The sequence below is a fragment of the Pantoea sp. E2023-21 genome (assembly GCF_051302795.1).
Taxonomy (GTDB): Bacteria; Pseudomonadota; Gammaproteobacteria; order Enterobacterales; family Enterobacteriaceae; genus Pantoea; species Pantoea ludwigii_A.
Genome location: NZ_CP195344.1, coordinates 3899352 through 4014694 on the forward strand (window position 1 = coordinate 3899352; position 115343 = coordinate 4014694).

General features: G+C 54.2%; 96 protein-coding genes, 1 pseudogene, 1 riboswitch and 1 other annotated feature (2 of these 99 cut by a window edge). Of the genes and pseudogenes, 60 read left to right on the top strand and 37 right to left on the bottom strand.

The features are described from left to right. Positions 1-1904, top strand: partial view of a murein transglycosylase gene (sltY, locus tag ACRQ84_RS18195; protein WP_483816772.1) — the 3' portion only. Its footprint begins 16 nt before the window's first position; the window shows 1904 of its 1920 coding nt (coding positions 17-1920); its start codon lies beyond the left edge, outside the window; the stop codon is at positions 1902-1904. Positions 1905-1948: 44 nt separating this feature from the next. Continuing rightward, positions 1949-2272: a trp operon repressor gene (gene trpR / locus ACRQ84_RS18200; protein ID WP_064737635.1), complete on the top strand. Its 324-nt coding sequence runs from the start codon at positions 1949-1951 to the stop codon at positions 2270-2272. Here trpR and yjjX read toward each other — a convergent pair. Beyond that, the gene (gene yjjX / locus ACRQ84_RS18205; RefSeq protein ID WP_483816773.1) at positions 2269-2790 is read right to left on the bottom strand and encodes an inosine/xanthosine triphosphatase; all 522 of its coding nucleotides are present in this window, start codon (positions 2788-2790) and stop codon (positions 2269-2271) included. The two genes, trpR and yjjX, sit on opposite strands and share 4 nt — an antisense overlap. 51 nt (positions 2791-2841) lie before the next feature. Between yjjX and gpmB the strand changes: the two genes are divergently transcribed. Beyond that, complete coding sequence (gene gpmB, locus ACRQ84_RS18210) at positions 2842-3489, top strand: 2,3-diphosphoglycerate-dependent phosphoglycerate mutase GpmB (RefSeq protein WP_064737633.1); 648 nt, start codon at positions 2842-2844, stop codon at positions 3487-3489. Between the two features lie 38 nt (positions 3490-3527). On the opposite strand, the gene robA is transcribed toward gpmB, so the two are convergent. Next, positions 3528-4406, bottom strand: coding sequence for an MDR efflux pump AcrAB transcriptional activator RobA (gene robA / locus ACRQ84_RS18215; RefSeq protein ID WP_483816774.1), 879 nt, complete (start codon positions 4404-4406; stop codon positions 3528-3530). Between the two features lie 194 nt (positions 4407-4600). Here robA and creA point away from each other — a divergent pair, with 194 nt between their 5' ends. Continuing rightward, positions 4601-5074 carry a protein CreA gene (gene creA / locus ACRQ84_RS18220; protein WP_064737631.1) on the top strand — a complete coding sequence of 158 codons (474 nt, stop codon included), beginning with the start codon at positions 4601-4603 and terminating at the stop codon, positions 5072-5074. Between the two features lie 51 nt (positions 5075-5125). On the opposite strand, the gene arcA is transcribed toward creA, so the two are convergent. Further along, a complete protein-coding gene (gene arcA, locus ACRQ84_RS18225) occupies positions 5126-5842 on the bottom strand; it encodes a two-component system response regulator ArcA (protein WP_007884933.1) in 717 nt (238 codons plus the stop codon). Between the two features lie 589 nt (positions 5843-6431). Here arcA and ACRQ84_RS18230 point away from each other — a divergent pair. From ACRQ84_RS18230 to thrC, 5 genes are all read left to right on the top strand, one after another. Beyond that, entirely contained in the window at positions 6432-7112 is a 681-nt protein-coding gene (locus ACRQ84_RS18230) for a tRNA/rRNA methyltransferase (RefSeq protein ID WP_483816775.1), read from the top strand. 212 nt (positions 7113-7324) lie between these two features. Then, positions 7325-7396: a thr operon leader peptide gene (gene thrL / locus ACRQ84_RS18235; RefSeq protein ID WP_071531027.1), complete on the top strand. Its 72-nt coding sequence runs from the start codon at positions 7325-7327 to the stop codon at positions 7394-7396. Next, positions 7332-7453, top strand: a sequence feature (Thr leader region). It overlaps the preceding gene by 65 nt. A gap of 26 nt (positions 7454-7479) precedes the next feature. Next, positions 7480-9942 (top strand): bifunctional aspartate kinase/homoserine dehydrogenase I, encoded by a 2463-nt coding sequence (gene thrA / locus ACRQ84_RS18240; protein ID WP_483816776.1) that lies wholly within the window; start codon positions 7480-7482, stop codon positions 9940-9942. Positions 9943-9944: 2 nt separating this feature from the next. Continuing rightward, positions 9945-10874, top strand: a complete 930-nt coding sequence (gene thrB, locus ACRQ84_RS18245) for a homoserine kinase (RefSeq protein ID WP_483817950.1) — start codon at positions 9945-9947, stop codon at positions 10872-10874. A 3-nt stretch (positions 10875-10877) separates the two neighbouring features. Beyond that, positions 10878-12161, top strand: a complete 1284-nt coding sequence (thrC, locus tag ACRQ84_RS18250; protein ID WP_483816777.1) for a threonine synthase — start codon at positions 10878-10880, stop codon at positions 12159-12161. Positions 12162-12339: 178 nt separating this feature from the next. Here the strand turns inward: thrC and yaaA are convergent, their stop codons facing one another. Continuing rightward, positions 12340-13116, bottom strand: coding sequence for a peroxide stress protein YaaA (yaaA, locus tag ACRQ84_RS18255; protein WP_064737627.1), 777 nt, complete (start codon positions 13114-13116; stop codon positions 12340-12342). 213 nt (positions 13117-13329) lie between these two features. On the opposite strand from yaaA, the gene tal reads away from it, so the two are divergent. From tal to ACRQ84_RS18270, 3 genes are all read left to right on the top strand, one after another. After that, a complete protein-coding gene (tal, locus tag ACRQ84_RS18260) occupies positions 13330-14283 on the top strand; it encodes a transaldolase (RefSeq protein ID WP_064737626.1) in 954 nt (317 codons plus the stop codon). 120 nt (positions 14284-14403) lie between these two features. Further along, positions 14404-14991 carry a molybdopterin adenylyltransferase gene (gene mog, locus ACRQ84_RS18265; protein ID WP_483816778.1) on the top strand — a complete coding sequence of 196 codons (588 nt, stop codon included), beginning with the start codon at positions 14404-14406 and terminating at the stop codon, positions 14989-14991. 111 nt (positions 14992-15102) lie between these two features. Continuing rightward, positions 15103-16413 (top strand): MFS transporter, encoded by a 1311-nt coding sequence (locus ACRQ84_RS18270; protein ID WP_483816779.1) that lies wholly within the window; start codon positions 15103-15105, stop codon positions 16411-16413. Positions 16414-16442: 29 nt separating this feature from the next. On the opposite strand, the gene satP is transcribed toward ACRQ84_RS18270, so the two are convergent. Beyond that, complete coding sequence (satP, locus tag ACRQ84_RS18275) at positions 16443-17003, bottom strand: acetate uptake transporter (protein ID WP_483816780.1); 561 nt, start codon at positions 17001-17003, stop codon at positions 16443-16445. A gap of 298 nt (positions 17004-17301) precedes the next feature. Here satP and dnaK point away from each other — a divergent pair, with 298 nt between their 5' ends. From dnaK to nhaR, 4 genes are all read left to right on the top strand, one after another. After that, complete coding sequence (dnaK, locus tag ACRQ84_RS18280) at positions 17302-19206, top strand: molecular chaperone DnaK (protein WP_483816781.1); 1905 nt, start codon at positions 17302-17304, stop codon at positions 19204-19206. Between the two features lie 104 nt (positions 19207-19310). Continuing rightward, the gene (dnaJ, locus tag ACRQ84_RS18285) at positions 19311-20447 is read left to right on the top strand and encodes a molecular chaperone DnaJ (RefSeq protein ID WP_064737621.1); all 1137 of its coding nucleotides are present in this window, start codon (positions 19311-19313) and stop codon (positions 20445-20447) included. Between the two features lie 232 nt (positions 20448-20679). Beyond that, positions 20680-21858: a Na+/H+ antiporter NhaA gene (gene nhaA, locus ACRQ84_RS18290; protein WP_483816782.1), complete on the top strand. Its 1179-nt coding sequence runs from the start codon at positions 20680-20682 to the stop codon at positions 21856-21858. 35 nt (positions 21859-21893) lie between these two features. After that, positions 21894-22796 (top strand): transcriptional activator NhaR, encoded by a 903-nt coding sequence (nhaR, locus tag ACRQ84_RS18295; protein ID WP_064737619.1) that lies wholly within the window; start codon positions 21894-21896, stop codon positions 22794-22796. A 53-nt stretch (positions 22797-22849) separates the two neighbouring features. Here the strand turns inward: nhaR and rpsT are convergent, their stop codons facing one another. Next, a complete protein-coding gene (gene rpsT, locus ACRQ84_RS18300) occupies positions 22850-23113 on the bottom strand; it encodes a 30S ribosomal protein S20 (RefSeq protein WP_036619798.1) in 264 nt (87 codons plus the stop codon). Between the two features lie 318 nt (positions 23114-23431). Here rpsT and ribF point away from each other — a divergent pair, with 318 nt between their 5' ends. From ribF to folA, 10 genes are all read left to right on the top strand, one after another. After that, a complete protein-coding gene (ribF, locus tag ACRQ84_RS18305; RefSeq protein ID WP_483816783.1) occupies positions 23432-24370 on the top strand; it encodes a bifunctional riboflavin kinase/FAD synthetase in 939 nt (312 codons plus the stop codon). A 27-nt stretch (positions 24371-24397) separates the two neighbouring features. Next, positions 24398-27217 carry an isoleucine--tRNA ligase gene (gene ileS / locus ACRQ84_RS18310; RefSeq protein WP_483816784.1) on the top strand — a complete coding sequence of 940 codons (2820 nt, stop codon included), beginning with the start codon at positions 24398-24400 and terminating at the stop codon, positions 27215-27217. Further along, positions 27217-27723 carry a signal peptidase II gene (gene lspA, locus ACRQ84_RS18315; RefSeq protein ID WP_064737616.1) on the top strand — a complete coding sequence of 169 codons (507 nt, stop codon included), beginning with the start codon at positions 27217-27219 and terminating at the stop codon, positions 27721-27723. Before ileS ends, lspA begins: the two co-directional genes overlap by 1 nt. A 3-nt stretch (positions 27724-27726) precedes the next feature. Further along, positions 27727-28197: an FKBP-type peptidyl-prolyl cis-trans isomerase gene (gene fkpB, locus ACRQ84_RS18320; protein WP_064737615.1), complete on the top strand. Its 471-nt coding sequence runs from the start codon at positions 27727-27729 to the stop codon at positions 28195-28197. Further along, positions 28178-29131: a 4-hydroxy-3-methylbut-2-enyl diphosphate reductase gene (ispH, locus tag ACRQ84_RS18325; protein ID WP_064737614.1), complete on the top strand. Its 954-nt coding sequence runs from the start codon at positions 28178-28180 to the stop codon at positions 29129-29131. Before fkpB ends, ispH begins: the two co-directional genes overlap by 20 nt. 222 nt (positions 29132-29353) lie before the next feature. Continuing rightward, positions 29354-30169 carry a 4-hydroxy-tetrahydrodipicolinate reductase gene (gene dapB / locus ACRQ84_RS18330; protein WP_483816785.1) on the top strand — a complete coding sequence of 272 codons (816 nt, stop codon included), beginning with the start codon at positions 29354-29356 and terminating at the stop codon, positions 30167-30169. 469 nt (positions 30170-30638) lie between these two features. Beyond that, positions 30639-31787 carry a glutamine-hydrolyzing carbamoyl-phosphate synthase small subunit gene (carA, locus tag ACRQ84_RS18335; RefSeq protein ID WP_483816786.1) on the top strand — a complete coding sequence of 383 codons (1149 nt, stop codon included), beginning with the start codon at positions 30639-30641 and terminating at the stop codon, positions 31785-31787. Positions 31788-31800: 13 nt separating this feature from the next. Beyond that, positions 31801-35025, top strand: coding sequence for a carbamoyl-phosphate synthase large subunit (gene carB / locus ACRQ84_RS18340; protein WP_483816787.1), 3225 nt, complete (start codon positions 31801-31803; stop codon positions 35023-35025). A 239-nt stretch (positions 35026-35264) separates the two neighbouring features. Beyond that, on the top strand, positions 35265-36407 hold the full coding sequence (locus ACRQ84_RS18345) for a porin (RefSeq protein ID WP_064737610.1): 1143 nt from the start codon (positions 35265-35267) through the stop codon (positions 36405-36407). Between the two features lie 284 nt (positions 36408-36691). Then, a complete protein-coding gene (gene folA, locus ACRQ84_RS18350; RefSeq protein WP_064737609.1) occupies positions 36692-37174 on the top strand; it encodes a type 3 dihydrofolate reductase in 483 nt (160 codons plus the stop codon). 70 nt (positions 37175-37244) lie between these two features. Here the strand turns inward: folA and apaH are convergent, their stop codons facing one another. From apaH to lptD, 6 genes are read right to left on the bottom strand one after another with little or no spacing between them, the layout of a single operon-like run. Continuing rightward, complete coding sequence (gene apaH / locus ACRQ84_RS18355) at positions 37245-38114, bottom strand: bis(5'-nucleosyl)-tetraphosphatase (symmetrical) ApaH (protein ID WP_483816788.1); 870 nt, start codon at positions 38112-38114, stop codon at positions 37245-37247. A 49-nt stretch (positions 38115-38163) separates the two neighbouring features. Next, a complete protein-coding gene (gene apaG, locus ACRQ84_RS18360) occupies positions 38164-38541 on the bottom strand; it encodes a Co2+/Mg2+ efflux protein ApaG (protein ID WP_064737607.1) in 378 nt (125 codons plus the stop codon). 4 nt (positions 38542-38545) lie between these two features. Further along, a complete protein-coding gene (gene rsmA / locus ACRQ84_RS18365; RefSeq protein WP_064737606.1) occupies positions 38546-39370 on the bottom strand; it encodes a 16S rRNA (adenine(1518)-N(6)/adenine(1519)-N(6))-dimethyltransferase RsmA in 825 nt (274 codons plus the stop codon). Beyond that, positions 39363-40355 carry a 4-hydroxythreonine-4-phosphate dehydrogenase PdxA gene (gene pdxA, locus ACRQ84_RS18370; protein WP_483816789.1) on the bottom strand — a complete coding sequence of 331 codons (993 nt, stop codon included), beginning with the start codon at positions 40353-40355 and terminating at the stop codon, positions 39363-39365. Before pdxA ends, rsmA begins: the two co-directional genes overlap by 8 nt. Continuing rightward, the gene (surA, locus tag ACRQ84_RS18375; protein ID WP_483816790.1) at positions 40345-41640 is read right to left on the bottom strand and encodes a peptidylprolyl isomerase SurA; all 1296 of its coding nucleotides are present in this window, start codon (positions 41638-41640) and stop codon (positions 40345-40347) included. Before surA ends, pdxA begins: the two co-directional genes overlap by 11 nt. A 54-nt stretch (positions 41641-41694) precedes the next feature. Further along, positions 41695-44067, bottom strand: a complete 2373-nt coding sequence (gene lptD / locus ACRQ84_RS18380) for an LPS assembly protein LptD (protein ID WP_483816791.1) — start codon at positions 44065-44067, stop codon at positions 41695-41697. A gap of 182 nt (positions 44068-44249) precedes the next feature. Here lptD and djlA point away from each other — a divergent pair, with 182 nt between their 5' ends. Beyond that, on the top strand, positions 44250-45059 hold the full coding sequence (djlA, locus tag ACRQ84_RS18385) for a co-chaperone DjlA (RefSeq protein ID WP_483816792.1): 810 nt from the start codon (positions 44250-44252) through the stop codon (positions 45057-45059). Positions 45060-45248: 189 nt separating this feature from the next. Here djlA and rluA read toward each other — a convergent pair whose 3' ends face one another. The 3 genes from rluA to polB all read right to left on the bottom strand — a co-directional run bounded on the left by rluA (position 45249) and on the right by polB (position 51347). Beyond that, positions 45249-45908 (bottom strand): bifunctional tRNA pseudouridine(32) synthase/23S rRNA pseudouridine(746) synthase RluA, encoded by a 660-nt coding sequence (gene rluA / locus ACRQ84_RS18390; RefSeq protein WP_483816793.1) that lies wholly within the window; start codon positions 45906-45908, stop codon positions 45249-45251. Between the two features lie 19 nt (positions 45909-45927). Further along, complete coding sequence (gene rapA / locus ACRQ84_RS18395; RefSeq protein WP_483816794.1) at positions 45928-48834, bottom strand: RNA polymerase-associated protein RapA; 2907 nt, start codon at positions 48832-48834, stop codon at positions 45928-45930. Between the two features lie 152 nt (positions 48835-48986). Continuing rightward, complete coding sequence (gene polB, locus ACRQ84_RS18400; protein WP_483816795.1) at positions 48987-51347, bottom strand: DNA polymerase II; 2361 nt, start codon at positions 51345-51347, stop codon at positions 48987-48989. 165 nt (positions 51348-51512) lie between these two features. On the opposite strand from polB, the gene ACRQ84_RS18405 reads away from it, so the two are divergent. Further along, a complete protein-coding gene (locus ACRQ84_RS18405) occupies positions 51513-52277 on the top strand; it encodes a DedA family protein (RefSeq protein WP_064737598.1) in 765 nt (254 codons plus the stop codon). Here the strand turns inward: ACRQ84_RS18405 and thiQ are convergent. The 4 genes from thiQ to sgrR form a co-directional block, all read right to left on the bottom strand. After that, positions 52274-52975 (bottom strand): thiamine ABC transporter ATP-binding protein ThiQ, encoded by a 702-nt coding sequence (gene thiQ / locus ACRQ84_RS18410; protein WP_483816796.1) that lies wholly within the window; start codon positions 52973-52975, stop codon positions 52274-52276. The genes ACRQ84_RS18405 and thiQ overlap by 4 nt on opposite strands. Next, a complete protein-coding gene (thiP, locus tag ACRQ84_RS18415; RefSeq protein WP_483816797.1) occupies positions 52959-54545 on the bottom strand; it encodes a thiamine/thiamine pyrophosphate ABC transporter permease ThiP in 1587 nt (528 codons plus the stop codon). The genes thiQ and thiP overlap by 17 nt, the downstream gene beginning before the upstream one ends. Beyond that, positions 54545-55531 carry a thiamine ABC transporter substrate binding subunit gene (thiB, locus tag ACRQ84_RS18420; RefSeq protein WP_483816798.1) on the bottom strand — a complete coding sequence of 329 codons (987 nt, stop codon included), beginning with the start codon at positions 55529-55531 and terminating at the stop codon, positions 54545-54547. The genes thiP and thiB overlap by 1 nt, the downstream gene beginning before the upstream one ends. A gap of 46 nt (positions 55532-55577) precedes the next feature. Then, positions 55578-55673: riboswitch (TPP riboswitch) on the bottom strand. 137 nt (positions 55674-55810) lie between these two features. Continuing rightward, positions 55811-57472: an HTH-type transcriptional regulator SgrR gene (gene sgrR / locus ACRQ84_RS18425; protein ID WP_483816799.1), complete on the bottom strand. Its 1662-nt coding sequence runs from the start codon at positions 57470-57472 to the stop codon at positions 55811-55813. A 254-nt stretch (positions 57473-57726) separates the two neighbouring features. Here sgrR and ACRQ84_RS18430 point away from each other — a divergent pair, with 254 nt between their 5' ends. Further along, complete coding sequence (locus tag ACRQ84_RS18430; RefSeq protein ID WP_483816800.1) at positions 57727-58914, top strand: MFS transporter; 1188 nt, start codon at positions 57727-57729, stop codon at positions 58912-58914. A gap of 36 nt (positions 58915-58950) precedes the next feature. Here the strand turns inward: ACRQ84_RS18430 and leuD are convergent, their stop codons facing one another. The 5 genes from leuD to leuL form a co-directional block, all read right to left on the bottom strand. Further along, complete coding sequence (gene leuD / locus ACRQ84_RS18435; protein WP_064737592.1) at positions 58951-59556, bottom strand: 3-isopropylmalate dehydratase small subunit; 606 nt, start codon at positions 59554-59556, stop codon at positions 58951-58953. Positions 59557-59559: 3 nt separating this feature from the next. Then, complete coding sequence (gene leuC / locus ACRQ84_RS18440; RefSeq protein WP_064737591.1) at positions 59560-60966, bottom strand: 3-isopropylmalate dehydratase large subunit; 1407 nt, start codon at positions 60964-60966, stop codon at positions 59560-59562. Positions 60967-60970: 4 nt separating this feature from the next. Further along, on the bottom strand, positions 60971-62062 hold the full coding sequence (gene leuB, locus ACRQ84_RS18445) for a 3-isopropylmalate dehydrogenase (RefSeq protein WP_007885003.1): 1092 nt from the start codon (positions 62060-62062) through the stop codon (positions 60971-60973). 2 nt (positions 62063-62064) lie between these two features. Beyond that, complete coding sequence (leuA, locus tag ACRQ84_RS18450) at positions 62065-63627, bottom strand: 2-isopropylmalate synthase (protein ID WP_064737590.1); 1563 nt, start codon at positions 63625-63627, stop codon at positions 62065-62067. Positions 63628-63720: 93 nt separating this feature from the next. Further along, positions 63721-63804, bottom strand: a complete 84-nt coding sequence (leuL, locus tag ACRQ84_RS18455; protein ID WP_155726360.1) for a leu operon leader peptide — start codon at positions 63802-63804, stop codon at positions 63721-63723. A gap of 734 nt (positions 63805-64538) precedes the next feature. On the opposite strand from leuL, the gene ilvI reads away from it, so the two are divergent. The 21 genes from ilvI to secA all read left to right on the top strand — a co-directional run bounded on the left by ilvI (position 64539) and on the right by secA (position 89812). After that, on the top strand, positions 64539-66263 hold the full coding sequence (ilvI, locus tag ACRQ84_RS18460; RefSeq protein ID WP_483816801.1) for an acetolactate synthase 3 large subunit: 1725 nt from the start codon (positions 64539-64541) through the stop codon (positions 66261-66263). A 2-nt stretch (positions 66264-66265) separates the two neighbouring features. Next, positions 66266-66757 carry an acetolactate synthase small subunit gene (gene ilvN / locus ACRQ84_RS18465; protein ID WP_064737588.1) on the top strand — a complete coding sequence of 164 codons (492 nt, stop codon included), beginning with the start codon at positions 66266-66268 and terminating at the stop codon, positions 66755-66757. 197 nt (positions 66758-66954) lie between these two features. Next, positions 66955-67965 carry a catabolite repressor/activator gene (gene cra, locus ACRQ84_RS18470; protein ID WP_483816802.1) on the top strand — a complete coding sequence of 337 codons (1011 nt, stop codon included), beginning with the start codon at positions 66955-66957 and terminating at the stop codon, positions 67963-67965. 493 nt (positions 67966-68458) lie between these two features. Continuing rightward, positions 68459-68917, top strand: a complete 459-nt coding sequence (mraZ, locus tag ACRQ84_RS18475; protein ID WP_007885013.1) for a division/cell wall cluster transcriptional repressor MraZ — start codon at positions 68459-68461, stop codon at positions 68915-68917. 2 nt (positions 68918-68919) lie between these two features. Then, positions 68920-69861 (top strand): 16S rRNA (cytosine(1402)-N(4))-methyltransferase RsmH, encoded by a 942-nt coding sequence (gene rsmH, locus ACRQ84_RS18480; protein WP_008108618.1) that lies wholly within the window; start codon positions 68920-68922, stop codon positions 69859-69861. Beyond that, positions 69858-70178, top strand: a complete 321-nt coding sequence (ftsL, locus tag ACRQ84_RS18485) for a cell division protein FtsL (RefSeq protein ID WP_008108617.1) — start codon at positions 69858-69860, stop codon at positions 70176-70178. The genes rsmH and ftsL overlap by 4 nt, the downstream gene beginning before the upstream one ends. Before the next feature lie 16 nt (positions 70179-70194). Then, entirely contained in the window at positions 70195-71961 is a 1767-nt protein-coding gene (locus tag ACRQ84_RS18490) for a peptidoglycan glycosyltransferase FtsI (RefSeq protein WP_483816803.1), read from the top strand. After that, on the top strand, positions 71948-73435 hold the full coding sequence (gene murE, locus ACRQ84_RS18495; protein ID WP_483816804.1) for a UDP-N-acetylmuramoyl-L-alanyl-D-glutamate--2,6-diaminopimelate ligase: 1488 nt from the start codon (positions 71948-71950) through the stop codon (positions 73433-73435). Before ACRQ84_RS18490 ends, murE begins: the two co-directional genes overlap by 14 nt. Continuing rightward, positions 73432-74793, top strand: coding sequence for a UDP-N-acetylmuramoyl-tripeptide--D-alanyl-D-alanine ligase (gene murF / locus ACRQ84_RS18500; RefSeq protein ID WP_483816805.1), 1362 nt, complete (start codon positions 73432-73434; stop codon positions 74791-74793). The genes murE and murF overlap by 4 nt, the downstream gene beginning before the upstream one ends. Continuing rightward, positions 74787-75869 carry a phospho-N-acetylmuramoyl-pentapeptide-transferase gene (mraY, locus tag ACRQ84_RS18505; protein WP_007888613.1) on the top strand — a complete coding sequence of 361 codons (1083 nt, stop codon included), beginning with the start codon at positions 74787-74789 and terminating at the stop codon, positions 75867-75869. The genes murF and mraY overlap by 7 nt, the downstream gene beginning before the upstream one ends. A gap of 2 nt (positions 75870-75871) precedes the next feature. Further along, positions 75872-77188, top strand: a complete 1317-nt coding sequence (gene murD, locus ACRQ84_RS18510) for a UDP-N-acetylmuramoyl-L-alanine--D-glutamate ligase (protein ID WP_483816806.1) — start codon at positions 75872-75874, stop codon at positions 77186-77188. After that, a complete protein-coding gene (ftsW, locus tag ACRQ84_RS18515) occupies positions 77188-78402 on the top strand; it encodes a cell division protein FtsW (protein WP_483816807.1) in 1215 nt (404 codons plus the stop codon). The genes murD and ftsW overlap by 1 nt, the downstream gene beginning before the upstream one ends. After that, positions 78399-79457 (top strand): undecaprenyldiphospho-muramoylpentapeptide beta-N-acetylglucosaminyltransferase, encoded by a 1059-nt coding sequence (gene murG, locus ACRQ84_RS18520; protein WP_483816808.1) that lies wholly within the window; start codon positions 78399-78401, stop codon positions 79455-79457. Before ftsW ends, murG begins: the two co-directional genes overlap by 4 nt. A gap of 70 nt (positions 79458-79527) precedes the next feature. Further along, the gene (murC, locus tag ACRQ84_RS18525) at positions 79528-81003 is read left to right on the top strand and encodes a UDP-N-acetylmuramate--L-alanine ligase (protein WP_483816809.1); all 1476 of its coding nucleotides are present in this window, start codon (positions 79528-79530) and stop codon (positions 81001-81003) included. Next, the gene (locus ACRQ84_RS18530) at positions 80996-81916 is read left to right on the top strand and encodes a D-alanine--D-alanine ligase (RefSeq protein ID WP_483816810.1); all 921 of its coding nucleotides are present in this window, start codon (positions 80996-80998) and stop codon (positions 81914-81916) included. Before murC ends, ACRQ84_RS18530 begins: the two co-directional genes overlap by 8 nt. A gap of 1 nt (position 81917) precedes the next feature. After that, positions 81918-82757, top strand: a complete 840-nt coding sequence (ftsQ, locus tag ACRQ84_RS18535) for a cell division protein FtsQ (RefSeq protein WP_483816811.1) — start codon at positions 81918-81920, stop codon at positions 82755-82757. Beyond that, on the top strand, positions 82754-84010 hold the full coding sequence (gene ftsA / locus ACRQ84_RS18540; protein ID WP_007888634.1) for a cell division protein FtsA: 1257 nt from the start codon (positions 82754-82756) through the stop codon (positions 84008-84010). Before ftsQ ends, ftsA begins: the two co-directional genes overlap by 4 nt. Before the next feature lie 71 nt (positions 84011-84081). Next, positions 84082-85236, top strand: coding sequence for a cell division protein FtsZ (gene ftsZ, locus ACRQ84_RS18545; protein WP_008108602.1), 1155 nt, complete (start codon positions 84082-84084; stop codon positions 85234-85236). Between the two features lie 101 nt (positions 85237-85337). Then, on the top strand, positions 85338-86255 hold the full coding sequence (gene lpxC, locus ACRQ84_RS18550; protein ID WP_007888639.1) for a UDP-3-O-acyl-N-acetylglucosamine deacetylase: 918 nt from the start codon (positions 85338-85340) through the stop codon (positions 86253-86255). A 274-nt stretch (positions 86256-86529) separates the two neighbouring features. Beyond that, on the top strand, positions 86530-87030 hold the full coding sequence (gene secM / locus ACRQ84_RS18555; RefSeq protein ID WP_483816812.1) for a secA translation cis-regulator SecM: 501 nt from the start codon (positions 86530-86532) through the stop codon (positions 87028-87030). Positions 87031-87106: 76 nt separating this feature from the next. Then, a complete protein-coding gene (gene secA, locus ACRQ84_RS18560) occupies positions 87107-89812 on the top strand; it encodes a preprotein translocase subunit SecA (RefSeq protein ID WP_064737576.1) in 2706 nt (901 codons plus the stop codon). A gap of 38 nt (positions 89813-89850) precedes the next feature. Here secA and ACRQ84_RS18565 read toward each other — a convergent pair whose 3' ends face one another. Further along, positions 89851-90237: a winged helix-turn-helix domain-containing protein gene (locus ACRQ84_RS18565; protein ID WP_483816813.1), complete on the bottom strand. Its 387-nt coding sequence runs from the start codon at positions 90235-90237 to the stop codon at positions 89851-89853. A 186-nt stretch (positions 90238-90423) separates the two neighbouring features. Between ACRQ84_RS18565 and mutT the strand changes: the two genes are divergently transcribed. Then, positions 90424-90819 (top strand): 8-oxo-dGTP diphosphatase MutT, encoded by a 396-nt coding sequence (mutT, locus tag ACRQ84_RS18570; RefSeq protein ID WP_064737574.1) that lies wholly within the window; start codon positions 90424-90426, stop codon positions 90817-90819. 28 nt (positions 90820-90847) lie between these two features. Here mutT and yacG read toward each other — a convergent pair whose 3' ends face one another. From yacG to coaE, 3 genes are read right to left on the bottom strand one after another with little or no spacing between them, the layout of a single operon-like run. Further along, entirely contained in the window at positions 90848-91045 is a 198-nt protein-coding gene (gene yacG, locus ACRQ84_RS18575) for a DNA gyrase inhibitor YacG (protein ID WP_064737573.1), read from the bottom strand. Between the two features lie 8 nt (positions 91046-91053). After that, positions 91054-91797 carry a cell division protein ZapD gene (gene zapD, locus ACRQ84_RS18580; protein WP_483816814.1) on the bottom strand — a complete coding sequence of 248 codons (744 nt, stop codon included), beginning with the start codon at positions 91795-91797 and terminating at the stop codon, positions 91054-91056. Positions 91798-91801: 4 nt separating this feature from the next. Next, positions 91802-92410, bottom strand: a complete 609-nt coding sequence (gene coaE, locus ACRQ84_RS18585) for a dephospho-CoA kinase (RefSeq protein WP_483816815.1) — start codon at positions 92408-92410, stop codon at positions 91802-91804. Between the two features lie 218 nt (positions 92411-92628). Here coaE and ACRQ84_RS18590 point away from each other — a divergent pair, with 218 nt between their 5' ends. Beyond that, positions 92629-93669, top strand: a complete 1041-nt coding sequence (locus ACRQ84_RS18590; protein WP_064737570.1) for a GMP reductase — start codon at positions 92629-92631, stop codon at positions 93667-93669. Positions 93670-93702: 33 nt separating this feature from the next. Here ACRQ84_RS18590 and hofC read toward each other — a convergent pair whose 3' ends face one another. The 4 genes and pseudogenes from hofC to nadC all read right to left on the bottom strand — a co-directional run bounded on the left by hofC (position 93703) and on the right by nadC (position 97801). Continuing rightward, positions 93703-94902, bottom strand: coding sequence for a protein transport protein HofC (gene hofC / locus ACRQ84_RS18595; protein WP_483816816.1), 1200 nt, complete (start codon positions 94900-94902; stop codon positions 93703-93705). Continuing rightward, a pseudogene (gene gspE / locus ACRQ84_RS18600) lies at positions 94895-96283 on the bottom strand (type II secretion system protein GspE). Before gspE ends, hofC begins: the two are co-directional and overlap by 8 nt. Next, positions 96283-96726, bottom strand: coding sequence for a prepilin peptidase-dependent pilin (ppdD, locus tag ACRQ84_RS18605; RefSeq protein ID WP_483816817.1), 444 nt, complete (start codon positions 96724-96726; stop codon positions 96283-96285). Before ppdD ends, gspE begins: the two are co-directional and overlap by 1 nt. Before the next feature lie 178 nt (positions 96727-96904). Then, positions 96905-97801 (bottom strand): carboxylating nicotinate-nucleotide diphosphorylase, encoded by an 897-nt coding sequence (gene nadC / locus ACRQ84_RS18610; protein ID WP_483816818.1) that lies wholly within the window; start codon positions 97799-97801, stop codon positions 96905-96907. 182 nt (positions 97802-97983) lie between these two features. Between nadC and ampD the strand changes: the two genes are divergently transcribed. Both ampD and ampE read left to right on the top strand, forming a co-directional pair. Next, positions 97984-98535, top strand: coding sequence for a 1,6-anhydro-N-acetylmuramyl-L-alanine amidase AmpD (ampD, locus tag ACRQ84_RS18615; protein WP_064737565.1), 552 nt, complete (start codon positions 97984-97986; stop codon positions 98533-98535). A gap of 16 nt (positions 98536-98551) precedes the next feature. After that, the gene (gene ampE / locus ACRQ84_RS18620; protein ID WP_064737564.1) at positions 98552-99406 is read left to right on the top strand and encodes a beta-lactamase regulator AmpE; all 855 of its coding nucleotides are present in this window, start codon (positions 98552-98554) and stop codon (positions 99404-99406) included. Here ampE and ACRQ84_RS18625 read toward each other — a convergent pair. The 3 genes from ACRQ84_RS18625 to aroP form a co-directional block, all read right to left on the bottom strand. Beyond that, positions 99388-100341 carry a glycoside hydrolase family 43 protein gene (locus ACRQ84_RS18625; RefSeq protein ID WP_483816819.1) on the bottom strand — a complete coding sequence of 318 codons (954 nt, stop codon included), beginning with the start codon at positions 100339-100341 and terminating at the stop codon, positions 99388-99390. The two genes, ampE and ACRQ84_RS18625, sit on opposite strands and share 19 nt — an antisense overlap. After that, positions 100338-101744 carry a glycoside-pentoside-hexuronide (GPH):cation symporter gene (locus ACRQ84_RS18630; protein ID WP_483816820.1) on the bottom strand — a complete coding sequence of 469 codons (1407 nt, stop codon included), beginning with the start codon at positions 101742-101744 and terminating at the stop codon, positions 100338-100340. Before ACRQ84_RS18630 ends, ACRQ84_RS18625 begins: the two co-directional genes overlap by 4 nt. A gap of 162 nt (positions 101745-101906) precedes the next feature. Further along, a complete protein-coding gene (aroP, locus tag ACRQ84_RS18635; protein ID WP_064737561.1) occupies positions 101907-103262 on the bottom strand; it encodes an aromatic amino acid transporter AroP in 1356 nt (451 codons plus the stop codon). 513 nt (positions 103263-103775) lie between these two features. On the opposite strand from aroP, the gene pdhR reads away from it, so the two are divergent. From pdhR to lpdA, 4 genes are all read left to right on the top strand, one after another. Next, the gene (pdhR, locus tag ACRQ84_RS18640) at positions 103776-104540 is read left to right on the top strand and encodes a pyruvate dehydrogenase complex transcriptional repressor PdhR (protein WP_064737560.1); all 765 of its coding nucleotides are present in this window, start codon (positions 103776-103778) and stop codon (positions 104538-104540) included. A 127-nt stretch (positions 104541-104667) separates the two neighbouring features. Beyond that, a complete protein-coding gene (gene aceE, locus ACRQ84_RS18645; RefSeq protein WP_064737559.1) occupies positions 104668-107334 on the top strand; it encodes a pyruvate dehydrogenase (acetyl-transferring), homodimeric type in 2667 nt (888 codons plus the stop codon). Positions 107335-107348: 14 nt separating this feature from the next. Next, positions 107349-109241 (top strand): pyruvate dehydrogenase complex dihydrolipoyllysine-residue acetyltransferase, encoded by a 1893-nt coding sequence (gene aceF / locus ACRQ84_RS18650; RefSeq protein ID WP_483816821.1) that lies wholly within the window; start codon positions 107349-107351, stop codon positions 109239-109241. A gap of 173 nt (positions 109242-109414) precedes the next feature. Continuing rightward, entirely contained in the window at positions 109415-110839 is a 1425-nt protein-coding gene (gene lpdA / locus ACRQ84_RS18655) for a dihydrolipoyl dehydrogenase (RefSeq protein WP_007888688.1), read from the top strand. A gap of 144 nt (positions 110840-110983) precedes the next feature. Here lpdA and ACRQ84_RS18660 read toward each other — a convergent pair whose 3' ends face one another. Next, positions 110984-111130, bottom strand: coding sequence for a Hok/Gef family protein (locus ACRQ84_RS18660; RefSeq protein WP_137385164.1), 147 nt, complete (start codon positions 111128-111130; stop codon positions 110984-110986). A gap of 248 nt (positions 111131-111378) precedes the next feature. Then, complete coding sequence (locus ACRQ84_RS18665) at positions 111379-112308, bottom strand: LysR family transcriptional regulator (protein WP_483816822.1); 930 nt, start codon at positions 112306-112308, stop codon at positions 111379-111381. 98 nt (positions 112309-112406) lie between these two features. Here ACRQ84_RS18665 and ACRQ84_RS18670 point away from each other — a divergent pair, with 98 nt between their 5' ends. Next, positions 112407-113402 (top strand): aldo/keto reductase, encoded by a 996-nt coding sequence (locus ACRQ84_RS18670; RefSeq protein ID WP_483816823.1) that lies wholly within the window; start codon positions 112407-112409, stop codon positions 113400-113402. Positions 113403-113641: 239 nt separating this feature from the next. Continuing rightward, positions 113642-115343, top strand: the 5' portion of a protein-coding gene (acnB, locus tag ACRQ84_RS18675; protein WP_483816824.1) for a bifunctional aconitate hydratase 2/2-methylisocitrate dehydratase. Its footprint extends 896 nt past the window's final position; only the first 1702 of its 2598 coding nucleotides appear in the window; its start codon is at positions 113642-113644; its stop codon lies beyond the right edge, outside the window.

Here is a 115343-nt window from a genome sequence, read left to right on the forward strand (position 1 = left end):
ACTGGATGCTAGGGATCTGTCTGGTCAGCACGGCCAGCAGCGCATGGGCCGATTCACTGGATCAGCAGCGAGAGCGCTATGCGCAAATCAAGCAGGCCTGGGATAACAAACAGATGGACCAGGTGACGCAGCTGATGCCAACGCTGCAGGATTATCCGCTCTATCCGTATCTGCAATACCGGCTGCTGGCGCAGGATCTCGATCAAGAGACGCCGCTGGCGGTGAAAAACTTTATTCAACAGTATCCCACGCTGCCACCGGCGCGCTCGCTCTCAACGCGCTTTGTGAATGTGCTGGCCAATCGTCAGGACTGGCAGGGCGTGCTCAGCTTCAGCCCGGATGAGCCGAAACCGGTGCAGGCGCGCTGTAACTGGTACTACGCCAAGTGGGCGACCGGCCAACAGCAAGCGGCGTTTGCCGGGGCGAAAGAGATTTGGCTGCGCGGCACCGCCTTGCCTAATGACTGCGACAAGCTGTTCTCGGTATGGCAAGCCAGCGGGCAACTTTCGCCGATCACCATTCTGGAGCGCATCCGTCTGGCGATGAAAGCCGGCAATGACAGCCTGGTAAACTATCTTGCGAAAATGCTGCCGGCGGATTATCAAACCACCGCCAGCGCGCTGATTGCGCTGCAGCAGAATCCGCAAACCGTCACCACCTTTGCCAGCAGCATGGGCCCCACCGATTTCACCCGCATGGCGACCAGCTACGCTTTCGCCCGCGTGGCGCGTGAGGATATGGATAATGCGCGCATGATGATTCCGCAGCTGGTGCAGGCGCAGAAGATGAGCCAGGCCGATGAGCAGGATCTGAAAGAGACCGTGGTGTGGCGCATGATGGGCGCGGATCTCACCAGCGAGCAGGCGCGCTGGCGTGATGCGGTGGTGATGAACAGCGAATCTACCGCGCTGGTGGAGCGTCGCGTACGTCTGGCGCTGAGCCAGAACGATCGTCGTGGTCTGAATACCTGGATCGCACGTTTGCCAGTGGAAGCTAAAGAGAAAGATGAGTGGCAATACTGGCAGGCGGATTTGCTGATTTCGCAAGGTCGTAAAGAGGAGGCTAACGATATTCTGCGTAAGCTGATGCAGGCGCGCGGCTTCTATCCGATGGTGGCGGCGCAGCGTTTGGGCGTCGAGTATCCGTTGCAGGTCGATAAGGCACCGGCAGCGGACAACAGCGTGGTGCAGGGTGCCGAGATGGCGCGCGTGCGCGAGCTGATGTATTGGGGATTGGATAACCTGGCGCGCAGCGAATGGGCCAATCTGATCGCCAGCAAAACCCATGCGCAGCAGCAGATGTTGGCGCGTTACGCCAACGAGCAGGATTGGTGGGATCTCAGCGTGCAGGCCACTATCACCGCGAAAATGTGGGATAGCCTGAAAGAGCGCTTCCCGCTGGCGTGGCAAAATCTTTATCAGCAATACACCAGCGATAAAGGCATTCCACCGAGTTACGCGATGGCGATTTCGCGTCAGGAGAGCGCGTGGAACCCAAAAGCGCGTTCACCGGTGGGCGCCAGCGGATTGATGCAGGTGATGCCCGGCACGGCCACGCATACCGTGAAGATGTATAACATTCCCGGCTATGTAAACAGCAGCCAGCTACTGGATCCGCAGACCAATATTCAGATCGGTACGCAGTATCTGGAGTATGTCTATCAGCAGTTTGGGCAGAACCGCATCTTCGCCTCGGCCGCTTATAACGCGGGCCCAGGACGCGTGCGCAGCTGGCAGAAAACCAGTGGGGGCAATCTGGATGCTGTGGCGTTTATCGAGACCATTCCGTTCTCAGAAACGCGTGGCTACGTGAAAAACGTGCTGGCCTACGATGCCTATTACCGTTACTTCATGGGCAAACCGGACAAGATTCTCGCCGACAGTGAGTGGAATCGCCAGTATTGACTGTGCTATGCTTCCGTACTCGTTAATGAGTACGGAAGCCCTTCATGAGCCCACCCCTTTCTTCCCAGCCGGAATCGGCTCAGCCTGTTGAAGATAACTGGCTGCGTTTTATCGAACTGATGCAAAACGCCTTTGCCGATGGCGTGGCGCTGCCGTTGTTACACCTGATGATGACGCCGGATGAACGTGAATCCTTTGGTACGCGTTTGCGCATTATTGAAGAGTTGATGAACGGCGATTTGAGTCAGCGTGAACTGAAGAATGAGTTGGGCGTCGGCATCGCCACCATTACGCGCGGCTCCAATAGTCTGAAAGAGGCGCCGCCAGAGCTAAAACGCTGGCTGGAAGCGCGTCTCGGCCGCGATTAACGCTGGCTGTACAGCGGATGCGTGAACGGACATAGCGCCAAAATTAACGCCTGATGATAGACGCTGGAGCGGCTCAGCAGGCCGTGCGTAAAGGCACCGATCGCGCCACCTTTGTGTTTGATATTCTCCACGCCGGTTAAGCGTGCCATCTCATCACCCAATTCATGCCCGGCCGCTAAGCCATCCACAACAATCGGCGGCAGCGTAAAGCTGGCCGAACGCGATTCCCCGCGCTGCTGCGCGTTTTCAATCACCATCCATGCAAAGGCGCAATCGCCTTCAATGCCCGCTTCAATCGCCACCCAATAATCGGCCTGCGGACGTTCCTGACGGGCGTTTGTTACGCGTTGACGTGCGCCAGTTCGCGTTTCGGCATCACTGAGTGGCTGGGCTGCAACGCCGCTCTCGACCTCAACCCCTTCAATGTGGCAGGATCCTTCGCCGAAAACGTCGTTGAACGCCTGAGCAATCGCGCGAATTTTTGCCGGGTTGATGGTGGCTGCGACAACGTGGTACATAATTGGTTGAACCCTCGAGGCAAATTTGTCGCAGTATAACGGAAATTAAGCATGCTACAGGTCTATCTTGTTCGTCACGGTGAAACGGTATGGAATGCGGCTCGACGCATTCAGGGGCAGTCTGACAGCCCGTTAACGGAAAAAGGTGAGCAGCAGGCGCATCAAGTGGGCGAGCGTGTGAAATCGCTGGGCATTACCCACGTGATTGCCAGCGATTTAGGGCGTACACGTCACACGGCAGAAATTATTGCCGACGCGTGTGGCTGCACCGTTACGCTCGATGCGCGTCTGCGTGAGCTCAACATGGGCTGCCTGGAACAACGTCCACTCGATGGTTTAACGGAAGAAGAGGAAAACTGGCGCAAAACGCTGGTGGATGGCACCACGGCGGGGCGTATCCCGGGTGGCGAATCAATGGCGGAGATGGCGGCGCGTATGCATGAAGCGCTGAATGCGCTGCTGGAATTGCCTGCTGGTAGCCGTCCGCTGATTGTCAGCCACGGTATGGCGCTCGGCGTGCTGGTCAGCACCATTCTCGGCTTGCCTGCGCATGCGGAACGGCGTTTGCGTCTGCGCAACTGCTCGATCTCTCGCGTGGATCATCAGCAGAGCGCATGGCTGGCGGCCGGTTGGGTGGTGGAGACGGCGGGCGATGTCTCGCATCTGGATGCGCCCGCGCTGGATGAGTTGCAGCGCTGAAAGTGTGGTCGCCAGGAATGGCGACCCTACTGATATGACTAATTATTTTGCGGACGAATCGGAATCAGGTATTCGCAGCGGATTTCCGTTGGCGGCTCGCTGCGCTTCTTGCCACCGTGCGTGAAGAAGCGCTCGATGTCTTGCCCCTGACGACGCACTAAACCGAGCGTTGGCATGCAGGTTCCGTACAGCAACAGGATGAATTCACCCAAGGCGCTACGCGCACCGTTGTAGGTAAACTGCACGTAATCCCCGGCTTCCAACACCACGCTCTGATTCGACTGCATGCTTTTTGCCAGCTGATCGGCGGGTACTGCAGTGGTGTAGAGAATCTCTTGCTCATCATCCTTTTCATGGCTGGCACGTACCTGGTGCAGGCCATACAGCACCGGCGGCACCGTGTCGGTTTCCAGCAGGAACTGCTTCCAGAAATGCATGCGCATCTCATCGCGGTAGGTGGAAATCTGTTCCAGCGTGCAAGAGTAGCTCTGCGTTTGACCGACCAGCACCGTTTCCGGCAGCGTGACAAATTGGGCTTCCGGGATGCTGTTATCGTCGAGACGAATCGGCGGGCGAATGCCAAACGAGTTCCACTCCGATGAGCGACGATACCAGGCGGGCGTTTGATTGAACTGCTTTTTGAACGCACGGGTAAACGTTTGCTGTGAATCGAAGCGATATTGTAGAGCGATGTCGAGGATTGGCCGACTGGTCAGGCGTAGCGCCACCGCGGCTTTCGACAGCCTACGCGCGCGAATATACGCGCCAATGGCGTGGCTGGTTACTTCCTTGAACATCCGCTGCAGATGCCATTTGGAATAGCCTGCTTTCTGCGCAACGTTATCTAATGAAAGCGGTTGATCCAGATGGCTCTCCAGCCAGACAAGCAAATCGCGAATGATACCGGCTTGGTCCATAAAACATCCTCATAACTCTCTGGTGGCGCAACTATGAAGTCGTCGAATAATAGCACGAAATGCACAAAAGCGTGGGGGCGGTTTGCTAATCGAGTGTGCTAAATCAATGCGGGTTAAAACCCGTTTAGGTTTGGTTCTCGGTTCGATTGACAGTACATTACAGTCTCATCTATTCGATTGGCAATGGTAACTCAATGACAATAGCTCGTATTCTTATAATCACGCTGGCAACTTATGTGTTCAGCGCTGGCGTTCAGGCCGAAGAAATCGGCTCAGTTGACACGGTGTTCAAGATATTTGGCCCCGACCATAAAATCGTGGTCGAAGCCTTCGATGATCCCGATGTAAAAAATGTAACCTGTTATATCAGCCGGGCAAAAACCGGCGGAATTAAAGGGGGACTAGGTTTAGCGGAAGACACGTCCGACTCGGCCATCTCCTGTCAACAGGTGGGACCGGTAGAGCTTAGCGAGAAAATCGCACAAGGCAAGGCGCAGGGTGAAGTGGTATTCAAAAAACGTACATCGCTGGTGTTTAAGAAGTTGCAGGTGGTACGTTTCTTTGACCAGAAACGTCATGCGCTGGTGTATTTAAGCTACTCCGATAAGGTGGTCGACGGCTCGCCGAAGAATGCGCTGAGTGCCGTGCCGATTATGCCGTGGCATTAATACAGGCATAAAAAAACGCCCTGACGGGCGTTTTTTCTTTCAACTCAACTCTTAATCCTGCAGTTCGCCGCAGAAGCGGTAACCTTCGCCGTGAATAGTGGCGATGATTTCTGGCGTGTCTGGCGTGGATTCGAAATGCTTACGGATGCGGCGGATGGTGACATCTACGGTGCGGTCATGCGGTTTCAGCTCGCGACCGGTCATCTTCTTCAGCAAATCGCCACGCGTTTGAATTTTGCCTGGATTCTCGCAGAAGTGCAGCATGGCGCGGAATTCACTGCGCGGCAGCTTGTACTGATCGCCGTTCGGGCTGATCAGTGAACGGCTGTTAATATCCAACTCCCAGCCGTTAAAGCGATAGCTTTCAACCTGGCGGCGCTCTTCACTCGGCATGGCCAGATTCATGGTGCGCGACAGCAAATTGCGGGCACGAATCGTCAACTCACGCGGGTTGAAGGGTTTGGTGATGTAATCATCGGCACCAATTTCCAGACCGAGAATTTTATCCACTTCATTATCACGACCTGTCAGGAACATCAGCGCAACGTTTGCTTGTTCACGCAGTTCGCGTGCTAACAGCAAACCGTTTTTACCTGGCAGGTTAATATCCATAATCACCAGATTGACGTCATTTTCCGTCAAAACCTGATGCATCTCGGCGCCGTCGGTGGCTTCATAGACCACGTAACCTTCTGCCTCAAAAATACTTTTGAGGGTGTTACGCGTGACCAGTTCGTCTTCAACGATAAGAATGTGCGGGGTCTGCATGTTTCGCTACCTAAAATTTGCCAACAAATCGAAAACAGGGCGTACGACGGTTACGCTATTTTGCTGTAACCGGTATACGAAATAATCTTCGGAATACACCATCCATCTACGTCAACTTCAGTGTTAGCTCAGCCAGTCAGGATGGATATTTGCACGCCCCGAGGATATCGGACAGGCGCTCATCCTAACCGTATTAACAGCAACCTAACAGCACCAACAACAACCGATAAGCATAAAAACAACGCTTCGTTGACTTATATCAAATGCAAGTGTAGCACGTTAACACTTTTATGAAAAACTTCTCCAGGATTGCTAGTTTAGCTCACAAAAAGCAGCATTTTTGCTACATTTATACCTTATACAATCAAAACTGAAACCCGCGAAAAATTATATTTTAATAATATGAAAAAAAAGGGTTTTATATTAAATAGGCCTTATAATTTTGCTTATGCCCGCGAATTTCTACGCTCGCTGGATTTATCCCTCTTTTAACATCGTTAACATCTTATTTTCTCTGTTTAGCGCATTTGGTATTTTCTCGCCTGCATGCCAACATAATGCGAGTTGTTAACAGTTCGATGGAAAAATCATGCATTTCCCCTTAATCCTTGTCTCTCCCGCCCGTCCGGAAAATATCGGTGCGGCTGCCCGTGCCATGAAAACAATGGGATTCAGCGAGCTGCGCATTGTCGCGAGTGATGCCTGGCAAGATCCTGCCGCGCGTCGTGTCGCGCACGGGGCCGGTGAGATCCTTGATAACGTCAAGACCTTTGCCACGCTGAGCGAGGCGCTGAAAGATGTCGACTTCTCAGTGGCGACCACTGCTCGCAGCCGTGCGAAGTTCCGCTATTACGCCACGCCGACGCAGGTCGAAAACATCCTGCAGGAGAAGCGCCAATGGCTGAGCCGTATCGCGCTGGTGTTTGGCCGTGAAGACAGCGGCTTAACCAATGAGGAGCTGGATCAGGTCGATCTGTTAACCGGCATTCCAATGGCAAATGATTATCCGTCGCTGAATCTTGGCCAGGCGGTGATGGTGTATTGCTATCAACTCTCGGCACTCAATCAGATCGCGGCTGAGACCGCGGAAGTGGCGAATGAGCATCAGCTGCAAGCATTACGTCAACGCTTTCATCAGTTGCTGGTCAGGTTGGAGGTCAGCGATGACGTGAAAATGGCTGACTGGATCGATCAACGTATCGGTCTGCTGGAACAGCGTGACAGTGCCATGCTGCATCGCTTGTTACACGATGTAGAAAAAAACTTATAGATAATTGCTCGGATAAATCCTGAGTTGCTAGTGACAGATCGGGGAAACCGCGCCATCCGCTGAACGATTCCGATACGAATCGCGCCAGCAAGCGCAGCACTGCGCTGCGGGCAGAGCGGCGCGGCTAAGACAAATTCGTTGACTTAACGTGCGCTTTGCTTTACTTCTGGAAGGCAGACGGACAAGACAAAGACAGACAGAAAAAAATCTAAATGCGTAAACTCAGCCTGAACACCACAATTATTATTACCACCACCATTACCACAGGTAACGGTGCGGGCTGACGCATACAGGAAAAACAAAGAAAAAGCCCGCACCTAAACAGTGCGGGCTTTTTTTTCGGCAAAAATTCAGGAGAGCTTCAAATATGCGAGTGCTGAAATTCGGCGGAACCTCAGTAGCCAATGCGGAACGTTTTCTCCGTGTGGCGGACATTCTGGAAAGCAATGCACAACAGGGACAGGTCGCGACCGTTCTCTCTGCACCAGCAAAAATTACCAACCATCTGGTGGCGATGATTGAGAAAACCATCAGCGGCCAGGACACGTTACCGAATATCAGCGATGCCGAACGTATTTTTGCCGACCTGCTGCAAGGCTTGCGTGACGCGCAGCCAGGCTTTGATTATGACGGACTGAAAACCCGCGTTGAGCTGGAGTTTGCGCAGCTGAAGCAAGTGCTGCACGGTATCAGCCTGCTGGGCCAATGCCCGGACGCCGTCAACGCCGCCATCATCTGCCGTGGCGAGAAACTGTCGATTGCCATTATGGAAGCGCTGCTGCAGGCGCGCGGCCACAAAGTGACCGTTATCGATCCGGTGGAGAAACTGCTGGCGATTGGTCATTACCTCGAATCCACCGTCGATATTGCCGAATCCACGCGTCGCATCGCTGCCAGCCAGATTCCGGCCGATCACTTTATTCTGATGGCCGGTTTCACTGCCGGCAATGAGAAGGGCGAGTTAGTGGTACTGGGCCGTAACGGCTCTGACTATTCTGCCGCCGTGTTGGCTGCTTGCTTGCGTGCGGACTGTTGTGAAATCTGGACTGACGTCGACGGCGTGTATACCTGCGATCCGCGTCAGGTGCCGGACGCGCGCTTACTGAAATCGATGTCGTATCAGGAAGCGATGGAGCTCTCCTACTTCGGCGCCAAAGTTTTGCATCCTCGCACTATCGCGCCGATCGCCCAGTTCCAGATTCCTTGCCTGATCAAAAATACCGCTAACCCGCAAGCGCCGGGTACCTTGATCGGTGGTGAAGGCGAGCTGGATGAAAATCCGGTTAAAGGCATCACCAACCTGAATAACATGGCGATGTTCAACGTTTCGGGTCCGGGCATGAAAGGCATGGTGGGCATGGCGGCGCGCGTCTTCGCGGCGATGTCACGTACCGGCATTTCGGTGGTGCTGATCACCCAATCTTCTTCGGAATACAGCATCAGCTTCTGCGTACCGCAAAGCGAGCAGGCGCGGGCCCGTCGCGTGCTGGAAGAGGAGTTCTATCTGGAGCTGAAAGATGGCTTACTCGATCCGCTGGACGTATTGGAACAGCTGGCGGTGATTTCAGTGGTTGGCGATGGCATGCGTACGCTGCGCGGCATCTCGGCCAAATTCTTCTCGGCGCTGGCGCGCGCGAATATCAATATCGTGGCAATTGCTCAGGGCTCGTCTGAGCGTTCCATCTCGGTCGTCGTGAGCAACGATGAAGTCACCACTGGCGTACGTGTGGTGCACCAGATGCTGTTCGCCACCGATCAGGTGATTGAAGTGTTCGTGGTGGGCGTCGGCGGTGTTGGCGCGGCGCTGCTGGATCAGCTGCATCGTCAGCAGACGTGGCTGAAACAGAAGCATATCGATCTGCGCGTGTGCGGTATCGCTAACTCGCGTGCGTTGTTAACCAACGTGCATGGTATCGATCTCAGCAACTGGAAGGCGGAACTCAGCGAAGCCAAAGAGCCGTTCAACCTGGGGCGTCTGATTCGTTTGGTGAAGGAGTATCATTTGCTGAACCCGGTGATCGTCGATTGTACCTCTAGCCAGGCGGTCGCCGATCAATATGCGGATTTCCTCGGCGAAGGTTTCCACGTAGTGACGCCGAATAAAAAGGCCAATACCTCGTCGTGGAATTACTACCAGCAGATGCGTGCGGCCGCAGAGAAATCGCGCCGTAAGTTCCTGTATGACACCAACGTCGGCGCCGGTTTGCCGGTGATCGAAAACCTGCAAAACCTGATGAATGCCGGTGATGAACTGATTAAGTTCTCCGGTATTCTCTCGGGCTCGCTCTCCTTTATCTTCGGCAAGCTCGATGAAGGCGTTTCGTTGTCGGAAGCGACCAAAATGGCACGTGAGATGGGCTTTACCGAGCCGGATCCGCGTGACGATCTCTCCGGCACTGATGTGGCGCGGAAGCTGCTGATTCTGGCGCGTGAAGCCGGGCATCAGCTGGAGCTGAGCGATATCGACATCGAACCGCTGCTGCCCGCCAGCCTGACGGATATCGCCGACGTTGAGCAGTTTATGGAACGTCTGCCAGAACTGGATAACGCCTTTGCCGCGCGCGTTGCCAAAGCACGTGACGAAGGTAAAGTATTACGCTTTGTTGGCGCGATTGAAGAAGGCGGCGTCTGCAAAGTGAAGATTGATGCGGTGGACGGCAACGATCCGCTGTACAAAGTGAAAAACGGTGAGAATGCACTGGCATTCTACAGCCGCTACTATCAGCCAATCCCGCTGGTTCTGCGTGGATATGGTGCAGGGAATGATGTCACAGCGGCTGGCGTGTTTGCCGACCTGTTGCGTACGCTGTCGTGGAAGTTGGGAGTTTGATGATGGTAAAAATTTATGCACCGGCCTCAATAGGTAACGTTAGCGTCGGCTTTGATGTGCTGGGCGCAGCGGTTTCGCCGGTGGATGGCACCTTACTAGGTGACTGCGTTTCCGTGGAAGCTGCCGACAGCTTTAGCCTGGTGAACTCCGGGCGCTTTGTCAGCAAACTGCCGACCAATCCGCAGGAGAACATTGTTTATCAGTGCTGGGAGCGTTTTTGCCAGGCGATTGGTAAGCAGGTTCCCGTGGCGATGACGCTGGAAAAGAATATGCCGATCGGTTCCGGTCTCGGCTCAAGCGCCTGCTCGGTGGTGGCTGGCCTGATGGCGATGAACGAATTCTGTGGCAAGCCGCTGAACGATACCGAACTGCTGGCGCTGATGGGCGAGCTGGAAGGGCGTATTTCCGGCAGCGTGCATTACGATAACGTGGCGCCATGCTTCCTCGGCGGCGTGCAGCTGATGATTGAAGAGAACGGCATTATCAGCCAGGAGGTGCCGTGTTTTGACGAATGGCTGTGGGTAATGGCCTATCCGGGGATTAAAGTCTCTACCGCCGAAGCGCGCGCTATTCTGCCCGCGCAATACCGCAAAGAAGATGCCATCAAACATGGTCGCTTGCTGGCTGGCTTTATTCACGCCTGTCATACGCGTCAGCCTGGGCTTGCGGCTAAACTTATGCAGGATGTTATCGCGGAGCCATATCGCACCAAACTGCTGCCAGGCTTCGCCGATGCGCGTAAAGCGGCGCAGGATATTGGCGCGCTGGCGTGCGGCATTTCGGGTTCCGGCCCGACACTTTTCGCCGTTTGCAACGAGATGGCAACGGCACAGCGGATGGCGGACTGGCTACGCCAGCACTATCTGCAGAATGAAGAAGGTTTCGTCCACATCTGCCGTCTTGATACGGCTGGCGCACGTAAATTGGGATAACGCATGAAACTCTACAACCTTAAGGATCACAACGAGCAGGTTAGTTTTGCTCAGGCCGTTAAACAGGGCCTCGGCTCGCAGCAAGGGCTGTTTTTCCCGCTCGAGCTGCCGGAATTTGAACTGACCGATATCGATGCCATGCTGGAGATGGATTTCGTCAGCCGCAGCAGCAAAATTCTGTCTGCCTACATTGGTGATGAGATTGCCGCGCATCAGCTGGCTGAGCGCGTGAAAAACGCCTTTGCTTTCCCGGCGCCCGTGGCAAAGGTCAGCGAAGATGTTGCTTGTCTGGAACTGTTCCACGGTCCAACGCTGGCATTCAAAGACTTCGGCGGCCGCTTTATGGCGCAGATGCTCTCGTATGTGAGCGGCGCGGATGAGCAGATCACCATTCTGACCGCCACTTCTGGCGATACCGGCGCTGCCGTTGCACATGCGTTTTATGGCATGGAAAACGTGCGTGTGGTGATTCTTTATCCGCAGGGCAAAATCAGCCCGCTGCAGGAAAAACTGTTCTGTACGCTGGGCGGGAACATCGAAACCATCGCGGTTGAAGGCGATTTCGATGCGTGTCAGGCGCTGGTTAAGCAGGCGTTTGATGATGAAGAGTTGAAGAAGGCGATTGGCCTGAACTCGGCGAACTCCATCAACATTAGCCGTCTGCTGGCGCAGATTTGCTACTACTTCGAAGCGGTGGCGCAATTGCCACAAGAGAAACGCAACCAGCTGGTGGTGTCCGTGCCGAGCGGTAACTTTGGTGACCTGACGGCGGGTCTGCTGGCGAAATCGCTCGGTCTGCCGATCAAGCGTTTTATCGCCGCGACCAATGCTAACGACACCGTGCCGCGCTTCCTCGGCAACGGCGCTTGGCAGCCAAACGCCACGGTAGCAACACTATCGAACGCGATGGATGTGAGCCAGCCGAACAACTGGCCGCGCGTGGAAGAGCTGTTCCGTCGCAAAACCTGGCGTTTGACCGATCTGGCGTACGGCGCGGTTTCTGATGAAACCACCCAAACTACCATGCGCGAGCTGGCAGAAATTGGTTATATCTCTGAACCGCATGCGGCAATTGCTTATCGTCTGCTGCGCGATAACTTGCAAGAGGGCGAATATGGCCTGTTCCTTGGCACGGCGCATCCAGCGAAGTTTAAAGAGAGTGTGGACGAGATCCTGGGTCAGGATCTGCCGCTGCCGAAAGAGTTGGCCGAGCGCGCCGATTTGCCGCTGCTGTCGCACAATCTGAAAGGCGATTTCGCCGAGCTGCGGGCGTTTTTACTGAAGTAAGTGCTGACTGGGGTAAGTGCTCGCTGTCCCCCATCCCGGCCTTCCCCCGCAAGCGGGGGAAGGAGATGCTGCCACATGCAGCTTCCAAACTCACATATTGCAGCATCTTCCTCCCCCATTTATGGGGGAGGACCGAGGAGGGGGGCAGCGAGCACAATCCAGGGCAGCGCTTGCTAAACTATTTCTGCTCGCGGCGTTTAAACACCAGCTCATTATCTTTGCTTTCTGCCGCATCAAAGAAATAACCGTCCACATCAAACTTCTTCAGCTGTTCTGGCTTGGTCAGGCGCTGCTGAATCACATAGCGACTCATCAAGCCACGCGCTTTCTTGGCGTAGAAGCTGATGACTTTAAATGTGCCGTTCTTCTCATCCAGAAACACCGGCTTGATCAACTCGGCGTTGAGCTTCTTCGGCTTGATGGCTTTGAAATACTCATCGGATGCCAGATTGATCAGCACCTCATCGCCTTGCTCAGCAATCGCCTCGTTGAGCTTCTCTGTCAGCAGATCGCCCCAGAAGCCGTAAAGGTCTTTCCCGGCCGGATTCGCCAGCTTAATCCCCATCTCCAGACGATAGGGCTGCATTAAATCGAGTGGACGCAGCAAGCCATATAAGCCGGAGAGCATGCGCAGGTGCTGCTGGGCAAAGTCAAAATCGCCGTCGCTGAAGGTTTCTGCCTGCAAACCGGTGTAGACGTCACCTTTGAACGCCAGAATCGCCTGACGGGCATTCTCCAGCGAGAAGGGCGGCTGCCATTGGTTAAAACGGTCGGCATTCAGGTGCGCCAGCTTGTCGCTGATGCCCATCAATGAGCTGATTTGCGCCGGGGAAAGATCGCGCGCCACGTCAATTAATTGGTGTGATTTTTCTAACAGCGCCGGTTGGGTAAAACGTTGAGTCGCCAGCGGGCTTTCATAGTCCAGTGTCTTCGCTGGCGAGATAACCATCAGCATCGTGTACGTCCTCTTTGACCCGCAGGTTTATCAGGGAATTGAAGGGAAAATTGTCGCAAGGAGTGTAGCAAAAAAGCGGCATGGATCGGCAAATCACTGCCATTTGTTAGCGCTATCGTAAAGGGCACTTCGTGGTGTTGCGCCGTCACTTGTGCGTGATATTATCGCAACAGCCTTTTACACCCTGACAGTCAACCTAAGAGAAAGAGAACCATGACGGACAAACTTACTTCCTTGCGTCAGCTGACTACTGTGGTCGCCGACACCGGTGATATCGCGGCGATGAAACTGTATCAGCCGCAAGACGCTACCACGAACCCTTCTTTGATTCTCAACGCCGCTCAAATCCCTGAATACCGCAAACTGATTGACGAAGCTATTACCTGGGCACGTCAGCAGAGCAGCAACAAAGAAGATCAGCTGGCGCTGGTTTCTGACAAGCTGGCCGTCAACATTGGTCTGGAAATTCTCAAATTGATCCCAGGTCGCATCTCGACTGAAGTCGATGCGCGCCTCTCTTACGACACTGAAGCGAGCATCGCTAAAGCGCGTAGCCTGATCAAACTGTACAACGATGCTGGCATCAGTAATGACCGTATCCTGATCAAACTGGCCTCAACCTGGCAGGGCATCCGTGCTGCTGAGCAGCTGGAAAAAGAAGGCATCAACTGTAACCTGACGCTGCTGTTCTCCTTCGCACAGGCGCGTGCATGTGCGGAAGCGGGCGTGTTCCTGATCTCGCCATTCGTTGGCCGTATCCTCGACTGGTACAAGCAGAATACCGACAAGAAAGAGTACGCCGCACACGAAGATCCAGGCGTAGTGTCTGTGGCTGAAATCTACAACTACTACAAGCAGCACGGTTATGAAACCGTGGTAATGGGCGCGAGCTTCCGTAACGTCGGCGAAATCATTGAGCTGGCTGGCTGCGACCGTCTGACCATTTCTCCGGGCCTGCTGAAAGAGCTGGCTGAGAGCGAAGGTACCGTTGAGCGTAAACTGAGCTACACCGGCGAAGTGAAAGCGCGTCCAGCGAAGATGACTGAAGCTGAGTTCTTCTGGCAGCACAACCAGGATCCAATGGCCGTGACCAAACTGGCTGAAGGTATCCGCAACTTTGCCATCGATCAGGGCAAACTTGAGAAGATGATCGCCGAACTGCTGTAAGGTGATGTGCCGTGGCGGCGACCTGCTGCCACGGTTTTACGTTTTTTCCTCACTTCTTGTATTATCCTTTTTACTTCTCACGTCATTTGCTGCCTTGCAGCCAACCACAGCGATAACTCTATGGATACTTTACGTATTGGCTTAATTTCTGTTTCCGATCGTGCTGCTAACGGCATCTATCAGGATCAGGGCATTCCGGCATTAGAAAGCTGGCTCACTGCCGCGCTGGCGACGCCGTTTGAAATTGAAACGCGTCTGGTGCCGGATGAGCAGCCGATGATTGAACAGGCGATCTGCGAGCTGGTCGATGAGCTGTTCTGTCATTTAGTACTCACCACCGGCGGCACCGGACCCGCGCGACGCGATGTCACGCCGGATGCCACGCTAGCCGTCGCCGATCGTGAAATGCCGGGGTTCGGCGAGCAGATGCGCCAAATTAGCCTGCAGTTTGTGCCAACGGCCATTTTGTCGCGTCAGGTTGGCGTGATTCGCAAACAATCGCTGATCCTTAATCTACCGGGCCAGCCAAAATCGATTAAAGAGACGCTGGAAGGGCTTAAAGCCGAAGATGGCACCCTAAAAGTGCCAGGTATTTTTGCCGCTGTACCCTATTGTTTACAGCTATTGGAAGGGCCGTATGTGGAAACCAACCGCGATGTCGTAGCAGCTTTTCGTCCTAAAAGTGCCCGTCGTGAGACAAATAACTAAAAATCGGCGTTTTCAGGCATAAAATCCAGCGGCACTGGTGTGGCAAAAAATTGACGGTATAGTAATCCAATCTTTACATGCCCTTTATTTAGCCTCTGGATACCGTGGATTATGGATACGCACGCAACGCGTCGACTCAACGGGCAGGACTACAAAACCCTGTCGCTGGCTGCCCTTGGCGGGGCACTGGAATTCTACGACTTCATCATTTTCGTTTTCTTCGCCGCGGTGATCGGTGAGCTGTTCTTCCCGCCAGACATTCCTGAATGGCTGCGTCAGGTGCAGACGTTCGCCATCTTTGCTGCCGGTTATCTGGCGCGTCCGTTAGGCGGCATTATCATGGCGCACTTTGGTGACAAAGTGGGGCGTAAAAAGATGTTCAGCCTCAGCATTCTGCTGATGGCGCTGCCCACGCTGGCGATGGGCGCACTGCCCACTTATGCCAGCATCGGCATCGCTGCGCCGTTGTTGATGCTGCTAATGCGTGTGCTGCAAGGCGCGGCCATTGGCGGTGAAGTGCCAGGCGCATGGGTATTTGTCGCCGAACATGTTCCTGAGAAACGCATCGGCTTTGCCTGCGGCACGCTGACGGCGGGCTTAACCGCGGGCATTTTGCTGGGTTCGCTGGTGGCGACCGTGCTGAACACCACGCTATCACCGGCGGCGATTCGCGATCATGGCTGGCGCATTCCCTTCTTCCTTGGCGGCATTTTTGGCCTGCTGGCGATGTATTTACGCCGCTGGCTGCATGAAACGCCGGTGTTCCAGCAGATGCAGCAGCGTAAGGCGCTGGCCGATAAATTGCCGCTGCAAACCATCCTGGCCAGCCACAAGCGCGGCATTGTGATTTCGATGCTGCTTACCTGGCTGCTATCGGCCTGCATCGTGGTGGTGATTTTGATGGCACCGACGCTGATGCAAAAACAGCATGGCATTCCCGCCGCGCTCAGCCTGCAAGCCAACAGTTTCGCTACCATCCTGCTGCTGCTGGGCTGCGTTATCGCCGGATGGCTGGTGGATCGCTTCGGTGCGGCGCGAACCCTGATGGTGGGCTCGCTGCTGCTGGCCGTAGGTAGCTGGAACTTCTTCCATCAGCTTGGCGGCACGCCGCAAATGTTGTTTGTCTGGTATGGCTTAGCGGGATTAAGCGTTGGTGTGGTAGGCGTAGTGCCGTTTGTCATGGTGCGCGCGTTTCCGGCACCGGTGCGTTTTACGGGCATCTCATTCTCTTACAATGTCGCTTACGCGATTTTTGGCGGTCTGACGCCGATTAGCGTGACGCTGATGATGAGCCTGACGCCAATGGCACCGGCATGGTATGTGCTGGCGCTGGCGGTCATTGGCTTTATGGTGGGCATCTGGCTGTGGCACGATAGCCGTCAGCAGCATGCGCAGTTAGATATGTCGCTGCACTCGTCCTAACAAAAACGGAGCCCATCGGCTCCGTTTTTTTATTCGCCAATCGGCAAAATTGTGCGACCAAATTTCTCGTTCAACACCTCGCCCATCGCCAGATAGAACGCGCTTGATCCGCAAATGATGCCTATCCAGCCGGCAAAACGCAGCAGCCCTGCGTTGTCGGTCAGGTGTCCGATCGCCAACAGCGCAAACAGCAGCGTCAGGCTGGCAAAGATAAACTGCAACATTTTCGGTGACTTAAGAGTGCCGAAGAACAGGAATGCGGTGAACACGCCCCACAGCGCGAGGTATGCGCCAAGGAAGTGGCCATCGGCCGCAGCTGCCAGCCCCAGTTTCGGCAGCAGCAGAATGGTCACCAATGTTAACCAGAAGCTGCCGTAAGAGGTGAAAGCGGTGAGGCCGAACGTGTTGCCTTTCTTATATTCCAGCAGCCCGGCAAAGATTTGCGCGATGCCACCGTAGAAAATACCCATCGCCAGGATGATCACATCCATCGCAAACAGGCCGGTGTTATGTAAGTTGAGCAGGATGGTGGTCATACCGAATCCCATCAGGCCCAACGGGGCGGGATTCGCCAGCGTGGTGTTGCTCATAATTCCTCAGAAGCCGCGTTTAAATGTGGTGAGTTGTTTTCGCTACGCAACCGCTGAAGGCCGCGAGGCGCTGCATAATAAGCGGCCTCTTTTTGGCCAACTTTGATCTGAATCGACCAGAGAATGAAATTTTTTTTAGTTTTAACCCTTGATGCGCATCGAACCGGCCCCATTTACTTGTCATCGAGCGTTGTGAGGCAGCAAAAAAAGCCTGCTTCAGCAGTTGAAAGTGGTCAGTTTGACCGCATCTCTGTTTCACAACCCTAATTGGCAAAGAATTTAAGTGGGAGATGTTTAGATGGGTAAGATTATTGGTATTGACTTGGGTACAACCAACTCATGTGTTGCAGTTATGGATGGTGGTAAAGCACGCGTGCTGGAAAACGCCGAAGGCGATCGCACCACGCCGTCGATCATTGCGTATGCACAGGATGGCGAAACTCTGGTAGGTCAACCGGCTAAACGTCAGTCTGTGACCAACCCGCAAAATACCCTGTTCGCGATCAAGCGCCTGATTGGCCGTCGCTTCCAGGACGAAGAAGTACAGCGTGATATTAAAATCATGCCATACAAAATCATCGGCGCGGATAACGGCGATGCGTGGCTGGATGTGAAAGGCCAGAAAATGGCACCGCCGCAGATCTCTGCTGAAGTGCTGAAAAAAATGAAGAAAACCGCGGAAGATTTCCTCGGTGAAGCAGTAACCGAAGCGGTTATCACCGTTCCAGCCTACTTCAACGATGCGCAGCGTCAGGCGACCAAAGATGCCGGCCGTATCGCGGGTCTGGAAGTAAAACGTATCATCAACGAACCAACCGCAGCCGCACTGGCTTACGGTCTGGATAAAGGTCAGGGCAACCGCACCATCGCGGTATACGACCTGGGCGGCGGTACTTTCGATATCTCTATCATTGAGATCGATGAAGTTGATGGCGAGAAAACCTTTGAAGTTCTGGCAACCAACGGTGATACCCACCTGGGTGGTGAAGACTTCGATAGCCGTCTGATTAACTATCTGGTGGCCGAATTTAAGAAAGATCAGGGCATCGATTTGCACAACGATCCACTGGCAATGCAGCGTCTGAAAGAAGCCGCAGAGAAAGCCAAGATCGAGCTGTCTTCAGCGCAGCAGACTGACGTGAACCTGCCGTACATCACGGCGGATGCAACGGGTCCTAAGCACCTGAACATCAAAGTGACCCGTGCGAAACTGGAATCACTGGTTGAAGATCTGGTTGCACGTTCTATCGAGCCGCTGAAAGTCGCTCTGCAGGATGCGGGCCTGTCTGTTTCAGACATCAACGACGTCATCCTGGTCGGCGGTCAAACGCGTATGCCAATGGTTCAGGCCAAAGTGACTGAGTTCTTTGGTAAAGAGCCACGTAAAGACGTGAACCCGGATGAAGCGGTAGCGGTTGGTGCTGCGGTTCAGGGTGGCGTGTTGGCGGGTGAAGTGAAAGACGTTCTGCTGCTGGATGTTACCCCGCTGTCGCTGGGTATCGAAACCATGGGTGGCGTGATGACGTCGCTGATCAGCAAGAACACCACTATCCCAACTAAGCACAGCCAGGTGTTCTCGACGGCTGAAGATAACCAGTCTGCCGTGACCATTCACGTGCTGCAGGGTGAGCGTAAGCGTTCAGGCGATAACAAATCACTGGGCCAGTTCAACCTCGATGGTATTCAGTCTGCACCGCGCGGTATGCCGCAGATCGAAGTCACCTTTGACATCGATGCCGATGGTATCCTGCACGTGTCTGCGAAAGACAAAAACAGCGGTAAAGAGCAGAAGATCACCATTAAGGCATCTTCAGGTCTGAACGAAGAAGAGATCGAAAAAATGGTGCGTGATGCGGAAGCTAACGCCGAGTCTGACCGTAAGTTCGAAGAGCTGGTTCAGACCCGTAACCAAGGCGATCAGATTTCGCACAGCACCCGTAAGCAGTTGGACGAAGCGGGCGACAAACTGTCTGCTGACGATAAAGCACCGATCGAAGCTGCGTTGACCGAGCTGAACACGGCGCTGAAAGGCGAAGACAAAGCGGAAATCGAAGCCAAAATGCAGGCGTTGATGGAAGTGTCCAGCAAGCTGATGGAGCTGGCACAGCAGCAAGGTCAAGCCGCTGATGCAGGCGAAGCTTCTGCGAAGAAAGATGACGACGTTGTCGACGCTGAGTTCGAAGAAGTTAAAGACAAAAAATAATTGCCCCTGACCGGGCGCGACGACTGGCCTGACAGCCGTTGAAACCAGCACGGGCGTAGGAGATTTCTCCACGCCCGTGCGATCATGTTAAGGGCAGAACAAATATGGCTAAGAGTGATTTATACGAGATCTTAGGCGTCTCTAAATCCGCTGATGAGCGTGAAATCAAAAAGGCTTATAAGCGCCTGGCGATGAAATACCATCCGGACCGTAATCCGGACAATAAAGAAGCCGAAGCGAAGTTTAAAGAAATTAAGGAAGCCTACGAAATTCTGACCGATGCGCAGAAGCGCGCGGCCTACGACCAATACGGTCATGCAGCTTTTGAACAAGGTGGCATGGGCGGCGGCGGTGGTTTCGGTGGCGGCGGCGGTGCTGATTTCAGCGATATCTTTGGCGACGTATTTGGCGATATTTTTGGTGGTGGACGCCGTCAGCGTGCCTCACGTGGCGCCGATTTACGCTATAACATGGAGCTAACGCTGGAAGAAGCGGTACGCGGCGTGACCAAAGAGATCCGCATTCCAACCCTGGAAGAGTGCGATGTCTGCCACGGCAGCGGCGCAAAAGCGGGAACCAAACCGCAGACCTGTCATACCTGTCATGGTGCAGGCCAGGTGCAAATGCGTCAGGGCTTCTTTACCGTGCAGCAGGCGTGTCCGACCTGTCACGGTCGCGGTTCAGTGATCAAAGATCCCTGCAATGCATGTCATGGTCACGGTCGCGTTGAGCGTAGTAAAACCCTGTCGGTGAAAATCCCTGCAGGCGTGGACACCGGCGATCGCATTCGTCTGACCGGCGAGGGTGAAGCGGGTGAACACGGCGCACCAGCGGGCGATCTATACGTTCAGGTTTCGGTTAAAAAACACCCTATTTTCGAGCGTGAAGATAACAACCTGTACTGCGAAGTGCCGATTAACTTTGCGATGGCAGCATTGGGCGGCGAGATTGAAGTACCGACGCTTGATGGTCGTGTGAGCCTGAAAGTGCCTTCTGAAACGCAAACCGGCAAGCTGTTCCGCATGCGCGGTAAAGGCGTGAAATCGGTGCGTGGTGGTGCAGTAGGTGATTTGCTGTGTCGTGTGGTGGTGGAAACGCCAGTCAGCCTCAACGACAAACAGAAAGCGCTGCTGCGTGAACTGGAAGAGAGTTTTGGTGGCCCGAGCGGCGAGAAAAACAGCCCGCGCTCCAAAAGCTTCCTCGACGGCGTGAAGAAGTTCTTTGACGATTTAACGCGTTAATCCCGTCTGGTTTGCATAACGAAGCGGAGAGGAAACTCTCCGCTTTTTTTTTGTTTCGCCGCCAACGCGTCGCTCCTGATATATGCTCAATTTGCCTGCCGCTTGATGTGCGCCAACAATGCCATCGAAATGTATCGGTATTATCGAGCATTCACTGAGAAATAAGCTGCTTTTAACGAGGTGTTTGAGTCGCTACACTTCTCAGCCTAAATGTCTCTACTCAGGAGGAGTTGTGAACAAACCCCGTTCTATTCGAAGCTTATTGAAAAGCTTTATTGCCAGTGACGCCAGCAACGGTATGGTGCTGATTCTGGCGGCCGTTGCGGCAATGATTCTGGCTAACAGCGCGGAGACCGCTCAAGGTTACCAATCGTTTCTTGCGGAGCCGGTGCAGATTCGCTTTGGCGCATTAGACATCAGTAAAAATCTGCTGCTGTGGATCAACGATGCCATGATGGCACTGTTTTTCCTCATGATTGGTTTAGAAGTGAAACGTGAACTGATCACCGGCGAGCTCGCCAGTCGCGATCGCGCCATTTTCCCGGTCATTGCTGCGCTTGGCGGCATGATGGTGCCGGGACTGATTTTCCTGATGCTGAATCACGGCGATCCTATCGCACGTAACGGTTGGGCGATTCCAACCGCTACCGACATTGCCTTTGCCTTAGGCGTACTGGCGCTGTTGGGCAGCCGCGTGCCGACTGCACTGAAAGTGTTCCTGATGGCGCTCGCGATTATTGATGACCTTGGCGCCATCGTGATTATCGCGCTGTTCTACACCAGCGATCTCTCCGTGCTGTCGCTGAGCGTGGCGGCGGGTGCGATCGTGCTGCTGGCCATTCTTAATCGCTGCGGTGTGCGTAATATCGCCATCTATATGTTGGTTGGTCTTGTGCTGTGGACGGCGGTGCTTAAGTCCGGTGTCCACGCGACGTTGGCGGGTGTCATTGTCGGCTTCTTCGTGCCGCTGGAAGAAAAGAACGGCCATTCACCGGCCGAGCATTTAGCGCATGGCTTAATGCCCTGGGTAAACTGGCTGATTCTGCCGTTGTTCGCCTTTGCCAACGCCGGTATTTCCCTTAGCGGCATTACCTTTATGGATACGCTGTCGCCAGAGCCACTCGGCATCATTCTCGGCTTGCTGATTGGGAAGCCCTTGGGCATCACACTGTTCTGCTGGCTGGCGGTTAAATGGCGGTTGGCGGTATTACCGGCGGGCACCACGATACGCGATATCATGGCGATCGGTGTGCTGTGCGGTATCGGTTTCACCATGTCGATCTTTATCAGCTCGCTGGCCTTTGATGCCGCACATGAGCAACTGGTGACGTTCTCCAAACTGGGGATTCTCAGCGGTTCGCTGCTTTCGGCGATAATTGGTTATACGCTGCTACGAATTAAATTGCGTTAATAGAGGAAGGAGGCGAAAGCCTCCTTTTTTTGCCGATGAATCAGCTCAACTTTAATCATCTCTACTATTTCTGGCAGGTGTGTAAAACCGGCTCGGTGGTGCGCGCGGCGGATGTACTGTGTCTGGCTCCCCAGACCGTTACCGGCCAAATTAAATCGCTGGAAGAGCAGCTGGGCGGCGTGCTGTTTCGCCGTCAGGGACGCGGTTTAGTGCCGACGGAACTTGGGCAGCTGGTGTTTCGCTATGCCGACCGCATGTTCATGCTAAGCCAGGAGATGCTGGATATCGTTAACTACCGCAAAGAGTCGCATCTGCTGTTTGATGTTGGCGTAGCGGATGCGCTGTCAAAGCAACTGGTGAGCAAGGTGCTTGAGGCGGCGGTGGTGGCTGAGGAGAGAATCCATCTGCGCTGCTTTGAATCAACCCACGAGATGCTGCTGGAACAGCTTAGCCAGCACAAACTGGATATGATCCTCTCCGATTGCCCAATTGATTCAACACAGCAGGAAGGGCTGTTTTCGGTCAAGCTGGGCGAGTGCCCCATCAGCTTCTGGTGCAACACGCCTTTGCCGACGCTGCCATTTCCGGCCTGCCTCGAAGAACGTCGCTTGTTGATTCCAGGCCGTCGCTCAATGCTGGGACGTAAGTTGCTGAACTGGATTCATGGCCAGGGCTTGCAGGTGGAGATTCTGGGTGAGTTTGATGATGCGGCTTTAATGAAGGCATTTGGTGCGCTGAACAACGCGATATTTGTGGCTCCCACGCTTTATGGCGGCGAGATTTATCGTGACGACGCCATTCAGGAGATTGGCCGTCTGGATGCGGTAATGGAGGAGTATCACGTCATTTTTGCCGAACGTATGATTCAGCATCCCGCAGTTCAGCGGATCTGCCACCGCGACTTCAGCACGTTATTTACCACTGAATCACAGGCATAAAAAAACCGGCTAAGCGCCGGTTCTTTTTTACAAAGCGATGAACAGACGGGCGATTAAGCCAGTTTGTTGATCTGTGCAGTCAGGTTTGCTTTATGACGTGCAGCTTTGTTTTTGTGGATCAGACCTTTAGCAGCCTGACGGTCCACGAGTGGTTGCATTTCGTTGAATGCGTTCTGCGCAGCAGCTTTGTCGCCTGTTGCGATAGCCGCGTATACTTTCTTGATGAAAGTACGCATCATTGAACGGTTGCTTGCGTTATGCTTGCGACGTTTCTCAGATGTTACGGCGCGTTTCTTAGCTGATTTGATATTAGCCAAGGTCCAACTCCCAAATGTGATCTATATGGACAAATCAAAGGCCGAGGACTATGCCTTTTGCGCCTTCTTATGTCAATGGATTTGTGCAAATAAGCGTCGTTTCAAAAACAACACTCGATTACGTAATTGATGGCGCAGGATTCTACCAGCAACGCGGCGCTGAATACAGTATTTCGCAGCAAAAATCTTCAGATCCTTGCTAAGCAACTGGCCACGCGTGGAATAACCCGCTCCAGAAGCAGGAAAGGCACGTATACGGGTTAACCTAAACGCCATTCAAGGGTATAATCCGCCGATTTCCACCGGTTTGAGTCAGCCATGAAGTTTATCCGCGGTATTTATAATCTGAAAGAGCAGCATCGCGGCTGCGTCCTAACCATTGGCAATTTCGACGGCGTACATCGCGGCCACCAGGCTTTGATGTCGCAACTCATTGCCGAAGGACGTTCTCGCAATCTGCCGGTGGTGGTAATGGTATTTGAGCCACAACCACTTGAGTTATTTGCCGGTGATAAAGCACCGGCGCGCCTTACGCGTTTACGTGAAAAGCTGAAGTATCTCGAACAAGTCGGCGTCGATACCGTTTTGTGCGTACGATTTGAACGACGCCTCGCTGCGCATTCGGCGCAGAGTTTTATTTCTGAATTGCTGGTGGACAAGCTGAACGTCAAGTTCCTTGCCGTCGGCGATGATTTCCGCTTCGGCGCTGGTCGCCAGGGGGATTTCCTGTTATTACAGAAAGCCGGTGCGGAGTATGGCTTTGAGGTCATCAGCACCCAGACATATTGTGATAGCGGCAAGCGCATCAGCAGCACGGCCGTACGTCAGGCGCTGGCGCAGGATGATTTTGCGCAAGCTGAAGCACTGCTGGGCCATCCGTTCAGCATCTCAGGTCGCGTAGTGCATGGCGATGCACTCGGGCGAACCATCGGTTTTCCAACGGCTAATATCCCTTTACGTCGCACCGTTACGCCGGTTAAAGGCGTGTTTGCGGTGGAAGTGTCAGGCCTCGGCGATCAGCCGCTGCCCGGCGTGGCTAATATTGGTACGCGCCCAACGGTAAAAGGTTTACGTCAGCAGCTTGAAGTTCATCTGCTCGACACACATATGAATCTCTATGGGCGTCACATTGAAGTGGTGCTGAAACAGAAGATTCGCGATGAACAGCGTTTCGCTTCGCTGGACGCGCTGAAAGAACAAATTGCGAAAGATGTGGTGACGGCCCGCCAATTCTTTGGGCTAAAAACACCGGTTTAATGACCGAAATACGGAATCGAGAATCTGATGAGTGACTATAAATCTACCCTGAATTTGCCGGAAACGGGGTTCCCGATGCGTGGCGATCTGGCCAAGCGTGAACCGGGAATGCTGCAACGTTGGTATGATGACAACCTGTACGGCATCATCCGCGAAGCCAAAAAAGGGAAAAAAACCTTTATTTTGCATGATGGCCCTCCGTATGCGAACGGCAGCATTCATATTGGTCACTCCGTTAACAAGATTCTGAAAGACATTATCGTTAAGTCGAAAGGCATGGCGGGCTATGACTCGCCATACGTTCCAGGTTGGGACTGCCACGGCTTGCCGATTGAGCACAAAGTTGAGCAGATGATTGGTAAGCCGGGCGAGAAAGTGAGCGCGGCTGAATTCCGTGCGGCTTGCCGTCAATATGCGGCAGAGCAGGTTGAAGGTCAGAAAAATGACTTTATCCGTCTCGGCGTGCTGGGTGACTGGGATCGTCCTTATCTGACGATGAATTTCCAGACCGAAGCCAACATCATCCGTGCGCTGGGTAAAATCATCGGCAATGGCCATTTGCATAAAGGCGCTAAGCCGGTGCACTGGTGCATGGATTGTCGCTCGGCATTGGCTGAAGCCGAAGTTGAGTATTACGACAAAACTTCGCCCTCCATCGACGTCATGTTTAATGCGCTGGATGCAGATGCTGTGCGCGCGCAGTTCGGCGTCACCGCGTCAGAAGGCCCGGTTTCACTGGTTATCTGGACCACCACACCGTGGACCATGCCGGCAAACCGCGGTATCTCACTGCATCCGGAATTTGAATACCAGTTGCTACAGATTGAAGGCCGCAGCCTGATCCTCGCTAAAGAGATGGTCGAGAGCGTGATGAAGCGCGCCGGCATCAGCGAGTGGAACGTGCTGGGCGAATGCAACGGTGCGGCGCTAGAGCTGCAGCTGTTCCAGCATCCGTTCCTTGAGCAGGTTCACTCCAAAGTGGTTCTGGGTGAGCACGTTACTCTGGAAGCCGGTACCGGTGCCGTACATACCGCGCCAGGTCACGGCCCGGATGACTATGTAATCGGGCAGAAATACGGCCTGGAAACCGCCAATCCGGTGGGCCCAGATGGCGCGTATCTGCCAGGCACATATCCAACGCTGGATGGTGTGAACGTTTTTAAAGCCAACGACATGATCGTTGAGTTGCTGAAAGAGAAGGGCGCGTTGCTGCACGTTGAGAAGCTGCTGCATAGCTACCCACACTGCTGGCGTCACAAAACGCCGATCATCTTCCGTGCCACGCCGCAATGGTTCATCAGCATGGATCAGAAAGGTCTGCGTGCGCAGTCGCTGAAAGAGATCAAAGGCGTGCAGTGGATCCCGGATTGGGGCCAGGCGCGTATCGAAGCGATGGTGGCCAACCGTCCGGATTGGTGTATCTCACGTCAGCGTACGTGGGGCGTGCCGATGTCGCTTTTCGTGCATAAAGAGAGCGAGCAACTGCACCCGGATACGCTGGAGCTGATGGAGAAAGTGGCCAAACTGGTTGAGCAGGACGGCATTCAGGCGTGGTGGGATCTCGATCCGCGCGATCTGATGGGCGACGATGCTGACCAGTACGTCAAAGTGCCAGACACCTTAGACGTCTGGTTCGACTCTGGATCAACCAGCTACGCGGTAGTGGATGCGCGTCCGGAATTCGGTGGTCATACGCCGGATATGTATCTGGAAGGTTCGGATCAGCATCGCGGCTGGTTTATGTCTTCTCTGATGATCTCTACCGCGATGAAAGGCAAAGCGCCTTATCGTCAGGTACTGACGCACGGTTTCACCGTTGATGGTCAGGGCCGCAAGATGTCGAAATCGATCGGCAACACCGTGGCACCGCAAGATGTCATGGATAAGCTGGGCGCGGACATTCTGCGTCTATGGGTCGCTTCTACCGATTACTCCGGTGAGATGGCGGTCTCCGATGAAATCCTTAAGCGTGCCGCGGACAGCTATCGTCGCATCCGTAACACCGCGCGTTTCCTGCTGGCTAACCTCGCGGGCTTCAACCCGGCGACCGATAGCGTGAAGCCGGAAGAGATGGTGGTAGTGGATCGCTGGGCGGTTGGCCGTGCGCTGGCAGCGCAGCAGGATATCGTGCACTCCTACGAAAACTACGATTTCCACGAAGTGGTGCAGCGTCTGATGCACTTCTGCTCCATCGAAATGGGCTCGTTCTATCTCGATGTGATCAAAGATCGTCAGTACACCGCGAAAGGCGACAGTCTGGCGCGTCGCAGCTGCCAAACTGCGCTGTGGCATATCGTTGAAGCGCTGGTGCGCTGGATGGCGCCAATCATGTCCTTCACCGCAGACGAGATCTGGGGCTATCTGCCGGGCGAGCGCGCGAAATACGTGTTCACCGAAGAGTGGTATCAAGATTTGTTTGGTCTGGCGGATAACGAAGCGCTAAACGACGCCTACTGGGATGATCTGCTGAAAGTCCGCGGCGAAGTCAACAAGGTGATTGAGCAAGCGCGTAGTGACAAACGCATTGGTGGCGCGCTGGAAGCTACGGTTACGCTGTATGCGGATGCCGAGCTGGCAGCCAAGCTGCAGGCGCTGGGCGATGAGTTGCGTTTCGTCCTGTTAACTTCAGGTGCAACCGTGGCGGATTACGCCACTGCCAATGATGAAGCGCAGCAGAGCGAGTTGTTTAAAGGTCTGAAAATCGCGCTGCACAAAGCAGAAGGTGAGAAATGTCCGCGCTGCTGGCATTACACTGCTGACGTTGGTCAGAACCCGGAGCACGCTGCGGTGTGTGGTCGTTGCTACACCAACGTCGCCGGCAATGGCGAACAGCGGAAATTTGCCTAATGAGTAAAGCGCTCTCTTCAACCGGTTTGCGTTGGCTTTGGCTGGTGCTGGTAGTGATCGCCATCGATTTTGGCAGCAAGATGTGGGTCATGGATAACATGATGCTGCATGAAACGCAGCCGCTGATGCCGTTCCTGAATCTGTTTTACGCGCACAACTACGGCGCAGCGTTCAGCTTCCTGGCGGACAAAGGCGGCTGGCAGCGATGGTTCTTTGCCGGCATTGCCATTGCCATCGTTGTGGCGCTGTTGGTGATGATGTATCGCAACGCTGCCAGCAACAAATTAACCAATATTGCCTACGCGCTGATTATCGGCGGGGCGTTGGGTAACCTGTTTGACCGTTCGTATCACGGCTTTGTGGTCGATTTTATCGACTTTTACGTCGGCGACTGGCACTTCGCGACCTTTAACATTGCCGACTGCGCCATCTGCATCGGTGCGGCGCTGGTGGTACTGGAAGGTTTTCTCAGCCCGAACGGCAAACCGGCTAAACAGAAAGGGTAACTGATGACAGACTTAGTTCAGCGCGATAGCGCGTTGCTGGTGCATTTTACGCTGAAGCTGGAGGATGGCTCGACGGCCGAATCCACGCGCGCCAACGGCAAACCTGCGCTGTTCCGTCTGGGTGATGGCAGCCTGTCGGGCGCGCTGGAACAGCAACTGATCGGGCGTAAAGTGGGCGATAAGCACGCGTTTACGCTGGAGCCGGAAGATGCGTTTGGCGGCACCAGCCCGGATCTGGTTCAGTACTTCTCGCGCCGTGACTTTAACGATGCGGGCGAGCCGGAAGTCGGTGCCATTATGCTGTTCAGCGGACGGGGTGGCAGCGAAATGCCTGGCGTGATTCGTGAGGTTTCCGGCGACTCGATTACCGTGGATTTCAACCATCCGCTGGCGGGTCAGCGCATTCAGTTTGACATTGAAGTGCTGGAGATTGATCCGGTGCTGGAGGCCAACGATGCAAATCCTGTTAGCTAATCCACGCGGTTTCTGCGCAGGCGTTGATCGCGCCATCAGCATCGTGGAACGCGCGCTGGAGATGTACGGCGCGCCTATCTACGTGCGTCATGAAGTGGTGCATAACCGCTACGTGGTAAGCAGCCTGCGCGAGCGCGGCGCGATCTTTATTGAAGAGATCGCAGAAGTGCCGGATAACGCCATTCTGATCTTTTCCGCTCACGGCGTATCGCAAGCGGTGCGCGCTGAAGCGAAAGCACGTAACCTCACTATGCTGTTTGATGCCACCTGTCCGCTGGTAACCAAAGTGCATATGGAAGTGGCGCGCGCCAGCCGTAAAGGCGTTGAAGCGATTCTTATTGGTCACGCAGGGCATCCCGAAGTGGAAGGCACCATGGGCCAGTACAGCAATCCTAACGGCGGCATGTATCTGGTCGAGTCACCGGAAGATGTGTTCAAGCTGAACGTGAAAGATGAGAGCAACCTGTGCTTTATGACACAGACCACGCTTTCCGTCGATGATACCTCGGACGTGATTGATGCGTTGCGTCAGCGCTTCCCGGCAATTATCGGTCCACGTAAAGATGATATCTGCTACGCCACCACCAACCGTCAGGAAGCGGTACGCGTTTTGGCGCGTGATGCTGAAGTGGTGCTGGTCGTAGGATCGAAAAACTCCTCTAACTCGAACCGTTTGGCCGAACTGGCGCAGCGTGCCGGTAAGCTGGCGAAGCTGATTGATTCTGCCGATGACATCCAGGAAGAGTGGGTAAAAGATAAGCAGGTCATCGGTGTCACCGCAGGCGCTTCGGCTCCTGATATTCTGGTGCAGCAGGTGATTCAGCGTCTGCGTGAGCTTGGTGGTGAAGCGGCGATTGAGCTGATTGGCCGCGAAGAGAACATCGTGTTTGAAGTACCGAAAGAGCTGCGTGTCGACGTGCGTAACGTGCAATAAGCGGTTCGCCGCGCAGTAAAATCAGGCCGACATTGTTCGGCCTTTTCTTTGCCTGTCGCTGCAGAAAATCCTACTTCCAGCATGCGGGATTGCTTTTACTGATAATGTTTCGCGGCTGGCATAAAATTCTTATTATCCCTTTATTATTGTGGCGTGACTGTTATCTGACCGTTAACCTGTTTACGCTTTACGTGCATAGATTTGTATCAGGAATGAATAATTATGAGTGAAATCCGCATTGCTATCGTTGGTGCGCCGGGTCGCATGGGACGCAATTTGATTCAGGCTGTACAACAGGCGGAAGGGGTTGCGCTCGGCGCGGCACTGGCGCGTAGCGGTTCGTCGTTGCTCGGCGTTGATGCTGGCGAATTGGCGGGCATCGGTAAAACGGGCGTAATTGTCACTGACGATCTGCACACGGTAGTTAACGACTTTGACGTCCTGATCGATTTTACTCGTCCGGAAGGCACGCTGGACTATCTGGCGTTTTGCCGCCAGCACAATAAAGCGATGGTGATCGGTACCACCGGGTTTGATGAAGCGGGCAAAGCAGCAATTCGCGCGGCAGCGGAAGAGATTGGCATCGTATTTGCCGCTAACTTCAGCGTGGGCGTCAATCTGGTGCTGAACCTGCTACAGCAGGCGGCAAAGGTGATGGGCGACTACGCGGATATTGAAATTGTCGAAGCGCACCATCGCCATAAGGTGGATGCACCCTCAGGAACCGCGTTGGCAATGGGGGAAGCAATTGCCGATGCCATGAACTGGAATCTGGATGAGCACGCGGTGTATGCCCGCGAAGGTCATACCGGTGAGCGTAAAGCGCAAACCATCGGATTTGCTACCGTGCGTGCTGGCGATATCGTGGGTGAACATACTGCCATGTTTGCAGATATTGGTGAGCGTGTCGAGATTACCCACAAGGCTTCCAGCCGCATGACCTTTGCAAATGGTGCAATTAAAGCGGCAAGTTGGTTAAAGAACAAGAAATCTGGCCTTTATGATATGCGTGATGTGCTGGATTTATCGGTGTTGTGAGTGTTGTGAACCATCGTGATGTGGTTATTTCAATCGGTAAGACCTTGATTGACGAGGGCAATGGAATCATTGCCCTTAATTTTATCTAAAAATAAGCATCTTGTTTGTTTTCGTTGTTTAAGCTTCTATTTGTAGTTATTATCTTGTGGTTGTGATGCTTTATGTGGCTAATTTTGACCATTTGGTCAAAAATTTATGCGTGCTAGCACCACTTTGCCATTATCGCCGTAAGGCAATCGATTATTTTTCCGAGTTATCTCACTCTTTTGTCGCCTTTCACCGTTTTTAACATTCAGTTGCCCGAAATATACAAAAAAATAACCACATGGTGTAGACAAGGTGCGGGGCGATCATTAGAATGCGCGCAATTTGCCAAAATTCGAGTACTCAGGCGGGTTTTGCATTGATTCTGGCACTGCTTTTGAATTAATATGCAAATATTGTGACTGTTTATTCCCTGGAGGATGTTTTGATTAAGTCAGCGCTCTTGGTTCTGGAAGACGGAACCCAATTCCACGGTCGGGCCATCGGGGCTACGGGGTCGGCAGTGGGAGAAGTTGTTTTCAACACTTCAATGACCGGTTATCAAGAAATCCTCACTGATCCTTCCTATTCCCGCCAAATCGTTACCCTCACTTATCCCCATATCGGCAATGTTGGCGTTAACGCCGCCGATGAAGAATCCAGCCAAATCCATGCTCAAGGCCTCGTTATTCGCGATCTGCCGCTGATTACCAGCAACTTCCGCAGTGAAGAAAGTCTGTCAGCTTATCTGCAGCGCAATAACATCGTTGGCATCGCCGATATCGACACGCGCAAACTGACCCGTTTGCTGCGCGAGAAGGGCGCACAGAGTGGCTGCATTATTGCGGGTGATAATCCGGATGCCGCACTGGCGCTGCAGAAAGCGCAGGCGTTCCCTGGCTTGAAAGGCATGGATCTGGCGAAAGAAGTGACCACCGCTGAAACCTACGCGTGGCAGCAAGGTAGCTGGACACTGGAAGGTGACCTACCGGAGCAGAAAACGGCGGAAGAGCTGCCGTTCCATGTAGTGGCTTACGATTACGGCGCTAAGCGCAACATCCTGCGCATGCTGGTAGATCGCGGCTGCCGCCTGACGGTAGTACCGGCGCAAACGCCGGCGGAAGACGTTCTGGCCCTCAATCCAGACGGTATTTTTCTGTCGAACGGTCCAGGCGACCCAGAGCCGTGCGATTACGCCATCAACGCCATTCAGGCGTTCCTGAAAACCGATGTCCCGGTATTCGGTATCTGTCTTGGCCATCAGCTGTTAGCGCTGGCGAGCGGTGCCAAAACCATCAAGATGAAACTTGGCCATCACGGCGGCAACCATCCGGTAAAAGATCTCGACAACAACACCGTGATGATCACCGCACAAAACCACGGTTTTGCGGTTGATGATAGCCAGTTGCCAGCCAATCTGCGCGTGACGCATGTGTCGCTGTTCGACCAAACCGTACAGGGCATTCATCGCACGGACAAACCGGCCTTCAGCTTCCAGGGACACCCGGAAGCGAGCCCCGGCCCGCACGATGCGGCACCACTGTTCGATCACTTTATCGAACTGATCGAAGCATACCGTTCTAACGCGAAGTAATCAGGAGCCATTGATGCCAAAACGTACAGACATAAAATCCATCCTGATTCTTGGTGCTGGCCCGATCGTTATCGGCCAGGCATGTGAATTTGACTACTCCGGTGCGCAGGCGTGTAAAGCGCTGCGTGAAGAGGGCTACCGCGTCGTTCTGGTGAACTCGAACCCGGCCACCATTATGACCGACCCGGAAATGGCCGATGCGACTTACATCGAGCCGATTCACTGGGAAGTGGTCCGCAAGATTATCGAAAAAGAGCGCCCGGATGCGGTACTGCCCACCATGGGCGGCCAGACAGCGCTGAACTGTGCGCTGGAGCTGGAGCGTCAGGGCGTGCTGGCTGAGTTCGGCGTGACCATGATTGGTGCGACTGCCGATGCGATTGATAAAGCTGAAGATCGTCGCCGTTTCGATGTGGCGATGAAAAGTATTGGTCTGGGTACTGCCCGTTCCGGTATCGCGCACACCATGGAAGAAGCGCTGGCGGTGGCCGAAGACGTTGGCTTCCCGTGCATCATCCGTCCTTCCTTTACCATGGGCGGCACCGGCGGCGGCATCGCCTATAACCGCGAAGAGTTCGAAGAGATTTGCGAACGCGGTCTGGACCTGTCGCCGACCAATGAGCTGCTGATTGACGAGTCGCTGATTGGCTGGAAAGAGTACGAGATGGAAGTGGTGCGTGATAAAAACGACAACTGCATCATCGTCTGCTCAATCGAAAACTTCGATGCGATGGGCATCCACACCGGTGACTCTATCACTGTCGCCCCTGCACAAACCCTGACGGATAAAGAGTACCAAATCATGCGTAACGCCTCGCTGGCGGTACTGCGTGAAATCGGGGTAGAAACCGGCGGCTCTAACGTGCAGTTCTCGGTGAACCCGAAAGATGGCCGTATGATTGTCATCGAGATGAACCCGCGCGTTTCGCGTTCGTCAGCGCTGGCCTCGAAAGCCACCGGTTTCCCGATTGCCAAAGTGGCGGCAAAACTGGCGGTGGGCTTCACCCTCGATGAGCTGATGAACGATATCACCGGCGGCTTAACGCCGGCATCGTTCGAGCCATCAATCGACTATGTCGTGACCAAGATCCCTCGCTTCAACTTCGAGAAGTTTGCCGGTGCCAACGACCGCCTGACAACGCAGATGAAATCGGTCGGTGAAGTGATGGCGATTGGCCGGACATTCCAGGAATCGATGCAGAAAGCGCTGCGCGGTCTGGAAGTGGGTGCCAACGGTTTCGACCCGAAAGTCAGCCTTGACGATCCCGAAGCATTGACGCGCATTCGCCGTGAACTGAAAGATGCCGGTTCCGACCGTATCTGGTACATCGCCGATGCGTTCCGCGCCGGCATGTCGGTGGATGGCGTGTTCAATCTCACCAACATTGACCGCTGGTTCCTGGTACAGATTGAAGAGCTGGTGCGTCTGGAAGAGCAGGTTGAGCGCGAAGGTGTGAATTCGCTGAATGCGGAATTCCTGCGGGCGCTGAAGCGTAAAGGCTTTGCCGACCTGCGTCTGGCTACATTGGCGGGCGTATCAGAAGGCGAAATCCGTAAGCTGCGCCAGCAATTTAACCTGCATCCGGTCTATAAGCGCGTTGATACCTGTGCCGCCGAATTTGCAACCGACACCGCATATATGTACTCAACCTACGAGGAAGAGTGCGAAGCTAATCCAAATCAGGATCGTGAAAAAATCATGATTCTGGGTGGCGGTCCAAACCGTATCGGCCAGGGCATTGAGTTCGATTACTGCTGCGTGCACGCAGCGCTGGCGCTGCGTGAAGACGGTTACGAGACCATCATGGTCAACTGTAATCCGGAAACCGTATCAACCGATTACGACACCTCGGATCGTCTGTACTTCGAGCCTGTCACGCTGGAAGACGTGCTGGAAATCGTGCGTATCGAGCAGCCGAAAGGCGTCATCGTGCAGTACGGCGGCCAGACGCCACTGAAACTGGCGCGCGCGCTGGAAGCGGCAGGCGTTCCGGTGATTGGTACCAGCCCGGACTCCATTGACCGCGCGGAAGACCGTGAGCGTTTCCAGCAGGCGGTTGATCGTCTGAGCCTGAAGCAACCGGCTAACGCCACGGTTGCCACGCTGGAGCAGGCAGTTGAGAAAGCGGCCGGTATCGGCTATCCGCTGGTGGTGCGTCCTTCTTATGTGCTGGGCGGCCGTGCGATGGAAATCGTTTACGACGAAATCGACCTGAAGCGCTATTTCCAGACGGCGGTGTCGGTCTCTAACGATGCGCCCGTGTTGCTGGACCGCTTCCTCGATGATGCGGTAGAAGTCGATGTCGATGCGATTTGCGACGGCGAACGTGTGCTGATTGGTGGCATCATGGAACACATCGAGCAGGCGGGCGTGCACTCCGGTGACTCCGCATGTTCACTGCCGGCCTACACGCTGAGCACTGAAATCCAAAACGTGATGCGTCAGCAGGTGGAAAAACTGGCCTTTGAGCTGAACGTGCGTGGCTTGATGAACGTGCAATTCGCGGTGAAGGACAATGAGGTTTACCTGATTGAGGTTAACCCGCGTGCCGCGCGTACCGTGCCGTTCGTGTCGAAAGCCACTGGCGTCGCGCTGGCGAAAGTTGCTGCGCGCGTGATGGCAGGTAAAACGCTGGCTGAGCAGGGCGTCACCAAAGAAGTGATTCCACCGTATTACTCGGTGAAAGAAGTGGTGCTGCCGTTCAACAAGTTCCCAGGCGTTGACCCGATTCTCGGCCCGGAAATGCGCTCTACCGGTGAAGTGATGGGCGTTGGACGCACCTTCGCTGAAGCCTTCGCCAAGGCGATGCTGGGCGCACAGAGCAACATGAAGAAAACCGGTCGCGCGCTGCTGTCCGTGCGTGAAGGCGATAAGAAACGCATCGTCGACCTGGCGGCGAAACTGCAGAAGTTTGGTTTCGAGCTGGATGCGACACACGGTACCGCCGTGGTGCTGGGTGAAGCGGGGATTAATCCACGTCTGGTGAACAAAGTGCATGAAGGTCGTCCGCACATTCAGGATCGTCTGAAGAATGGCGAATATACCTACATCGTTAATACCACGGCAGGACGTCAGGCGATTGAAGACTCCAAACTGATTCGCCGCAGTGCGCTGCAGTACAAAGTGCATTACGACACTACGCTGAACGGCGGCTTCGCGACGGCGATGGCGTTGAATGCGGATCCGACTGAGCAAGTGATTTCGGTGCAGGAAATGCACGCGCAAATTAAAGGCTGATTCCCAGCTAGCTACACATCAACGGCTCCTGCGGGGGCCGTTTTTTTTGCTGTTTTCCCGCTACCTGAATATCGTTATCTGTAAAAATCCTGTTGATTTGACATATGTTTTATCAGTTGATGCGAAAAAGCTTACACATCGGAATATCCGCACAAAATTATAAATAAGAACCCAGTCAGCGCACCGTACTATTTTGCTCGCTCACCAAAAGAGCGCTCACCTTAACTGGGATATAAAAAATGCAAATGCGTGCTTTCACTCTCAGCGCTATTGCTGCGTTACTCGCAGCGGCGCCACTCGCCAGCCAGGCGGAAATTACTTTACTCAAGCAGGATCCACAAGCGGGCGATCCGCTCAGCCGTCTCGACTTCAAAGTGGGCGGCAGTATTCGTCCACAGTTCCAGCATCAGAATGGTGTGAACGACCAATCCTATAAACGTAATGGCTATGACGGCGGTTCACGCTTCCGCTTCACCGCGAATTACTACCTGTTTGATGATGTAAGCTGGGTGGGTTACTACGAGCTGGGCGTTAACTTCCCGGCATGGTGGGGTTGGGACCATCATCATGCGGATGGGGCGAATAACACATCGCGTCGCCAACTTTATACCGGCTTCAAGAGCGCCACGTTAGGTGAACTCTACTTTGGCCAGCAGAACAGTGTTTACTACGATGTTGTTGGCGCGAAAACTGATATCTGGGATTACGACATGCTGGCCCAGGCGCCGGGTAACGGTATCAATGGCGACTACGACGGCTCGTACCGTTCGCGTAAAATGCTGAAGTATAAAAACACCTTCGGTGATGCGGATGTGTATGCGTCTTACCTGTTTGAAGATAACGAATATCTGCCAGGCAACGGTTTGCGCTACAAACGTAAAGGCGGCGGTTCGCTGGGTGTTAACTACCACATCACCAAAGACCTCGCATGGGGTACCGCGTGGAATTACACGCGCGCAGACATCCGCAATCCAGGTAATGGTGACAGCAAGCGCTACGACCAGAATATCTACGGTACCGCATTGAGCTGGACGCCAGATAACTGGACACTATCAGCCGGTGCAGGCTGGTATGAGAACTTCTCCCCAACCAAACGCAATACCGTGAACAACTACTTCGCGGATGACGCGTGGGGCATTGAATACTTTGCTGGCTACAAATTCCCAATTGGTCAGTATGCGGTGAAATCTATCCAGCCTTACTTCATGGGTGACCGTCTGGAATTCGTTAACGGACGTGACTACAAACGTATCGATAACGGCGTCGGCGTGAGCGCGCAGCTGGATTACGGCTTCCGTGTTGATTACGAATATGTCATTACCTCCAGCACCGACAAGTCACTGGGTAATGTGAATCTGGTACGTCTGCGCTACGATTTCTAAATCGTCTCAACGGCTCCTGCAGGAGCCGTTTTCTTTTGTGGCATAGAGTGCGCATTTCTTTACACAGCCATACCGAGAATGCGACGTTTCGCGTGGCGTTGTGCCGCTTCGCCGGCAATTTATGGCGCCTCTCCCCGCTATTAGCGGGAAAGTCGGTGTAAAACTCTGTCCAATAACAAAAGTGCGGTGGCATCGGAGCTTTACGCAAATAGCGGGGTCGGCCTATCGACGAAAGTTTCGCCTTTACGTATGATGGCGCCAATTTTTCCAGTAGGTCTTTTAACATGATTAGTCTGATCGCGGCACTGGCAGCGGATCGCATTATTGGTATGGAAAACGCCATGCCTTGGAACCTGCCAGCAGATTTGGCGTGGTTCAAACGTAATACTTTGAATAAACCTGTGATTATGGGTCGTCTGACCTTTGAATCGATTGGCCGTCCGCTTCCTGGACGCTTGAACATCGTGGTCAGCAGCCAACCGGGCAACCACGAAGGCGTCACCTGGGTAACATCGCTGGAAGAAGCGGTGAAAGCGGCGGGTGATGTCGAAGAGATGATGGTCATTGGTGGTGGGCGCGTTTATGAGCAGATGCTGGCGCGCGCAGATCGTCTCTATCTGACCCATATCGATGCGGAAGTAGAAGGGGATACGCAGTTCCCGGATTACGAACCGGATGAGTGGCAGTCTACCTTTAGCGAGTTCCACGACGCCGATGAGCAGAACTCCCACAGCTACTGCTTCGAGGTTCTTGACCGCCGTAAATAACATCGCACGCAACTGTAGCAGCGCGATTTATTGTGCAAAAAAGCCCCGCTGATATTGCGGGGTTTTTATTTTATGGCGTATCACTCAACGGTGGATGCGCGCTGACCGCGCTGTCGGCCATCGCCTGATCGCGATTGGAGGCCTGCACATAATACTGTTTGGTTTCCCAATGCAGCAGAGTCAGGGTCCCGCCCCAGCAGCAGCCGGTATCCAGACCAATCACATGTTCCGGCGTGCCTTTCCCTTCCAGTGAAGCCCAATGCCCAAAGATCTGCGTGTAATCGCTGCCGATCTTGCTCGGCACTCTAAACCACGGCTTAAGCGGTGGCGGGGCAGATTCAGGCGACTCTTTACAGATCATATCCAGCTGGCCGTTCGGGAAGCAGAAGCGCATGCGCGTCAGCGCATTGGTGCTAAAGCGTAATCGTGCAAGGCCACTCAGCTCCGGTGTCCAATTGTTCGGCATGTCACCGTACATGGCGTCAAGAAACAGCGGATAGCTGTCGCTGGATAACACCGCTTCAACTTCACGCGCACACAGTTGCGCCGTCTCCAGATCCCACTGCGGCGTGATGCCAGCGTGCGCCATTAATAACTTTTTCTCTTCATCCACCTGCAACAGCGGCTGACGACGTAACCAGTTAATCAGTTCATCGGCATCATCGGCTTCCAGCAGGGGCGTCAGGCGATCTTTTGGTTTATTGCGGCTGATACCGGCAAACACCGCCAGCAAATGCAAATCGTGATTGCCGAGCACCAGGCGCACGCAATCACCGAGCGATTTCACGTAGCGCAGTACGTCGAGCGAGCCGGGGCCGCGCGCCACCAAATCGCCGGTGAGCCACAAGGTGTCTTGCTGCGGATCGAAATCAACCTGCGCCAACAGCGCACGAAGCTCGTCATAACAGCCATGAATATCGCCAATCAGGTATGTACTCATTGTCAGTCCGATTAAAACGCGCCGCCCGGACAGGCCGGGCGGAGGAGGATTAGTGAATGTGGGTTTGCACCGCGAGTCGGAACACCGGAATCTCGACGTGGAACTCTTCGCCCGCATCATCGATCATCACGTAGTGACCTTGCATGGTGCCCATTGGCGTCTCCAGAATGGCGCCGCTGGTGTACTGATACTCGCCGCCGGCAGCAATGTGCGGCTGTTCGCCTACCACACCTTCACCTTGCACTTCCGTCTCGCGACCGTTGCCATTAGTGATCAGCCAATAGCGGCTGCGCAGCTGTACGTTGCGGCGCCCCAAATTACGAATGGTGATGGTGTAGGCAAACACGTAGCGATCCTCGTCGGGCAAGGATTGCGATTCCACATACTGACTATGCACATGGATACAGACGCGGGCCAGTTCACTCATGCACTCAACTCTCCGGAGTTTCAGCCTGATGCTTGCTCAACCAGTTGGCCAGTTGGCAATACTGCGCCACAGAAACATTTTCTGCACGCAGCGAGGCATCGATTTCCAATTGATCCAGCGCACCAGCTGCAAACATATGAGCGAGGCTGTTGCGCAGCGTTTTACGACGTTTACCAAAGGCTTCAGTGGTAATACGGCTCAGCAGACGAATATCGCTGACCGGATACTGCGGCTGCATATACGGCACTAAACGCACCACGGCCGAATCCACTTTCGGTGCCGGTGTGAACGATTCTGGTGGCACTTCGAGCACAGGAATGACCTGGCAATAATACTGCGCCATCACGCTCAGACGACCATAAGCTTTGCTACCCGGACCCGCGACTAAGCGATTCACCACTTCTTTCTGCAGCATGAAGTGCATGTCTTTAATCGAACCAGTATAGCTGAAAAGGTGGAACATCAGCGGCGTCGAGATATTGTACGGCAGGTTACCGAACACGCGTAGCGGCTGACCTTTTTCCTGCGCCAGCGCAGCGAAATCGAAGGTCATCGCATCCTGCTGGAAAATGGTCAGCTTTGGACCAAGGAACGGGTGCGTTTGCAGACGCGCGGCGAGGTCGCGGTCCAGCTCGACAACGGTCAGCTCATCCAGGCGTTCGCCTACCGGTTCGGTTAACGCACCCAAGCCAGGGCCGATTTCCACAATAGCTTCACCTTTTTGTGGGTGAATTGCGGAGACAATGCTGTCGATAATGTACTGATCGTTCAGGAAGTTTTGCCCGAAACGTTTACGGGCGTAATGCCCCTGATGGACGCGATTATTCATTACTGCTCTTGATCATAGTGATGGCGAGATTAAGCGCCGTGATAAAGCTGCCCGGTTCTGCCTGGCCCAGACCGGCTAATTCAAGCGCGGTGCCGTGGTCGACGGAAGTCCGGATAAAGGGCAGGCCTAGCGTAATGTTTACCGCGCGGCCAAACCCCTGAAATTTTAGCACCGGTAAGCCCTGGTCGTGATACATCGCCAGAACCGCATCGGCATGTTGCAGGTATTTCGGCTGGAACAGCGTATCGGCCGGCAGGGGGCCGGTGAGTTGCATGCCTTGCTGACGCAGCTCGTTGAGGGCCGGAATGATAATATCGATCTCTTCGCGGCCCATATGGCCGCTTTCGCCCGCATGCGGATTGAGGCCGCAGACGAAGATATGAGGATTCGATAAGCCAAACTTTTGCTGCAGGTCGCGATGCAAAATGGTGATCACTTCATGCAACGTGTCGCGAGTAATTGCGGCAGACACATCATTTAGCGGCAGATGCGTGGTGGCTAATGCCACTCGCAATTCTTCCGTTGCCAGCATCATCACCACTAAATCGCCACCGGCGCGATCGGCAAAAAACTCGGTATGACCGGTAAACGGAATGCCCGCATCGTTGATCACGCCTTTGTGCACCGGACCGGTAATCAGCGCGGCGAATTCACCGTTCAGGCAACCATCACAGGCGCGCGCCAAGGTTTCCAGCACATAATGACTGTTCATCACGTTGAGTTCACCAGCGGTCACCGGCTGTGCGGTATCGACTTGCAGTAACGTGAGCGTGCCGGCCTGCTGCGGTTGTGCCGCGATGCCAGGCTGATAATCGCGCAGCGACAGCGGCAAACCCAGTAACGCAGCGCGACGGCGCAAAAGCTCGCCGTCGCCGCAGACCACCAGTTCAACCGGCCAGTTTTGCTGTGCCAGTTGAACGGTGAGGTCGGGACCAATCCCGGCAGGTTCGCCGGGCGTGATCACCACACGATAATTACTGACCATTGTTATCCAGAATTTTCACGTAAGCACTGGCGCGCTGTTCCTGCATCCAGGTTTGCGCTTCTTCCGCGAATTTACGGTTGAACAGCATACGGTAGGCGCGCTCTTTCTGCGCGGCATCGGTCTTATCAACCTGACGCGTATCCAGCAATTGAATCAAGTGCCAGCCAAATGAGGAGTGAACGGGCTGGCTAACCTGACCTTTCTGCAATTTCAGCAAGGCATCGCGGAACGCCGGATCATAAATCTCTGGGGCTGCCCAGCCGAGATCGCCGCCCTGATTGGCTGAACCTGGATCGTCTGAGAATTGTTTAGCTGCGGCAGCAAAGGTGGTTTTCCCGCTTTTAATGTCGGCAGCGATTTGTTCGATCCTGGCTTGCGCCTGAGCATCAGTGAGGATTGGGGACGGCTTCAGCAGAATGTGGCGCGCATGCACTTCCGTCACCGAAATATTTTTGCTTTCGCCGCGCAGGTCATTCACTTTCAGGATGTGGAAGCCCACACCAGAACGGATTGGACCGACAATATCGCCTTTTTTCGCGGTGCTTAACGCTTGAGAGAACAGCGTAGGCAACTCTTCAATTTTGCCCCAACCCATTTTGCCGCCTTTCAGTGCCTGCGGATCGGCAGAGTAAGTCACCGCCAGCTTGCCGAAGTCGGCTCCGCCTTTCAGCTGAGTAACCAATTGGCGCGCCAGTGTTTCCTGATCGTCAACCTGCTGTTGCGTCGGATTTTCTGACAACGGCAGCAGAATCTGGCTGATATTCAGTTCAGTACCTTGCTTATTCTGTGCACCAACCTGCGTGGCCAGCGTATCCACTTCCTGCGGCAGGATAGTGACGCGACGACGCACTTCATTGTTACGCACTTCTGAAATGAGCATCTCTTTGCGGATCTGCGCACGGTAATCGTTGTAGTTCATACCGTCGTAGGCCAGACGGCTACGCAGCTGGTCAAGGCTCATGCGGTTCTGTGCGGCAATGTTCTGGATAGCTTGATCCAGTTGCTGATCGTTGATTTGAACGCCCGCTTTTTCGCCCATCTGCAGAATGATGGCATCCATCACCTGGCGTTCAAGAATCTGATGACGCAAGGTTTTGTCATCAGGGAGTTGCTGGTTTGCCTGCTGCGCCTGTGATTTCACGGTGCGCATCATGTTATCAACGTCACTTTCCAGTACCACGCCGTTATTCACGACGGCGGCAACTTTATCAACCACTTGTGGGGCTGCGAACGCAGTGTTAGCGGTAATCGCTACACCAAGAATCAGCATTCTCCAGTTCTTCATACTTTATCCATTGTTGTTTCCGCACTGCGGGAGAGCCTGTCAAACATCACAACATCAGAAAGCGCGCTGGTAAGGGATAATGCCCTGACGCAGCATTTCATTGGTGCCTAAGCCATAATTGGAACTCAGACCACGCAGCTCAATGTTGAATGAGATTTGGTTGTCATACTTACTGTCGTTGTTTTCCCAACCGTTGATCTTGCGTTCGTAACCCAGACGAATGGCATAGCAGCACGAGCTGTACTGCAGGCCAACCAGCTGCTCAGCCGGACGGCTGTTGCGGGTATCGTAGTAATAACCGCCCACCAGTGACCAGGCATCAGCAATTGGCCAGCTGGCCGTGGCGCCGACCTGTGAAATCCCGTTTTTGTAGATCGGGTCAGTCACCAGGTTAGAGTTATTCAGCGCCTGCGCGACGTATTCGGGGCTGCTATAGCGATAGCTCAGCTGCACCATACGATCGGCGTCCTGGCGATACTCAACTACCGCATTACCCTGGGCGACGTTGTCGAGGCGCGTGTCATATTGCAGTCCGCCACGCGCGCCCCAGCGATCGCTGATTTTCCAGTAAGTGTCGCCGGCCCACACCAGGCTGCCGGTGTCATCTTCTTCGTTCGTCTGGTTTACGCCGGTACGAGACGGGGTAAACGAGTAGATTTGACCCACAGAAACGTTAAAACGTTCAACCAGATCGTTATCATAAATACGTGTGGTCACACCGCTTGCTACTTCGTTAGACGAAGCGATGCGATCCAGGCCGCTGTAAGTACGATCGCGGAACAGGCCGGTGTAATCACTTTGCAGCAGCGTGGAGTCGTACGGATAGATATTGCTCTGATTACGATACGGGACGTAAAGATACTGAACGCGTGGTTCCAGCGTTTGCGTGTAGCCCGGCTGCCAATCCATCGCACGATCAAAGACTAAGCGGCCATCAACTTTGAATTGCGGCAGGGTACGGTTTACTGAATCGTCAAGGCGACCGCTGGAATTATAATTACCAGGGTTACTGTTGTAGTTATCAAGATTGTCTTGCTGATAATGCGTAGCAAGGAATTTAGCTTCAGTATCGAGGCTCGCCCAGCCGTTCGAAAGCGGGAGGTTCAACGTTGGTTCAATATGCAAACGCGTCGCTTCCGGCATGTCGCTGCTCACACTTGTAAACTTAACGGCCTGAGCAAAAATGCGGCCATCAAATGGGCCGATATCATTCTGGTAGAAATTGAGATCAAGCTGCGGCTGAGCGCGATAGATTCGGCTGTTACTGGTTTGACCAAAGACCTGGAAATCTTTGGATGAAAGTGTGGCATCCCAGTTTGTGTCAGCGTAGCCCACGCTGAATTTCTGCGTAGCGTAGCCGTCCGTTGAGCTGTAGTACTTCGACTCTAGATCGTTGAAATAATACGGATCGCTCACTTTGGTGAAATCAGAGCTAAAACGCCAGTGCTTATCGTAAACACCTGAGTGACGCCAGTAGAACAGCCAGCGATCGGAGCTGTCATCCTGGGCGATGCCGCGTACCGCTTTATCGTTGTCGTACTGCTTATCTGACTGCAGGTAATCCAGCTCCATTAAGCCCGCGCCAAACACCGTTAAATAACGGAATTCGTTCTGCAACTGCAGGCCGCGTTTTTCCATGTAGTGAGGTGTGATAGTGGCATCAGCTTGCGGCGCAATGTTCCAGTAATACGGCAGCATAAACTCGAAGCCGTTACTGCTGCCATATTTCGCGTTCGGGATCAGGAAACCGGAGCGGCGACGATCGCCAATCGGCAACTGAAGATAGGGGCTATAAAATACCGGCACATTGCCGAGCTTAAAGCGGGCGTTCCAGATTTCCGCAACTTCTTCTTCGCGATCCTGAATCACTTCGGAACCGACCACGCTCCAGCTGTTGGAACCCGGCAAGCAGGAAGTAAAGCTGCCGTTTTCCAGAATGGTGTAGCGATTATTACCGCGCAGTTTCATCTGATCGGCATCGCCGCGGCCCTGACGGCCAACCATCTGATAATCACCGTTCCACACGTTGGTGTCTTTGGTGTTCAGATTCGACCAGGCTTTCGGACCTTTGAGGATGACCTGATTATCGTCATAGTGCACATTACCCAGCGCATCCACGGTACGAACCGGCGTGGTTTGCCCATCCTGCTGACGTTGATGCAGCTGCACTTCGTCGGAACGCAGGCGGCTATTGCCCTGCTGCACATCGACGTTCCCGGTGAACACCGCGTCATCCGGATAATTGCCTTTGGCTGAATCAGAATGGATGGTGACCGGCAGCGAGTTGGTATCGCCATTAACCAGCGGGCGGTTGTAACTCGGCACGCCCAGCATGCACTGCGACATCAGATCGTCGGCGAGTGATGACTGGCTATAAAGCGCTGCACCAATCATGGTAGCCAGCAAGGTAGGTATACGTTTTTTCATACGCGGTTTCGATAATTCCATGAAAACTGGCATCATGCCGACAATCCGGTCAGAGACTAACTTACTGCCCGGCGTTGCGCCAGTGTTAATCCTTGTCTGCCCGCGTTGCCGTTAGGCGCTGAGATAAATGACAGGTATGATAATGCAATTTTCAGCCGCAAGCATGGCGAATTGAGGAGTTTATGCGCTACTGGGGAAAAGTAATTGGTCTGGCGCTCGGGATAGTTTCCGGGGCAGGCTTTTGGGGCATTGTACTGGGTCTGATCATTGGTCACATGTTTGACAAAGTGCGCAGCGTAAAAGGACAGGGCTATTTCGCCAACAACCAAGCGCGTCAAACGCTGTTTTTCAGTACGACATTCCAGGTGATGGGCCATTTGACCAAGTCAAAAGGGCGCGTCACCGAAGCGGATATTCAGATTGCCTCCTTATTTATGGATCGCATGCAGCTGCACGGCAATGCGCGTACCGCTGCGCAGCGTGCGTTTCGCGAAGGGAAGCAAAGCGACTATCCGCTGCGCAGTAAACTACGCGAATTGCGCAGCGCCTGCTTTGGTCGTTTCGATCTGATTCGGATGTTTCTGGAAATCCAAATTCAGGCCGCCTTCGCCGATGGTTCGCTGCATCCTAACGAACGCCAGGTACTGTATGTGATTGCCGAAGAGCTGGGCATTTCGCGCGCGCAGTTCGATCAGTTCTTGCGCATGATGGAGGGCGGTCAGCAGTTTGGCGGCGGCTCTTCACACGGTGGTGCGTATCAGCAGACGCAACGCGGTCCAACGCTGGAAGATGCCTGCAGCGTGCTGGGCGTAAAAAGCAGCGATGATGGCACCACCATCAAGCGCGCTTATCGCAAACTGATGAGCGAGCATCATCCAGACAAGCTGGTGGCGAAAGGATTACCGCCGGAGATGATGGAGATGGCGAAGCAGAAGGCGCAGGAGATTCAGGCCGCTTACGATTTGATTCGTAAGGAGAAAGGATTCAAATAAGCGTCATATAAGGTCGTCTTTGATGACGTAATGCTCGTCAGTTAAGCGTGAATCGGTCACCATGAATGGCGACCCTGCGTTTACAGCGCTGGGTTTTCGTAGGGTGCGCATTCATGCGCACCTGCATAACCAAGCAATTACTAACTTAAGTGAGCGGCATTACGTCTTTGATGACGACCTTTTTTATGCCTAAAAATCCGCCGGTTGCCTAAACGTCATGCTATTGCCAAACGCCGGATGCGTAATCGTCAGTGACTCGGCATGCAGCTGCAAACGCGGTGCCATCGCTAGCGCCTCTTCATGCGCATAAAAGCGGTCGCCAAGAATCGGATGCCCCAACGCCAGCAGATGCACGCGCAACTGGTGTGAACGGCCGGTAATCGGCTTAAGTTTTACGCGCGCGCTGTTTACGGTTTCATACTCCAGCACCTGATACTCGGTTTGCGCCGCCTTGCCGTTCTCGAAACACACCATCTGCTTAGGCCGATTCGGCCAGTCGCAAATCAGCGGCAAATCGATCAAACCTTCCTCTGCCGCTGGATGTCCCCAAACGCGCGCCACATAGTACTTGGATGGCTCACGCTCACGGAACTGGCGCTTCAGCTCACGCTCAGCCGCTTTATTCAAGGCTACGATAATCACGCCGCTGGTTGCCATATCGAGACGGTGCACCGATTCCGCCTGCGGGAAATCACGCTGGATGCGCGTCATCACGCTATCCTTATGCTCCTCCAGACGGCCCGGCACCGACAGCAACCCGCTCGGTTTATTCACCACCATAATGTGCTCGTCCTGGTACAGAATATGCAGCCAGGGTTCGAGCGGCGGATTGTAGGCTTCCATTAGCATGACATCGTGGTCCTGAACATTATTGGTGTGTTACCACGATCAGGCGCAGTGCATCCAGACGCCAGCCCGCATCACCCAGGCTTTCCAATACCTGTGCGCGATTGCTTTCCAACGCTTCAACCTCATCATCACGGATGTTAGGGTTAACGGCGCGCAGCGCTTCGAGACGTGACAGTTCAGCACCGAGTTTCTCTTCGGCTTCCACTTTCGCCGCCGCAATAATCGCATGCGCTTCCGGTACGATGACTTTCTCCGCCTGGGTCAGAATCTCATGCACATCTTGCTGCACGGCATTCACCAGCTTGCTGCCGGTATGGCGATTCACCGCATTCAACTGACGGTTGAAGCTTTCAAACTCGACCTTGCCCGCCAGATTATTGCCGGCACGATCCATCAGCAAACGCACTGGCGTTGGCGGCAGGAAGCGAGTGAGCTGCAGGCTTTTCGGCGCTTGCGCTTCAACCACATAGATCATCTCGACCAGCAGCGTACCCACCGGCAGCGCTTTGTTCTTCAGCAGCGACAGCGCACAGCTGCCGGTATCACCCGTAAGAATCAGGTCGAGTCCGTTGAGGATCAGCGGATGTTCCCAGGTAATAAACTGGGTATCTTCGCGCGACAGCGCCTGGTTGCGGTTAAAGGTCACGGTGCAACCCTCTTCCGGCAGGCCCGGGAAATCCGGCACCAGCATGTGATCGGATGGTGTCAGCACAATCAGGCTATCGCTGCGGTCTTCCTGATTAATACCGACGATATCGAACAGATTCAGCGCAAAGTTAACCAGATCGGTATCGTTATCCTGCTCACCGATGGCATTCGCCAGCGCCTGTGCCGCTTCACCGCCATTGGAATTAAGTTCCAGCAAGCGATCGCGGCCCTGTTCCAGCTGTGACTTCAGCGCATCATGCTGCTTGCGGCTTTCCGTGATGAATTCATCCAGCCCCTGCGGATTTTCCGGCGCAGCGAGGTATTCAATCAGCTGATTGTACTCTTTGTCATAAATGGCGCGGCCGGTTGGGCAAGTATGCTCAAACGCATCCAGCCCTTCGTGATACCAGCGCAGTAGCACCGCCTGCGCGGTTTTTTCCAGCCACGGCACCAGAATCTGGATGTCATGCATCTGGCCGATACGATCGAGACGACCGATACGTTGCTCCAGCAGATCCGGGTTGAACGGCAGATCGAACATCACCAAACGGCTGGCGAACTGGAAGTTACGGCCTTCAGAACCGATTTCCGAGCACAGTAACACCTGTGCCCCATCCTCTTCGGAGGCGAAGAAAGCCGCAGCGCGGTCGCGTTCGATAATCGATAAACCTTCGTGGAACACAGCGGCGCGAATGCCTTCGCGTTCACGCAGGACTTGCTCCAACTGCAGCGCGGTGGCCGCTTTGGCGCAGATCACTAACACTTTCTCTTTGCGGTTACTGGTGAGGTAACCCATCAGCCATTCAACGCGCGGATCGAAGTTCCACCATGTGCCGCTATCGCCTTCAAACTCTTGATAAATCTGCTCCGGATACAGCATGTCACGCGCGCGCTCTTCTGCGCTTTTGCGCGTGCCCATGATGCCGGAGACTTTAATGGCGGTTTGATACTGCGCGGGCAGTGGCAAACGAATCTGATGCAACTCGCGTTTAGGGAAGCCTTTTACGCCGTTACGCGTGTTACGGAACAGCACGCGGCTGGTGCCGTGGCGATCCATCAGCATTGAGACCAGCTCTTTACGCGCGTCTTCTTTGCCGTCGCGATCGCTGTTAGCCACTTGCAGTAGCGGCTCAATATCTTGTTCGCCGATCAGATCGTTAATCAGGTTCATTTCATCTTTGCTGATGGCATGATCGGCTAGCAGCGAACTCACCGCATCGGCCACCGGACGATAATGTTGCTGTTCTTCAACAAACTGGCCGAAATCGTGGAAACGATTGGGATCGAGCAGGCGCAGACGCGCAAAGTGGCTCTCTAATCCCAGCTGCTCTGGTGTTGCCGTCAGCAGCAATACGCCCGCGGTTTTTTCTGCCAGCTGCTCGATAACCTGATATTCGCGGCTCGGTGCGTCTTCGCTCCATGCCAGATGGTGCGCTTCATCGACTACCAGCAGATCCCAATCGGCATCCGCCAACAGCTCAAGACGCTGCTTGTTTCGGCGCACAAAATCGAGCGAGCAGATTATCAGCTGCTCGGTTTCAAACGCGTTATCACTGTCGTGCTGCGCCTCGGTGTAGCGATCGTCATCAAACAGCGCAAAGCGCAGGTTGAAACGACGCAGCATTTCCACCAGCCACTGATGTTGTAGCGTTTCCGGCACCACAATCAGCACGCGTTCGGCGCGACCGGCCAGCAGCTGTTGCTGGATGATCATCCCGGCTTCAATGGTTTTACCCAGGCCCACTTCGTCCGCCAGCAGCACGCGCGGCGCATGGCGACGGCCAACATCGTGCGCGATGTGCAGCTGATGCGGGATCAGATTGGTGCGCATACCGCGCAGGCCGCTGATCGGCAAACGATATTGCTCACTATGATATTTACGCGCACGAAAACGCAGCGCAAAGCGATCCATGCGGTCGAGCTGGCCGGCGAACAAGCGATCCTGTGGCTTGCTGAACACCAGTTTGCTGTCCAGCATCACTTCACGCATCACCACATCGTTTTCTTCGGTATCGAGACGCGTGCCGATGTAAGTCATTAACTCGTTTTCGTTGCGGACTTCATCGACGCACATCTGCCAGCCTTCATGGCTGGTGATGGTGTCACCCGGATTGAAAATCACACGAGTAACCGGAGCATCATTTCGAGCATACAGGCGGTTTTCGCCGGTTGCCGGAAAAAGCATGGTGATCATACGCGTATCAATCGCGACAACCGTGCCCAGTCCCAGTTCACTTTCCGTATCACTAATCCAGCGCTGACCCAGTGTAAAAACCATATATTTTTTGCTCGACTCTCTTACATGCCATAAAGAAGTTCACCTGCACTCAGGCAATACCCAACCGCCAAACGGGTGTTTGGTCAGATTGTGTGTGCGGTGAGAATCAGGAAGGGCGCTATGGTACTGGATGGCAAGGCATTCGTCACCTGTCAAAAAAGCCCCAACTGCCCAGTAATCAGTGTAGCAAAGTCATCACCGACAAACGGTAAAATACCGTCAGCCACCGGTTGTAGCTGTTTGGTGACGTAGTGATCGTAGTCGAGAGGCGTGTTACGCGCCTCCAGGGGTTCCGGTCCTGCCGTCGCCATCACATAGCGAATCGAGCCGCCGTTTTGATATTGCAACGGCCGCTGTAACTTACGGTTGTGCTCATCGGCGAGACGCGCGGCACGCACGTGTGGCGGCACATTGCGCTCGTAATCTTTCAGTGCGCGACGCAGGCGCTTTTTATACACCAGACGATCGTCGAGCTCGCCTGCCAGCAATTGCGCCACTGTTTCGCGGATGTAATCCTGCCACGGTTCGCCACGAAAAATGCGGCCATACAGATTCTGCTGGAACTGTTGCGCCAGCGGCGTCCAGTCGGTGCGTACGGATTCGAGGCCTTTAAACACCAGCCGCTCGCCGCTGTCGCTGCGGATCAGGCCGGCGTAACGCTTTTTGCTGCCCTGCTCGGCGCCGCGAATGGTCGGCATCAGAAAGCGGCTGAAGTGGGTTTCATACTCAAGCTCCAGCGCGCTCTTCAGCCCATACGTGGATTGCAAATGCTGCTGCCACCAGCCATTAACACGTTCGGCGAGGTGACGACCCATTGCCGCCGCCTCCGCTTCACTGCGCGCGCCTTTCAGCCAGACGAAGGTAGAATCGGTATCGCCGTAAATCACATCAAAGCCTTCGGCTTCAATCAATTCGCGCGTTTGCTGCATGATGGCGTGGCCGCGCAGGGTAATGGATGACGCCAGGCGCGGATCGAAGAAACGACAAGCGCTGGTCCCGAGCACGCCGTAAAAAGCATTCATGATGATTTTCAGCGCCTGTGACAGCGGTTTATTGTTGTCGCGCTTAGCGGCTTCGCGACCTTGCCAGATCTGCTCGACAATCGCGGGTAAACAGTGCGTGTCGCGGGAAAAACGCGCGTTGCGGAAGCCGGGGACCGAATCAACATCATCCGGATGCGCCAGGCCTTCCACCAGACCGACCGGATCGATGAGAAAGGTACGAATAATCGAGGGATACAGACTTTTATAATCCAGTACCAGCACCGAGTCATACAGGCCGGGACGCGAATCCATCACGTAGCCGCCAGGGCTGGCTTCCGGCGCCACTTCGCCGAGATTAGGCGCCACGAAACCGGCGCGGTGCATGCGCGGAATATAGAGATGCCCAAACGCCGCCACCGAACCGCCGTGACGATCCACCGCTAAACCGTTCACCGTGGCGCGTTCCAGCAAGAACGGCATGATGGCGGTGTGCTGGAAAATGCGCGTCACCAGCTCGCAATCCTTGAGATTGTATTTCGCCAGCGCCGGTTTATCGTTGGCGAAGCGCCAGTTAATCTCCTCCATGCGCTGCCACGGATTATCAATGGCTTTGCCTTCACCCAGCAGCTGGCGCGATACCGCTTCAAGGCTGAAAGAGGGAAAATCCCAGAAGGCGGATTTGAGCGCGTCGATGCCATCGATAATCAAGCGGCCCGTCGCCTGCGCGAAGAACACGCCGGGTTTAAAACCGTGCTCGCGCCACTCCAGCGCGTGCTTCTGGCGGCCTAAGCGCAGCGGAATGCCGTAACGGTCGGCATGCTTTTGCAATACACGCAGATCGAACTGCACCACGTTCCAGCCGATAATCACGTCCGGTTCATGCCGCTCAAACCAGGCATTGAGCTGCTCCAGCAGCTGTGGGCGGCTATCCACATAAATCAGCTCAAAATCAAGCGTGCTGGCATCGCCGTTGGGCGGACCGAGCATGTAAACCTGGCGCTGGCCGCAGCCTTCCAGCCCGATGCAGTAGAGCTCGCCATGCTGGGTGGTTTCGATATCCAGCGACACCCATTTCAACTGCGGACGGTAATCAGGATGCGGTTTTAGGCGTGCGTTGACCACGCTGTCACCGCGCATTTCACCGCTAAACCACACTGGCGCGGTGATAAAGCGCTCCATCAGGTAGCGTTCGGGTGGGCGAATATCGGCTTCGTAGACGGAAATGCCGTTCTCGCGCAGGCGCTTTTCCAGGTTTTGCAGTTGGCGATTGCTGCGGCAATAGAGGCCAAACACCGGACGTCGGCGAAAATCCTTCAGCTCCAGCGCTTGCAGGCGCGTGTGGCGCTCACCGTGGATGAGCGCCTCGGTTTGCGCACGAAACTCCTCGGGAACAAACGCCACCGATTCCTGCGCAGGCAGCACCAGCCGCTGCGGGCCGTTGTCGGTTGCCAGCCACAGCACCACTTCGCTGCCGGTCGGCGTATCTCGCCAATGTCGGGTAAGCAGAAAACCTGCGCGCGGATCGGTCACGGTAACTCCAGAGAATGAATTGCATTCAGTATAACATGGATGTTTATACAGTGTCTCAGCAGGCGAGATTGCCACCACTTTGTCAACATCGTTCTACAATTCTTGCCTTGACGCCTGTAGGTATGCTCTGGACAATCCAGCCTCTATATTCCGCAGAGGATATTTATGGAAGCCTGGATTCAACACCTGTTTTCGCAATCGCTGGAGTACGCGCTGATCGCCGTGGCGCTGGTGACCTTCCTTGAGTCGCTGGCCTTCGTGGGATTGCTGTTGCCGGGCACGGTATTAATGGCCAGCCTTGGGGCGCTGGTTGGCAGTGGACAAATTGGTCTTTATCCCGCGTGGGCGGCCGGATTCGTGGGTTGTTTAATCGGCGATTGGGTCTCTTACGGCATCGGCTGGAAGTTTCAGGGGCCGCTGCATCGCTGGAAATATCTGAAAAAGTACCAGGGTTTGCTGGATAAAACCGAGCATGCACTGCACCAGCACAGCATGTTCACCATTCTGGTCGGCCGTTTTGTTGGGCCAACGCGTCCGCTGATTCCGTTAGCGGCAGGTATGCTGGAACTGCCGGTGCGCAAATTCCTGCCACCTAATCTGATCGGCTGTATTCTTTGGCCGCCAGCGTATTTGATGCCGGGCATTTTGGCGGGCGTGGCGATTGATGTGCCGCAGGCGGCACAGGGCGGCAACTTTAAATGGTTACTGCTGTTGGTGGCGCTGCTGCTGTGGCTCGGTGGCTGGTTACTGTGGCGCTGGTGGCGCAGCGGGAAAACCGTTGATTGGGCAACGAAATATCTGCCGACCGCGCGCCTGCGCTGGCTGGCACCGTTAATGGCGACGATCGGTCTGGGCGCGTTTATCGCCATCCAATTCCATCCGATGATGCCGATCTTCCGCCAGCTGTTAGGGAAAGTATTCTTCGCTTAACGACGTTGCACGCCAAGGATGGCGGCTGCTTCACTTTCGCCCCGCATTAAACTCTCCGTGCTGCCATCCCAGTAAATGCGCCCATCAACGATCACCAAACTGCGCGCCGCAATCTGTTGCGCATCTTCCAGGCTATGCGACACCATCAACAAGGTGATGTTGCGGCTTTCGCACACCGAACGCACCAACTGGAGCATCTCACCACGCAGCGCCGGATCGAGCGCGGAGAAGGGCTCATCCAGCAGTAAAATCGGCTGATTGCGCAACAGGCAACGCGCCAACGCCACGCGCTGACGCTGACCGCCGGAGAGCTGACCCGGCAAACGCGCTAGCATCGGCTGCAGGCCGGTTTGTTCTGCGATGTCGGCCAGCTGCTGCTGCTGATCGCGCGTCAGTTTCAGGCCCGGATGTAAACCCAACGCCATGTTTTGCTGCACCGTCAGATGCGGAAAAAGATTGTTCTCCTGAAACAGCATCGACACCGGCCGCGCTGATGGCACGCTGTGCGTATGATCCACGCCGTTCATCACCAGCGCGCCTTGATTGATCGGCAAAAAGCCGCCAATCAGGCTCAGCAAGGTGCTTTTGCCTGCGCCGCTGGGGCCGAGGATCGCCAGACGTTCACCCGCCTGCGCCGTAAAACTGAAGCGCATCGGCAGATGCTGATAAAGGTAAGTGAGGTTATTCAGTGTCAGCATGGCGGCCCGGTAATTTTTCCATCAGCGTAAAGAGGAGCAAGCAGAGTAACAGTAGCAGCAGCGCGGTGACGGCACCGTCCGCGCCGCGATAGGCGCCAATCTGCTGGAACAGATAGAAAGGCAGCGTGCGGAAATCGGCGCTGCCAAACAGCGCGACAACGCCGAAATCACCGATCGACAATACGCAGGCAAACGCCAGCGCTTGAGCAAGTGGGCGTTTCAGCGCGCGCAGTTCAATCAGTCGCAAGCGGTTGAAACCCGCGATGCCGAGTGAGGAACACAGCTGGCTGTATCGGGCGCTGATATCACGCATCGGATTCTCCAGCACTTTCATGGCATAGGGAATGGCAATCAATGCGTTGGTGAAGATCACCAAGCCATCGGCGCGCTGTGGCAGCCCGATGGTGGCGTTGAACAGCAGGAAGAAACCGCTCGCTAGCACGATGCCCGGCATCGCCAGAATCAGCATGCCGCTCATCTCCATCGCCTGCGCGGCGATCATATTCTGCCGCTGACGCAGTTCGCGACTGCTCCAGAGCAGCATCATGGTCAGCACCACACAGAGCACCCCGGCACCCACGGCGATACGCAGCGAGGTAAAGGTGGCTTGCCAGAGCGCCGCTTGTTGTAGCGCACCGGCGACGCCGCCGCGCAAACCATCCACCACCACCGCCGCCAGCGGTGGTAATAGCAGCAGCAGCGCCAGGCTAATCAATACAGTATCGGCAACGCGCGCATGCCATGAATCCTGCGGATCGCGCCAGCCACGAATGCTTTGGCTGCCAGTGGGAATGGCTTTGCTAAAGCGCTGGCTCAGCAATACCAGTAGCAAGCAGCAGCCGAGCTGTAACAATGCCAGTAGCGCCGCGCGACCTGGATCGTAATCGAAATTCAGCGCCTGATAGATTGCCAGTTCCAGCGTGGTGGCCTGCGGACCGCCGCCCAACGCCAGCACCGTGGCGAAGCTGGCGAAACAGAGCATAAAGATCAGCGCCGCTGTGGGCAAAATCTGACGGCGTAGCCACGGCCACTCCAGCAAACGAAATAGATTCCAGCCGCGCAGGCCAAGTTGGGCGGCGACTTGCCGCTGCTCGCCGGGAATGCTCTCCAGCGCTTGCAACAGCAGGCGCGTCGCCAGCGGCAGGTTAAAGAAGACGTGCGCCAGTAGAATGCCCTGCAGGCCGTACGGCGAAAAGTGGTAGTCAAAGCCGAGGGCCGCGCACAGTTGCGCCAGCCAGCCGCTGCGACCGTAAACGCTAAGCAAGCCAAACACCGCCACCAGCACCGGTAGCACCAGCGTCATGGCGCACAGGCGCAGCAACAGATTGCGGCCAGGGAAACGGCGACGATAGAGCGCGCGTGCCAGCAGAATCGCGGGCAGCACCGACAGCAGCGCTGAGAGCAACGCCTGCTCAAACGAGAACAGCAGCACATGATGCAGATAGCTGTCGTCGAGCAGCGCGCGCCAGTCGGTGGCCGGTGCAACCATCACCAAGGCGCCAAACGCCAGCAGCGCTACCGCGCACAGCAATAGCGCGGTGAGCGAACCGGGAATTAACCAACCTGGCATTAGCGGCTAACGGCGCGTTGCCATGCGCTGATCCATGCGGCGCGATGGTTGGCCACGTCGGCTGGCGTGAATTGCAACGCTTTAGCGGGCACCTGTAGCGCTTGATAACCGGCAGGGAGATCGCTTTTGATGACGGGATACATCCAGTTGCCGGTGGGAATGGTCTGCTGGAAGGCAGGAGAAACCATAAACTGCATGAACTGCTGCGCCAGCTTGGGCTGTTTACTGCTGGCGAGTTGTGCGGCAACTTCCACCTGCAAATAGTGGCCTTCGCTGAATTCGGCCGCGGCGTAGTTCTCTTTCTTCTCTTCGATGATGTGATAAGCCGGAGACGTGGTGTAACTCAACACCAGATCGCCTTCGCCTTTCAGGAACAGGCCGTAAGCTTCGCTCCAGCCTTTGGTGACGGTAACGGTTTTTTGTGCCAGCTTCTGCCATGCGTCAGGCGCGTTCTCGCCATAGACTTTCTGCATCCACAGCAACAGGCCAAGGCCCGGCGTGCTGGTACGTGGATCTTCATAGATCACGCGCCATTTTTCCGGGCTTTCGACCAGTTCTTTTAGGCTTTTGGGCGGATTCTTCAGCTTGTTTTTATCGTAGACGAAGGCAAAGTAGCCATAGTCGAACGGGATGAAGGTGTCGTTATGCCAGCCATCCGGCAGCTGCAAAGCGTGTGTATCGACGCTGCTTTTAGCAAACAGGCCGGTTTTCTCTGCCGCCTGCACCAGATTGTTATCCAGTCCCAGCACCACATCGGCTTTGCTGTTTTTGCCTTCCATGCGCACGCGATTGAGCAGTGACACGCCATCTTCCAGCGCCACGTACTTCAGCTCGCAGTCGCACTGCGCTTCGAAGGCTTTTTTCACCGCCGGGCCGGGACCCCAATCGGCAGAGAATGAATCGTAGGTGTAAACGGTCAGAATCGGTTTGGCTGCGAAAGCCGGTACAGCAACCAGCAGCAACACAGGCAGAACTTTGTTTAACACTTTGCGCTCCTTGAGGAGAAGATAAGTTGAGTCGCAAAGGATCTGAGGAGTGATACATCTCAAATCCCTACGCCGGTATTAGCCGGATCAGGTTCGACGGGTTTCTCTCAGCCCTGACATCAAGGCACCCCGTTGAGAACGGCTCATTCTAGTCATTTATAGGACAGCGTGAAAGGATCATGGGCCGGAAGTCTTGTTCCATTCTGCTCGGTGTGCATGAATGCGTACCCTACGAAACCGCGTTCTTTAAACGTAGGGTCGCCATTTATGGTCACCTATTTACAGCTCCGGCGGTGCAAACCAGGCCGATTTGAAATCAAACCAGCCGAGTGTATTCAGTCGCACGCCCCGCATACTGCGTTGACCTTCCAGCAGCAGCCAATGATGAAAAAGAGGGTGCAGATAGTCGCTGTCGATCAATTGTTTGCTCCATTCAGCAAGGGGTAAATCTTTCTGCCGCCAGCGCGCCGCATCGCCTTGCCAGTCAATCGGGATGCAGTGATGCATCAGCGGTAGCTCGAACAGTTGGGCGAATAGCGCGTACTCAAGCGGCAGGGTAAAGTTGACGCTGCCTAGCCAAATGTCACTTTCGCTTTTGCCTTCAAACCACACTTCGTAGCTCACCTCCCGCGTGATTAACTCCACACCGTGCTGTGCCAGCAGCGGGCGCAACGCGTTGGCGATGCCTTCATGCTCGACGTGATGGCTATACCAACTCAGCGTTAGTTGGGTTAATCCTGCCGGTTTGTCGGCAGGTGTGAGATCGCGGCGATGGTGCCAGCGCGGCAGCAGGCCATAGGCCGGGAACCAGTAACGCTGATAGCCAACGCCAGCATGATTTAATAAGGCGATGGGGTTGAACAGATAGCTCACCCAGCGGCGGAAATGCGCGTCGCGGCCCAAGGCAGAACGCTGATCGAACAGCAGAAAATAACAGCCTTCTTCCAGTCGACTCTCTTCCGATTTTTCATCCGCGGTTTCGCCCTGCAGTTTTACCCCGGCATACACCAGTTCATCGCTGATCTCGGGTAGCACCCAAATCGACACATCATCAATCAGCGCGCGATAGCCAAAATAGTCATCAAAGGCGGCAATTCTCAGCTGTGTCTGCTGATTACGCTCCACGCTGTAAGGCCCGGTGCCAATCGGCTGGCGAGAAAACTGACGTAGGGTCGGCCATTCGCGCGGTAGGATCATCGCGCTGACGCTTGCCAGCAGCCATGGTAACCAATCGTCGGGCTGACTAAGATGGATATCCAGCGTCCAGGGCGCGGGCGAATGCAGCTTTTCGATATGTGAAAACAGCGGCTGGCTGCGCACGCGTTCCAGTGAGGCAATGACATCGTCAATCTCCAGTTCACGGCCATGGTGAAAACGAATCGCCGGGCGTAGAAAGAAGCGCCAGTGCAGCGGTGAGGTTTGCTGCCAGTGATGCGCAATATCGGGCTCGATTTCCCCCTTTTCCTCATTTATACGCATCAGACCGTTGAAAATTTGCCTCGCCAGATGGGTTTCTGAACGGCGCAGCGGCGAACCGGGCAGTAGATTAGGCAGCGGACGATAATAAAGCACGCGCAGGATGTGTTTGCCTTGCCGAAAGCTACGGCCTAAATGTGCCGCGATCATCTGGCGCACCTGATTTTTATCGCCCACTAACTGTACTAGCTGATCGATACGATCCTGCTCCAGCAGATCCTCGGCACGCTGTTGCTGGAGTGCCAAGCCGGTGTAGCAGAAACTCAGCATTGAGCGCTTGCCACGTCCCGCTTCCGCTTGCCAAATCAGCCAGCCTTCACCTTGCATGGCGTTGAGCAGGTTACGCATATGCCGACGCGAGCAATGCAGCCGTTCGGCCAACGCGTTCAAGGTCGTTTCCTGATCCTGGCCCTGGCAGCTTTGCCATAAGCGGATGAATTGCTGTTGCAGACGTGCAGAGGACATAAAAGGGGAACTCCTTCTCAGAATCGCTCAGTTTTTCCTGCCTCATATTAGAGGCATACTGCCCGGCAATGGAAGAGCGGGAGGCATTCAGCAATGAATGGCGCTCTAACAGCGGTTCCGCCAATGTGGAACCTTTTCTGAGTAGGGTGCATTTTCACCGCCAGCAGCGCTTTATCTGCTGGCTTTTTTCGTTTTGCTGTAGAATCTTCTACCCTCTTTTCTCTACCCATTTTTAACCGCAAAGGGATTTCTGCATGAAATCGCTGTTAACGCGCCAACGCCGCGTCAATCCGGTCTATCTCTCATTTATGGCTGTGTCGTTTATGACCGGCGTGGCCGGTGCATTACAGGCACCGACGCTGAGCCTGTTCCTGACGCGCGAAGTACAGGTGAGCCCGTTCTGGGTGGGCTTGTTCTTTACCATCAATGCGATAGCGGGAATCGTGATCAGCCTGCTGATGGCGAAACGCTCCGATAATAAGGGCGATCGCCGCAACCTGATCCTGTTCTGCTGCCTGATGGCAACGCTGAATGCGCTGCTGTTTGCCTTCAATCGCCACTATTTAACGCTGGTGACGCTGGGGGTGTTTTTGTCTGCGCTGGCTAGCGTGTCGATTCCGCAGGTGTTCGCCCTCGCGCGTGAATATGCCGATCAGTCGGCGCGTGAAGTGGTGATGTTCAGCTCGGTGATGCGTGCGCAGTTGTCACTGGCGTGGGTGATTGGGCCGCCGCTGTCGTTCGCACTGGCGCTCAACTATGGCTTTGTGACGCTGTTTTGCGTTGCGGCGGGAATCTTTCTGCTGAGTATGCTACTGATCTGGCGCACCTTGCCATCGGTGCCACGCGTGGTGGCATCGCCTGAAGAGGTGCTAACGCAGCTTAGCCCGTGGAAGGATAGCCAGGTGCGGCTGCTTTTTATCGCCTCTGTCACCATGTGGGCGTGCAACACCATGTATATTATTGATATGCCTCTGTATATCAGCACCACACTTGGCCTGCCGGAGAAGCTGGCGGGGTTATTAATGGGCACCGCCGCCGGGCTGGAGATTCCGATCATGCTGCTGGCAGGGCATTACGCGCGGCGTACCGGCAAACGCAAACTGATGCTGCTGGCGCTGGTGGCGGGAATTGTGTTTTATTTCGGACTGGTCATGTTCCAGTCGCGCACAGCGTTGATGGTGCTGCAACTGTTTAACGCCGCGTTTATCGGCATCATCGCCGGGATTGGCATGTTGTGGTTCCAGGATTTAATGCCCGGACGTGCGGGCGCGGCGACGACGCTGTTCACCACCTCGATTTCCACCGGCATGATTATCGCCGGCATCATTCAGGGCACCATGAGCGAGCGCTTTGGTCATGAGTCGGTTTACTGGCTGGCGTTGGGACTTGCAGTGTTGGCGTTGGGATTGGCGTCACGCGTGAGAGATGTTGTGGATAGATAGAAAAGAGAAGGGCGACAGCATGTCGCCCTTAGTGCCTTAGCGTAAAAACGCGGGCTGATTGGTCTCGTAGCGGGTAATTGACGCTTCGTGTTGCAGCGTCAAGCCAATGCTGTCGAGGCCGTTGATCATGCAGTGACGGCGGAAGCTGTCGATTTCGAAACTGTAGGTTTTATCGCCCGCGCTCACCGTCTGCGCTTCCAGATCCACCGTGAAGGTGACGCCCGGCTGTGCGGCAACCAGTTTGAACATCTCATCCACTTCTTCATCGCTCAGCTTCACTGGCAGCAACTGATTGTTGAAGCTATTGCCATAGAAGATGTCGGCGAAGCTTGGCGCGATCACCACATGGAAACCGAAGTCGGTCAGCGCCCACGGCGCATGCTCACGTGAAGAGCCGCAGCCGAAGTTCTCGCGCGCCAGCAAAATGCTGGTGCCTTTGAATTCGGGTTTGTTGAGCACGAAGCTGGCGGTTGGCTTGGTGCCAGCATCGTCATCGAAACGCCAGTCGTGGAAAAGATGCGCGCCAAAACCGGTACGCGTCACTTTCTGCAAAAACTGCTTCGGAATGATGGCATCGGTGTCGACGTTGGCGGCATCCAATGGCGCGACAATGCCGGTGTGTTGAGTAAATTTGTTCGCCATGGCTTAAGCTCCCTGAGTCAATTCACGAATGTCGGCAAAGCGACCGGTTACGGCGGCGGCAGCGGCCATCGCCGGGCTCACCAGGTGCGTGCGTCCGCCACGGCCCTGACGACCTTCAAAGTTACGGTTGCTGGTTGATGCGCAGCGTTCGCCCGGGTTCAGACGATCATTGTTCATCGCCAGACACATCGAGCAGCCTGGCAAACGCCATTCAAAACCGGCTTCAAGGAAGATTTTGTCCAGACCTTCGGCTTCGGCTTGTGCTTTCACCGGACCAGAACCTGGCACCACCATCGCCACTACACCTGGCGCCACTTTGCGACCTTTAGCAATGGCGGCTGCGGCACGCAGATCTTCGATGCGTGAGTTGGTGCAGGAGCCGATAAACACTTTATCGATCGCCACATCAGTCAATTTGATACCGGGCTGCAGATCCATGTAAGCCAGCGCTTTTTCCGCCGAGGCGCGCTCAACCGGATCGGCAAACGATTGTGGATTCGGAATCGCCTGATCCACCGCCATCACCTGGCCTGGGTTGGTGCCCCAGGTCACTTGCGGTGCAATATCTTCCGCGTGCAGCGTGACGATGCTGTCGAATTTGGCATCGTTGTCTGATTTCAATGTGCGCCAGTAAGCAACGGCTTGTTCCCACTGCTCGCCTTTCGGCGCAAACTGCTTGTCTTTCAGGTAGTTGAATGTGGTGTCATCCGGCGCAACCAGGCCCGCTTTGGCACCCATTTCAATCGCCATGTTACACAGCGTCATGCGGCCTTCCATGCTCAGCGCTTCAATTGCGGGGCCACAAAACTCGACAACGTGACCGGTACCACCCGCACTGCCGGTTTTACCGATGATCGCCAACACGATGTCTTTGGCGGTAATGCCCGGCGCAGCTTCACCCAGCACTTCAATTTTCATGGTCTTCGCACGGCCCTGTTTCAGGGTTTGCGTGGCAAACACATGCTCAACTTCGGAAGTACCGATACCGAATGCCAGTGAACCAAATGCGCCGTGGGTGGCCGTGTGGGAATCGCCGCAGACGATGGTCATACCCGGCAACGTCATACCTTGCTCCGGCCCAATCACATGCACGATGCCCTGGAACGGATGATTCAGGTCATACAGCTGAATGCCGAACTCAGCACAGTTCTTCATCAGCTCCTGCATCTGAATACGTGCCATCTCACCCGACGCATTGATGTCTTTGGTCTGAGTGGAAACGTTGTGATCCATGGTGGCGAAGGTTTTCGACGGCTGACGCACTTTGCGGCCGTGTGCACGCAGGCCATCAAAGGCCTGCGGTGACGTGACTTCATGAATCAAATGGCGATCGATATACAGTAACGGCGTTTCATTTGACGTTTCGTTGACGACATGTGCATCAAATAACTTCTGGTATAAGCTTTTCATTTTATTATTTTTCCTCGGCGATAAAACCGGCAATGATGCTGCCCATTTCATCTGTGCTTACGGCTTTGCCGTCACCGGCTAAATCACGGGTGCGATAACCCGCTTCCAACGCGCGGCTCACGGCGCGTTCAATGCTAGCGGCAGCGTCATCCGCATTCAGGCTGTAACGCAGCAGCAGCGAGAGCGACAGAATCTGCGCAATCGGGTTGGCAATGTTCTGACCCGCGATATCCGGTGCCGATCCGCCCGCAGGCTCAAACAGGCCGAAACCTTCTTCATTAAGACTGGCTGACGGCAGCAAGCCCATTGAACCGGTAATCATGGCGCATTCGTCAGACAGGATGTCGCCAAACAGGTTAGAACACAGCAGCACGTCAAACTGTGATGGATCTTTAATCAGCTGCATGGTGGCGTTATCGATGTACATGTGGCTCAGTTGCACATCCGGGTAGTCTTTTGCCACTTCGTTCACAATCTCGCGCCACATGACTGACGTCTGCAAAACGTTCGCTTTATCGATAGAGGTGACGATGTTGCGACGTTTGCGGGCAGATTCAAAGGCGATGCGGGCAATGCGCTCGATTTCAAAGCGGTGATAAACCTCGGTGTCAAAGGCGCGCTCATGCGGGCCGCTGCCTTCACGGCCTTTCGGCTGACCGAAGTAGATGCCGCCAGTCAGTTCACGCACGCACAGGATATCGAAACCACGCTCGGCGATATCACTACGCAGCGGGCAGAACGCTTCCAGGCCTTTATACAGCGCAGCGGGACGCAGGTTGCTGAACAGCTTGAAGTGCTTACGCAGCGGCAGCAACGCACCGCGCTCTGGCTGCTGAGCGGGTGGCAGATGTTCCCATTTTGGACCACCTACCGAACCAAACAGAATCGCATCCGCTTGTTCTGCGCCGGCAACAGTAGCCGGTGGCAATGGTTCACCATGACGATCGATGGCGATACCGCCAACATCATATTCGCTGGTGGTGATACGCATGTCGAAACGCGTACGAATTGCGTCGAGAACTTTCATGGCCTGCGCCATCACTTCCGGACCAATTCCGTCGCCTGGTAATACCGCGATATGAGAAGACTTAGACATAGTTACACCGTTTCCTTCTGATCTTTAAATTTACGCTGCAGTTCTTTTTCCACCTGCTTAGCACGCCAAATATTGTTCAACGCGTTCACCATCGCTTTAGCTGATGATTCGACGATATCGGTCGCCAGGCCCACGCCGTGGAATTTACGACCGTTGTAATGAACCACGATATCTACCTGGCCCAACGCGTTCTCGCCGTGGCCTTTTGCAGTCAACTTGTAATTGATCAGTTCGGCTTCAAAACCGGTAATGCGATTGATGGCCTGATAAACGGCATCAACTGGACCGTTACCGGTTGCTGCATCGGCTTTGGTCTCTTCACCGCAGCCCAACTGCACCGATGCAGTGGCGGTCACGCTGGAACCGGTCTGCACGTTAAATTCGTTCAGCTGGAAGTATTCTGGCTCTTCGTTCTGTTTGTTGATAAAGGCTAAGGCTTCCAGGTCGTAATCGAATACCTGACCTTTCTTATCGGCCAGCTTCAGGAAGGCGTCGTACAAGGTGTCGAGGTTGTAATCTGACTCTTTGTAGCCCATCTCTTCCATGCGATGTTTAACGGCGGCACGACCAGAACGTGAGGTCAGGTTCAGCTGGATTTTGTGCAGGCCAATGGATTCTGGCGTCAGGATTTCGTAGTTTTCGCGGTTTTTCAGCACGCCATCCTGGTGAATACCCGAAGAGTGGGCGAAGGCGTTGGAACCGACCACCGCTTTGTTGGCCGGAATCGGCATGTTGCAGATTTGACTCACGGTTTGGCTGGTGCGGTAGATTTCCTGATGATTGATATTGGTGTGCACGTTCATAATCTGCTGACGGGTTTTAATCGCCATGATCACTTCTTCCAGCGCGCAGTTACCGGCGCGCTCGCCTAAACCGTTCAAGGTACCTTCTACCTGACGCGCACCGGCCAATACCGCGGCGATGGCATTACCGGTCGCCATACCCAAATCGTCATGGGTATGAACAGAGAGAATGGCTTTATCGATATTCGGAACGCGAGCCACCAACTGGCCGATGATGTTGGCATATTCGCCTGGCAAGGTGTAGCCAACGGTGTCTGGAATGTTGATGGTGGTCGCACCGGCATTGATAGCGGCTTCAACCATGCGGCACAGATCATCGATTGGGGTACGGCCACCATCTTCACAGGAGAATTCTACGTCATCGGTGTAGTTGCGGGCGCGTTTGATCATATGTACCGCGCGTTCAATTACTTCAGGCAACGTGCTGCGGAGTTTAGTGGCGATGTGCATCGGTGAAGTGGCGATGAAGGTGTGAATACGAAATGCTTCAGCAACACGCAGTGATTCGTATGCAGCGTCAATGTCCTTCTCAACGCAGCGTGCCAGTCCACAAACGCGACTGTTTTTGATGGTACGCGCGATGGTCTGTACGGATTCAAAATCGCCGGGAGAAGAAACGGGGAATCCCACTTCCATCACATCCACGCCCATACGTTCCAACGCCAGAGCGATCTGCAGTTTTTCTTTAACACTCAGGCTGGCCTGTAAAGCCTGTTCGCCGTCACGCAGAGTGGTATCGAAAATAATAACTTGCTGGCTCATCGTAATCTTCCTTATGCATTAACGTTGCCGGTGCTACGAGCATAAAAAAACCCGCGCATTGGCGCGGGTTTCTTAAACTTCAGTAGGTTCGAATCAGTTACTGATTCCGCCCACGAGTCTACCGCGCAAACTGGATGCGTTTAGTAGTAGACCGAGTAGGCGGAAAGAATGAAACATGAATCAAACCTCGTAAATTATGTGCTGCACATATTGGTACTGCAATCGACGCGTGAAGTCAACCTTAACTGCAAGGGTATTTCTACAAAACCAAGAGGGCGATCTGCTGCGATTTTTCGGCAGAGCAGAGCATTGACATTAATTATTGACGGAATGAGTAAATTCGGCGGACTAGAAAATTACCTGGAAAGTAGAATTTATTTTAAGTTATTGATAGTTATTATTTTAAATCAGAATTCTTCAGGGTGTATAAAACAAGATAAGACTTGTTGTGTAGAGTAATATGATGTGATTAAGCCTGTTTATAGATAATCCCGCCAGAAAATAATTATCACAAAAGATTGTGGACTGAGTGGTCAGGCAATATGAAAATCATATTTCTCAGAACACGCTGCAAATAATCTCTAAACCAGCATATTCCTCTGCGGTTATGACTAAGGATTAGTTTAATCCTCCCAGGCGATAATCACGCATCAGTGCCTTTATTGCCGGTTCAGACTCGCGCTAGCATCCTGGCGTTTGCAGCTCGGGTTGTCTGCGGTTATGGTAATCGACCTACTCTTAAAAGAATTAACTCAAGTAGATTCCCTGTACCTGGAAGGCGGAAATGAACGCCGTCTTCTGAGCATAAACATAAGGTTTTGATCTTAATTGGCGATCGGGGGCCGGATATCAGTGGCGTGCGGGAAACGCGAACTTCAGTGGATTCAGTCCCTCAAGCCTGGAGGCAGAAAATGGAGATGTTGTCAGGAGCCGAAATGGTCGTCCGTTCGTTAATCGATCAGGGCGTTAAGCAGGTATTCGGCTATCCGGGCGGAGCAGTGCTCGATATTTATGATGCGCTGCAAACGGTCGGTGGGATTGACCATGTATTGGTCCGTCATGAACAAGGTGCAGTGCACATGGCTGATGGCCTGGCGCGCGCGACTGGCGAAGTCGGTGTTGTACTTGTGACCTCCGGTCCGGGTGCCACGAACGCCATTACCGGCATTGCAACCGCCTACATGGATTCCATTCCACTGGTGATTCTGTCGGGTCAGGTGCCTTCTTCGCTGATTGGTTACGATGCATTTCAGGAATGCGACATGGTTGGCATCTCGCGTCCGGTAGTGAAGCACAGCTTCCTGGTGAAAAACACCGAAGAGATCCCAACGGTGCTGAAAAAGGCCTTCTGGCTGGCGGCGAGCGGTCGTCCGGGTCCGGTAGTGATCGATCTGCCAAAAGATATTCTGAATCCAGCCAACAAATTGCCATACGTCTGGCCGGAAACCGTGAGCATGCGCTCTTACAATCCGACCATCCAGGGCCATAAAGGCCAGATTAAGCGCGCGCTGCAGACGCTGTTGGCGGCACATAAGCCGGTAATCTACGCGGGCGGCGGGGCGATTATGTCAGGCTGCGAAGCAGAACTGTTGCAGCTGGCAGAACAACTGAACATTCCGGTGACCATGTCGCTGATGGGCTTGGGTGTCTTCCCTGGCACGCACCGTCAGAGCGTTGGTATGCTTGGCATGCACGGCACGTACGAAGCCAACATGACCATGCACAACGCCGATCTGATTTTCGGTATTGGTGTGCGCTTTGACGATCGCACCACCAATAATCTGGCAAAGTACTGCCCGAACGCCACCATTATGCATATCGACGTTGATCCGACCTCGATCTCCAAAACCGTCAGCGCGGACATTCCGATCGTCGGTGATGCGAAGCAGACGCTGGCTCAGATGCTCGAGCTGCTGTCGCAGAGCGATGCAAAGCAGGAACTCGATAGCTTACGAGACTGGTGGCAGACCATTGAGGGCTGGCGTGGCCGCAAGTGCCTGGAATTTGATCGCACCAGTGACAAAATCAAGCCACAGGCGGTGATCGAAACCATTTGTCGTCTGACCAAAGGCGAAGCTTACGTCACGTCTGACGTCGGTCAGCATCAGATGTTTGCCGCTCTTTACTACCAGTTCGATAAGCCGCGTCGTTGGATCAACTCCGGCGGCTTAGGCACCATGGGCTTCGGCCTGCCTGCTGCGCTGGGTGTGAAGATGGCATTGCCGGATGAGACGGTTATCTGCGTGACCGGCGATGGCAGTATTCAGATGAACATTCAGGAGCTGTCGACCGCGCTGCAATACGATTTGCCGGTGCTGGTGCTGAACCTCAACAACGGCTTCCTTGGCATGGTTAAACAGTGGCAGGACATGATTTACTCTGGCCGTCACTCGCAATCCTACATGCAGTCACTGCCTGACTTTGTTCGTCTGGCCGAGGCATATGGCCACGTTGGTATTGCGATCCAGCATCCTGCAGAACTGGAAGAGAAGCTCCAGTTGGCGCTGGACACGCTGGCGAAAGGCCGTTTGGTGTTCGTGGATGTAAATATTGACGGCAGTGAGCACGTTTACCCGATGCAAATTAGGGGTGGTTCGATGGATGAGATGTGGTTGAGCAAAACGGAGAGGACTTAATTATGCGTCGTGTATTATCAGTTCTGCTGGAAAACGAATCCGGCGCATTGTCCCGCGTAGTGGGGCTATTCTCTCAACGTGGCTACAACATCGAAAGCCTGACGGTGGCCCCAACCGATGATCCCACCTTGTCACGTATGACCATTCAGACGGTCGGCGACGCGAAAGTGCTGGAGCAGATAGAGAAGCAACTGCACAAATTGGTTGATGTGCTACGTGTCAGCGAGCTGGGGCAGGGCGCTTATGTTGAGCGCGAGATCATGCTAGTGAAAATCCAGGCCAGCGGTTACGGCCGTGAAGAAGTAAAGCGCAGCGCGGAAATTTTCCGTGGTCAGATCATCGATGTCACGTCAACGCTTTACACGGTTCAGCTGGCTGGCACCAGCGATAAACTCGACGCGTTTCTCAATACCGTGCGTGACGTAGCAGAAATTGTTGAAGTGGCGCGCTCAGGAATCGTTGGCGTCTCGCGTGGCGATCGCGTTATGCGTTAATCACCTAAAGTCACGATTTCATCTGATTCTAACCCGGCGAAATGCCGGGTTTTTTTATTTTATGCACTTATCCAGGATGCGAGAGAAAAGCGGTTGCTCGGCGTAGTTTTCTGCGGTTAGATGTTACAAATGTTTTACCCATAGCTACTCTGCGGATATTTTCGCCAGCGCTGGCTTATCAGAATTAAGGTGTCACCGTGAAACTGGATGAAATTGCGCGCCTGGCAGGCGTGTCGCGTACCACGGCCAGCTATGTAATTAATGGCAAAGCGCGGCAGTATCGTGTCAGCGAAAAAACCGTCGAAAAAGTCATGGCGGTGGTGCGTGAACACAATTATCACCCTAATGCCGTTGCTGCCGGGCTGCGTGCCGGACGCACACGTTCAATTGGTCTGGTGATCCCTGATCTGGAAAACACCAGTTACACGCGGATTGCTAATTATCTGGAGCGTCAGGCGCGTCAGCGCGGCTATCAGCTGCTGATTGCCTGCTCGGAAGATCAGCCAGATAACGAAATGCGCTGTATCGAGCATCTGTTGCAGCGTCAGGTCGATGCCATCATCGTTTCTACTTCATTACCGCCAGAACATCCGTTCTATCAGCGTTGGATTAACGATCCTTTACCGATTATCGCGCTGGACCGTGCGCTAGATCGTGAGCATTTTACCAGCGTGGTTGGCGCCGATCAGGATGACGCGCAGGCGCTGGCGGCTGAATTGCGGCAGCTACCGGTGAAGAATGTACTGTTCCTTGGCGCGCTGCCGGAATTGTCGGTAAGTTTCCTGCGTGAACTGGGCTTCCGAGACGCATGGAAAGGAGATGAACGCCCGATCGACTACATCTACTGTAATAGCTTTGATCGTGCCGCCGCCGCAACACTGTTTGAAAAGTACCTTGAAGAGCATCCGATGCCAGAAGCGTTATTTACCACATCATTTGGCCTGCTACAGGGCGTGATGGACATTACGCTGAAGCGCGATGGTCGTTTACCAACTGACCTGGCGATTGCCACCTTTGGCGACCATGAATTGCTGGATTTTCTTGAGTGCCCAGTATTAGCGGTGGGTCAGCGTCATCGCGATGTGGCTGAACGGGTGCTGGAACTGGTATTAGCATCATTAGATGAACCGCGTAAACCAAAGCCGGGTTTAACCCGTATTCGCCGTAATTTATTCCGCCGCGGACAATTAAGCCGCCGCCCAAAATGAACGAGTGGGCGGTTAGCTGCCCACATCTAATTTACTCTGCAAATAATTCCTCTTAAGCTCATGGCGTAAAAAAGCGTAAATTATCGCCACTCCAGCTAACAATTTAACCTTCCTGACTTTTCTTAATTGTTTACATGTTCATCAGCAAGGCGCAGCAGAGCTGGCGTGAAGTCGCTAGGCTTCTTTTCAGAAATCCCCTAAAATGCAGCCCCTGTCGCAGATTGCAGGGTAAATATATTTCATTGCAAAAGCGCTTTATTTTTCGCCATTTTTCACATTGCGAAAAATTTTATTCAACTATTCATCAGGTTAATTATTTATTTTGCCATTTAATGTGGATTTATTCCCTTCTCCGATTAATTTCACTCCATGTAAATAGTGATATTCACTTGCCGTTGCGGCTTGACAAGGATTTCATCGGCTCCGTAAACTCGTTTCGTGGTAAAAAGTGGGATAAAGTGGTGAAAACGGGTGATTGAGGGGTAAGGCTGGCATGTTCCGTGGAGCAACGTTAGTCAATCTCGACAGTAAAGGGCGATTAGCCGTACCAACACGCTATCGCGAATTGCTTGTCGCAGAGTCTCAGGGGCAAATGGTATGCACCATTGACCTCCACCAACCATGCCTGCTGCTTTACACCTTGCCCGAATGGGAAATCATTGAAAAAAAGCTGTCTCGCTTATCCAGCATGAATCCAGCCGAGCGTCGCGTGCAGCGATTGCTGTTAGGACATGCTAGTGAGTGTCAGATGGATAATGCGGGCCGTTTGTTGCTGGCGAACACGCTAAGACAACATGCCGGCCTGACCAAAGAAGTGATGCTGGTTGGACAGTTCAATAAGTTTGAGCTGTGGGATGAACAGACCTGGTATCAACAAGTTAAGGACGATATTGACACAGAACAGTCGGCTCAGGAGCCTTTATCTGAGCGGTTGCAGGACTTGTCGCTATAGCTATGCAGGAAAATTTCAAACACACCACAGTGCTGCTGGATGAGGCGGTAAACGGCCTCAATATCAGGGAAGACGGCATTTATATCGATGGCACTTTTGGTCGCGGCGGTCACTCGCGCTTAATCCTTTCGCAGCTTGGCGAGAAAGGGCAACTGATAGCGATTGATCGCGATCCGCAAGCGATAGCCGCAGCCGCTGAGATAAACGATCCTCGTTTCTCGATCGTCCACGGGCCGTTTTCGGCGCTGGCAGAATACGTCGAAGAGCGCGGTCTGACCGGCAAGATCGATGGCGTTCTACTCGATCTGGGCGTCTCTTCACCGCAGCTGGATGATGCCGAACGTGGCTTCTCCTTTATGCGTGATGGGCCGCTGGATATGCGTATGGACCCAACGCGCGGGCAATCGGCTGCTGAATGGCTAATGAGCGCGGAAGAGGCGGATATCGCTTTCGTGATCAAAACCTACGGCGAAGAGCGTTTTGGTAAACGTATTGCGCGCGCCATCGTCGAACGCAATCGCGAGCAGCCGATGACGCGTACCAAAGAGCTGGCGACGGTGATTGCCGCCGCGATGCCAGTCAAAGACAAATTTAAGCACCCGGCAACGCGTACTTTCCAGGCGATCCGCATCTGGATTAACAGCGAACTGGAAGAGATCGATACCGCGCTGAAAGGGGCATTGTCGGTTCTCGCGCCTGGCGGCAGGTTGTCGATCATCAGCTTCCACTCACTGGAAGATCGCTTAGTGAAGCGTTTTATGCGCGATCAGAGCCGTGGTCCACAGGTGCCAGCCGGCATTCCGATGACGGAGTCGCAGCTCAAAGCGTTAGGCGGTCGTGAACTGAAAACGCTGGGCAAGCTGATTCCAGGTGAAGCCGAAGTGAACGAAAACCCACGTGCGCGCAGTTCGGTGTTGCGTATCGCGGAGAGAACGGCTTCATGATTGGCAACGAGCGCCACAGCTTACCTGGTGTTATCGGTGGGGACTTGCTGCGATTTGGCAAGATCCCGCTGTTGCTGCTGATCGCGGTGCTGGTGTCTTCGGTAATTGTCGTGACCACCACGCATAAGACGCGCCTGCTAACGGCGCAGCGTGAGCAACTGGTGCTGGAGCGTGATGCGCTCGATATCGAATGGCGCAACCTGATTCTTGAAGAGAACGCTCTTGGCGATCATAGCCGCGTAGAGCGTATAGCAACCGATAAACTGCAAATGCAGCATGTTGATCCTTCACAGGAAAATATTGTGGTGCAGAAATAAGGAATCGCAGAACTTAATGAGTGGCGCAGGCAAAACGCTGAAGATAAAAAAACAAGAAAATAAGGCCAGCTTTGTAAGCTGGCGCTTTGCGTTACTGTGCGGGTGCATTTTACTGGCGCTGGGCGGACTGCTTTCACGCGTAGCGTGGTTGCAGGTGATCAACCCTGACAAGCTGGTGAAAGAGGGCGATTTGCGTTCGCTGCGCGTTCAATCAGTTCCCACCGCGCGCGGCATGATCAGCGATCGTGCAGGTCGTCCGCTGGCGGTGAGTGTGCCGGTGAATGCGATTTGGGCCGATCCGAAAGAGCTCGCTGAGCACGGCGGCGTGTCGCTGGATAGTCGCTGGAAAGCACTGTCGGATGCGTTATCGATTCCGCTTGATCAGCTGGCAGCACGCGTCAACGCCAACCCAAAAGGGCGTTTTATTTATCTGGCGCGTCAGGTCAACCCGGCGATTGGCGAGTATGTAAAAAAACTCAAACTGCCGGGCATCTACTTACGTGAAGAGTCGCGCCGCTATTATCCAGCAGGCCAGGTCACTGCGCACCTGATTGGCTTCACCAATATCGATGGTCAAGGTATCGAAGGCATCGAAAAAAGCTTCGACAAATGGCTGACCGGCGCACCGGGCGAACGTACCGTGCGTAAAGACCGCAACGGCCGCGTCATCGAAGACATTTCCTCCGTGGACAGTCGTGCGGCGCATAACCTGACGCTGAGTATTGATGAACGTTTGCAGGCACTGGTATATCGCGAGCTGAATAACGCCGTGGCGTTCAACAAAGCGGAATCGGGCACGGCAGTGTTGGTGGATGTGAACACCGGTGAAGTGCTGGCGATGGCGAATAGCCCCGCTTATAACCCCAATAATCTCAGCAACACGCCGAAGGACGTGATGCGTAACCGCGCGATTACTGACATCTTCGAGCCGGGCTCTACCGTAAAACCGATGGTGGTGATGACGGCGCTGCAGCGCGGTGTAGTGAAAGAAAACAGCGTACTGAATACCGTGCCGTACCGCGTTAATGGTCATGAGATCAAAGACGTGGCGCGTTACAACGAATTGACCCTTACCGGGGTTTTACAGAAGTCGAGTAACGTCGGGGTTTCACGTTTGGCGTTAGCGATGCCCTCCTCAGCACTTGTAGATACTTACGCGCGCTTTGGACTGGGTAAACCGACCAATTTGGGGCTGGTCGGGGAAAGTAGTGGCTTATACCCTCAAAAACAACGGTGGTCTGACATAGAGAGGGCCACCTTCTCTTTCGGCTACGGGCTAATGGTAACGCCGTTACAGTTAGCGCGAGTCTACGCAACCATTGGCAGTTACGGCGTCAATCGCCCGCTGTCCATCACCAAAGTTGACCCGCCAGTGGCGGGTGAGCGCGTTTTTCAGGAAGACCTGGTGAAAACGGTGATGCACATGATGGAGAGCGTTGCGTTGCCAGGCGGTGGTGGGGTTAAAGCCGCTATCAAAGGCTATCGCATTGCCATTAAAACCGGTACCGCCAAGAAAGTTGGGCCGGACGGACGTTACGTCAACAAATACATTGCTTATACCGCAGGCGTTGCGCCTGCCAGCCGTCCTCGTTTTGCGCTGGTGGTGGTGATCAACGATCCCCAGGCCGGTAAATATTATGGTGGTGCGGTTTCAGCACCGGTGTTTGGCGCCATCATGGGCGGCGTGTTGCGTACCATGAATATCGAACCTGATGCGCTGCCGACAGTTGATAAAAACGAGTTGGTAAAGAATAGAAGTGAGGGATCAAGTGACAGATCGTAACCTGCGCGACTTACTGGCACCGTGGGTGCCGGGTGCGCCGGCGCGTCCACTCCGTGACATGACACTAGATAGCCGCGCTGCGGCTTCTGGCGATCTGTTTATCGCCGTGGCGGGCCATCATGCTGATGGACGTCGTTTTATTCCGCAGGCTATCGCTCAAGGCGTTGCGGCAGTAATTGCCGAAGCCGAAGGTGAGGCCAGCGATGGAGATATCCGCGAGATGCATGGCGTCCCGGTTATCTATCTGGCGCAGTTGCAGCAGCGCCTCTCTGCATTAGCCGGACGCTTCTATCAGCAGCCTGCCAGCAAACTGAAATTAATTGGTGTCACTGGCACCAACGGTAAAACCACCACCACTCAGTTGATGGCGCAATGGGCTAATCTGCTGGGTGAAACCGGTGCAGTAATGGGCACGGTGGGCAATGGCCTTTACGGTCAACTGGTGGCAACGGAAAACACCACAGGTTCTGCGGTGGATGTGCAGCATGTCCTGAATGATCTGGTCGGACAGGGCGCAACCCTGGCGGCAATGGAAGTTTCCTCTCACGGTTTGGTGCAGCATCGCGTCGCAGCATTGCCGTTTGCGGCTGCGGTATTTACTAACCTGAGCCGCGATCACCTTGATTACCACGGTGATATGCAGAGCTATGAATCGGCAAAATGGTTACTGTTCTCTGAGCATCAGGTCGCTGAAGCGATCATCAATGCTGATGATGACGTTGGGCGTCGCTGGCTGGCTAACTTGCCCGATGCCGTGGCAGTCACCATGGACGACAATTTACCATCTGGCTGTCATGGCCGCTGGCTCAAAGCCACGGCGGTGAATTATCACGACGGCGGTGCACATATTCAATTTAGCTCCAGCTGGGGCAACGGCGAATTTGATAGCCGCCTGATGGGCGCTTTCAACGTGAGCAACTTGTTGCTGGCGCTTGGTACGCTGCTGGTGCTGGATTATCCGCTTGATGCGCTGGTGGCAACTGCACCGCAGCTACAGCCGGTTTGTGGCCGCATGGAAGTGTTCACCGCGTCAGAAAAACCCACGGTGGTTGTCGATTATGCTCACACGCCAGATGCGCTGGAAAAAGCGCTGGAAGCGGCACGTCTGCACTGTAAAGGTCAGCTGTGGTGTGTGTTTGGCTGCGGCGGCGATCGTGATAAAGGCAAACGTCCTCTGATGGGCGCGATTGCTGAGCAATTCTCCGACATCGTGGTGATTACCGACGATAACCCGCGCAGCGAAGAGCCGATGGCGATTGTGAATGACATCCTTACCGGTCTGCTCGATCCGGGCCGCGCGCGCGTGGTTTCAGGGCGTGCGCAGGCGGTAACCAACGCAGTTATGCAAGCCAGCCCGGATGACATCGTGTTGGTCGCAGGAAAAGGCCATGAAGATTATCAAATCATTGGCAATCGCCGTTTAGATTACTCCGATCGCGACACCGTCGCCCGTTTGTTGGGGGTGATGGCATGATTCCTGTTTCTCTCAAAACGCTGGCAGACATCAGCGGCGGACAGCTGCATGGCGCAGATTTAACCATTTCTGATGTCACCACCGATACACGCAAAGTGACCTCCGGCAGCCTGTTTGTGGCGCTGGTGGGTGAACGTTTTGATGCCCACGATTTCGCCAGCGACGCCATGGCCAACGGTGCACAGGCGCTGCTGGTCAGCAAGCTGCTGCCGATTTCTGTACCGCAGGTGGTGGTCGCTGATACGCGCATTGCCTTTGGACAACTCGCCGCGTGGGTGCGCCAGCAGGCGAAAGCACGCGTAGTGGCGCTGACCGGTTCATCTGGTAAAACCTCGGTTAAAGAGATGACCGCCGCGATTTTGCGCCAGTGTGGCGAAACACTCTATACCGCGGGCAATCTGAACAATGACTTCGGCGTGCCGATGACGCTGCTGCGTCTTACCAAAGAACATGCTTACGCAGTGATTGAGCTGGGTGCTAACCATCAGGGCGAAATTGCTTACACCACAGATATGGTTCGCCCGGAAACCGCGCTGGTGAATAACCTTGCCGCAGCCCATCTTGAAGGCTTTGGTTCGCTGGCAGGTGTGGCAAAAGCGAAAGGCGAAATATTTGGCGGCTTGCCGGTACACGGCACCGCTATCGTCAACGCTGACAGCAACGATCTTGCCAACTGGCAATCACAGTTTGTCGATAAAACGCTGTGGCGCTTCTCGCCGCAGCCCATGGCTGATGCAGAGTTCCGCGCCAGTGAAATCGTACTGCGAGCAGATGCCACGCGGTTCACGCTGCATACGCCACGCGGCGATATCGCTGTGGAATTGCCGCTGCCGGGCCGGCATAACATCGCGAATGCGTTAGCATCTGCAGCGCTAGCGTTGTCCGTAGATGTGCCGCTGACTGCGATTCAAACTGGCCTTAAAACCTTGCAGCCTGTTCCTGGTAGATTGTTCCCGATTCGTCTGGCGGAGAATCAACTGCTGCTGGATGACAGCTACAACGCCAATGTCGGATCAATGACTGCCGCCGCGCAGGTGCTGGGCGATATGCCGGGTTATCGCGTCATGGTGGTCGGTGATATGGCGGAATTGGGTGATGAAGCTGAACTATGTCATCGGCAGGTCGGCGATGCGGCTAAAGCCGCAGGCATTGATTGCGTGTTGAGTACGGGAACGTTGAGTCAACTGATTGGTGAAAGCAGCGGTAAAGGCGAGCATTTCGCCACTAAAACCGCATTGACTGAACGTTTACGCACATTGCTGTCCGAACATCAGGACATCACTATTTTGGTTAAAGGTTCACGTAGTGCCGCCATGGAGCAGGTAGTACAGAGCTTACAGGAGAAAGGAACATGCTAGTCTGGCTGGCCGAACATCTGGTCGCATTTTATTCCGGCTTTAACGTCTTCTCGTATCTGACGTTTCGCGCCATTGTCAGCCTGCTGACCGCTTTGTTCATTTCTCTGTGGATGGGCCCGCGTCTAATTGCCTGGCTGCAGAAACTGCAGATCGGCCAGGTGGTGCGTAACGACGGCCCAGAATCGCACTTCAGCAAACGCGGCACGCCAACCATGGGCGGCGTGATGATCCTCACCTCTATCACTATTTCGGTGCTGATGTGGGCCTATCCGTCGAATCCGTATGTCTGGTGTGTTCTGGTGGTGCTGGTGGGTTTTGGCATCATCGGCTTTGTTGATGACTATCGCAAAGTGGTGCGCAAAGACACCAAAGGCTTGATCGCGCGCTGGAAGTATTTCTGGATGTCTGTGATTTCCCTTGCTGTTGCTTTCGCGCTGTTTATTGCGGGTAAAGACACACCTGCAACACAACTGGTGGTGCCGTTCTTTAAAGATGTGATGCCGCAGTTGGGCCTGTTCTACGTGGTACTGGCTTACTTCGTGATTGTCGGAACCGGTAATGCCGTAAACCTAACGGATGGCCTCGATGGCCTGGCTATTATGCCTACCGTTTTCGTGGCGGCTGGTTTTGCGCTGGTGGCGTGGGCGACCGGTAACGTCAAGTTCGCAGAGTATCTGCACATTCCTTATTTACGTCACGCGGGCGAGCTGGTGATTGTCTGTACCGCAATCGTCGGGGCGGGCCTCGGATTCTTGTGGTTTAACACCTATCCTGCGCAAGTGTTCATGGGCGATGTCGGCTCTTTAGCATTGGGTGGCGCACTCGGCACCATCGCAGTGCTGCTGCGTCAGGAATTCTTGCTGCTAATTATGGGCGGTGTGTTTGTTGTGGAAACGCTGTCGGTCATTCTTCAGGTGGGATCGTTCAAGCTGCGCGGTCAACGCATTTTCCGCATGGCACCGATTCACCATCACTATGAATTGAAAGGCTGGCCGGAGCCGCGCGTCATCGTGCGCTTCTGGATTATTTCGCTGATGCTGGTGCTGATTGGCCTGGCAACGCTGAAGGTACGTTAATCATGGCTGACTATCGGGGCAGAAAAGTCATCATCATCGGATTAGGCATTACGGGTCTCTCCTGTGTTGATTTCTTCCTCGCGCAAGGCGTTACGCCACGCGTGATGGATACCCGTGTCTCGCCGCCGGGACTGGACAAGCTGCCAGCCTCGGTTGAGCGCTATGTTGGCGGTATCAACAGCGATTGGCTGCTGGCGTCGGACCTGATTATTGCTAGTCCGGGTATCGCACTGGCACATCCAGCCTTAAGCGAAGCTGCTGACGCAGGCATTGAGATTATTGGCGATATTGAGCTGTTCTGTCGTGAAGCTCAGGCACCGATTGTGGCGATTACCGGTTCGAACGGCAAAAGCACCGTGACGACGCTGGTTGGCGAAATGGCCCGTGCAGCAGGTTGGTCGGTGGGGGTTGGCGGTAACATCGGTTTGCCGGCGTTAACCCTGTTGACATCACCAGCACAACTTTATGTGCTCGAACTCTCCAGCTTCCAGCTGGAAACCACACACAGTCTTAAAGCCGCGGCCGCGACGATCCTCAATCTTACTGAAGATCATATGGATCGCTATCCGCTGGGCATGCAGCAGTATCGTGCGGCCAAGCTGCGTATCTACGAAAACGCCAGCGTCTGCGTGGTGAATGCTGACGATGGCATGACCATGCCTGTGCGCGGTGTTGATCAGCGCTGTGTCAGCTTCGGCATTAATCTCGGCGATTATCATCTCAATCAGCAGCAGGGCAGCATCTGGCTGCGGGCAAAGGGCGAGAAAGTCCTGAATACGGATGAGATGACGCTGGTCGGCCAGCACAATTACACCAATGCACTGGCGGCGCTGGCATTGGCTGATGCGGTGAACATTCCGCGAGCTTCAAGCCTGAAAGCCTTAACGACGTTTACCGGCCTCGCACATCGCTTCCAGCTGGTGCATGAAGCTAATGGCGTGCGCTGGATTAACGATTCCAAAGCCACCAATGTCGGCAGCACCGAAGCGGCACTGAATGGCCTGCAGGTAAAAGGAACCTTGTGGCTGCTGCTTGGCGGCGACGGCAAGGCAGCTGATTTCACTCCGCTGGCGCGCTATCTGCAAGGTGACAACGTGAAGCTGTTCTGTTTTGGCCGCGATGGTGATGCCTTAGCGGCACTGCGTCCGGCGATCGCAACACGCACCGACACGATGCAGCAGGCGATGACGCAGATTGCTGCTCAGGTGAAAGCCGGCGATATGGTGCTGTTATCACCAGCCTGCGCCAGCCTCGATCAATTCCGTAATTTTGAACAGCGCGGCGATCAGTTCGCGCAACTGGCGAAGGAGTTGAGCTGATGCGCATTCCTGGAGCCGGTATCGCCAACTATCTGTCACTGCGCCTGCGCGATTGGGTGATGGGCGCACGCGAGAATGATGATGCGCCGGTGGTGCTGTATGACCGCACGCTGCTGTGGCTGACCTTTGGGCTGGCGCTGATAGGCTTTGTGATGGTGACATCGGCGTCGATGCCAGTCGGTCAACGTCTGAATGAAGATCCGTTCTACTTTGCCAAGCGTGATGCGTTTTATATCGCGCTGGCGTTCGGCATGGCGCTGGTGACATTGCGTATCCCGATGGATTTCTGGCAGCGCTACAGCAACGTGATGTTAATGGTTTCGGTCGTGATGCTGCTGATCGTTTTGGTCGTCGGTAGCTCAGTCAACGGCGCATCGCGCTGGATCGCGCTTGGCCCACTGCGTATTCAGCCGGCTGAGCTCTCGAAGTTAACGCTGTTCTGCTATCTCGCCAGTTATCTGGTACGCAAGGTAGAAGAGGTGCGTAATAACTTCTGGGGCTTCTGTAAGCCGATGGGTGTGATGGTGGTGCTGGCAGTTCTATTACTGGCGCAGCCGGACCTCGGCACCGTGGTGGTGTTGTTTGTTACCACACTGGCGATGTTGTTCCTCGCGGGTGCGAAAATGTGGCAGTTCCTGGCCATTATCGGTTCCGGTATTTTCGCTGTGGTGCTGCTGATCATCGCCGAACCTTATCGTATGCGCCGCGTGACCTCCTTCTGGAACCCGTGGGAAGATCCCTTCGGTAGCGGCTACCAGCTCACGCAATCCCTGATGGCATTTGGTCGCGGTGAGTTCTGGGGACAGGGCTTAGGCAACTCGGTACAAAAACTGGAATATCTGCCAGAAGCACATACCGACTTTATCTTCTCCATCATCGGTGAAGAGTTGGGTTATGTCGGTGTGGTTTTAGCGCTGTTGATGGTATTCTTCGTCGCTTTTCGCGCGATGTCGATTGGGCGCCGTGCTCTGGAAATCGATCAGCGCTTCTCAGGCTTCCTCGCTTGCTCAATTGGCGTGTGGTTTAGCTTTCAGGCGCTGGTGAATGTCGGTGCAGCCGCAGGTATGCTGCCGACCAAAGGTCTGACACTGCCGCTGATCAGTTACGGTGGTTCGAGCTTGATCATTATGTCGACTGCAATCGTGTTTTTATTGCGCATAGATTATGAAACGCGTCTGGCGAAAGCGCAGGCGTTTACCCGAGGTGTTCGATGAGTGGCAAACGGTTGATGGTCATGGCAGGCGGTACTGGCGGACACGTGTTCCCCGGTCTGGCCGTAGCCCATCACCTGATGGAACAAGGCTGGCAGGTCCGCTGGCTGGGAACCGCTGACCGTATGGAAGCAGATTTGGTGCCAAAACACGGCATCGAAATTGATTTTATCCGCATCAGCGGGTTGCGCGGTAAAGGCGTGAAAGCGCAGTTGCTGGCACCGGTACGCATTTTCAATGCATGGCGCCAGGCGCGCCGCATCATGAAGCGCTGGCAGCCGGATGTGGTGCTGGGCATGGGCGGCTACGTTTCAGGTCCCGGCGGCTTAGCGGCATGGACCTGCGGTATTCCGGTGGTGCTGCATGAGCAGAACGGTATTGCCGGGCTGACCAACAAATGGCTGGCGAAAATCGCCACCAAAGTCATGCAGGCATTTCCAGGCGCGTTTCCCACCGCTGAAGTGGTGGGAAATCCGGTGCGTACCGATGTGTTAGCGTTGCCGTTACCGGCAGAGCGACTGAGCGGACGTTTCGGCCCGATTCGTGTGCTGGTAGTCGGTGGCAGCCAGGGCGCGCGCATCCTCAACCAGACCGTGCCGCAAGTGGCCGCAGAGTTGGGCGAAGCCATTACGGTTTGGCATCAAACCGGTAAAGGTGGGCTGGAAATCGTGCAGCAGGCTTATCGCACAGCGGGCCAGCCACAACATAAGGTCACCGAATTTATCGATGACATGGCCGAAGCCTATGCATGGGCTGATGTGGTGGTGTGCCGTTCAGGTGCATTAACGGTGAGCGAAGTGGCTGCCGCTGGTTTACCGGCGATTTTCGTGCCGTTTCAGCATAAAGATCGTCAGCAGTACTGGAATGCGTTGCCGCTGGAAAAAGCGGGCGCAGCCAAAATTTTCGAGCAGCCGCAATTTACGGCGGCTGTGGTAGCGGACACGCTGCGTCACTGGGATCGCAAAACATTACTGGCGATGGCAGAAAAAGCCCGTCAGGTCGCGATTCCCGATGCAACCGAGCGGGTTGCAAATGAAGTGGCACGTGTCGCGAAGTAAATTAATCGGCCAGATGATTTGGCCCGTACCTTCAGCAGGTACAAACGGGAAAAACAGGTAATTGAAACAGATGAATACACAACAATTGGCAAAACTGCGTTCTATTGTGCCCGAGATGCGTCGCGTCCGGCACATTCACTTTGTCGGCATCGGTGGTGCTGGCATGGGCGGTATTGCCGAAGTGTTGGCGAATGAAGGCTATCACATCAGCGGTTCTGATCTGGCGCCGAACGCGGTAACACAGCATCTGGCTGCGCTGGGCGCGACGATTTATTTCAATCACCGCCCGGAAAACGTCACCGATGCCAGCGTTGTCGTGGTGTCGACTGCCGTGTCGCAGGATAACCCTGAACTGGTGGCCGCGCGCGAGCAGCGCATTCCCGTGATTCGCCGCGCTGAGATGTTGGCCGAACTGATGCGCTTCCGTCATGGCATTGCCGTCGCTGGCACGCACGGTAAAACCACCACTACCGCAATGGTGACCAGTATTTATGCGGAAGGTGGCTTGGATCCGACGTTCGTTAACGGTGGATTAGTTAAAGCAGCCGGCACCCATGCACGTCTGGGCAGCAGTCGTTATTTGATCGCCGAAGCAGATGAAAGTGATGCGTCCTTCCTGCATCTGCAACCAATGGTGGCGATTGTCACCAACATTGAAGCGGATCACATGGACACCTATCAGGGCGATTTTGAGAACCTGAAGCAGACCTTCATTAACTTCCTGCACAACCTGCCATTCTATGGACGTGCAGTGATGTGCGTGGATGATGCGGTGATTCGTGATCTGATTCCGCGCGTAGGCCGCCAGGTGACAACCTACGGCTTTAGCGATGACGCTGATGTGCGCATTGAGAATTATGAGCAGCGCGGCGCGCGAGGACATTTTACTATCCTCCGCCACGATAAGCCGGAGCTGAAAGTGACGCTGAATGCGCCTGGCCGTCATAACGCCTTGAACGCGGCAGCGGCGGTCGCTGTAGCCAGCGAAGAAGGCATTGACGATAACGCGATTCTGGCCGCGCTGGAGAGTTTCCAGGGCACCGGACGCCGCTTTGACGTACTGGGCGAGTTTGATACCGCTGCCGTCAATGGCAACCCGGGCAGCGCGATGCTGGTCGATGATTACGGCCATCATCCCACCGAAGTGGATGTCACCATCAAAGCCGCTCGTGCAGGCTGGCCAGAGAAGAAGCTGGTGATGGTGTTCCAGCCGCATCGCTACACGCGTACGCGTGACCTGTTTGATGATTTTGCCAATGTGCTTTCGCAGGTGGATGTGCTGCTGATGCTGGATGTCTACCCGGCGGGCGAGACCGCAATTCCAGGCGCCGACAGCCGCTCACTGTGCCGAGCGATTCGTAATCGCGGCAAGGTTGATCCGATTCTGGTCTCTGAGCATGACGCGTTGCCAGACGCCCTGGCGCCATTACTGTCGGGCGACGATCTGGTGATCGTTCAGGGTGCCGGTAACATAGGCAAGATTGCCCGTAAGCTGGCCGAAAGCGAATTGCAGCCTGCGGTAAAGGCGGAGGCGCGTCATGACTGAGAAGGTAGCCGTATTGATGGGCGGCACCTCGGCAGAGCGCGAAGTTTCGCTGATGTCAGGTGCGGCGGTGTTGGCCGGACTGCGTGAAATGGGCATTGATGCTCACGCTGTTGATACGCGTGATGTGTCGGTACTGAATCTGAAACAGCAGGGCTTCGCTAAAGCGTTTATTGCTTTGCATGGTCGTGGTGGTGAAGACGGCACGCTACAAGCGGTGCTGGATTTTCTGCAACTGCCGTATACCGGCAGCGGTGTAATGGCTTCGGCTATCACCATGGATAAACTGCGTAGCAAATTGCTGTGGCAGGGCAGGGGATTGCCATCAGGCAAATTCGTCTGGTTGACGCGTCAGCAGCACGAACAAGGTTTAGATGCAGATACCATCGCCGCCATTGAAGCGCTGGGTTTGCCGCTGTTTGTAAAGCCAAGCTGTGAAGGCTCCAGCGTTGGCATCAGCCGCGTAAACAGTGCGGAAGCGTTGCCCGCCGCGCTGGATGAGGCATTCCGCCACGATAATGACGTGCTAATCGAGGCTTTTTTGAGCGGCGCAGAATACACCGTAGGCATCGTGGGTGAGCAAATTCTGCCTTCGATCAGAATTAAAACTGCCAGCGAGTTCTATGACTATGAAGCTAAATACATTTCTGACGATACTGAATACTTCTGTCCGAGCGGTTTAAGCGCTGAGCAGGAAGCTGAATTGCAGACGTTGGTGTGGGCAGCCTGGCGTGCATTGGGTTGCAGCGGCTGGGGTCGCGTTGATGTGATGGCTGACAGTGAGGGTAATTTCCAACTGCTGGAAGTGAATACCTCGCCAGGCATGACCAGCCACAGTTTAGTGCCGATGGCCGCTAAGCAGGCGGGATACAGCTTCCCGCAGTTGGTGGCGCGTATTCTGGAGCTGGCTGACTGATATGTCTCAGGCAGCGATACGAGTACGCAATCGCGAACCTCAGGAGCGTACAGGCTCCGGGCGAAGCAACGGTGCGCGACTGTTTGGCATGGTGTTCCTGCTGATTGTGTTGGGCATTATGGTGGCGGGCGGCCTTGTGGTGCTGAAGTGGATGAATGACGCATCACGCTTGCCGCTATCGAAGCTGGTGGTGACGGGTCAAACCCACTACACCACGCATGATGATATTCGCCAGGCCATTTTATCCCTTGGCGCGCCGGGAACGTTCATGTCGCAGAACGTGGATATCATCCAGCAGCAGATTGAACGTTTACCCTGGATTAAGCAGGTCAGTGTGCGGAAGCAGTGGCCTGATGAGCTGAAGATAAATCTGGTGGAGTATGTTCCGGTTGCACGTTGGAACGACTCACATATGGTGGACGCCGATGGTGTCTCCTTCAGCGTCCCGGCCAGTCACGTTGGCAAAGAAACCTTGCCGATGTTGTACGGTCCGGAAGGCAGTGAAAACGAGGTGTTAGCCGGCTATCACACCATGAGTGATGTATTGAAGGCTAACAAGTTTACCCTGAAGGTCGCGTCGATGACGGCGCGGCGCTCGTGGCAATTAGTGACCAGTGACGATGTGCGCATTGAATTAGGTCGTAGCGATACCATGAAGCGTCTGAACCGTTTTATTGAGCTTTATCCGGATTTGCAGCAGCAGGGCCTGAGTCAGAACCAGCGCATCACATACGTTGATTTGCGCTATGACTCCGGCGCCGCAGTAGGTTGGGCCGCTGCACCGATTGAGCCACAGGACAGTAATCAGCAACAGAACCAGGCACAGGCTAAACCACAATGATCAAGGCAACGGACAGAAAACTGGTAGTAGGACTCGAAATTGGCACCGCGAAGGTGTCCGCCCTGGTTGGGGAAATTCTGCCCGATGGTATGGTTAATATTATTGGGGTGGGCAGTTGCCCGTCTCGCGGTATGGATAAAGGCGGCGTAAACGATCTTGAATCGGTGGTGAAATGCGTACAACGCGCCATCGATCAGGCTGAATTGATGGCAGATTGCCAGATTTCATCGGTCTACCTTGCTTTATCGGGCAAACATATCAGTTGCCAGAACGAAATCGGGATGGTTCCGATTTCGGAAGAGGAAGTGACTCAGGATGATGTAGAGAACGTGGTGCATACGGCCAAATCCGTTCGCGTTCGTGATGAGCATCGCATCCTGCATGTTATTCCGCAGGAATATGCCATCGATTATCAGGAAGGCATCAAGAATCCAGTGGGACTTTCCGGCGTGCGTATGCAGGCGAAAGTACATTTGATCACCTGTCACAACGATATGGCAAAAAATATTGTCAAAGCCGTTGAACGTTGCGGCCTGAAAGTTGACCAACTGATTTTTGCCGGACTGGCCTCCAGTTTCTCAGTGTTGACTGAAGATGAACGTGAGCTGGGAGTCTGTGTTGTTGATATCGGTGGCGGTACAATGGATATCGCTGTCTATACTGGCGGTGCACTGCGTCATACCAAAGTGATCCCGTATGCAGGTAACGTGGTAACCAGCGATATCGCTTACGCTTTTGGAACACCGCCGACAGACGCAGAAGCGATTAAAGTGCGTCATGGTTGTGCATTAGGCTCGATTGTTGGCAAAGACGAAAATGTCGAAGTGCCGAGCGTTGGTGGGCGCCCACCGCGTAGCCTGCAACGTCAAACGCTGGCTGAAGTGATCGAGCCGCGTTATACCGAACTGTTGAATCTGGTTAATGACGAGATTCTGCAACTACAGGAGCAGCTGCGCCAGCAAGGCGTAAAACATCATCTGGCGGCCGGTATCGTGCTGACCGGTGGTGCGGCGCAGATAGAAGGTTTGGCAGCCTGCGCACAGCGCGTGTTCCACACGCAAGTGCGCATTGGACAGCCGCTTAACATCACCGGGCTGACGGATTATGCGCAGGAGCCGTATTACTCTACGGCAGTAGGCCTGCTGCATTACGGCAAAGAGTCACACATGAACGGTGATGCAGAAACGGAAAAACGTGCTTCAGTGGGCAACTGGTTTAAGCGAATCAACAGCTGGCTGAAGAAAGAATTTTAATTTTTGAAAAAGGAGATCATGCTGGCAATTTTTATGATCTCCAGGCGACAGGCACATAACGGAGAGAAATCATGTTTGAACCTATGGAATTAACCAATGACGCGGTGATTAAAGTCATCGGCGTCGGCGGTGGCGGTGGCAACGCCGTAGAGCACATGGTACGCGAGCGTATCGAAGGTGTGGAATTCTTCGCTGTGAACACCGATGCACAAGCGTTGCGTAAAACAGCGGTCGGCCAGACGATCCAGATCGGGACCAATATTACTAAAGGTCTCGGTGCAGGTGCGAACCCAGAAGTGGGTCGTAACTCTGCGGAAGAGGATCGCGAAGCACTGCGTGCTGCGCTGGATGGTGCAGACATGGTATTCATCGCAGCCGGCATGGGCGGCGGTACCGGTACCGGTGCGGCGCCAGTTGTGGCGGAAGTGGCGAAAGATTTGGGTATCCTGACCGTTGCGGTGGTGACGAAGCCATTCAACTTTGAAGGCAAAAAGCGTATGGCTTTTGCTGAGCAGGGTATCGCTGAGCTCTCTAAGCATGTCGATTCACTGATCACTATTCCAAACGACAAGCTACTGAAAGTTCTGGGTCGCGGCATTTCTCTCCTCGATGCATTTGGCGCAGCCAACGACGTATTGAAAGGTGCTGTGCAGGGTATCGCTGAACTGATTACTCGTCCTGGCCTGATGAACGTCGACTTCGCGGACGTGCGTACCGTGATGTCAGAAATGGGTTACGCCATGATGGGTTCAGGCGTGGCATGCGGTGAAGATCGTGCAGAAGAAGCGGCAGAAATGGCGATCTCCAGCCCACTGCTGGAAGATATCGATCTGTCCGGCGCACGCGGCGTGCTGGTCAACATCACTGCGGGCTTCGACCTGCGTCTTGATGAGTTCGAAACCGTGGGTAACACCATCCGCGCCTTCGCATCTGATAACGCAACCGTAGTTATCGGTACTTCTCTGGATCCAGAGATGAACGACGAACTGCGTGTAACCGTGGTTGCGACTGGCATTGGCATGGATAAGCGCCCGGAAATCACCTTGGTGACTAACAAACCGGCCACGCAGCCTGTAATGGATCATCGCTATCAGCAGCACGGCATGGCGCCGCTGCCGCAAGAGCAAAAACCGGCTGCGAAAGTGGTAAATGATCAGCCAGCAGCATCCAGCAAAGAACCCGATTACCTTGATATTCCAGCCTTCTTGCGTAAGCAGGCAGACTAAGAATATCCTGAGAATTGGGATTCTCCGCTCTTTGTGCTAAAGTATTCCCCCGCTGGTAATTTATACTGGCGGTCGGAAGGGTAATATTGCGAGATAAAGCGATGATCAAACAAAGGACATTAAAACGTATTGTTCAGGCGACTGGTGTCGGTTTACATACCGGCAAGAAAGTCACACTGACGTTACGCCCTGCGTCGGCTAACACCGGGGTCATCTATCGTCGCACTGACTTGAATCCACCGGTAGATTTCCCGGCTGATGCAAAATATGTGCGCGACACCATGCTTAGTACTTGCCTGGTGAATGATGAAGGCGTGCGTATTTCAACAGTTGAACACCTGAACGCTGCATTGGCGGGCTTGGGCATCGATAACATTATCGTTGAAGTTGATGCACCGGAAATCCCGATTATGGATGGCAGTGCCGCGCCTTTTGTCTATCTGCTGATGGATGCAGGCATCGAAGAGTTGAACAGCGCGAAGAAATTCGTCCGTGTTAAACAAACGGTGCGTGTGGAAGATGGCGATAAGTGGGCCGAGATTAAGCCGTACAACGGTTTTTCACTCGACTTTACTATCGACTTCAAACACCCTGCGATTGACTCAAGCTCGCAGCGTTACCAGCTCAACTTCTCGGCTGAGAACTTTGTTCGCCAAATCAGCCGTGCGCGCACTTTTGGCTTTATGCGTGAAATCGAATATCTGCAGTCTAAAGGCCTGTGCCTGGGCGGTAGTTTAGATTGTGCGATTGGCCTCGATGATTTCCGCGTATTAAATGAAGACGGTCTGCGCTTTGAAGACGAATTTGTTCGTCATAAAATGCTCGATGCGATCGGTGACTTATTCATGTGCGGCCATAACGTTATTGGCGCTTTTACCGCCTTTAAATCAGGCCATGCGTTGAACAATAAGTTGCTGCAAGCGGTTCTGGCTAAGCAGGAAGCCTGGGAATGGGCAACCTTCGAAGATGAAGCTGAACTGCCATTGGCATTTAAAGCACCAAATTTAGTTCTGGCGTAAGTCAGAAATAAAACGGCAGGTTTCGCTGACACCCTCTCCGGTCAGTTGAGCCTGCCGTTTTTTATTACCTCGCTTTTAATCCTGCAAAACCGATCTCATTTCGCTGTTGTGACTGGCGAAACCCTGTACAAAAAAACGTGAATTCCGCCGAAGGCCCTTTAATCACTGGTGTCGAAGTCCCACATAAGTGCTATCATCTGGCGCTCATATAAGCTGGGTAACGCAGATTATTGCACCCGCTTTATCACTTTATTCAATGCATTGTGGACGGATTGTGATCGGGATTTTCTCACGCTGGCGACAATTAGGCAGACGCTATTTCTGGCCACATCTCCTGTTGGGGATGGTTGCGGCCAGCTTAGGTTTGCCTGCTTGCGCGCAAAGCTCTGAGCCCAAGGCGACCGATTCACCGATCAGCAGCCTGTTTGTTGGCAATGTTGTCCATTTTGATCACCTGATTCGCTTGCAGGAAAGCGCTCGTCGGCCGAATTTCAACGTCGATTATTGGCATCAGCACGCGATCCGCACGGTTATCCGCCACCTTTCCTTTAGCATGACACCGCCGGCTCAGGCGGAGTCCGACCAAGCTGTGCCGCTAGCGGCACAAAGGTTGGCGTTGATTGGTTCGCTTCAGGCGTTACTGACCTCTCCCGCGCAAGCACTGACTGTAGTTGAGCCGCAACAAAACTTGCGTCACAACGAACCGCACATCCATTCCTCTGCTGACTGGCAGGCTGCTATTCATGGCATCCGCGCCGGGCCTTTCCCTGCTTAACTGCTAACGTTTTTTCCACACCCTGTATCAGATTTTGCAGTCCGTGAGATCACGGCTGAATTGAGAAAAATTTATCATGTTAATCAAAATGTTAACTAAAGTATTCGGCAGCAGCAATGATCGTACTCTGCGCCGTATGCGCAAAATCGTCGACGTCATTAACAAGATGGAGCCAGATTTCGTGAAGCTCTCTGATGACGAGCTGAAAGCGAAAACCGACCTGTTCCGTGAACGTCTGAAAAAAGGCGAAAGCCTTGAAAGCCTGATTCCAGAAGCCTTTGCCACCGTACGCGAAGCGAGTAAGCGCGTATTCGGTATGCGTCACTTTGATGTACAGCTGATTGGCGGCATGGTGTTGAACGAGCGCTGCATCGCAGAGATGCGTACCGGTGAAGGTAAAACCCTAACTGCGACCTTGCCAGCCTACCTAAATGCGCTGAGCGGCAAAGGTGTGCACGTGGTTACCGTCAACGACTATCTGGCGCAGCGTGATGCCGAAAACAACCGTGCATTGTTCGAATTTCTGGGCCTGACCATCGGTATTAACCTGCCAAATATGCCTGCCGTGGCGAAGCGTGCAGCCTATGCCGCTGATATTACTTACGGCACCAATAACGAATATGGCTTCGACTACCTGCGCGACAACATGGCGTTCAGCCCGGAAGAACGTGTGCAGCGCAAACTGCACTACGCATTGGTTGATGAAGTTGACTCAATTCTGATCGATGAAGCCCGTACGCCACTGATCATCTCTGGCCCAGCTGAAGACAGTTCTGAGCTGTATACCAAAGTTAACAAAATCATTCCGCATCTGGTGCGTCAGGAAAAAGAAGACTCTGAAACTTTCCAGGGTGAAGGTGATTTCTGGGTTGATGAAAAAGCGCGCCAGGCACACATGAGCGAGCGCGGTCTGGTAAAAGTTGAAGAACTGCTGGTTAGCCAAAACATTATGGTAGAAGGCGAGTCACTCTACTCACCGACTAACATCATGTTGATGCACCACGTTACTGCGGCGCTGCGTGCTCATGCGCTCTTCACTCGCGACGTTGATTACATCGTAAAAGATGGCGAAGTGGTCATCGTTGATGAGCACACCGGCCGTACCATGCAAGGTCGCCGCTGGTCTGATGGCCTGCATCAGGCGATTGAAGCGAAAGAAGGCGTGGAAATTCAGAATGAAAACCAGACGCTGGCTTCCATTACCTTCCAGAACTACTTCCGTATCTACGAGAAATTGGCTGGTATGACCGGCACCGCGGATACCGAAGCATTTGAATTTAGCTCCATCTATAAGCTCGACACTATCGTGGTACCAACCAACCGTCCGATGGTGCGTAAAGATATGGCCGATCTGGTCTACATGACCGAAAAAGAGAAGATCGACGCTATTATCGAAGACATCCGTGCCTGCACTGCCAAAGGGCAGCCGGTGTTGGTGGGTACCATTTCGATTGAAAAATCGGAAGTCGTTTCTAACGAACTGACGCGCGTGGGCATTAAACACAGCGTACTGAATGCCAAGTTCCACGCCAGCGAAGCGGATATCGTTGCTCAGGCGGGTCAACCTGCAGCGGTCACTATCGCAACCAACATGGCCGGTCGTGGTACCGATATCGTGCTGGGCGGTAGCTGGCAGGCTGAGCTTGCCGCGATGGACGAGCCAACCGAAGAACAGATTCAGGCGATGAAAGAAGCCTGGAAGCTGCGTCACGATGCGGTGCTGGCTGCGGGCGGTCTGCATATCATTGGTACTGAGCGTCACGAATCTCGCCGTATCGATAACCAGCTGCGTGGTCGTGCGGGTCGTCAGGGGGATGCCGGTTCTTCACGCTTCTACCTGTCGATGGAAGATGCATTGATGCGTATCTTCGCTTCAGATCGTGTATCTAACATGATGCGTAAACTGGGCATGAAGCCAGGCGAAGCGATTGAGCATCCATGGGTGACCAAAGCAATTGCCAACGCTCAGCGTAAAGTTGAAAGCCGTAACTTTGATATTCGTAAACAGCTGCTGGAATACGATGACGTTGCCAACGATCAGCGTCGCGCCATTTACAGCCAACGTAACGAACTGCTGGATGTGTCTGATGTGTCTGAAACCATCAACAGCATTCGTGAGGATGTCTACAAAACCACCATTGATACCTACATTCCTCCGCAGTCGCTGGAAGAGATGTGGGATGTTGCTGGTCTGGAAGAGCGTCTGCGTAATGACTTCGATCTCAATCTGCCCATTGCTGAGTGGTTGGATAAAGAGCCCGATCTGCACGAAGAGACGCTGCGCGAACGCATCATGACCCACGCGGCGGAAAGCTATGCTGCTAAAGAAGAAGTGGTCGGCGAAGAGATGATGCGCAACTTCGAGAAAGGCGTGATGCTGCAAACGCTGGATTCACTGTGGAAAGAGCACCTGGCGGCGATGGATTATCTGCGTCAGGGCATCCACCTGCGCGGTTATGCGCAGAAAGATCCGAAGCAGGAATACAAGCGCGAATCCTTCTCTATGTTTGCGGCGATGCTGGAGTCACTGAAATACGAAGTGATCAGCACCCTGAGCAAAGTTCAGGTGCGCATGCCAGAAGAAGTTGAAGCGATGGAGCAGCAGCGCCGTGAAGAAGCGGAACGTTTAGCGCAGCAGCAACAGTTGAGCCATGTTGACGATGCCACCGCAGCAGCCGAAGCGTTAGCCGCACAAGGCGGAGAACGTAAAGTGGGCCGTAACGATCTTTGCCCATGTGGTTCCGGTAAAAAATACAAACAGTGTCACGGTCGTCTGGCCTGATAAAAAGGAGCCTTAGGGCTCCTTTTTTTTACTGGCGTTTAGCGTGTTATCGCCATGAGTTTCTCTTCGTTTAGGCGCACGCCATGATATGGCAACGTCACCAGCAGACCATCAGGCAAGCCGGAGCGCCTCAACAGTGCCCGGCTCTGAAACAGTAGCTGATGGTAATTGTTGTCGCTGATGCTCGGATAGCTCTCATTCCACACCGTGGCAATAATCTGACGTTTTGAGGTGATCTTCAGCAATAGGCAGGAAAAAAATCGTTTTTGCGCTTCATTCAACGGAATGATTTTGTTTTCAGGCCACCATGTCAGCGTGTTCTGAGCGCTGTCTAAGGTCAGGATGTCGTGAAATACCAGATGGCGTAAGGCATGTAATTGTTCCGGCGTATTTTGCGCCAAAAACGTTGTTTCTTTGAATTCCATAGGTAATCGGGTTTGGCAGAAGAAAGTGGCTGCGAGTATTCCCAACATTCCCGGTTGCGATCATTACGACATGTCTTAATCAACAGCTTTTGTGCGGCGCGATACGTCACTTTCCTCTCAGTGGTTAACATCATCCGATGTCTGATTTACACTCAGCGCTCATTTATTAAAAGCGGAATTCAGCTTATGAAACACCTGCAGGTTGCGGTGGGCATCATTCGCAATACAGAACATCAAATCTTTCTTGCACAGCGCGCGGCAAGCTCCTACATGGCGAATAAATGGGAGTTTCCTGGCGGAAAGATTGAACAGGATGAAACCGCTGAGCAGGCGCTCAAGCGTGAGTTGATGGAAGAAACGGGTATTGAAGTCACCTTGGCAAGTGCGATTGGCCAAGCCGATCACAGTTATGAAGATCTGCGCGTTACTCTGCATTTCTTTCTGGTCGAAGGCTGGAACGGTGAACCTTATGGCCGAGAAGGTCAGCCACAACGTTGGGTGGACCAGCAGGCGTTGGTCGCGGATGAGTTTCCTCCAGCGAACCATGAATTGATTAGCCGATTAGTGGCTGGCGAGATTTAAGTAAAGGGGCGCTAAGCCCCTTTCTTATTTATTGCTGTTCTTCACTCCAGTCATCGCTGTCCATCTGGTCGCCGCTGCTGGGAATGCGTTTTTCTTCTGCAGCCCATTCACCTAAATCAATCAGTTGGCAACGTTTACTGCAGAATGGACGCCACGGGCTTAATTCATCCCAAATCACATCGCGACGACAGTTGGGGCAAGGTACAGTAATCATCTCTTCCGGCATAACGTCCTCTAACAACAAGCTAATTCAAAATTCAGTCGGGCGGGTACTTCTCCACGTTCACTGTCTAACGGCAGGAAACGAATCGCATAGCGGCTTTTGTGGCCCGAAACTTGCGGATACAGCGCATCTTCCAGCGTTAATTGCAGGCGCAGTAAATCAGATCCTTCGGCATTATCCTGATAAAAGCCATTGAGGCTGGTTTGGTGACGAAATATGCCAGACTGGCGCACTAAATCGAGGATCATCGTCAAACTGTTACGCAGTGGATTCAGTGACTCCAGCCAACTATTCACCTGAACATCACGCACGGCTTGTTCCTGGTGCAACCAAATATGCAGGCTTGGTAGATCGAAACTGCAGCAGCCGCCGGGAATGCTCAGACGCTGACGCACCAGAGCAACCAGCCGATCTTCACGTAATTGCTGGCCCATACGCGGTGCAGCCATTAATTCGCTCGAGCATTGTTTCAACTGCTGGCGCAAATTATTAACGCGCAGTTCGTCAATGCCTGGCACATCCAGCCACGCGCGTAATTTTTGCTGTTGGCGCTCCAGTTCTTTTAGCAATTCGGTACGCATATCCCCACGTTCAAAAATATCCAATAAATCGCTGAGGATACGGAAAACGCCAAGTGCCGATACCGAACCGTTTACCGGCACGGTCTCATGCAACTGATCAATCAGATACTCAACGCGCAGCCAGGTGCGCATCTTCTCATTCAGAGGGTGTTCAAAGAGAACAACAGTGCTCATGATGTTAATCCTTTCCGGTTGCTGCCAGCCGTAGATAGCGCTGGTGAAGCTCAGCAACGCGCGGTAGCACCTGCTCAGGTGTACCACTGTTATCAATGATGTCATCCGCACAGGCTCGGCGCTGTTCGCGGCTGGCCTGTGCGGCGAGAATACTTTTGGCCTGACTCAATGAAATGCCATCCCGCTGTTGTGTGCGTTGCAACTGTGTGGCGGTATCCACATCCACGACTAACACACGATCGGCCTGATGCTGTAAGCCGTTTTCGACCAATAACGGCACCACCCAAAGCACATAAGGTGAAGTCGCCAATAGCTTTAATTGTTGCGTGCGAGCGTTAATGAGTGGATGAAGCAATTGATTAAGCCAGTTTTTCTCTTGCGGCTGCTGGAAAATAATTTCACGAAGCCGTGCACGGTAGAGCGTGCCTTCTGCCGTGAGAATGGTGTCTCCATGACGTTGAGCGATCGCCTTTAAGGCCGGCGTTCCAGGCTCAACGACTTCTCTGGCAATGGCATCAGCGTCAATAATATCAACGCCTAGCGCTGCGAAAGCGTTGGCAATAGTGGTTTTACCACTGCCAATGCCGCCGGTGAGCGCAACGGTATAAGGCATAGCGTTCTCGCAAAATTTATATCGTGAGCGGCGATCAACCACAGCAAGATGAGAGCATGATCACAATCATTTTTCTCAGCTAAATTTAAGGGATTGTAGCCTAAATAAAGTGAAATTCGCAGTCTTGTCGCGGAACGAATGACGCGTATGATAACGACACTGGAGCCGTGAGCGCTACCCGAACCGCGGTTCGTCTTCACTAACCAGGACAATCAGCTATGCGCATTGAAGAAGATCTAAAACTGGGCTTTAAAGATGTTTTGATCCGCCCAAAACGTTCTACGTTGAAAAGTCGCTCCGAGGTTGAACTGGAACGCACCTTCACCTTTAAACACTCAGGCTTGAGCTGGAGTGGCATTCCGATTATTGCCGCCAACATGGATACCGTCGGCACTTTCACGATGGCTGAAGCCCTGGCAGGTTTTAATGTCCTCACCGCAGTGCATAAACATTACAACGTGCAAGAGTGGCAGGCATTTGTGCAGCGCGTTCCTGCAGCGGTGCTGAGTCATGTGATGGTCTCATCCGGGACTTCAGAATCAGACTTCACTAAGTTATCCGCCATTCTGGCGTTATCGCCACAGCTCAATTTCATCTGCATCGACGTTGCTAACGGCTATTCAGAGCACTTTGTCCAGTTCCTGCTGCGAGTACGTGAAAGCTTCCCAGGTAAAACCATCTGCGCAGGCAACGTGGTCACCGGTGAAATGGTGGAAGAGTTGATTTTGTCTGGTGCAGACATCGTCAAAGTGGGTATTGGCCCAGGTTCGGTTTGCACTACACGCGTAAAGACCGGCGTTGGTTATCCTCAGCTTTCTGCGGTTATTGAATGTGCGGATGCCGCACACGGTTTAGGCGGACAGATCGTCAGTGACGGTGGATGCTCGGTTCCAGGTGATATTGCCAAAGCTTTCGGTGGCGGTGCGGATTTCACCATGCTCGGCGGCATGCTTGCGGCACATGACGAGTGCGAAGGAACCATCGTTGAAGAGCAGGGCGAGAAATTTATGCTGTTCTACGGCATGAGCTCCGAATCGGCGATGAAACGCCATGTAGGCGGTGTCGCGCAATACCGTGCGGCAGAGGGTAAGACTGTGCGCTTGCCGGTGCGCGGTCCGGTTGAAGAGACGGTTAAAGATATTCTCGGCGGTTTACGTTCGGCCTGTACCTACGTGGGTGCGGAGCGGTTGAAAGAGCTGACTAAACGCACCACCTTTATCCGCGTCGCTGAACAAGAGAACCGCGTGTTTACTCGCTGATCACAGATTACGGGCACGCATCGCGTGTGCCCGTTAACGAATCGCATCGCCGAGACCAAATACCGGCAGATACATCGCAATCACTAATGTGCCAACAATCCCGCCAATTACCACCATCATCATCGGTTCCAGCGATGCAGCCAGAGCATCAGCTCGCGCTAATGTTTGCGATTCATGCCATTCCGCCAGTCGCGCGAGCATCACATCCAACGTACCCGCTTCTTCGCCCACTCGGATTAGCTGGGCACAAAGGGGTGTAAACAGTAGATGCTGTTGCAGCGCCTGATGCAGTGGCGCACCTGCAGCGATATGCTGTTGCAACTGAATAATGGCATCGCGCCACAAACGTGATACCAGCGTTACTTCCACCGCCTGGAGACTTTGCAGCAACGTTAAACCGGATTGCTGGGTAAGTTGCAGTATGGCGTAAATCTGGCTGAGCTGCCCGCCGCGCCATAGTGGTGATAACAGCGGCATGCGCAACAACCATTGATGTACGCGCTTTTGCCATGGTATTGAGCGCCGATAAGTCTGTTGCACAATTCCCAATACTGCGGCGCATACCAGCATCAGCGGCAGTGCGGCTTTCTGCAGCAGTTCAGACAGCGCCATTACCGCAGCTGTAAAAGCAGGCAGCGGTGCATCAAAGCTGGCATAGACGGAGACAAATTCAGGCAAAACAAAAAGCAGCATGCCAGCACTGACCCCAAGCGCCACCAGCAAGATAAACAGGGGATAACGCAGCGCCTTCACCACTTTTTGCCGTAAGTATTGTTGCTTACTTTGCTGCTGCGCCAATTGGCGACAGCACTCATCGAGTTGACCGGTTAACTCGCCTACCTGCATCAAGGCGGGGAACAGCGGTGGAAAGATCTGCGGCCACTCTTGCAATGCCTGTGAGAAGGGCTCACCGGCGATGACGCGGCGTTGCAATCCTTTCAGTAATATCCGCCAACCGGCATGTGGATGGCCTTCTGCCAGCAAAATCAGACTTTCCGCCAGCGGTAAGCCGGCTTTAAGTAGCGTCGCCAGTTGCCGCACCAGGTCAATTTTCTGTTGCCACTTCCAGTCGCGCGAGCGCCAGCATTTTCCGCGCAGCCAGCTCACAGGTAGCATTCCGCGATCGGAAAGTTGATTGAGCAGCGCATCCTGGTTGGCATTGAGCGACTCGCCTTCCTGCAACACACCCATTGTATCGAACGCCTGCCAGCGAAAATGATAGAGATTAGCCATCGCCGAGGCCCACCACGCGCTGCATCTCTTCAAATGAGGTATCGCCGCGACTTACCGCTTCCAAACCCGCAGTCAGCAAGGTCTTCATTCCCTGTTCATTTGCCAGCGTTAACAGATGTTCGAGCGGCATATCTGCTGAGATAGCATTCTGCAATTTGCTGGTCACCGGCAACACTTCAAACAGCGCTAGCCGCCCGTAATAGCCGGAGAAACAGTGATCGCAGCCTGGTGCTCGCCAGGTTTGCAGTGTGCCCGGCCAAAGTTCAGCTGGCAGGTGGGCGATGGCTTGTCCCGGCTGACGGCAATGCATACATAAGCGCCTGACCAGACGCTGCGCCACCACTAATTGCAAAGCGGGCCCGAGCAGATAACCGGGAATATCCATCTGACGCAGGCGCGTCAGCGTTTCAGCGGTCGAGTTAGTATGCAAAGTGGACAGCACCAGATGACCGGTCTGTGCTGCCTTAACGGCGATGCTGGCCGTCTCGGCATCACGGATTTCGCCTACCATAATGACATCGGGATCCTGACGCAGCAGTGCGCGCAACACACGATTGAAATCGAGCCCGCTGCGCGGTTGAATCTGCGTTTGATTAATGCCATCCAGCGGAATCTCAACTGGATCCTCCACGCTACATACATTCTTTTCTGGCACGTTAAGTGCGCTTAATCCGCTGTAAAGGGTGAAGGTTTTACCGCTGCCGGTGGGGCCTGTAACCAGAATCAAACCTTGCGGCTTCGCTAACGCGTTCTTAAGCAAACGTAGCTGTGCAGCGGGCATGCCGAGTTTATCAAGCGTAATGGCGCTATTTTCACTTTGCAGCAGACGCACCACGGCTTTTTCACCCTAGCTAATCGGCAGCGTGGAGAGACGAAATGCCGCCAGCTTGTCGTCTATTTCGAGCGTAAACTGCCCATCCTGCGGTAAACGCCGTTCGGCGATATCCAATCCGCCCAGGATTTTCAGGCGCGCCAGAATCGCAGCAGGTTGCGCTTCTAACGGCTGAGACAGTTTGTGTAACACGCCATCAATGCGCAGACGCACGCGCAATCCATGGCGTTGCGGTTCGAAATGTATATCTGATGCGCGGCGCTGAATTGCCTGACGCAAAATCTGGTCCACTGCATTAATCGCAGACTCTGCGCTGGCATGTTCACGTGGCGCGACCGCCGATTCCGGTTCGTGTAGCAACTGTTCAAGTCGCGCCGCAGGCCAGCATTCAACATCGACTTTGCATTGGCTAGCGAACTGCAGCGCCTCCAGCAGCAACGGATCGGGCGTCTCTGCTACTGCAACCCGGAGAAGCGTAGTGTCATGGTGTAAAATAACCGCCTGATAACGTGCGCACAAAGCTTGCAGCTGAGCATGAGGATTCTCCATCAGTTGGCATCCTTATCGGCAAAGCGGAACTGTTCAAGGCAGCTATCGCGCAGGCTGCTGTTATCGCTGGCGCAGCTGCGTTGCCAGCTCAAGGTGCCATCGGCAGCACTCCAGATGGGCAACATGTCGACCGTCAGTCCGCTGAGACTTTCCTGCCCGGTCAGGTTGATCGCACCGTTAACCACGCTAAGCGTTGCCACATAGCGCGAACCTTTGGCCGCAGGAATGCCACGTTGTCCCGCCTGACATTGTGCGGGTCCGCCGCGTTCGATGGCGCACAGTTCAACGGCTGTTTTGTAGGGCACCATAGTTTGCAGCATGTCAGTAAGCGCTGCGCGTTGCAGGTAGTTTTGATAGGCCGGTAAACCGATGGCGCTGAGAATGGCAACGATGCCAATCACAATCATCAATTCGATAAGCGTAAAACCGCGTTGTCTTTCCATAGTAAAGCTCCTTGTTGTGGAGCCGCTAAGGTAGAAAAGCGGGAAGGAAAGCGGAAGTCAGGTGTGCGCGAGGCTGGAAAGCATCGCGCAGAGAATCGTCACGATTACAGTGAGGATAACAGAATTCTGGAAGCCATCTCGCAACTCTGCCGCGCAGGAAGGCGGCGAAATCGGGGCATCAAATCTCGCTGAAACGCATCGACAGATCCAGCGCGTGCACATGTTTGGTCAGCGCTCCCACGGAAACATAATCGACACCGGTTTGGGCAATCTGTGGCAGTGTGGCTTCCGTCACGTTGCCAGAGACTTCCAGCAGCGCTTGCTTGTTGGTCAGCACTACCGCGTCATGCATCATTTCAAGGCTGAAGTTATCCAGCATGATAATGTCTGCACCAGCATCAATGGCATCCTGCAGTTCGGTTAGTGATTCGACTTCAACTTCCACTGGCACATCGGGCGAAAGCCACAGGGCTTTTTCCACCGCATTGCGTACCGAACCGCTGGCGATAATATGGTTTTCTTTTATCAGGAAGGCATCCGAGAGGCCCAAACGGTGGTTGTTACCGCCACCACATAGCACGGCATATTTAAGTGCGGTACGCAGGCCGGGCAAGGTCTTGCGTGTGTCGAGCAGTTGGGTTTCGCTACCCGCTAACAGGGCGACGTAACGGCTGACCTCGCTGGCAACGCCAGACAGCGTTTGCACGAAGTTGAGCGCGGTACGTTCAGCGGTTAACAGCAGGCGCGCTGGGCCTGTAAGTTCGAACAGTAACTGATCGGCAACCAGCGTTTGACCATCTTCGACATGCCAGGTGAGGGTAACTTTGTTCCCAAGTTGGATAAACACTTCTTCCACCCAGCGTTTACCACAAAAAACACCGGGTTCACGGGTGATCACTTTTGCGACCGCTTGCTTCTCGGCGGGCAGCAACAATGCGGTGATGTCGCGATCCGCATCCACTTCACCGCCGAGATCCTCCTGGAGCGCGCGGGCCACGGCTTCCGGAATATCTTGCTCAATTCGTTTAATCAGTTCCTGACGGCGATGATCGGGATCGTAACGACGCGTTGCCATGGTTTTGCCACTCCACAAGACGAGATTTCGTGCGCTCACCTTAGCCTGATTTATTGGCCAATGCCAGTTGCTACGGGTGAAATGTTTAGTATCCTGAACTCGCGCTCGCCGGCGCATTAAGTCGCAAGCCTGCTGGATGAAACATGGTATTCTCAGCCTGATTTTGCTTAGGATTTAACAGCATGAAACTGGAAGAGGGCTGGATTACCAGCGCGCGCAAAGTACCTTCACCACACTTCAATCAGCGTCCAAATGATGAAGTGCCCTCGCTGCTGGTGATTCACAACATCAGTTTGCCGCCCGGTGAGTTTGGCGGACCGTGGATTGATCGGTTGTTTACCGGCACCTTGCCGGCCGATGCGCATCCCTATTTTGCTGACATTGCCCATTTACGCGTGGCGGCGCACTGTTTAATCCGCCGCGACGGCGAGCTGGTGCAATACGTCTCTTTCGATCAGCGTGCCTGGCACGCCGGCGTTTCACAGTTTGAAGGACGTGAAAGCTGCAACGATTTTTCGATGGGCATTGAACTGGAAGGCACCGATACGCTGCCCTATACCGATGCGCAGTACGCGACTTTGCAACAGGTGACTCATCTCCTGTTGCAGCACTATCCGTTGACGCCTGCGCGCATCACCGGCCATAGCGATATCGCACCAGAGCGGAAAACCGATCCCGGTTCATCTTTTGACTGGTCGCGTTATAAAGAATCCATCCGGCAGGAGAATCCCTGAGACAGCAGGAGCAGGTATGACGTTGTTTAGCTTGTTATTAGTTTTAGGTTGGGAACGCCTTTTTAAGTTAGGTGAACACTGGCAGCTGGATCATCGGCTGGAGCCGTTGTTCCGTGGTCGTCAGCGTTTTTCCTTACTGCGCACGCTGATGATGACCGTCATCGCGATGCTGATCGTCTGGCTGGTGGTATGGAGCCTGAAAGGTATTCTGTTTGGCGTGGCGCAATTGCTGTTCTGGATTGTGGTGGGACTGCTGTGTATCGGCGCTGGATCGGTGCGATTGCACTATCACAACTATCTCAAAGCCGCGAGCCATGACGATGAAGCGGCCCATCAGGCGATGGCGGCCGAGCTGACGTTGATTCACGGTGTGCCCGTTGAGTGCAGCGAGCGCGAATTCTTGCGGGAACTGCAGAATGCACTGATTTGGATTAACTTCCGCTTCTATCTTGCACCACTGTTCTGGTTTGTGGTGGGGGGCCCGTACGGCCCGGTGCTGCTGGTGGGCTATGCATTTCTGCGTGCGTGGCAGAGCTGGCTGGCGAAACATCACTCGCCGTTGGAGCGCTCGCAGTCTGGCGTTGATCGTCTGCTGCACCTGCTTGACTGGATTCCCGTCCGTTTAGCGGGGGTGGCCTACGCGCTGCTCGGCCATGGCGAACGTGCGCTGCCCGCATGGTTTGCCGCGTTAGGCGATCTGCATCGCCCGCAATATCAGGTGCTGACCAGCCTGGCGCAGTTCTCGCTGGCACGCGATCCACACATGGATAAAGTCGAAACGCCACGTGTTGCGGTGGCGTTGGCGAAACGCATTTCCCTGGTGCTGGTGGTGGTTGTCGCACTGTTGACCATCTACGGCACGCTGGTGTGATCGGCTGGCGGTACACCGAAATCCGGTGTGCCGTCTGCGCGCCAGTCGAAGTATTTCAATCGCGTATGGCGATTCGGGTCCCACAGTGGATCGCCCTCAATTTCCGTGTAATTGCGTGCGTGATACACCAGCACCGCTCTTCCCGCTTCATCCACCGTAAAGCTGTTATGCCCTGGTCCGTATTGCTGATTATCCCAACTGGTGGCAAATACCGGCCGTGCAGATTTGTGCCAGGCGCTGCTGTTGAGCGGATCGGCCAACACATCAATACTTAATATCCCCAGACAGTAATTTTCATCGGTCGCGCTGGCAGAATAGGTGACAAACAGCTTATCACCATGCTGAATCACCGCCGGACCTTCATTGACGCTGAACCCCGCACATTCCCATTCGTACTCGGGGCGGCTCAGCATCAGCGGGGCACTTTTCAACGTCCACGGATTAAGCAACTCGGCGAGATAAAGATTGGAGTTACCGGGAATCGCCGGATCCTTTTGCGCCCACAGATACCAGTGTTTGCCTTGATGATGGAAGTAGGTGGCATCAAGAGAGAAGGAGTCGATGGGCGTATGCACGCGACGACAAGGTTGCCAGTCACCGCTCAGCGGATCGGCATCATCGCACACCAGCGCATACATGCGGTGCTGAAACAAACCGTCCTTAATCGCGCGTGTTGGCGCGGCGGCAAAATAGATCACCCATTGTCCATTAATGTGATGGAGTTCCGGTGCCCAAATTAGCGCGCTGAAGGGGCCAGTATCCGGTTTGTGCCACACCGTAACGGCTTCAGCCTCAATCAGGCCAGCCAGCGTGGTCGCGTAACGAAGCTCTAGCCGGTCATATTCCGGCACCGAGGCGATAAAATAGTAGCCATCGGCGTGACGAAGAATGAAGGGATCGGCGCGTTGCGTAATAAAAGGGTTGGGCCAGCTCATTTGATCTCTCCTGGTTGCGTAGTCGTAGCGGATGCGATAGGGGATATGGCGTGTGAATGAGTACGGCGCAGTGCCAGATCGGCCTGAATCGTACGCATTAAATTGCGATCGACTTTCATTAACCGCACTACGCCCGCGGTAATCAAATATCCCACTCCCGGAATCACGGTGAACAGCAGCATGATGCCGTTAATGGCGTGAGGTGCTTGTTGTTTCGCGCCGGCATCGTAGCCATAAATCGATAGCAGGAACCCGACCATCGCGCCCGCAACGGCCAGTCCGACCTTGAGGAAGAACAGGTTGCCGGAGAAGCTCATGCCGGTGATGCGTTTGCCCGTTTTCCATTCGCCATAATCATCTACGTCGGCCATCAGTGACCAATGCAGCGGAGACGGAATTTGGTGCAGAATATTCAGCAGGAAGTAGGCGATCACCACCGCCACGGTGGCATGCGGATCGATCCAGTAGAAGCCGCAGGAGAACAGCGCCAGCGCGATGTTAGTCCAGAAGAACACCTTGAGCTTGCACCAGCGATCGGTGAGGATTTTCGCCAGCGTGCTGCCGAACATCATGCCGATAACGCCAAGGCTGATGAACAGCGTGGCGAAATGTGTTGATTGCCCCATCACCCAGGTGACGTAATACATGGTGGCGGCCATGCGAATAAATCCGGGGCAGACGTTGCAGAAGGTCAGTAGCAGAATGCGCACCCACTGATCGTTTTTCCACACGTCGCGCAGATCCTGTTTTAAATCATCGTTGCTCGGTGTCGCAGGGCGAATGCGCTCGCGCACTGTGGCAAAGCAGAACAGGAACATCACCAAACCGATCAGTGCCAGCACGCTCATCGCCATTTGATAGCCGCGTGCTTTGTTGTCGCCGCCAAACCACTCGGCCATCGGCAGTAGCGAAAGCGAGAGAATCAGCGTGGCGATGCCCACCATCACGAAGCGATACGATTGACAGGACACGCGCTCACCGGGATCGTTGGTTATCACGCCGCCCAGCGAGCAGTAAGGAATGTTGATAGCGGTGTAAGTGAGTGACATCAGGAAGTAGGTGACAAACGCCCAGATGACTTTGTTGTCGTAGCTCCACTCCGGCGTAGTGAACATCAACACGCTAAACAGCACGTAAGGCACGGAAACCCACAGTAGCCACGGGCGGAAACGGCCCCAGCGGCTTTGCGTGCGGTCGGCAATGGCGCCCATGATGGGATCGGTGATGGCGTCGAGCACGCGCACCGACAGCAGTAGCGTGCCGACCAGCGCCGGGGCTAAACCGAATACATCAGTGTAGAAATAATTGAGGAACAGCATGATGGCACCGCCAATCATGTTGCATCCGGCATCGCCCATGCCGTATCCCAGTTTCTCTCTGAACGAGAGGGCTGCTCCTTTCATTGATCGTCTCCAGCGATATGATGAGCAGAAATTATCTGTGCAAAATCAGTAATCTGCTGGGGAGCAAATGGTCGGGAAGATGGACAAAACGCGCGGGCGAAGAAAAGTGTGAGCCAGATCAGAAGTGCTGCCCGGCAACAGCGTGCCGGGCAGGGAACAACATTAGACTTTCTGTAGTTTGTTCTTGATGGTGTAACCGATACCCAGAATCACCAACCACACCGGAATCAGCCATACCGAAATCGCCATACCCGGCGTCATCAGCATGATCACCAGCACACCGGCGAGGAACACTAAGCAGATCCAGTTACCCAGCGGATAGAGCACCGCTTTAAAGCGGGTGGTCACGCCTTGCTGATCTTTCTTCTTGCGGAATTTCAGGTGCGCGAGGCTGATCATCGCCCAGTTGATCACCAGCGCAGACACCACCAACGCCATCAGCAGGCCAAAAGCTTCGCCCGGCATCAGGTAGTTGATCAGTACGCACAGCAGGGTTGCAACGGCAGAGACCAGAATGGTAGCAACCGGTACGCCGCGGCTATCAACTTTCAGCAGCGCTTTCGGCGCGTTGCCTTGTTGCGCGAGGCCAAACAGCATACGACTGTTGCAGTAAACGCAGCTGTTGTAGACCGACAACGCCGCCGTCAGGATCACCACGTTCAGCGCGTTGGCAACAAAGGCATCGCCCAGCTCATGGAAAATCAGCACAAACGGGCTGGTATCCGCCGTCACGCGTGTCCACGGCAGCAGCGACAGCAGCACGGCGAGTGAGCCGATATAGAAAATCAGAATACGCCACAGCACCTGATTGGTGGCTTTAGGAATGCTCTCTTGCGGATTGTCGGCTTCTGCGGCGGTGATACCCACCAGCTCCAGACCACCAAAGGAGAACATGATGATCGCCATCATCATCACTAATCCGGTCATGCCGTGTGGCAGGAAGCCGCCCTGATCCCACAGGTTGCTGACGCTGGCCTGCGGGCCACCGTTGCCGCTAAACAGCAACCAGCCACCGAACAGAATCATGCCGATGACCGCAACCACTTTAATAATCGCGAACCAGAACTCCATCTCACCAAACACTTTCACGTTGGTCAGGTTGATGGCGTTGATCAGCACAAAGAAGATGGCAGCCGTGGCCCACGTTGGGAAATCTGGCCACCAGAACTGCACGTATTTACCGACGGCGGTAAGCTCAGCCATCGCCACCAGCACATACAGCACCCAGTAGTTCCAGCCCGAGGCGAAACCGGCAAAGTTGCCCCAATATTTGTAGGCGAAATGGCTAAAGCTGCCGGCAACCGGCTCTTCAACCACCATTTCGCCCAGTTGGCGCATAATCAGAAAGGCAATAAAACCGGCGATCGCATAACCGAGAATAACGGCAGGACCGGCCGACTTAATCACTGATGCGCTGCCCAGAAACAAGCCAGTACCTACGGCTCCGCCCAGCGCAATCAGCTGAATATGGCGATTCTTCAAGCCGCGGTGCAGCGTGTCGCCTTGCTGTTGTTCCATACAAACCTCGTGATGTTGTTATTGTGCGCCTGCAGTGCACGCACGCTAAGGCTGTTGACCTTAATGTATTCTTTTCTTTACGGTATCTGGCGTGCTGTGTGCATGCATGAGCTACCACGGCGTTCAGAATAGTGATAAGCGCGCTGCTTTGCACCTGCTTTTGCTTTTTGTGCTGAGAGATGACTGAAAAAGCAGCAGCATCCTCTACCAACCCATCACATTCTTTCTGCCATGAAAAAACCGCTAACACGAATAGGTTTCCCTTATAGTTGCGCGGCTGAAGGGCGGCTAACTCAGTGTAAGGTTAGGTAAAAGTGCAATTCATTAACATTTGGCGAGGCCCGCCGTTTTTTCGCTTTATCCCGGTGGGTTAGCGCAGCAGCCCTACGATCTTCCCCTGAAGTGTGACCGCGTCCATATAGACACAAGGTGAATACTTTGTTACTTTACCGGCACCATTTTTCAATTGGTATTACCAATTTACTCCGGACGTTTGGCTGATAAGAAGGGAAGATGGCTTACAGTAAAATTCGCCAACCTAAGCTCTCCGATGCGATTGAGCAGCAGCTGGAATCCCTCATTATGGAAGGGACGCTTCAGCCGGGTGAAAAACTGCTCCCCGAGCGTGAACTGGCGAAACAGTTTGATGTCTCACGTCCATCCTTGCGCGAAGCGATTCAGAGCCTGGAAGCTAAAGGTCTGCTGTTGCGTCGCCAGGGCGGCGGCACCTTCGTCCAGAAAAATCTCTGGCAAAGCCTGAGCGACCCGCTGGTCGGTCTGCTTGCCGAACATCCAGAATCTCAGTTTGACCTGCTGGAAACCCGCCACGCGCTGGAAGGCGTTGCTGCCTATTACGCGGCGCTGCGGGGGACCGATGAAGATTTGCAGCGCATCCGTGACTGCCATCTTCACATTCAGCAGGCACAGGACAGCGGCGATCTCGACGCAGAAGCCGATGCCGTGATGAAGTATCAGATCGCTGTCACAGAAGCAGCCCATAATGTGGTGCTGCTGCATCTGCTACGTTCCATGGGCCCTATGCTGGAACAAAACGTTCGTCAGAATTTTGAATTGCTCTACGCTCGTCGGGAAATGCTGGCGAAAGTGAGTGGTCACCGCGCCAGTATTTACGAGGCGATTGTGGCGCGTGAGCCAGAACAAGCACGCGAGGCATCCCATCGTCACCTGGCGTTCATTGAGGAAATCTTGCTGGATAGAAGTCGGGAGCAGAGTCGTCGTGAACGCTCCCTGCGTCGTTTACAGCAACGTAAGGAATAACGCACGGCAACGAACGTGCGGAAAACACGACGGGCCTGTCTTCTTGTGCTGTGAACCAGAAACAAAGCACAAGCAGACAGGCTCCTGATAATTTCAACGTATTAGACACAGATAAGGAATACACCCCATGTCAGAACGTTTACAGAATGACGTGGATCCGATCGAAACTCGTGATTGGCTACAAGCGATCGAATCGGTCATCCGTGAAGAAGGTGTTGAGCGCGCGCAGTATCTGATTGATCAGGTAATGAGCGCAGCACGCAAAGGTGGCGTGAAAGTTGCCGCAGGTTCCTCTGCAATCAGCAACTACATTAACTCTATTGCTGTTGAAGATGAGCCGGATTATCCGGGCAACACCTCTCTTGAACGTCGTATCCGTTCCGCAATTCGTTGGAACGCCATTATGTCGGTGCTGCGTGCGTCGAAGAAAGATCTGGAGCTGGGCGGCCATATGTCCTCCTTCCAGTCTTCCGCGACCATTTATGAAGTGTGCTTTAACCACTTCTTCCGCGCGCGTAGCGACAAAGACGGCGGCGATCTGGTTTTCTTCCAGGGTCACATTTCTCCAGGTATCTACGCCCGCGCCTTCCTTGAAGGTCGTCTGACCGAAGATCAAATGAACAACTTCCGTCAGGAAGTGCAGGGCAAAGGTCTCTCTTCTTACCCGCACCCGAAACTGATGCCGGACTTCTGGCAGTTCCCAACCGTATCAATGGGCCTGGGTCCGTTGAACGCGATCTATCAGGCGAAATTCCTGAAGTATCTGGAACACCGCGGTCTGAAAGACACCTCAGCACAAACCGTTTACGCCTTCCTCGGCGATGGCGAGATGGATGAGCCGGAATCCAAAGGTGCGATCACCATCGCCACCCGCGAGAAGCTGGACAACCTGGTGTTCATCATCAACTGTAACCTGCAGCGTCTGGATGGCCCGGTCACCGGTAACGGTAAGATCATCAACGAGCTGGAAGGCATCTTTGCCGGTGCTGGCTGGAACGTGATCAAAGTGATTTGGGGCGGTCGCTGGGATGAACTGCTGCGCCAGGACACGAGCGGCAAGCTGATTCAGCTGATGAACGAAACCGTTGATGGCGATTACCAGACCTTCAAATCCCGTAACGGCGCGTACGTGCGTGAGCACTTCTTCGGTAAATACCCGGAAACCGCAGCGCTGGTGAAAGACTGGTCAGACGAAGAGATCTTCGCGCTGAACCGCGGCGGCCACGATCCGAAGAAAGTCTACGCTGCACTGAAAAAAGCGCAGGAGACCAAAGGTCAGCCAACGCTGATTCTGGCACATACCATTAAAGGTTATGGTATGGGCGACACGGCCGAAGGTAAAAACATCGCGCACCAGGTTAAGAAGATGAACATGGATGGCGTTCGCTACATCCGCGATCGCTTCAATGTGCCAGTGGCCGATGACAAAATCGAAGAGCTGCCCTACGTCACCTTCGAAAAAGGCTCTGAAGAGTACAACTATCTGCACGGTCAGCGTGAGAAGTTGGGCGGCTATCTGCCAACGCGTCAGGCGGAGTTCAGCGAGAAGCTGGAAATGCCAACGCTGGAAGAGTTCCGTCCGCTGCTGGAAGAGCAGAATAAAGAGATCTCCACCACCATCGCTTTCGTGCGTGCCCTGAACGTGATGCTGAAGAACAAGTCGATCAAAGATCGTCTGGTTCCGATCCTTGCCGACGAAGCCCGTACCTTCGGTATGGAAGGTCTGTTCCGTCAGATTGGTATCTACAGCCCGAACGGTCAGCAGTACACCCCGCAGGACCGCGAGCAGGTTGCTTACTATAAAGAAGACGAGAAAGGTCAGATTCTGCAGGAAGGGATCAACGAGCTGGGCGCAGGTTCATCCTGGCTGGCGGCGGCGACCTCTTACAGCACCAACAACCTGCCGATGATTCCGTTCTACATCTATTACTCGATGTTCGGCTTCCAGCGCATCGGCGATCTGATGTGGCTGGCCGGCGATATGCAGGCGCGCGGCTTCCTGGTCGGCGGCACCTCCGGTCGTACTACACTGAACGGCGAAGGTTTGCAGCACGAAGATGGTCACAGCCACATTCAGTCGCTGACTATCCCGAACTGTATCTCTTACGATCCGTCTTACGCGTACGAAATCGCGGTCATCATGCAAGATGGCTTGGTGCGTATGTACGGCGAAGCGCAGGAAAACATCTACTACTACATCACCACGCTGAACGAAAACTACCACATGCCGGCGATGCCGCAGGGTGCGGAAGAGGGTATCCGTAAGGGTATCTACAAGCTGGAAACCGTAGAAGGTAGCAAAGGCAAAGTGCAGCTGCTGGGTTCAGGTTCGATTCTGCGTCACGTGCGTGAAGCCGCGCAGATCCTGGCGAAAGATTACGGCATCGCTTCTGACGTCTACAGCGTGACCTCGTTCACCGAGCTGGCGCGTGATGGTCAGGATTGTGAGCGCTGGAACATGCTGCACCCAACTGATGAGCCACGCGTACCGTACATCGCGCAAGTGATGAACGAAGCACCGGCCGTCGCATCGACCGACTACATGAAGCTGTTCGCAGAACAGGTTCGCAGCTACGTGCCTTCCAGTGATTATCGCGTGTTGGGTACCGATGGCTTCGGTCGCTCCGACAGCCGTGAAAACCTGCGTCACCACTTCGAAGTGGATGCATCGTATGTGGTTGTGGCTGCGCTGGGTGAGCTGGCTAAACGCGGCGATATCGATAAGAAAGTGGTGGCAGAAGCAATCACCAAGTTCAATATCGACGCCGATAAAGTTAACCCGCGTCTGGCATAAGAGGTAAGAGAGTAATGGCTATCGAAATTAACGTGCCGGACATCGGGGCGGACGAAGTTGAAGTCACCGAAATCCTGGTAAAGGTGGGCGACAAAGTTGAAGCTGAACAGTCGCTGATCACCGTGGAAGGCGATAAAGCCTCTATGGAAGTGCCTTCGCCGCAGGCAGGCGTGGTGAAAGAGATCAAAATCTCAACCGGTGACAAAGTGGAAACCGGCTCGCTTATCATGATCTTTGACGCTGAAGGTGCCGCAGAAGCGGCGCCAGCGCCAGCAGAAGAGAAGAAAGCGGACGCTGCGCCTGCTCCAGCTGCTGCCGCTGCGGTCAGCAAAGAGGTCAACGTACCAGACATCGGCGGCGATGAAGTGGAAGTCACCGAGATTCTGGTCAAAGTTGGCGACACCGTGGCTGCTGAGCAGTCGCTGATCACCGTTGAAGGCGACAAAGCCTCAATGGAAGTACCCGCGCCGTTCGCGGGCGTGGTGAAAGAGATCAAAATCGCCACCGGCGATAAAGTGAATACCGGTTCACTGATCATGGTGTTCGAAGCCGAAGGTGCAGCGCCGGCTGCGGCTCCAGCAGCCAAACAGGAAGCGGCTCCAGCAGCAGCACCTGCGGCCTCTGGCGCGAAAGACGTCAACGTGCCAGACATTGGCGGCGATGAAGTTGAAGTCACCGAAATCCTGGTGAAAGTGGGCGACAAAGTTGCTGCTGAGCAATCATTGATTGTGGTTGAAGGCGACAAAGCCTCAATGGAAGTGCCAGCACCGTTTGCCGGTACCGTGAAAGAGTTGAAAGTGTCGACGGGCGATAAAGTCAGCACCGGTAAACTGATTATGGTGTTTGAAGTGGAAGGCGCGGCACCGGCTGCGGCTCCAGCAGCCAAACAGGAAGCGGCTCCAGCGGCAGAAGCAGCGAAACCTGCAGCGGCCCCAGCAGCAGCGAAAGCGGATGCTAAGAGCGAGTTCGCGGAGAATGATGCTTACGTACACGCTACCCCGGTGATTCGTCGTCTGGCGCGCGAGTTCGGTGTTAACCTGGCGAAAGTCAAAGGCACCGGCCGTAAAGGTCGCATTCTGAAAGAAGACGTGCAGACGTACGTTAAAGACGCGGTGAAACGCGCTGAAGCGGCTCCGGCTGCAGCAGCCAGCGGCGGAAGCCTGCCAGGTCTGCTGCCTTGGCCGAAAGTGGACTTCAGCAAGTTCGGCGAAATCGAAGAAGTGGAACTGGGCCGTATCCAGAAAATCTCCGGTGCTAACCTGAGCCGTAACTGGGTGGTTATCCCGCACGTTACGCATTTCGACAAAACCGATATCACCGATCTGGAAGCGTTCCGTAAGCAGCAGAATGCTGAAGCGGAGAAACGTAAACTGGATGTGAAATTCACGCCAGTGGTGTTCATCATGAAAGCCGTTGCTGCGGCTCTTGAGCAGATGCCACGCTTCAACAGTTCACTGTCTGAAGATGCACAGAAACTGACGCTGAAGAAATACATCAACATCGGTGTGGCGGTGGATACGCCAAACGGTCTGGTGGTTCCGGTGTTCAAAGATGTGAACAAAAAAGGCATCACTGAACTGTCGCGCGAGCTGATGGCGATCTCTAAGAAAGCACGTGATGGCAAGCTGACCGCCGGCGACATGCAGGGCGGTTGCTTCACCATCTCCAGCCTTGGCGGCTTGGGTACCACGCACTTCGCGCCGATCGTCAATGCGCCGGAAGTGGCTATCCTCGGTGTTTCCAAGTCAGCGATGGAGCCGGTGTGGAACGGTAAAGAGTTTGAGCCGCGTCTGATGATGCCAATCTCACTCTCCTTCGACCACCGCGTGATCGACGGTGCTGATGGTGCGCGCTTTATCACCATCATCAACAACACACTGTCCGACATTCGCCGTCTGGTGATGTGACGTTAATCAAGGCCGGCGTAAGCCGGCCTTGTTGTAAGCATTCAATGTTGCCGCGGTTGGCAGTTTGTTAACAATTCTGTAAACTCTCGCGGTGAAATGTCCCGGCGGATATAGGGCATTAGAGCTTGGGAAAAGCTTTTTCCTGACTGCCGGTAATCAAACAAGAGGTCATGATGAGTACAGAGATTAAAACTCAAGTCGTGGTACTTGGGGCAGGTCCTGCAGGTTACTCTGCAGCCTTCCGTTGCGCTGATTTAGGTCTGGAAACCGTAATCGTTGAGCGTTACAGCACCCTCGGCGGTGTTTGTCTGAACGTAGGCTGTATCCCGTCAAAAGCGCTGCTGCACGTCGCTAAAGTGATCGACGAAGCAAAAGCCCTCGAAGAGCACGGTATCGTGTTTGGCCAGCCGCAAACTGACATCGACAAAATTCGTTCGTGGAAAGAGAAGGTTATCAACCAGCTCACTGGCGGCCTCGCGGGTATGGCGAAAGGTCGTAAAGTGAAGGTGGTGACTGGCCTCGGCAAATTCACCGGTGCTAACACGCTGGTGGTAGAAGGTGAAGGTGGCGCAACCACCATTAACTTCGATAACGCGATTATCGCGGCCGGTTCTCGTCCAATCGAACTGCCATTTATTCCGCACAACGATCCGCGCGTGTGGGACTCTACCGATGCGCTGGAACTGAAAGAAGTGCCGAAGCGTCTGCTGGTCATGGGCGGCGGCATCATCGGTCTGGAAATGGCCACTGTTTACAAAGCACTGGGTTCAGAGATCGACGTGGTTGAGATGTTCGACCAGGTGATTCCGGCTGCCGATAAGGACGTGGTTAAAGTCTTCACCAAGCGTATCAGCAAGAAATTCAATCTGATGCTGGAAACCAAAGTCACCGCGGTTGAAGCGAAAGACGACGGTATTTACGTATCGATGGAAGGCAAAAAAGCGCCCGCTGACGCCCAGCGTTACGACGCGGTGCTGGTGGCGATTGGCCGTGTACCAAACGGTAAAGGTCTGGATGCCGGTAAAGCGGGCGTGGAAGTGGACGATCGCGGCTTCATCCGCGTCGACAAGCAGATGCGCACCAACGTACCGCACATCTATGCCATCGGTGACATCGTGGGTCAGCCAATGCTGGCGCACAAAGGTGTGCATGAAGGCCACGTAGCGGCGGAAGTGATCTCCGGTCTGAAGCACTACTTCGACCCGAAAGTGATCCCATCTATTGCGTATACTGAGCCAGAAGTTGCCTGGGTTGGTCTGACCGAGAAAGAAGCCAAAGAGAAAGGCATCAGCTACGAAGTGTCCACCTTCCCGTGGGCGGCTTCAGGCCGTGCGATCGCTTCTGATTGTGCAGACGGTATGACCAAGCTGATCTTCGACAAAGAAACGCACCGTGTTATCGGTGGCGCGATTGTCGGGACCAACGGCGGCGAGCTGCTGGGTGAAATTGGTCTGGCGATTGAAATGGGCTGTGATGCCGAAGATATCGCACTGACCATTCACGCGCACCCAACGCTGCATGAGTCTGTCGGCCTGGCCGCCGAAATATTCGAAGGTAGCATCACGGACCTGCCGAATCCAAAAGCGAAAAAGAAATAATTTTCCGCTTTAAATAAATTAACGGCTCCTTTAAGGAGCCGTTTTTTATTAGTGGTTCTGTTTAATAAAAGAAAGAAAAAAGGCGCGTGAGCCAACACATGCGCAATGCCGGAATAGCGGGAGCGAACTCCCGCTAGTGAAGTTTTACTGTTGTGCTTCGTAAGCCATAACAGCCGATAATTCAGCAGTGAATATCCGTAATCGTAATTCACAGAGTGAACTGCGATTAACCAGACACAATCCTAATAGAATGAGCCCGCTGATAATCAGCTTGCTGAATATTGACTTCATAGTCACGTTCCTCTTGATTTAGCACGAGCAAGCGACTACCCTGACATTGTCTAGGTGTTAGGGTATGTTGCTTGCTCGTGCGGTTAATGAAAGTTAACTGCACGATTTTACGCTCCACAACCTACCTCAATCTTTTCAGCTTGAAGCAAGTTGCCTCAAGCGCCCGCAGGCAGTCTACGCCAAAATTTTTTTATTTCACCTTAATTTTAAAGTTATTTAAATTAATCATTTTGTTTTTATTTAATTATTTAAATAGATCGCGTAATGGATGTATTTAATTGGTTGTTCGTTTCCTTAAGCCAGTCAATAAAATTCCGCAGTGGCGCTGAAAGATATTTACGACTTGGATAGTAGAGCCAGAATCCTTCTTCTAGCGCAGTAAATTCGGTGAGTATTTCAATTAAATCGCCGCGTTCTAAATCTTTCCGCACCGTGCCTTCATGCAAAAAAGCAATGCCCACGCCTGCACGCGCCGCCTGTAAAATCCGTTCATTGTTATCCAGCACTAATGCACCTTTCACTGCCACTTCCTGTCGGCGGCCATCCTGCCAGAATTCCCAGCGATAACGTCGCCCACTCGGGAAGCGTCGCTCAATGCAGGGGAACTGCAGCAGCTCAGCGGGTTCACGCGGTATACCGTGCTGAGCTATAAAGGCTGGGCTCGCCACCGCCAGCGCTCGCATCGGCGCGCCAAATGGCACCGCCACCATATCCTGCGCCAGCACATCGCCGTAGCGCACGCCCGCATCAAACCCAGCCTCTACGATATCCAGCAGCGAATCGTTGCTATCGATCTCAAGCGTGATCTCGGGATAGCGCAGTAAGAACGGCAAAATAAGCGCATCGAAGAACAGCGCTTCCGCCGATCGCGGCATGCTGATACGCAAATTGCCGCGTGGATCGCTGCGCCAGTCATTGAGCTCGTCTACCGCTTGCGCCAGATCGGCCAGAGCAGGCTGAATACGTTGTAAAAAGCGTTCTCCCGCTTCGGTCAGCGCAACTTTGCGCGTGGTGCGGTTCAGCAGACGCACGCCCAGGCGCGCTTCGAAATGTCGCATCGCATGGCTCAGGCTGGAAGGCGTGACGTTGCGCTCTTCGGCTGCTTTACGAAAGCTCAGGTGCTGCGCGATGGCAGCAAACATTTCCAGTTCCTGCATAGACGCACGGTAATTATTCATTGCTGAGTTTTACTCACTAAATCGGCAAAAATAGCTCAATTGTTGCCGTGATTGCTGAGGTTTATAACATTAACACCAACAGCTAAGAGGATAAAACCGTGCAACAACGTCAATTAGGCAATCAGGGATTACAGGTTTCGGCGCTGGGATTAGGCTGCATGGGCATGAGCTTCGCCTATGGTCAAAATGATGAAAAGCAGGCGCTGAATACCCTGGCGCGCGCATTTGAGCTGGGCGTCGATTTCCTCGATAGCGCCGAAGTCTACGGTCCTTTTCTTAATGAAACCCTGCTGGCGAAAGCCATCAAAGGCCGCAGCGATATCAAAGTGGCCACAAAATTTGGCTTCCGCATCACCGAACAGGGTGAAGGTTGGCAGCGGGTTACCGGCGTAAATAGCGATCCCGCACATATCCGACGCGCGGTCGAGGGATCGCTACAACGTCTCGGCGTAGAGACGATTGAGCTGCTGTATCAGCATCGCCTCGATCCGGCCGTGCCAATCGAAGAGGTGGTGGGGGTGATGGCGGATTTGGTACGCGAAGGAAAAGTAAAGTATCTCGGCCTGTCGGAAGTTTCATCCGCTACGTTACGCCGTGCCCACGCGGTGCATCCGATTTCGGCGCTACAAAGCGAATACTCGCTGTGGTCGCGCGACCCTGAGCAGGAGATTCTCGCCACCTGCCGTAAACTTAAGGTGGGCTTTGTTCCTTATAGTCCGCTGGGACGCGGCTTCCTGACCGGGAAATTCCCGGCGGCTTCGAGCTTAGCCGAAGATGATTTCCGTCGTTCTTTACCGCGTTTCCAGCAGGATGCGCAGGCACATAACCAGAAGTTAGTGAATCAACTTTCTGCGATGGCTTCAGGTTATGACGCTACAGCCGCCCAGCTAGCATTGGCGTGGGTGCTGGCGAAAGGTGACTTTATCGTGCCGATTCCCGGAGCCAGTAAAATCGCCCATCTGGAACAGAACTGCGCCGCCGCCGATTTAACATTACGCGGGGTTGATGTCGCCACGCTGGATGAGCTGTTCAGCGTGCACAATATTCAGGGCGCACGTTATAACGACAGCGAGTTTATATTGGTCGATCGATAATCGTTTTCTCCTCATTTATGCAGCAAGCAGGCTTTCAACGCCTGCTTTTTTATGTGATCGCGCGCAATCCGCAGACGAACCTGCTAAATAACGCGCGGATGTTGCTTTTTTGTAAACAGATTAACAATCAGGCGAAATGCTGCTATGCTGCCCCACGCGGAACCGGGCACCTCACCCTACTGTTCGACAGCATCAAGGGGTGCGCCGGAAAGCTATACAATGAGAGCGAGGAGAACGTCGTGCTAGAAGAATACCGTAAGCACGTTGCCGAGCGTGCTGCCCAGGGAATCGTACCTAAGCCGTTAGATGCTTCCCAAATGGCCGCGCTGGTTGAACTGCTGAAAAACCCGCCAGCGGGTGAAGAAGAATTCCTGACCGACCTGTTGGTCAACCGTGTCCCACCAGGTGTTGATGAAGCGGCTTATGTTAAAGCCGGTTTCCTGGCAGCTGTCACTAAGGGCGAAGCCCACTCTCCTCTGGTTACTCGCGAAAAAGCCGTTGAGCTGCTGGGCACCATGCAGGGCGGTTATAACATCCATGCGCTGATTGAAGCGTTAGAAGATGAAGCCTTAGCACCGATTGCTGGCGAAGCCTTGTCCCACACGCTGCTGATGTTCGATAACTTCTACGATGTCGAAGAGAAAGCGAAAGCGGGTAACCCACACGCGAAAAAAATCATCCAGTCCTGGGCCGATGCCGAATGGTTCCTGAAGCGTCCAAAACTGGCTGAAAAAATCACCACCACCGTGTTCAAAGTGACCGGCGAAACCAACACCGACGACCTCTCCCCGGCGCCGGATGCATGGTCACGTCCGGATATTCCACTGCACGCGCTGGCGATGCTGAAAAACGCCCGTGAAGGTATCGAACCCGACGATGCCGGTAACGTTGGACCGATCAAACAGATCGAAGCGCTGCAGACCAAGGGCTTCCCACTGACTTATGTCGGTGATGTGGTCGGTACCGGTTCTTCACGTAAATCCGCCACCAACTCGGTGCTGTGGTTTATGGGCGACGATATCCCCTATGTGCCGAACAAAAAGGGCGGCGGTTTATGCCTCGGCGGTAAAATTGCTCCAATCTTCTTCAACACCATGGAAGATGCTGGCGCATTGCCAATCGAACTTGATGTTGATCGCCTGAACATGGGCGATGTCATCGACGTCTACCCGTATAAAGGCGAAGTGCGCAATCACGAAACCGACGAATTGCTGGCGACCTTCGAGCTGAAGACCGAGGTGCTGCTGGACGAAGTGCGTGCGGGTGGTCGTATTCCGCTGATTATCGGTCGTGGCTTAACCACCAAAGCGCGCGAATCACTCGGTTTGCCGCACAGCGATGTGTTCGTGCAAGCCAAAGATGTTGCCGCCAGCACCCGTGGTTACTCACTGGCGCAGAAAATGGTCGGTCGTGCATGCGGCGTAGCAGGTGTTCGTCCGGGCGCTTACTGCGAACCCAAAATGACGTCTGTCGGTTCTCAGGACACTACCGGTCCAATGACCCGTGATGAACTTAAAGATCTGGCGTGCCTCGGCTTCTCCGCTGATCTGGTGATGCAGTCCTTCTGCCATACCGCGGCCTATCCGAAGCCGGTTGACGTGACCACGCACCATACGCTGCCAGACTTCATCATGAACCGTGGCGGCGTCTCGCTGCGTCCGGGTGATGGTATTATTCATAGCTGGCTGAACCGTATGCTGCTGCCAGATACCGTAGGAACCGGTGGTGATTCACACACCCGCTTCCCAATTGGTATTTCCTTCCCGGCGGGTTCGGGTCTGGTGGCGTTTGCGGCTGCGACCGGCGTGATGCCGCTGGATATGCCGGAATCGGTGCTGGTGCGTTTCAAAGGTAAAATGCAGCCTGGCATCACTCTGCGCGATCTGGTCCACGCGATTCCACTGTACGCAATCAAAGCTGGCTTGCTGACCGTTGAGAAGA

Excerpts from the sequence above, each read along its gene's own strand:
- murF (WP_483816805.1), top strand. The coding sequence starts at position 73,432 with ATGATTCCTGTTTCTCTCAAAACGCTGGCAGACATCAGCGGCGGACAG.
- mutT (WP_064737574.1), top strand. The coding sequence starts at position 90,424 with ATGAAACACCTGCAGGTTGCGGTGGGCATCATTCGCAATACAGAACAT.
- ACRQ84_RS18405 (WP_064737598.1), top strand. The coding sequence starts at position 51,513 with ATGGAAGCCTGGATTCAACACCTGTTTTCGCAATCGCTGGAGTACGCG.
- tal (WP_064737626.1), top strand. The coding sequence starts at position 13,330 with ATGACGGACAAACTTACTTCCTTGCGTCAGCTGACTACTGTGGTCGCC.
- ispH (WP_064737614.1), top strand. The coding sequence starts at position 28,178 with ATGCAAATCCTGTTAGCTAATCCACGCGGTTTCTGCGCAGGCGTTGAT.
- ACRQ84_RS18565 (WP_483816813.1), bottom strand. The coding sequence starts at position 90,237 with ATGGAATTCAAAGAAACAACGTTTTTGGCGCAAAATACGCCGGAACAA.
- dnaK (WP_483816781.1), top strand. The coding sequence starts at position 17,302 with ATGGGTAAGATTATTGGTATTGACTTGGGTACAACCAACTCATGTGTT.
- ACRQ84_RS18490 (WP_483816803.1), top strand. The coding sequence starts at position 70,195 with ATGAGTGGCGCAGGCAAAACGCTGAAGATAAAAAAACAAGAAAATAAG.
- ACRQ84_RS18230 (WP_483816775.1), top strand. The coding sequence starts at position 6,432 with ATGCATTTCCCCTTAATCCTTGTCTCTCCCGCCCGTCCGGAAAATATC.
- yaaA (WP_064737627.1), bottom strand. The coding sequence starts at position 13,116 with ATGCTGATGGTTATCTCGCCAGCGAAGACACTGGACTATGAAAGCCCG.
- leuL (WP_155726360.1), bottom strand. The coding sequence starts at position 63,804 with ATGTTTCATTCTTTCCGCCTACTCGGTCTACTACTAAACGCATCCAGT.
- thiP (WP_483816797.1), bottom strand. The coding sequence starts at position 54,545 with ATGCCAGGTTGGTTAATTCCCGGTTCGCTCACCGCGCTATTGCTGTGC.
- arcA (WP_007884933.1), bottom strand. The coding sequence starts at position 5,842 with ATGCAGACCCCGCACATTCTTATCGTTGAAGACGAACTGGTCACGCGT.
- ilvI (WP_483816801.1), top strand. The coding sequence starts at position 64,539 with ATGGAGATGTTGTCAGGAGCCGAAATGGTCGTCCGTTCGTTAATCGAT.
- mraY (WP_007888613.1), top strand. The coding sequence starts at position 74,787 with ATGCTAGTCTGGCTGGCCGAACATCTGGTCGCATTTTATTCCGGCTTT.
- ACRQ84_RS18665 (WP_483816822.1), bottom strand. The coding sequence starts at position 112,308 with ATGAATAATTACCGTGCGTCTATGCAGGAACTGGAAATGTTTGCTGCC.
- ribF (WP_483816783.1), top strand. The coding sequence starts at position 23,432 with ATGAAGTTTATCCGCGGTATTTATAATCTGAAAGAGCAGCATCGCGGC.
- ACRQ84_RS18660 (WP_137385164.1), bottom strand. The coding sequence starts at position 111,130 with ATGAAGTCAATATTCAGCAAGCTGATTATCAGCGGGCTCATTCTATTA.
- leuD (WP_064737592.1), bottom strand. The coding sequence starts at position 59,556 with ATGGCGAACAAATTTACTCAACACACCGGCATTGTCGCGCCATTGGAT.
- ileS (WP_483816784.1), top strand. The coding sequence starts at position 24,398 with ATGAGTGACTATAAATCTACCCTGAATTTGCCGGAAACGGGGTTCCCG.
- robA (WP_483816774.1), bottom strand. The coding sequence starts at position 4,406 with ATGGACCAAGCCGGTATCATTCGCGATTTGCTTGTCTGGCTGGAGAGC.
- ACRQ84_RS18590 (WP_064737570.1), top strand. The coding sequence starts at position 92,629 with ATGCGCATTGAAGAAGATCTAAAACTGGGCTTTAAAGATGTTTTGATC.
- djlA (WP_483816792.1), top strand. The coding sequence starts at position 44,250 with ATGCGCTACTGGGGAAAAGTAATTGGTCTGGCGCTCGGGATAGTTTCC.
- apaH (WP_483816788.1), bottom strand. The coding sequence starts at position 38,114 with ATGAGTACATACCTGATTGGCGATATTCATGGCTGTTATGACGAGCTT.
- ftsA (WP_007888634.1), top strand. The coding sequence starts at position 82,754 with ATGATCAAGGCAACGGACAGAAAACTGGTAGTAGGACTCGAAATTGGC.
- nhaR (WP_064737619.1), top strand. The coding sequence starts at position 21,894 with ATGAATCAGCTCAACTTTAATCATCTCTACTATTTCTGGCAGGTGTGT.
- lpxC (WP_007888639.1), top strand. The coding sequence starts at position 85,338 with ATGATCAAACAAAGGACATTAAAACGTATTGTTCAGGCGACTGGTGTC.
- ampE (WP_064737564.1), top strand. The coding sequence starts at position 98,552 with ATGACGTTGTTTAGCTTGTTATTAGTTTTAGGTTGGGAACGCCTTTTT.
- folA (WP_064737609.1), top strand. The coding sequence starts at position 36,692 with ATGATTAGTCTGATCGCGGCACTGGCAGCGGATCGCATTATTGGTATG.
- creA (WP_064737631.1), top strand. The coding sequence starts at position 4,601 with ATGACAATAGCTCGTATTCTTATAATCACGCTGGCAACTTATGTGTTC.
- murC (WP_483816809.1), top strand. The coding sequence starts at position 79,528 with ATGAATACACAACAATTGGCAAAACTGCGTTCTATTGTGCCCGAGATG.
- pdhR (WP_064737560.1), top strand. The coding sequence starts at position 103,776 with ATGGCTTACAGTAAAATTCGCCAACCTAAGCTCTCCGATGCGATTGAG.
- nadC (WP_483816818.1), bottom strand. The coding sequence starts at position 97,801 with ATGGCAACGCGTCGTTACGATCCCGATCATCGCCGTCAGGAACTGATT.
- aroP (WP_064737561.1), bottom strand. The coding sequence starts at position 103,262 with ATGGAACAACAGCAAGGCGACACGCTGCACCGCGGCTTGAAGAATCGC.
- apaG (WP_064737607.1), bottom strand. The coding sequence starts at position 38,541 with ATGAGTGAACTGGCCCGCGTCTGTATCCATGTGCATAGTCAGTATGTG.
- lspA (WP_064737616.1), top strand. The coding sequence starts at position 27,217 with ATGAGTAAAGCGCTCTCTTCAACCGGTTTGCGTTGGCTTTGGCTGGTG.
- zapD (WP_483816814.1), bottom strand. The coding sequence starts at position 91,797 with ATGAGCACTGTTGTTCTCTTTGAACACCCTCTGAATGAGAAGATGCGC.
- ACRQ84_RS18630 (WP_483816820.1), bottom strand. The coding sequence starts at position 101,744 with ATGAAAGGAGCAGCCCTCTCGTTCAGAGAGAAACTGGGATACGGCATG.
- leuC (WP_064737591.1), bottom strand. The coding sequence starts at position 60,966 with ATGAAAAGCTTATACCAGAAGTTATTTGATGCACATGTCGTCAACGAA.
- fkpB (WP_064737615.1), top strand. The coding sequence starts at position 27,727 with ATGACAGACTTAGTTCAGCGCGATAGCGCGTTGCTGGTGCATTTTACG.
- dapB (WP_483816785.1), top strand. The coding sequence starts at position 29,354 with ATGAGTGAAATCCGCATTGCTATCGTTGGTGCGCCGGGTCGCATGGGA.
- ampD (WP_064737565.1), top strand. The coding sequence starts at position 97,984 with ATGAAACTGGAAGAGGGCTGGATTACCAGCGCGCGCAAAGTACCTTCA.
- ACRQ84_RS18270 (WP_483816779.1), top strand. The coding sequence starts at position 15,103 with ATGGATACGCACGCAACGCGTCGACTCAACGGGCAGGACTACAAAACC.
- ACRQ84_RS18625 (WP_483816819.1), bottom strand. The coding sequence starts at position 100,341 with ATGAGCTGGCCCAACCCTTTTATTACGCAACGCGCCGATCCCTTCATT.
- gpmB (WP_064737633.1), top strand. The coding sequence starts at position 2,842 with ATGCTACAGGTCTATCTTGTTCGTCACGGTGAAACGGTATGGAATGCG.
- aceE (WP_064737559.1), top strand. The coding sequence starts at position 104,668 with ATGTCAGAACGTTTACAGAATGACGTGGATCCGATCGAAACTCGTGAT.
- sgrR (WP_483816799.1), bottom strand. The coding sequence starts at position 57,472 with ATGTCCTCTGCACGTCTGCAACAGCAATTCATCCGCTTATGGCAAAGC.
- ftsL (WP_008108617.1), top strand. The coding sequence starts at position 69,858 with ATGATTGGCAACGAGCGCCACAGCTTACCTGGTGTTATCGGTGGGGAC.
- thrB (WP_483817950.1), top strand. The coding sequence starts at position 9,945 with ATGGTAAAAATTTATGCACCGGCCTCAATAGGTAACGTTAGCGTCGGC.
- rsmH (WP_008108618.1), top strand. The coding sequence starts at position 68,920 with ATGCAGGAAAATTTCAAACACACCACAGTGCTGCTGGATGAGGCGGTA.
- leuA (WP_064737590.1), bottom strand. The coding sequence starts at position 63,627 with ATGAGCCAGCAAGTTATTATTTTCGATACCACTCTGCGTGACGGCGAA.
- hofC (WP_483816816.1), bottom strand. The coding sequence starts at position 94,902 with ATGGCTAATCTCTATCATTTTCGCTGGCAGGCGTTCGATACAATGGGT.
- rluA (WP_483816793.1), bottom strand. The coding sequence starts at position 45,908 with ATGCTAATGGAAGCCTACAATCCGCCGCTCGAACCCTGGCTGCATATT.
- ACRQ84_RS18530 (WP_483816810.1), top strand. The coding sequence starts at position 80,996 with ATGACTGAGAAGGTAGCCGTATTGATGGGCGGCACCTCGGCAGAGCGC.
- lptD (WP_483816791.1), bottom strand. The coding sequence starts at position 44,067 with ATGAAAAAACGTATACCTACCTTGCTGGCTACCATGATTGGTGCAGCG.
- rsmA (WP_064737606.1), bottom strand. The coding sequence starts at position 39,370 with ATGAATAATCGCGTCCATCAGGGGCATTACGCCCGTAAACGTTTCGGG.
- trpR (WP_064737635.1), top strand. The coding sequence starts at position 1,949 with ATGAGCCCACCCCTTTCTTCCCAGCCGGAATCGGCTCAGCCTGTTGAA.
- thrC (WP_483816777.1), top strand. The coding sequence starts at position 10,878 with ATGAAACTCTACAACCTTAAGGATCACAACGAGCAGGTTAGTTTTGCT.
- ppdD (WP_483816817.1), bottom strand. The coding sequence starts at position 96,726 with ATGGAAAGACAACGCGGTTTTACGCTTATCGAATTGATGATTGTGATT.
- dnaJ (WP_064737621.1), top strand. The coding sequence starts at position 19,311 with ATGGCTAAGAGTGATTTATACGAGATCTTAGGCGTCTCTAAATCCGCT.
- ftsZ (WP_008108602.1), top strand. The coding sequence starts at position 84,082 with ATGTTTGAACCTATGGAATTAACCAATGACGCGGTGATTAAAGTCATC.
- thiQ (WP_483816796.1), bottom strand. The coding sequence starts at position 52,975 with ATGCTGACACTGAATAACCTCACTTACCTTTATCAGCATCTGCCGATG.
- mraZ (WP_007885013.1), top strand. The coding sequence starts at position 68,459 with ATGTTCCGTGGAGCAACGTTAGTCAATCTCGACAGTAAAGGGCGATTA.
- satP (WP_483816780.1), bottom strand. The coding sequence starts at position 17,003 with ATGAGCAACACCACGCTGGCGAATCCCGCCCCGTTGGGCCTGATGGGA.
- mog (WP_483816778.1), top strand. The coding sequence starts at position 14,404 with ATGGATACTTTACGTATTGGCTTAATTTCTGTTTCCGATCGTGCTGCT.
- secA (WP_064737576.1), top strand. The coding sequence starts at position 87,107 with ATGTTAATCAAAATGTTAACTAAAGTATTCGGCAGCAGCAATGATCGT.
- ACRQ84_RS18345 (WP_064737610.1), top strand. The coding sequence starts at position 35,265 with ATGCAAATGCGTGCTTTCACTCTCAGCGCTATTGCTGCGTTACTCGCA.
- murG (WP_483816808.1), top strand. The coding sequence starts at position 78,399 with ATGAGTGGCAAACGGTTGATGGTCATGGCAGGCGGTACTGGCGGACAC.
- surA (WP_483816790.1), bottom strand. The coding sequence starts at position 41,640 with ATGAAGAACTGGAGAATGCTGATTCTTGGTGTAGCGATTACCGCTAAC.
- ilvN (WP_064737588.1), top strand. The coding sequence starts at position 66,266 with ATGCGTCGTGTATTATCAGTTCTGCTGGAAAACGAATCCGGCGCATTG.
- carB (WP_483816787.1), top strand. The coding sequence starts at position 31,801 with ATGCCAAAACGTACAGACATAAAATCCATCCTGATTCTTGGTGCTGGC.
- lpdA (WP_007888688.1), top strand. The coding sequence starts at position 109,415 with ATGAGTACAGAGATTAAAACTCAAGTCGTGGTACTTGGGGCAGGTCCT.
- thrA (WP_483816776.1), top strand. The coding sequence starts at position 7,480 with ATGCGAGTGCTGAAATTCGGCGGAACCTCAGTAGCCAATGCGGAACGT.
- aceF (WP_483816821.1), top strand. The coding sequence starts at position 107,349 with ATGGCTATCGAAATTAACGTGCCGGACATCGGGGCGGACGAAGTTGAA.
- murD (WP_483816806.1), top strand. The coding sequence starts at position 75,872 with ATGGCTGACTATCGGGGCAGAAAAGTCATCATCATCGGATTAGGCATT.
- ftsQ (WP_483816811.1), top strand. The coding sequence starts at position 81,918 with ATGTCTCAGGCAGCGATACGAGTACGCAATCGCGAACCTCAGGAGCGT.
- ACRQ84_RS18430 (WP_483816800.1), top strand. The coding sequence starts at position 57,727 with ATGAAATCGCTGTTAACGCGCCAACGCCGCGTCAATCCGGTCTATCTC.
- coaE (WP_483816815.1), bottom strand. The coding sequence starts at position 92,410 with ATGCCTTATACCGTTGCGCTCACCGGCGGCATTGGCAGTGGTAAAACC.
- rapA (WP_483816794.1), bottom strand. The coding sequence starts at position 48,834 with ATGGTTTTTACACTGGGTCAGCGCTGGATTAGTGATACGGAAAGTGAA.
- ftsW (WP_483816807.1), top strand. The coding sequence starts at position 77,188 with ATGCGCATTCCTGGAGCCGGTATCGCCAACTATCTGTCACTGCGCCTG.
- leuB (WP_007885003.1), bottom strand. The coding sequence starts at position 62,062 with ATGTCTAAGTCTTCTCATATCGCGGTATTACCAGGCGACGGAATTGGT.
- yacG (WP_064737573.1), bottom strand. The coding sequence starts at position 91,045 with ATGCCGGAAGAGATGATTACTGTACCTTGCCCCAACTGTCGTCGCGAT.
- yjjX (WP_483816773.1), bottom strand. The coding sequence starts at position 2,790 with ATGTACCACGTTGTCGCAGCCACCATCAACCCGGCAAAAATTCGCGCG.
- pdxA (WP_483816789.1), bottom strand. The coding sequence starts at position 40,355 with ATGGTCAGTAATTATCGTGTGGTGATCACGCCCGGCGAACCTGCCGGG.